The 115,343-nt window shown below is 51.0% G+C and carries 105 protein-coding genes and 2 tRNA genes (2 of these 107 running past the window's edge); 57 read left to right on the forward strand and 50 right to left on the reverse strand.

Going from position 1 to position 115,343, the window contains the following annotated elements:
• Nucleotides 1–1,185: the 3' portion of an Obg family GTPase CgtA gene (cgtA, locus tag EYZ66_RS02090; RefSeq protein WP_009574422.1), read on the forward strand. Its footprint begins 3 nt before the window's first position; only the last 1,185 of its 1,188 coding nucleotides appear in the window; its start codon lies off the left edge, out of view; the stop codon is at nucleotides 1,183–1,185.
• Nucleotides 1,185–2,318, forward strand: a complete 1,134-nt coding sequence (gene proB, locus EYZ66_RS02095) for a glutamate 5-kinase (protein ID WP_009574423.1) — start codon at nucleotides 1,185–1,187, stop codon at nucleotides 2,316–2,318. Before cgtA ends, proB begins: the two co-directional genes overlap by 1 nt.
• A gap of 69 nt (nucleotides 2,319–2,387) precedes the next feature.
• Here the strand turns inward: proB and rpsT are convergent, their stop codons facing one another.
• On the reverse strand, nucleotides 2,388–2,654 hold the full coding sequence (gene rpsT, locus EYZ66_RS02100) for a 30S ribosomal protein S20 (RefSeq protein ID WP_009574424.1): 267 nt from the start codon (nucleotides 2,652–2,654) through the stop codon (nucleotides 2,388–2,390).
• A gap of 183 nt (nucleotides 2,655–2,837) precedes the next feature.
• Between rpsT and EYZ66_RS02105 the strand changes: the two genes are divergently transcribed.
• Nucleotides 2,838–3,614: a tyrosine-protein phosphatase gene (locus EYZ66_RS02105; RefSeq protein WP_083814306.1), complete on the forward strand. Its 777-nt coding sequence runs from the start codon at nucleotides 2,838–2,840 to the stop codon at nucleotides 3,612–3,614.
• Nucleotides 3,615–3,635: 21 nt separating this feature from the next.
• Here EYZ66_RS02105 and EYZ66_RS02110 read toward each other — a convergent pair whose 3' ends face one another.
• Both EYZ66_RS02110 and EYZ66_RS02115 read right to left on the reverse strand, forming a co-directional pair.
• Nucleotides 3,636–3,896 carry a hypothetical protein gene (locus EYZ66_RS02110; RefSeq protein WP_009574426.1) on the reverse strand — a complete coding sequence of 87 codons (261 nt, stop codon included), beginning with the start codon at nucleotides 3,894–3,896 and terminating at the stop codon, nucleotides 3,636–3,638.
• Nucleotides 3,897–4,020: 124 nt separating this feature from the next.
• The gene (locus EYZ66_RS02115) at nucleotides 4,021–4,242 is read right to left on the reverse strand and encodes a hypothetical protein (protein WP_040815733.1); all 222 of its coding nucleotides are present in this window, start codon (nucleotides 4,240–4,242) and stop codon (nucleotides 4,021–4,023) included.
• Between the two features lie 187 nt (nucleotides 4,243–4,429).
• Here EYZ66_RS02115 and EYZ66_RS02120 point away from each other — a divergent pair, with 187 nt between their 5' ends.
• Genes EYZ66_RS02120 through EYZ66_RS02130 form a run of 3 tightly spaced genes read left to right on the forward strand, consistent with a single transcriptional unit; the run spans nucleotide 4,430 to nucleotide 7,984 of the window.
• A complete protein-coding gene (locus tag EYZ66_RS02120; RefSeq protein WP_009574429.1) occupies nucleotides 4,430–5,566 on the forward strand; it encodes a 1-acyl-sn-glycerol-3-phosphate acyltransferase in 1,137 nt (378 codons plus the stop codon).
• On the forward strand, nucleotides 5,567–7,651 hold the full coding sequence (gene dinG / locus EYZ66_RS02125) for an ATP-dependent DNA helicase DinG (protein WP_009574430.1): 2,085 nt from the start codon (nucleotides 5,567–5,569) through the stop codon (nucleotides 7,649–7,651).
• A 3-nt stretch (nucleotides 7,652–7,654) separates the two neighbouring features.
• Nucleotides 7,655–7,984 carry a YqcC family protein gene (locus EYZ66_RS02130; RefSeq protein ID WP_009574431.1) on the forward strand — a complete coding sequence of 110 codons (330 nt, stop codon included), beginning with the start codon at nucleotides 7,655–7,657 and terminating at the stop codon, nucleotides 7,982–7,984.
• A 13-nt stretch (nucleotides 7,985–7,997) separates the two neighbouring features.
• Here the strand turns inward: EYZ66_RS02130 and EYZ66_RS02135 are convergent, their stop codons facing one another.
• The 4 genes from EYZ66_RS02135 to EYZ66_RS02150 form a co-directional block, all read right to left on the reverse strand.
• On the reverse strand, nucleotides 7,998–9,296 hold the full coding sequence (locus EYZ66_RS02135) for a ribonucleotide-diphosphate reductase subunit beta (protein WP_009574432.1): 1,299 nt from the start codon (nucleotides 9,294–9,296) through the stop codon (nucleotides 7,998–8,000).
• Nucleotides 9,297–9,311: 15 nt separating this feature from the next.
• Nucleotides 9,312–12,179 (reverse strand): ribonucleoside-diphosphate reductase subunit alpha, encoded by a 2,868-nt coding sequence (locus tag EYZ66_RS02140; RefSeq protein ID WP_040815734.1) that lies wholly within the window; start codon nucleotides 12,177–12,179, stop codon nucleotides 9,312–9,314.
• A gap of 314 nt (nucleotides 12,180–12,493) precedes the next feature.
• A complete protein-coding gene (gene argF / locus EYZ66_RS02145; protein WP_009574435.1) occupies nucleotides 12,494–13,405 on the reverse strand; it encodes an ornithine carbamoyltransferase in 912 nt (303 codons plus the stop codon).
• A 4-nt stretch (nucleotides 13,406–13,409) separates the two neighbouring features.
• On the reverse strand, nucleotides 13,410–14,591 hold the full coding sequence (locus EYZ66_RS02150) for an aspartate aminotransferase family protein (protein WP_009574436.1): 1,182 nt from the start codon (nucleotides 14,589–14,591) through the stop codon (nucleotides 13,410–13,412).
• A gap of 181 nt (nucleotides 14,592–14,772) precedes the next feature.
• Between EYZ66_RS02150 and grxD the strand changes: the two genes are divergently transcribed.
• The 12 genes from grxD to lipB all read left to right on the forward strand — a co-directional run bounded on the left by grxD (nucleotide 14,773) and on the right by lipB (nucleotide 25,057).
• Nucleotides 14,773–15,102, forward strand: coding sequence for a Grx4 family monothiol glutaredoxin (gene grxD / locus EYZ66_RS02155; protein WP_009574437.1), 330 nt, complete (start codon nucleotides 14,773–14,775; stop codon nucleotides 15,100–15,102).
• 220 nt (nucleotides 15,103–15,322) lie between these two features.
• Nucleotides 15,323–16,579, forward strand: a complete 1,257-nt coding sequence (locus EYZ66_RS02160) for a glutamate-5-semialdehyde dehydrogenase (protein ID WP_009574438.1) — start codon at nucleotides 15,323–15,325, stop codon at nucleotides 16,577–16,579.
• A complete protein-coding gene (nadD, locus tag EYZ66_RS02165) occupies nucleotides 16,576–17,220 on the forward strand; it encodes a nicotinate-nucleotide adenylyltransferase (protein WP_139042512.1) in 645 nt (214 codons plus the stop codon). Before EYZ66_RS02160 ends, nadD begins: the two co-directional genes overlap by 4 nt.
• A 30-nt stretch (nucleotides 17,221–17,250) precedes the next feature.
• A complete protein-coding gene (gene rsfS, locus EYZ66_RS02170; RefSeq protein ID WP_009574440.1) occupies nucleotides 17,251–17,598 on the forward strand; it encodes a ribosome silencing factor in 348 nt (115 codons plus the stop codon).
• Nucleotides 17,588–18,058 carry a 23S rRNA (pseudouridine(1915)-N(3))-methyltransferase RlmH gene (rlmH, locus tag EYZ66_RS02175; protein WP_040815738.1) on the forward strand — a complete coding sequence of 157 codons (471 nt, stop codon included), beginning with the start codon at nucleotides 17,588–17,590 and terminating at the stop codon, nucleotides 18,056–18,058. Before rsfS ends, rlmH begins: the two co-directional genes overlap by 11 nt.
• Nucleotides 18,059–18,075: 17 nt before the next feature.
• Nucleotides 18,076–19,956: a penicillin-binding protein 2 gene (gene mrdA / locus EYZ66_RS02180; protein WP_009574442.1), complete on the forward strand. Its 1,881-nt coding sequence runs from the start codon at nucleotides 18,076–18,078 to the stop codon at nucleotides 19,954–19,956.
• The gene (rodA, locus tag EYZ66_RS02185; protein ID WP_009574443.1) at nucleotides 19,949–21,085 is read left to right on the forward strand and encodes a rod shape-determining protein RodA; all 1,137 of its coding nucleotides are present in this window, start codon (nucleotides 19,949–19,951) and stop codon (nucleotides 21,083–21,085) included. The genes mrdA and rodA overlap by 8 nt, the downstream gene beginning before the upstream one ends.
• An 11-nt stretch (nucleotides 21,086–21,096) precedes the next feature.
• Nucleotides 21,097–22,086 (forward strand): lytic murein transglycosylase B, encoded by a 990-nt coding sequence (gene mltB / locus EYZ66_RS02190; RefSeq protein WP_009574444.1) that lies wholly within the window; start codon nucleotides 21,097–21,099, stop codon nucleotides 22,084–22,086.
• Between the two features lie 65 nt (nucleotides 22,087–22,151).
• Complete coding sequence (locus EYZ66_RS02195; RefSeq protein ID WP_139042513.1) at nucleotides 22,152–22,874, forward strand: septal ring lytic transglycosylase RlpA family protein; 723 nt, start codon at nucleotides 22,152–22,154, stop codon at nucleotides 22,872–22,874.
• A 56-nt stretch (nucleotides 22,875–22,930) separates the two neighbouring features.
• Nucleotides 22,931–24,100 (forward strand): D-alanyl-D-alanine carboxypeptidase family protein, encoded by a 1,170-nt coding sequence (locus EYZ66_RS02200; RefSeq protein WP_009574446.1) that lies wholly within the window; start codon nucleotides 22,931–22,933, stop codon nucleotides 24,098–24,100.
• Between the two features lie 12 nt (nucleotides 24,101–24,112).
• The gene (locus tag EYZ66_RS02205) at nucleotides 24,113–24,382 is read left to right on the forward strand and encodes a YbeD family protein (protein WP_009574447.1); all 270 of its coding nucleotides are present in this window, start codon (nucleotides 24,113–24,115) and stop codon (nucleotides 24,380–24,382) included.
• Between the two features lie 63 nt (nucleotides 24,383–24,445).
• The gene (gene lipB / locus EYZ66_RS02210) at nucleotides 24,446–25,057 is read left to right on the forward strand and encodes a lipoyl(octanoyl) transferase LipB (protein WP_040815742.1); all 612 of its coding nucleotides are present in this window, start codon (nucleotides 24,446–24,448) and stop codon (nucleotides 25,055–25,057) included.
• Here lipB and EYZ66_RS02215 read toward each other — a convergent pair.
• Both EYZ66_RS02215 and EYZ66_RS02220 read right to left on the reverse strand, forming a co-directional pair.
• Entirely contained in the window at nucleotides 25,054–25,581 is a 528-nt protein-coding gene (locus tag EYZ66_RS02215) for a response regulator transcription factor (protein WP_009574449.1), read from the reverse strand. The two genes, lipB and EYZ66_RS02215, sit on opposite strands and share 4 nt — an antisense overlap.
• A 3-nt stretch (nucleotides 25,582–25,584) precedes the next feature.
• Nucleotides 25,585–26,844, reverse strand: a complete 1,260-nt coding sequence (locus EYZ66_RS02220; protein WP_160195577.1) for a sensor histidine kinase — start codon at nucleotides 26,842–26,844, stop codon at nucleotides 25,585–25,587.
• 206 nt (nucleotides 26,845–27,050) lie between these two features.
• On the opposite strand from EYZ66_RS02220, the gene EYZ66_RS02225 reads away from it, so the two are divergent.
• A complete protein-coding gene (locus EYZ66_RS02225) occupies nucleotides 27,051–28,634 on the forward strand; it encodes a peptide chain release factor 3 (RefSeq protein ID WP_009574451.1) in 1,584 nt (527 codons plus the stop codon).
• Between the two features lie 15 nt (nucleotides 28,635–28,649).
• Here EYZ66_RS02225 and EYZ66_RS02230 read toward each other — a convergent pair whose 3' ends face one another.
• The 6 genes from EYZ66_RS02230 to EYZ66_RS02255 all read right to left on the reverse strand — a co-directional run bounded on the left by EYZ66_RS02230 (nucleotide 28,650) and on the right by EYZ66_RS02255 (nucleotide 35,265).
• Nucleotides 28,650–29,132, reverse strand: coding sequence for a glutathione peroxidase (locus tag EYZ66_RS02230; protein ID WP_009574452.1), 483 nt, complete (start codon nucleotides 29,130–29,132; stop codon nucleotides 28,650–28,652).
• A 21-nt stretch (nucleotides 29,133–29,153) separates the two neighbouring features.
• Nucleotides 29,154–30,317 (reverse strand): fatty acid desaturase, encoded by a 1,164-nt coding sequence (locus EYZ66_RS02235; protein ID WP_009574453.1) that lies wholly within the window; start codon nucleotides 30,315–30,317, stop codon nucleotides 29,154–29,156.
• 44 nt (nucleotides 30,318–30,361) lie between these two features.
• Nucleotides 30,362–31,228, reverse strand: coding sequence for an endonuclease/exonuclease/phosphatase family protein (locus EYZ66_RS02240; RefSeq protein WP_009574454.1), 867 nt, complete (start codon nucleotides 31,226–31,228; stop codon nucleotides 30,362–30,364).
• Nucleotides 31,229–31,232: 4 nt separating this feature from the next.
• On the reverse strand, nucleotides 31,233–32,573 hold the full coding sequence (locus EYZ66_RS02245; RefSeq protein ID WP_009574455.1) for a glutamine synthetase family protein: 1,341 nt from the start codon (nucleotides 32,571–32,573) through the stop codon (nucleotides 31,233–31,235).
• Nucleotides 32,574–32,694: 121 nt separating this feature from the next.
• Entirely contained in the window at nucleotides 32,695–33,528 is an 834-nt protein-coding gene (locus tag EYZ66_RS02250; RefSeq protein WP_009574456.1) for a response regulator transcription factor, read from the reverse strand.
• 21 nt (nucleotides 33,529–33,549) lie between these two features.
• Nucleotides 33,550–35,265 carry a proline--tRNA ligase gene (locus EYZ66_RS02255; protein ID WP_009574457.1) on the reverse strand — a complete coding sequence of 572 codons (1,716 nt, stop codon included), beginning with the start codon at nucleotides 35,263–35,265 and terminating at the stop codon, nucleotides 33,550–33,552.
• A gap of 196 nt (nucleotides 35,266–35,461) precedes the next feature.
• Between EYZ66_RS02255 and EYZ66_RS02260 the strand changes: the two genes are divergently transcribed.
• From EYZ66_RS02260 to EYZ66_RS02340, 17 genes are all read left to right on the forward strand, one after another.
• Nucleotides 35,462–35,713, forward strand: coding sequence for an FmdB family zinc ribbon protein (locus EYZ66_RS02260; protein ID WP_009574458.1), 252 nt, complete (start codon nucleotides 35,462–35,464; stop codon nucleotides 35,711–35,713).
• Between the two features lie 61 nt (nucleotides 35,714–35,774).
• On the forward strand, nucleotides 35,775–37,553 hold the full coding sequence (gene aspS / locus EYZ66_RS02265) for an aspartate--tRNA ligase (protein ID WP_009574459.1): 1,779 nt from the start codon (nucleotides 35,775–35,777) through the stop codon (nucleotides 37,551–37,553).
• An 82-nt stretch (nucleotides 37,554–37,635) separates the two neighbouring features.
• Nucleotides 37,636–38,154 carry a crossover junction endodeoxyribonuclease RuvC gene (gene ruvC, locus EYZ66_RS02270; RefSeq protein ID WP_009574460.1) on the forward strand — a complete coding sequence of 173 codons (519 nt, stop codon included), beginning with the start codon at nucleotides 37,636–37,638 and terminating at the stop codon, nucleotides 38,152–38,154.
• A gap of 9 nt (nucleotides 38,155–38,163) precedes the next feature.
• Nucleotides 38,164–38,781, forward strand: a complete 618-nt coding sequence (gene ruvA / locus EYZ66_RS02275; protein WP_009574461.1) for a Holliday junction branch migration protein RuvA — start codon at nucleotides 38,164–38,166, stop codon at nucleotides 38,779–38,781.
• Nucleotides 38,782–38,796: 15 nt separating this feature from the next.
• Nucleotides 38,797–39,849: a Holliday junction branch migration DNA helicase RuvB gene (gene ruvB, locus EYZ66_RS02280; RefSeq protein ID WP_009574462.1), complete on the forward strand. Its 1,053-nt coding sequence runs from the start codon at nucleotides 38,797–38,799 to the stop codon at nucleotides 39,847–39,849.
• Between the two features lie 11 nt (nucleotides 39,850–39,860).
• The gene (gene ybgC, locus EYZ66_RS02285; RefSeq protein WP_412767113.1) at nucleotides 39,861–40,256 is read left to right on the forward strand and encodes a tol-pal system-associated acyl-CoA thioesterase; all 396 of its coding nucleotides are present in this window, start codon (nucleotides 39,861–39,863) and stop codon (nucleotides 40,254–40,256) included.
• A 3-nt stretch (nucleotides 40,257–40,259) separates the two neighbouring features.
• Nucleotides 40,260–40,970, forward strand: a complete 711-nt coding sequence (gene tolQ, locus EYZ66_RS02290) for a protein TolQ (RefSeq protein ID WP_009574464.1) — start codon at nucleotides 40,260–40,262, stop codon at nucleotides 40,968–40,970.
• Between the two features lies 1 nt (nucleotide 40,971).
• On the forward strand, nucleotides 40,972–41,391 hold the full coding sequence (tolR, locus tag EYZ66_RS02295) for a protein TolR (protein WP_009574465.1): 420 nt from the start codon (nucleotides 40,972–40,974) through the stop codon (nucleotides 41,389–41,391).
• On the forward strand, nucleotides 41,388–42,140 hold the full coding sequence (gene tolA / locus EYZ66_RS02300) for a cell envelope integrity protein TolA (protein ID WP_009574466.1): 753 nt from the start codon (nucleotides 41,388–41,390) through the stop codon (nucleotides 42,138–42,140). The genes tolR and tolA overlap by 4 nt, the downstream gene beginning before the upstream one ends.
• Nucleotides 42,140–43,441: a Tol-Pal system beta propeller repeat protein TolB gene (tolB, locus tag EYZ66_RS02305; RefSeq protein ID WP_009574467.1), complete on the forward strand. Its 1,302-nt coding sequence runs from the start codon at nucleotides 42,140–42,142 to the stop codon at nucleotides 43,439–43,441. The genes tolA and tolB overlap by 1 nt, the downstream gene beginning before the upstream one ends.
• 41 nt (nucleotides 43,442–43,482) lie before the next feature.
• Complete coding sequence (pal, locus tag EYZ66_RS02310; RefSeq protein WP_009574468.1) at nucleotides 43,483–44,031, forward strand: peptidoglycan-associated lipoprotein Pal; 549 nt, start codon at nucleotides 43,483–43,485, stop codon at nucleotides 44,029–44,031.
• Nucleotides 44,032–44,043: 12 nt separating this feature from the next.
• Nucleotides 44,044–44,931, forward strand: a complete 888-nt coding sequence (ybgF, locus tag EYZ66_RS02315) for a tol-pal system protein YbgF (protein ID WP_009574469.1) — start codon at nucleotides 44,044–44,046, stop codon at nucleotides 44,929–44,931.
• 1 nt (nucleotide 44,932) lies between these two features.
• Nucleotides 44,933–45,625, forward strand: coding sequence for a 7-carboxy-7-deazaguanine synthase QueE (gene queE / locus EYZ66_RS02320; RefSeq protein ID WP_009574470.1), 693 nt, complete (start codon nucleotides 44,933–44,935; stop codon nucleotides 45,623–45,625).
• Complete coding sequence (gene queC / locus EYZ66_RS02325) at nucleotides 45,609–46,304, forward strand: 7-cyano-7-deazaguanine synthase QueC (RefSeq protein ID WP_009574471.1); 696 nt, start codon at nucleotides 45,609–45,611, stop codon at nucleotides 46,302–46,304. The genes queE and queC overlap by 17 nt, the downstream gene beginning before the upstream one ends.
• Nucleotides 46,305–46,378: 74 nt before the next feature.
• Nucleotides 46,379–46,454, forward strand: a tRNA-Lys gene (locus tag EYZ66_RS02330).
• 988 nt (nucleotides 46,455–47,442) lie between these two features.
• Nucleotides 47,443–49,809, forward strand: coding sequence for a TonB-dependent receptor (locus tag EYZ66_RS02335; protein WP_009575582.1), 2,367 nt, complete (start codon nucleotides 47,443–47,445; stop codon nucleotides 49,807–49,809).
• A 144-nt stretch (nucleotides 49,810–49,953) separates the two neighbouring features.
• Nucleotides 49,954–51,060: a glutathione S-transferase family protein gene (locus tag EYZ66_RS02340; protein ID WP_009575581.1), complete on the forward strand. Its 1,107-nt coding sequence runs from the start codon at nucleotides 49,954–49,956 to the stop codon at nucleotides 51,058–51,060.
• 87 nt (nucleotides 51,061–51,147) lie between these two features.
• On the opposite strand, the gene EYZ66_RS02345 is transcribed toward EYZ66_RS02340, so the two are convergent.
• From EYZ66_RS02345 to EYZ66_RS02355, 3 genes are all read right to left on the reverse strand, one after another.
• Nucleotides 51,148–53,079, reverse strand: a complete 1,932-nt coding sequence (locus EYZ66_RS02345) for an acyl-CoA synthetase (protein ID WP_009575580.1) — start codon at nucleotides 53,077–53,079, stop codon at nucleotides 51,148–51,150.
• 178 nt (nucleotides 53,080–53,257) lie between these two features.
• Nucleotides 53,258–54,160, reverse strand: coding sequence for an ROK family protein (locus EYZ66_RS02350; protein WP_160195578.1), 903 nt, complete (start codon nucleotides 54,158–54,160; stop codon nucleotides 53,258–53,260).
• Complete coding sequence (locus tag EYZ66_RS02355) at nucleotides 54,157–55,356, reverse strand: MFS transporter (protein WP_009575578.1); 1,200 nt, start codon at nucleotides 55,354–55,356, stop codon at nucleotides 54,157–54,159. The genes EYZ66_RS02350 and EYZ66_RS02355 overlap by 4 nt, the downstream gene beginning before the upstream one ends.
• Nucleotides 55,357–55,522: 166 nt before the next feature.
• Here EYZ66_RS02355 and EYZ66_RS02360 point away from each other — a divergent pair, with 166 nt between their 5' ends.
• Entirely contained in the window at nucleotides 55,523–58,081 is a 2,559-nt protein-coding gene (locus EYZ66_RS02360; protein WP_009575576.1) for a TonB-dependent receptor domain-containing protein, read from the forward strand.
• 76 nt (nucleotides 58,082–58,157) lie between these two features.
• The gene (locus EYZ66_RS02365) at nucleotides 58,158–58,853 is read left to right on the forward strand and encodes a glycoside hydrolase family protein (protein WP_160195579.1); all 696 of its coding nucleotides are present in this window, start codon (nucleotides 58,158–58,160) and stop codon (nucleotides 58,851–58,853) included.
• Nucleotides 58,854–58,900: 47 nt separating this feature from the next.
• Here EYZ66_RS02365 and EYZ66_RS02370 read toward each other — a convergent pair.
• A protein-coding gene (locus EYZ66_RS02370) for an IS3 family transposase (protein WP_160195580.1) occupies nucleotides 58,901–59,976 on the reverse strand; the annotation gives its coding sequence in 2 pieces (ribosomal slippage) (nucleotides 58,901–59,727 and nucleotides 59,727–59,976; 1,077 coding nt in all).
• Nucleotides 59,977–60,063: 87 nt separating this feature from the next.
• Between EYZ66_RS02370 and EYZ66_RS02375 the strand changes: the two genes are divergently transcribed.
• Nucleotides 60,064–60,441 (forward strand): hypothetical protein, encoded by a 378-nt coding sequence (locus tag EYZ66_RS02375; protein WP_160195581.1) that lies wholly within the window; start codon nucleotides 60,064–60,066, stop codon nucleotides 60,439–60,441.
• Between the two features lie 15 nt (nucleotides 60,442–60,456).
• On the opposite strand, the gene EYZ66_RS02380 is transcribed toward EYZ66_RS02375, so the two are convergent.
• A complete protein-coding gene (locus EYZ66_RS02380) occupies nucleotides 60,457–61,473 on the reverse strand; it encodes a LacI family DNA-binding transcriptional regulator (protein WP_009575574.1) in 1,017 nt (338 codons plus the stop codon).
• Nucleotides 61,474–61,611: 138 nt separating this feature from the next.
• The gene (locus EYZ66_RS02385; RefSeq protein WP_009575573.1) at nucleotides 61,612–63,735 is read right to left on the reverse strand and encodes a molybdopterin oxidoreductase family protein; all 2,124 of its coding nucleotides are present in this window, start codon (nucleotides 63,733–63,735) and stop codon (nucleotides 61,612–61,614) included.
• Nucleotides 63,736–63,883: 148 nt separating this feature from the next.
• On the opposite strand from EYZ66_RS02385, the gene EYZ66_RS02390 reads away from it, so the two are divergent.
• The 6 genes from EYZ66_RS02390 to EYZ66_RS02415 all read left to right on the forward strand — a co-directional run bounded on the left by EYZ66_RS02390 (nucleotide 63,884) and on the right by EYZ66_RS02415 (nucleotide 68,620).
• Nucleotides 63,884–64,123, forward strand: a complete 240-nt coding sequence (locus EYZ66_RS02390) for a YdcH family protein (RefSeq protein ID WP_040816507.1) — start codon at nucleotides 63,884–63,886, stop codon at nucleotides 64,121–64,123.
• Between the two features lie 34 nt (nucleotides 64,124–64,157).
• Complete coding sequence (locus EYZ66_RS02395) at nucleotides 64,158–65,030, forward strand: MBL fold metallo-hydrolase (protein WP_009575571.1); 873 nt, start codon at nucleotides 64,158–64,160, stop codon at nucleotides 65,028–65,030.
• Nucleotides 65,031–65,047: 17 nt separating this feature from the next.
• Nucleotides 65,048–65,440: a ribosome-associated heat shock protein Hsp15 gene (hslR, locus tag EYZ66_RS02400; RefSeq protein WP_009575570.1), complete on the forward strand. Its 393-nt coding sequence runs from the start codon at nucleotides 65,048–65,050 to the stop codon at nucleotides 65,438–65,440.
• A 109-nt stretch (nucleotides 65,441–65,549) separates the two neighbouring features.
• Nucleotides 65,550–67,469 carry a 1-deoxy-D-xylulose-5-phosphate synthase gene (gene dxs, locus EYZ66_RS02405; protein ID WP_009575569.1) on the forward strand — a complete coding sequence of 640 codons (1,920 nt, stop codon included), beginning with the start codon at nucleotides 65,550–65,552 and terminating at the stop codon, nucleotides 67,467–67,469.
• 12 nt (nucleotides 67,470–67,481) lie between these two features.
• A complete protein-coding gene (locus EYZ66_RS02410; protein WP_009575568.1) occupies nucleotides 67,482–67,727 on the forward strand; it encodes an exodeoxyribonuclease VII small subunit in 246 nt (81 codons plus the stop codon).
• The gene (locus tag EYZ66_RS02415) at nucleotides 67,724–68,620 is read left to right on the forward strand and encodes a polyprenyl synthetase family protein (protein WP_009575567.1); all 897 of its coding nucleotides are present in this window, start codon (nucleotides 67,724–67,726) and stop codon (nucleotides 68,618–68,620) included. The genes EYZ66_RS02410 and EYZ66_RS02415 overlap by 4 nt, the downstream gene beginning before the upstream one ends.
• On the opposite strand, the gene EYZ66_RS02420 is transcribed toward EYZ66_RS02415, so the two are convergent.
• Nucleotides 68,621–69,118, reverse strand: coding sequence for a disulfide bond formation protein B (locus EYZ66_RS02420; protein ID WP_009575566.1), 498 nt, complete (start codon nucleotides 69,116–69,118; stop codon nucleotides 68,621–68,623).
• A 188-nt stretch (nucleotides 69,119–69,306) separates the two neighbouring features.
• Here EYZ66_RS02420 and EYZ66_RS02425 point away from each other — a divergent pair, with 188 nt between their 5' ends.
• From EYZ66_RS02425 to EYZ66_RS02445, 5 genes are all read left to right on the forward strand, one after another.
• Complete coding sequence (locus EYZ66_RS02425; RefSeq protein ID WP_160195582.1) at nucleotides 69,307–70,389, forward strand: DUF2855 family protein; 1,083 nt, start codon at nucleotides 69,307–69,309, stop codon at nucleotides 70,387–70,389.
• Nucleotides 70,390–70,475: 86 nt separating this feature from the next.
• Nucleotides 70,476–71,936, forward strand: coding sequence for an acyl-CoA carboxylase subunit beta (locus tag EYZ66_RS02430; protein WP_009577109.1), 1,461 nt, complete (start codon nucleotides 70,476–70,478; stop codon nucleotides 71,934–71,936).
• A gap of 120 nt (nucleotides 71,937–72,056) precedes the next feature.
• Nucleotides 72,057–73,550, forward strand: coding sequence for an FAD-dependent oxidoreductase (locus tag EYZ66_RS02435; protein ID WP_009577108.1), 1,494 nt, complete (start codon nucleotides 72,057–72,059; stop codon nucleotides 73,548–73,550).
• Between the two features lie 60 nt (nucleotides 73,551–73,610).
• Complete coding sequence (locus EYZ66_RS02440; protein WP_009577107.1) at nucleotides 73,611–74,666, forward strand: fumarylacetoacetate hydrolase family protein; 1,056 nt, start codon at nucleotides 73,611–73,613, stop codon at nucleotides 74,664–74,666.
• A 69-nt stretch (nucleotides 74,667–74,735) separates the two neighbouring features.
• Nucleotides 74,736–76,127, forward strand: a complete 1,392-nt coding sequence (locus EYZ66_RS02445; RefSeq protein WP_009577106.1) for a heme-binding protein — start codon at nucleotides 74,736–74,738, stop codon at nucleotides 76,125–76,127.
• A 63-nt stretch (nucleotides 76,128–76,190) separates the two neighbouring features.
• Here EYZ66_RS02445 and EYZ66_RS02450 read toward each other — a convergent pair whose 3' ends face one another.
• Entirely contained in the window at nucleotides 76,191–76,775 is a 585-nt protein-coding gene (locus EYZ66_RS02450; protein WP_160195583.1) for a thymidine kinase, read from the reverse strand.
• 231 nt (nucleotides 76,776–77,006) lie between these two features.
• Between EYZ66_RS02450 and EYZ66_RS02455 the strand changes: the two genes are divergently transcribed.
• On the forward strand, nucleotides 77,007–77,855 hold the full coding sequence (locus tag EYZ66_RS02455; RefSeq protein WP_040816731.1) for a TauD/TfdA dioxygenase family protein: 849 nt from the start codon (nucleotides 77,007–77,009) through the stop codon (nucleotides 77,853–77,855).
• A gap of 6 nt (nucleotides 77,856–77,861) precedes the next feature.
• On the opposite strand, the gene EYZ66_RS02460 is transcribed toward EYZ66_RS02455, so the two are convergent.
• From EYZ66_RS02460 to EYZ66_RS02485, 6 genes are all read right to left on the reverse strand, one after another.
• Nucleotides 77,862–78,527: a hypothetical protein gene (locus EYZ66_RS02460; protein ID WP_009575914.1), complete on the reverse strand. Its 666-nt coding sequence runs from the start codon at nucleotides 78,525–78,527 to the stop codon at nucleotides 77,862–77,864.
• Between the two features lie 66 nt (nucleotides 78,528–78,593).
• Nucleotides 78,594–81,194, reverse strand: coding sequence for a M14 family zinc carboxypeptidase (locus tag EYZ66_RS02465; RefSeq protein WP_009575913.1), 2,601 nt, complete (start codon nucleotides 81,192–81,194; stop codon nucleotides 78,594–78,596).
• Nucleotides 81,195–81,235: 41 nt separating this feature from the next.
• Nucleotides 81,236–82,195 carry a magnesium transporter CorA family protein gene (locus EYZ66_RS02470; protein ID WP_009575912.1) on the reverse strand — a complete coding sequence of 320 codons (960 nt, stop codon included), beginning with the start codon at nucleotides 82,193–82,195 and terminating at the stop codon, nucleotides 81,236–81,238.
• Nucleotides 82,196–82,322: 127 nt separating this feature from the next.
• The gene (gene dbpA / locus EYZ66_RS02475; RefSeq protein ID WP_009575911.1) at nucleotides 82,323–83,711 is read right to left on the reverse strand and encodes an ATP-dependent RNA helicase DbpA; all 1,389 of its coding nucleotides are present in this window, start codon (nucleotides 83,709–83,711) and stop codon (nucleotides 82,323–82,325) included.
• Between the two features lie 194 nt (nucleotides 83,712–83,905).
• A complete protein-coding gene (locus EYZ66_RS02480) occupies nucleotides 83,906–85,297 on the reverse strand; it encodes a cytochrome P450 (RefSeq protein WP_009575910.1) in 1,392 nt (463 codons plus the stop codon).
• Nucleotides 85,298–85,449: 152 nt separating this feature from the next.
• Entirely contained in the window at nucleotides 85,450–86,694 is a 1,245-nt protein-coding gene (locus EYZ66_RS02485) for a GGDEF domain-containing protein (RefSeq protein ID WP_009575909.1), read from the reverse strand.
• A 453-nt stretch (nucleotides 86,695–87,147) separates the two neighbouring features.
• Here EYZ66_RS02485 and EYZ66_RS02490 point away from each other — a divergent pair, with 453 nt between their 5' ends.
• On the forward strand, nucleotides 87,148–87,447 hold the full coding sequence (locus EYZ66_RS02490; RefSeq protein WP_009575908.1) for a putative quinol monooxygenase: 300 nt from the start codon (nucleotides 87,148–87,150) through the stop codon (nucleotides 87,445–87,447).
• 67 nt (nucleotides 87,448–87,514) lie between these two features.
• Complete coding sequence (locus EYZ66_RS02495; protein WP_009575907.1) at nucleotides 87,515–88,180, forward strand: glutathione S-transferase family protein; 666 nt, start codon at nucleotides 87,515–87,517, stop codon at nucleotides 88,178–88,180.
• Between the two features lie 30 nt (nucleotides 88,181–88,210).
• Here the strand turns inward: EYZ66_RS02495 and EYZ66_RS02500 are convergent, their stop codons facing one another.
• Entirely contained in the window at nucleotides 88,211–88,906 is a 696-nt protein-coding gene (locus tag EYZ66_RS02500) for a DNA-3-methyladenine glycosylase I (RefSeq protein WP_040816729.1), read from the reverse strand.
• Nucleotides 88,907–89,069: 163 nt separating this feature from the next.
• Here EYZ66_RS02500 and EYZ66_RS02505 point away from each other — a divergent pair, with 163 nt between their 5' ends.
• The 3 genes from EYZ66_RS02505 to EYZ66_RS02515 all read left to right on the forward strand — a co-directional run bounded on the left by EYZ66_RS02505 (nucleotide 89,070) and on the right by EYZ66_RS02515 (nucleotide 94,064).
• Complete coding sequence (locus EYZ66_RS02505) at nucleotides 89,070–90,236, forward strand: PQQ-dependent sugar dehydrogenase (RefSeq protein WP_009575904.1); 1,167 nt, start codon at nucleotides 89,070–89,072, stop codon at nucleotides 90,234–90,236.
• An 87-nt stretch (nucleotides 90,237–90,323) separates the two neighbouring features.
• Nucleotides 90,324–91,169 (forward strand): 2OG-Fe(II) oxygenase family protein, encoded by an 846-nt coding sequence (locus EYZ66_RS02510; protein ID WP_083814375.1) that lies wholly within the window; start codon nucleotides 90,324–90,326, stop codon nucleotides 91,167–91,169.
• 273 nt (nucleotides 91,170–91,442) lie between these two features.
• On the forward strand, nucleotides 91,443–94,064 hold the full coding sequence (locus EYZ66_RS02515) for a TonB-dependent receptor (RefSeq protein WP_009575902.1): 2,622 nt from the start codon (nucleotides 91,443–91,445) through the stop codon (nucleotides 94,062–94,064).
• Nucleotides 94,065–94,195: 131 nt separating this feature from the next.
• Here the strand turns inward: EYZ66_RS02515 and EYZ66_RS02520 are convergent, their stop codons facing one another.
• The 12 genes from EYZ66_RS02520 to EYZ66_RS02575 form a co-directional block, all read right to left on the reverse strand.
• A complete protein-coding gene (locus tag EYZ66_RS02520; protein ID WP_009575901.1) occupies nucleotides 94,196–96,373 on the reverse strand; it encodes a S9 family peptidase in 2,178 nt (725 codons plus the stop codon).
• 530 nt (nucleotides 96,374–96,903) lie between these two features.
• A tRNA-Val gene (locus EYZ66_RS02525) sits at nucleotides 96,904–96,980 on the reverse strand.
• Nucleotides 96,981–97,138: 158 nt separating this feature from the next.
• Nucleotides 97,139–97,687: a hypothetical protein gene (locus tag EYZ66_RS02530; protein ID WP_040817891.1), complete on the reverse strand. Its 549-nt coding sequence runs from the start codon at nucleotides 97,685–97,687 to the stop codon at nucleotides 97,139–97,141.
• A 512-nt stretch (nucleotides 97,688–98,199) separates the two neighbouring features.
• Nucleotides 98,200–101,310 (reverse strand): hypothetical protein, encoded by a 3,111-nt coding sequence (locus EYZ66_RS02535; protein ID WP_009577178.1) that lies wholly within the window; start codon nucleotides 101,308–101,310, stop codon nucleotides 98,200–98,202.
• A 291-nt stretch (nucleotides 101,311–101,601) separates the two neighbouring features.
• Entirely contained in the window at nucleotides 101,602–101,775 is a 174-nt protein-coding gene (locus EYZ66_RS02540) for a hypothetical protein (RefSeq protein ID WP_009577176.1), read from the reverse strand.
• 157 nt (nucleotides 101,776–101,932) lie between these two features.
• Nucleotides 101,933–102,571 (reverse strand): hypothetical protein, encoded by a 639-nt coding sequence (locus EYZ66_RS02545; RefSeq protein ID WP_139042644.1) that lies wholly within the window; start codon nucleotides 102,569–102,571, stop codon nucleotides 101,933–101,935.
• 179 nt (nucleotides 102,572–102,750) lie between these two features.
• Nucleotides 102,751–103,059 (reverse strand): hypothetical protein, encoded by a 309-nt coding sequence (locus EYZ66_RS02550; protein WP_009577174.1) that lies wholly within the window; start codon nucleotides 103,057–103,059, stop codon nucleotides 102,751–102,753.
• Between the two features lie 143 nt (nucleotides 103,060–103,202).
• Complete coding sequence (locus tag EYZ66_RS02555; RefSeq protein WP_009577173.1) at nucleotides 103,203–103,700, reverse strand: hypothetical protein; 498 nt, start codon at nucleotides 103,698–103,700, stop codon at nucleotides 103,203–103,205.
• A gap of 43 nt (nucleotides 103,701–103,743) precedes the next feature.
• Nucleotides 103,744–104,085 carry a hypothetical protein gene (locus EYZ66_RS02560; RefSeq protein WP_040817885.1) on the reverse strand — a complete coding sequence of 114 codons (342 nt, stop codon included), beginning with the start codon at nucleotides 104,083–104,085 and terminating at the stop codon, nucleotides 103,744–103,746.
• A gap of 358 nt (nucleotides 104,086–104,443) precedes the next feature.
• Nucleotides 104,444–104,866: a hypothetical protein gene (locus tag EYZ66_RS02565; protein ID WP_009577172.1), complete on the reverse strand. Its 423-nt coding sequence runs from the start codon at nucleotides 104,864–104,866 to the stop codon at nucleotides 104,444–104,446.
• Nucleotides 104,867–104,868: 2 nt separating this feature from the next.
• Nucleotides 104,869–105,444: a tyrosine-type recombinase/integrase gene (locus EYZ66_RS02570; RefSeq protein ID WP_040817882.1), complete on the reverse strand. Its 576-nt coding sequence runs from the start codon at nucleotides 105,442–105,444 to the stop codon at nucleotides 104,869–104,871.
• A gap of 719 nt (nucleotides 105,445–106,163) precedes the next feature.
• Nucleotides 106,164–106,499 (reverse strand): hypothetical protein, encoded by a 336-nt coding sequence (locus tag EYZ66_RS02575; protein WP_040817880.1) that lies wholly within the window; start codon nucleotides 106,497–106,499, stop codon nucleotides 106,164–106,166.
• Nucleotides 106,500–106,942: 443 nt separating this feature from the next.
• Between EYZ66_RS02575 and EYZ66_RS02580 the strand changes: the two genes are divergently transcribed.
• On the forward strand, nucleotides 106,943–108,169 hold the full coding sequence (locus tag EYZ66_RS02580) for a hypothetical protein (RefSeq protein ID WP_160195584.1): 1,227 nt from the start codon (nucleotides 106,943–106,945) through the stop codon (nucleotides 108,167–108,169).
• A gap of 114 nt (nucleotides 108,170–108,283) precedes the next feature.
• Here EYZ66_RS02580 and EYZ66_RS02585 read toward each other — a convergent pair whose 3' ends face one another.
• The 8 genes from EYZ66_RS02585 to EYZ66_RS02620 form a co-directional block, all read right to left on the reverse strand.
• A complete protein-coding gene (locus EYZ66_RS02585) occupies nucleotides 108,284–109,102 on the reverse strand; it encodes a hypothetical protein (protein ID WP_009577340.1) in 819 nt (272 codons plus the stop codon).
• 7 nt (nucleotides 109,103–109,109) lie between these two features.
• Nucleotides 109,110–110,465: a tyrosine-type recombinase/integrase gene (locus tag EYZ66_RS02590; protein WP_040818083.1), complete on the reverse strand. Its 1,356-nt coding sequence runs from the start codon at nucleotides 110,463–110,465 to the stop codon at nucleotides 109,110–109,112.
• A gap of 427 nt (nucleotides 110,466–110,892) precedes the next feature.
• Nucleotides 110,893–111,486 carry a 2-hydroxychromene-2-carboxylate isomerase gene (locus EYZ66_RS02595; protein ID WP_009576566.1) on the reverse strand — a complete coding sequence of 198 codons (594 nt, stop codon included), beginning with the start codon at nucleotides 111,484–111,486 and terminating at the stop codon, nucleotides 110,893–110,895.
• A gap of 57 nt (nucleotides 111,487–111,543) precedes the next feature.
• Nucleotides 111,544–112,851 (reverse strand): DUF1329 domain-containing protein, encoded by a 1,308-nt coding sequence (locus EYZ66_RS02600; protein ID WP_009576567.1) that lies wholly within the window; start codon nucleotides 112,849–112,851, stop codon nucleotides 111,544–111,546.
• 13 nt (nucleotides 112,852–112,864) lie between these two features.
• Nucleotides 112,865–113,425 carry an antibiotic biosynthesis monooxygenase gene (locus EYZ66_RS02605; protein WP_160195585.1) on the reverse strand — a complete coding sequence of 187 codons (561 nt, stop codon included), beginning with the start codon at nucleotides 113,423–113,425 and terminating at the stop codon, nucleotides 112,865–112,867.
• A 119-nt stretch (nucleotides 113,426–113,544) separates the two neighbouring features.
• Nucleotides 113,545–114,339 carry a 2-oxo-3-hexenedioate decarboxylase gene (dmpH, locus tag EYZ66_RS02610; RefSeq protein ID WP_009575206.1) on the reverse strand — a complete coding sequence of 265 codons (795 nt, stop codon included), beginning with the start codon at nucleotides 114,337–114,339 and terminating at the stop codon, nucleotides 113,545–113,547.
• 14 nt (nucleotides 114,340–114,353) lie between these two features.
• Nucleotides 114,354–115,136 carry a 2-oxopent-4-enoate hydratase gene (gene dmpE / locus EYZ66_RS02615; protein ID WP_009575207.1) on the reverse strand — a complete coding sequence of 261 codons (783 nt, stop codon included), beginning with the start codon at nucleotides 115,134–115,136 and terminating at the stop codon, nucleotides 114,354–114,356.
• A gap of 19 nt (nucleotides 115,137–115,155) precedes the next feature.
• A protein-coding gene (locus EYZ66_RS02620; RefSeq protein ID WP_009575208.1) for a 2-hydroxymuconic semialdehyde dehydrogenase crosses the window boundary here: on the reverse strand, nucleotides 115,156–115,343 show its final stretch. 1,273 nt of this gene lie beyond the right edge of the window; the window shows 188 of its 1,461 coding nt (coding positions 1,274–1,461); its start codon lies beyond the right edge, outside the window — the gene reads right to left on this strand; its stop codon occupies nucleotides 115,156–115,158.

Raw genomic sequence — 115,343 nt, forward strand, 5'->3', positions numbered from 1 at the left:
AAATTTGTTGATGAGGCCATTATTGAGGTTGCCGCAGGTAATGGCGGTAATGGCTGTCTGAGTTTTAGGCGAGAAAAATATATCCCTAAGGGTGGTCCCGACGGTGGTGATGGCGGTGACGGCGGCAGTGTTTTTTTAGAAGCCGATGAGAACCTTAACACTATGGTCGACTACCGTTTTCAGCGCAAGTTTCGCGCAGTCAACGGTGCCCCCGGCCAGGGTCGCAACTGTCGTGGTCGAAGTGGCGAAGATTTGATCCTTAAGGTACCCGTCGGCACCACCGTCATTGATATTGATACCGACGAAGTGCTCGGAGATTTGTCGGAGGCTGGGCAGCAGTTAAAAGTGGCTCAGGGTGGATTTCACGGTCTGGGTAATACGCGCTTCAAATCGAGTATTAACCGCGCACCTAGACAGACGAGTCCTGGCTCAGAAGGCGAGAAACGGCGCTTGAAGCTCGAATTAAAAGTGTTGGCAGACGTCGGGCTGTTGGGCATGCCAAATGCCGGCAAATCGACTTTGATCCGCGCTATATCGGCTGCCAAGCCCAAAGTTGCAGACTATCCGTTTACCACAATGGTACCGAATTTAGGTGTTGTCCGAGTTGACCCTCTGCGTAGCTTTGTCGTGGCCGATATCCCCGGTCTTATCGAAGGGGCGGCCGAAGGCGCGGGTCTTGGGATACGTTTTTTAAAGCACTTAACGCGGAATCGTTTACTGCTGCATCTGGTCGATTTGGCGCCGTGGGATGATGAGGCTCCGGCCGAGCATGCATGTGCTATTGTGCGCGAAATTGAGTCGTTTAGTCCGTTGTTAGCGGCGCGTCCGCGCTGGCTTGTGCTGAACAAGGCCGATGCCTTGGATGACGAAACTCGCGATCAGCGAGCACAAGAGGTTATCGATGCTCTAGATTGGCAGGGTCCGGTGTTTGTGATCTCGGCCTTGGCTGGAGAGGGCACGGAGGCCTTGTGCCAGGCGATCATGACGCAGCTGGAAGAGTGGCGAGAGGCCGAGCGTTTGGATCCAGAGCTCGCAGAGCAGGAGCAGGCGCTACAGAATGCTTTGCAGGCCGAGGCTCGCGCCAGAATCGAACAGGGCCGTATTAAGGTCGTTGATCTTGAAGATGACGACGAAGATGAAGATGACGACGACGATTATGACGTCGAGGTGGAATACGTACATTAATGGCAGAGGTGAGTGCAGATCGCAGCGATATTGCGAACGCGAATCGCTGGGTGGTTAAGTTGGGTTCGGCTCTGTTGACGGATGACGGAGAGGGCTTGAAGCCTGAGATTGTCGCCCGCATTGTGTCAATGTGTGAGCGCTTGCTGGATCAAGGAAAACAAGTCGTTATTGTGTCAAGCGGCGCAGTTGCCGCGGGACTTGCGTACTTGTCGTGGGCAGAACGACCTAAAAAATTGCACGATCTTCAGGCTGCTGCCGCCGTAGGCCAAACACACTTGGTTAAGGCCTATGAAATCGCGTTTGCTCGGTCTGGTCGCACGACGGCTCAGATTTTGTTAAGCCACGACGATGTGTTGAATCGCGATCGCTATTTGAATGCGCGTAATACTCTGAACCGGCTTCTAGAGCTCAAGGTTGTTCCGATTATTAACGAGAATGATACGGTGGCAACCGACGAATTTCGGTTTGGTGACAATGATACCTTGGCTGCCTTGGTGGCTAACTTAATCGACGCCGATGCCGTTCTATTGTTAACCGATCAGGAAGGGTTCTTCACCGCAGACCCACGCAAAGATGATACCGCCACGTTAATTTCAGTGTGTGATGTCGATGCGCAAGAGCTTGATTCGATGGCGGGCGGTAGCGGTCGCTTAGGTCAAGGCGGTATGCAAACGAAGTTGCGAGCTGCGCGGTTGGCGGCGAGATCCGCAACGCAAACGATTATTGCCAATGGGCGGCGTCCGGAAGTGATTACCGAGGTGGCAAGTGGCAAGTTAGTCGGAACTTGGCTGCGAGCAAATAAGCCCTCTGTCGCGGCTCGCAAGCAGTGGTTGGCCGGTGTTCAAAAAGATTCGGGTGTTGTGACCATTGATGCCGGTGCAGTTAGAGTGATCCAAGACCAGGGGAGGAGTCTTCTGCCCGTTGGTGTAGTTGCCGTTTCTGGTAGCTTTCGGCGAGGAGACACGGTGCTGTGCGTTGGGCCATCAGGAGAGCGTATTGCTCGCGGTTTGGTCAACTTAGATTCTCAGGAGCTGTCGCTTGTGAAAGGCGTAAGCTCTAGCCGGTTGCCAGAGCTGCTCGGGTACGCTGTCGATCCCGAGCTGATTCACCGAGATAACTTGGTCTTGCTCTAGATTTTTTGGCTGGCTTGCGAAGATAAAAAAACCGGCGATTAGCCGGTTTTTTTGTATACCAAAAATCTGTTACGCACCAAGCGCCTTAATTTTCGCGCTTAAACGGCTCTTGTGACGTGCCGCCTTATTTTTGTGGATAATGCCTTTGTCTGCCAATCGGTCAATGACCGGTACCGCTGCTCCAAAAGCTTCTTGAGCAGACGTTTGGTCGCCGCTGTCGATTGCCTTGATGACTTTCTTGATGACGGTACGACCTAACGAACGCAAACTTGCGTTGTGATTGCGACGTTTTTCAGCCTGACGGGCACGTTTTTTAGCTTGTGGGGAGTTCGCCACGATTTACCAACCTATACAAAATTTTAAGAGCGCGGATTATTGTCACTTTGTGCCTCAGTGTCAACTGTTGTCTGGGGATTTTGGTCTAAACTCCTAAAAAAAGTAAAGGATCGACCGGTGGCGCTCGCTTAGGGTCCGTTGTGCTATTATGCGCGGGCATTTTAAATCGGATACAAAGGTAATATGAGTAGGCACATTCCCCTGGAGGGCGCTCCAAATTTTCGGGACTTTGGAGGGTATCCCGTTGCTCAGACGGGTCGTCGCGTTAGATATGGGCGCTTGTTTCGCGCCGGCCATTTGGCGGACCTCAGCCTCGCTGATCTGACGGTCGTAGCCGATCTTGGGATTAGCCACTTGTACGATTTTAGACGGGGTTTCGAGCAAGAACACAAGCCCAACCATCCTTCGGTGTTAGCGACAGTTGATCATGTTATTCACTTGGATATTACGCCCGGGAATCACTCAGGTAGTTTGGAGGTCGTAACTCACACTGGGTCGCTACCTGCCGAGACTCATCAGTTTATGTGTGATATCAATCGAGAGCTTGCGCTGTCCCACCAATCGTCATTTAAGCGCGTATTTGAGGGCCTGCTGACTGATCCTGACGCGATTGTTTTGGTGCATTGCGCTGCAGGAAAAGATCGTACAGGCTTTGCCGCTGCCCTCATCTTGTTGGCTCTGGGTGTTGAGTTGGACGTTGTGATGCAGGACTACCTGCTGACGCAGCGTTATTTTCTGCCGCACGAGCAAATTCCGGCCTTGCGTGACAAATATGGTTTCGACGGTGTCAAAGACGAGGTGCTAGAGCCTATTGTGGCCACGCGACGAGAGTATTTGCAGGCCGGCGTCGACGCGATGCTGGAACACTCTGGCAGTGTTGAGGGTTACTTGCTCGATGCGTTTGGTGTGGGAGCGGTAGAGCGACAGTTGCTGAGCGAGCGGCTTACCGAGACTGTTTAGTGTCTCGGCAAGCGCAGAGCCTTATTTGCAGGCGTTTTTGGCGACTTTCATTTTGCGTTTGCTGCAATAGTTCTCGTCGCCCACTAAACTGCAGAATTCGTTGCTGGTAGTTTGCGTCATTTCAATGACGCGCTTGTCTGAGCATTGCACTTCGTAGCGTTTGCTCAGTTTTTCGTCGTTTTCAATTTCAGCGATAAAGCGAATTGACGTGGGTTTCGCTGCCATGGCACTTGTGGTGCTGGCAAGTAAAGCTGTGGCTAAAGCCAATTTGATCACTTTCATAATGCTTCCTCAATAAAGCGACAGATGTGGACTGTGTGACGATGATATCGCTTTTTGAGAAAATTAGTAACAAGTTAGGCGGATTAGTAACAGGTTTGTTACGTATTTCCGCCTTTTGTTGACCTTATGCAAGAAAAATAAGAACCCAACCCGCAATAGCGAGTAAAATAGACTGGCCTGCTTTGTCGAGTTGGAACAATGCAAAGAGGTAAGAAACTGGTGGCAGTAGTACTGTAAATAAGCCCCACGCGTAATCTTCTTTCCAGCTGGTAATCAATAGCATGACCCAGCTTGCTAAAAGAAGCGCTAAGCCAAAAACAAACAAAGTCGCTGATCCTGCAGCCATGGTGGTATCCCCCGAATTTGAACACTATCGGGTGCGGAGTTTAGCAGAAAACAGCCTGCAAGCGAGTACTAAGTTGCGCACTGTTGATCGCAATCACGCAAAGCTGATGCGCTTTGATTACTGTGAATGCTGATTGAGTGTGCCCGTCACGCTAAGGTGGTTATGCCGAAACACAATAGGAGAGTGTGTGAGCGATCGTTTTGCTGAAATCAGGCCCTATGATGATCACGAGGTCAGTGCCGTGATCAATCGCTTGAAGTCGGATACTGAGCTATTAGACAGCATCATTAACCTGCGTTTGGGCGGTAAGGCCCTCTGGCTGACACCTTTGCTTCGTCCCGCGGTGCGCTGGGGGTTGGGGCGTCAGTTGCGAGGTGTCCATGATGTCGCCTCATTTCAGTCTTTGGTGCGATCTTACATGGAGCAAATGATTAACACGACCACGGCCGGTTTTGAAGTTTCTGGGCTCGACGAATTACCAGAAGGGCCGTATTTATTTGTCAGTAACCATCGTGACATCGCGCTTGATCCAGCGTTTACTAACTATGCGCTACATACACGTGGTCGCGCCACGTGTCGTATTGCGATCGGTGATAATTTACTGTCAAAGCCCTGGATTGCCGATCTCATGCGCGTCAATAAGAGTTTTATCGTAAAGCGTGCACTACAGGGTCCAAGACAGCTATTGGCAGCGAGTAAGTTATTGTCTGAGTACATAGGTGCCTCAATTGGTGACGATAAAAGTCCCGTATGGATCGCTCAGCGAGAGGGGCGTGCTAAAAACGGCCGTGATTCAACTGAGCCTGCGGTCATCAAAATGTTATTGCTAGGTCGTGATAAAACGCTCGATTTTGGTGAGTCGCTTGCAAAGTTGCGCATTGTACCCGTGTCTATTTCCTACGAACTCGATCCCTGCGACGCAATGAAGGCACATGAGTTAGCTACGCTTGCTCGAGATGGCAGCTACAGTAAGGCGGAACACGAAGATGCAAAGTCGATTGCGGTCGGTATCTCGGGTAATAAGGGAATGGTTAGTATTCGCTTTGGTTCGATGATCGGTGCAGACTACGAGTCTGTAGAGCAGGTGGTGAATGAGATCGACCGTCAGGTAATACAGCACTACCAACTACACCCGAGTAATATTTGGGCTTGGCAGCGGCTCAATCCAGGTGAGGAACTGCCACAGGGATTACGGGTCTCTAAAGGTTCGATCTCTAAGGCGCAATTTAACGCCCGTGTCGACGCATTGAGCCCCGACGAGCAACCTTTCATGTTGGCGATGTACGCAAATTCTGTCGAGCAAGCGCTAAAGATGGGTGCGTGAATGCTAACCGATGCGGTAAAAGATAAAATTCGGTCGGCTTATAACCAGCTGGTACAAGAGAGAGACCTGCAGCCACGCTGGGGGCAAAGGCAAATGATTGCCGAGGTATCGAAAGCGTTGTCCCGAGATGGGTTCTCTTCGCGTCCGCCTATTGCGGTTATCGAGGCGGGCACCGGCACCGGAAAGACAATCGCTTATACCATTGCCGCTGTGCCTGTCGCTCAGGCAAGGGACAAACGGTTAGTCATTTCCACCGCTACTGTCGCGTTGCAAGAGCAATTGATTTACCAAGATTTACCCGACATTGCCAAGCTTTCCGGTTTAGAGTTCAGCGTCGCTTTGGCAAAGGGACGTCGTCGTTATGTTTGCTTATCGCGCTTAGATCAAGCCTTGAATAACCGCTCTGCTGGTCAAACGATTCCTTTATATCCCGACGAGTATGATTGGAATACCGATGGTGATATGGGCGTTTACGAAGCCTGCATGGCGTCCTTGGCGCGAGGGGACTGGGATGGGGACCGAGACAACTGGCCCGACACGATTGATGATCGAGTTTGGTTTCCCATTACCAGTGATCATGCTCAGTGCACGGGGCGTCGGTGTACTTATATATCCCAATGCAGCTTTTTCAAGGCGCGCGACCAGTTGGCTGACGCCGATGTGATTGTAACCAACCATGATTTGGTGTTGTCCGACTTGTCGATTGGGGGTGGCGTCGTGTTGCCGGCTCCAGAAGACACTTTGTATGTCTTTGATGAGGGGCACCACCTAGCCGAAAAAGCCAAAAACCATAGCACCGCTTTTTGTCACATACACAGTACCAAGCAGTGGATCATCGATACGGTCTCCTGGCTGGAAAAGGCGCAGTCGGTCTATGTGGAATACAAGCTGGATGATCTTATTGAGAAGATTGCAAAGTATTTTCACGATTTGATGTCGGCGGTCGAGACTTTGGAGGCCGAGTCCGTCAGTCTGCGGCCGGACTCTTTTGACGGCAACAGCCAAGAATTACGATTTGAGCATGGTAAGGTGCCTGAGGATTTACGGGCTGCATCGCTGTCTTGTGCCCAATTAGGTGCCAAGGTGCTGGGTGTGGCCGAGCGTTTGGTTATTGAATGTGAAGACCTGCTGGACGAGGAGGGCGGTGACACCGAGGCAGTCGACGCTTTGCTGAGCGCTTGTCAGAGTCTGACCGGGCGTTTAACGCTGACTCAAGCCTTGTGGTCCGATTTCGCACACAGTGCCGATGGCGAGCCGCCTCCTGCACGGTGGCTTCGTTATAACGATTCGGGCAATCAATTGGCGATTAGCTGTCATTCAAGTCCGACATTGGCAACGGCCTTTTTGCAAGACAACTTGTGGGATCGTGCTGCTGGTGTATTAATTACCTCTGCTTCAATTACAGCGTTGGGTAAATTTGATCGTTTTCGGCTACATGCCGGGACTCCCGAAGATGCCGTATACACTGCCGTGGCAAGTCCGTTCGATTATCAGCGTGGCCGCTTACATATTCCCGCGCATTTGCCAGAAGCCAACCAAGCTCAAGCCCACACCGACGCGATTGTTGAGTATTTGCCAACTCTGTTTGACTTAGCCAGAGGTACCTTGGTCTTATTTGCGTCTCGACGTCAGATGCGAGAGGTCTACGAGGCCTTCGAGGCGGATCTTCAAGGCCTGATATTGATGCAAGATTCCCAGTCCAAAAAGGCCTTGTTAGACGCCCATAAAGCAAAAATTGACGCCGGTGATCGCAGTATTCTGTTCGGGCTCGCAAGCTTTGCTGAGGGTGTAGATTTACCCGCCGAATATTGTGAGCACGTTATCATTGCGAAGATCCCTTTTGCGGTGCCAGATGATCCACGTGAGGCAGCCTTGAGCGAATGGATTGAGCGCGGGGGTGGTAACGCTTTCAGGGAAATTTCTGTTCCCGATGCTGGAGCTAAGCTCTTGCAGGCTTGTGGCCGCTTGTTGCGAACAGAATCGGATCAAGGCCAGATTAGTATTTTAGATACGCGGTTGTTGACCAAGCATTATGGTCGTGAGCTGCTCGCCTCTTTACCACCATTTGCGCGGGTAACAGATTAAGCTGTGGCGACAGAGCGCATAAAAATTGCCGAGTTGTTGCTCGACTTAGAATGTCTAATGCGCCAGCGTGGTTTTTGGTCGCACTCACCACCACCCTCCTCAGGTTACTTGAGTCAGGTACCGTTTGCGGCCGATTGTTGGAGTCTTGAGCAATGGTTACAGTTTACGTTTATCCCCAAAATTAGAGCGATACTAGAGGGCAATGAGGCTTTGCCAGAGCGTTGTTCTATTGCACCCATGGTAATGAGTCAGGGGTGTGGCGTGGGGATGGATTTGACATGTTTGGAGCCGTTGCTCAAGGCGCTTGACGAGGTGATCTCGCAAGCACCTTAAGGCTAAGGTAGCGTTAGTCCCAAGATAGGGCGCCACCTGTTTGATATTCGATAACGCGTGTTTCAAAGAAGTTCTTTTCTTTGCGCAGATCCATGATTTCAGACATCCATGGGAAGGGGTTTTGGACCCCGGGAAACTGCTCGGGCAAGCCCAGCTGCGCTAATCGACGGTTGCAAATAAACTGCAAGTACTCTTCCATCATGGCTGCATTCATACCTAATACACCGCGTGGCATAGTGTCACGTGCATATTCGATTTCGATTTGAGTACCTTCGAGCAGCATCTGAATGACTTCTTTTTGGAAATCTTCGGTCCACAGATGCGGGTTTTCCAGTTTGATCTGGTTGATGACATCAATACCAAAGTTTAAGTGCATCGATTCATCGCGCAGGATGTACTGAAACTGCTCGGCAACACCAGTCATCTTGTTGCGGCGGCCCATCGACAAGATTTGTGTAAAACCGCAGTAGAAGAAAATGCCCTCGGTTACAGCGTAAAATCCAATCAGGTTGCGCAGTAGGGTTTGGTCATTTTCGGTGGTGCCCGTTTTGAAGTTGGGGTCGCTCAGACTGTGGGTATGAGACAAGCTCCAAGTGGCTTTCTTGGCAACACTTGGGATTTCACGGTACATGTTGAATACTTCGCCTTCGTCCATGCCGAGCGATTCAATGCAATATTGATACGCATGAGTGTGGATGGCTTCTTCAAACGCTTGGCGTAATAAATACTGCCGGCATTCAGGGTTGGTAATGAGTCGATAAATGCCCAGTACTAAGTTGTTGGCTACCAGTGAGTCTGCCGTTGAGAAGTAACCTAGGCTGCGCATAACAATGCGGCGCTCGTCGTCGCTAAGCACGTCCGCGCTTTTCCAGGTCGCTACGTCAGCGGTCATGTTGATTTCTTGTGGCATCCAATGGTTGGCACAACCATCGATGTATTTTTGCCACGCCCAATCGTATTTAAAAGGCACGAGTTGGTTCAGGTCTGCACGACAGTTGATCATCGCTTTCTCATCAACCGATACGCGCGCTGCACCCAATTCGAGTTCCTCTAAGCCTGGCGCTAAATCCATTGATGCTACTGCTTCCGCTGCGCGCTCAAGTACTTCAGCGGTGTCTACGTTAACGGCATCGGGTAACTCGTCGGGCTGTGCAGGTGCCGCTGGCGCGGTGGCTTGCTGCTGTTGTGCTGCTGCTTCTTTCTGCCGCTCTGCGGCTAGGGCGGCCTCACGCGCGGCTGCTTCACCTGCCGCCTTGGCGGCAGCGGCTGTGTCGAGAGTATCTTCTTTGTGGTATTCGTCCCAGCTTAACATCGAGTATCTCCTTGTTTATTGGCAAGCTTCGCAATCGGGGTCGTCTAGCGAGCATGCTTTTGGTACGGGTGCTGGCTGTGGTGCAGCTGCGGCGGCAACCGCGTTTAATGTGCCCTTGTCGACCGTTGATTTTTCGGTCCCTGTCGCTGCCAGCGAACGCAAGTAATACGTAGTTTTTAATCCGCTCAGCCAGGCCATTCGATACGTGACGTCGAGCTTTTTACCGCTGGCGTTGTTGATGTACAGGTTCAATGATTGTGCCTGGTCGATCCACTTCTGACGGCGGCTAGCGGCCTCGACAATCCAGCGCGGCTCAACTTCAAAGGCGGTTGAGTAAATCGCTTTTAAGTCGGCCGGAATACGGTCGATAGCCTGCGCGCTGCCATCGTAGTATTTCAGGTCGTTAACCATGACCTTGTCCCATAAATTACGGGCCTTAAGATCGTTGACCAAGTAAGGGTTCACAACCGTGAACTCGCCCGACAAGTTCGATTTAACGTACAAATTTTGGTAGGTGGGCTCTATTGATTGCGACACGCCTGTAATGTTCGCGATGGTTGCTGTTGGTGCGATCGCCATGACGTTAGAGTTGCGCATTCCTTTCGCACGAACGCGCTCGCGCAGCGTATCCCAATCCAGAGTTTGAGTACGATCTATTTGCAGATACTGGTCACCACGAGACTCAGCCAAGCGCTCGAGTGAGTCGATGGGCAAAATGCCCTGGCTCCATAACGAACCCTCAAAGCTAGAGTACGTGCCGCGTTCTTCAGCTAAAGCGGATGAAGCTTGGATGGCGTAGTAGCTAATGGCTTCCATCGATCGGTCTGCAAATTCCACTGCTTCAGGTGAGCTGTAGGCGATGTGCTGCTTGTACAAAGCATCTTGGAAGCCCATGAGGCCCAGTCCCACCGGACGGTGACGGAAATTCGAGCGCTCTGCCTGTGGTACCGAGTAATAGTTAATGTCGATAACGTTATCGAGCATACGCACGGCGGTCGTCACAGTTTTTTGCAGTTTCTCGAGGTTCAAACCGTTTTCGTCGATGTGTTGAGGCAGGTTTACGGAACCTAAATTACAGACCGCGATTTCTTCATCGCTGGTATTCAGCGTGATTTCGGTACACAGGTTAGACGAGTGCACAACACCTACGTGTGACTGTGGTGATCGCAAGTTACAAGGATCCTTGAACGTGATCCAAGGGTGGCCTGTTTCGAACAGCATCCCCAACATTTTGCGCCACAGGTTCTCGGCTTTTACGCGCTTGAACAGTTTCAGCTCGCCGCTACGAGTTTGTGCCTCGTAAGCTTCGTATTTTGCTTCAAAATCGGCGCCGTACGAATCGTGCAAATCTGGGGTGTCGTTAGGCGAAAACAGTGTCCACTCGCCGCCTTCAAAAACGCGTTTCATGAATAGGTCTGGAATCCAGTTGGCGCTATTCATGTCATGTGTGCGACGACGGTCATCGCCGGTGTTTTTACGCAGTTCCAGAAATTCTTCGATGTCTAAGTGCCAAGTCTCTAAATAGGCACACACCGCGCCTTTGCGCTTACCGCCTTGGTTTACAGCGACTGCTGTGTCATTAACGACTTTTAAGAAGGGCACAACACCCTGCGACTTTCCGTTCGTACCTTTGATATAGGAGCCTAATGCGCGCACTGGCGTCCAGTCGTTGCCCAAACCGCCGGCCCATTTTGACAGTAGCGCGTTATCTCGAATTGCACCATAAATACCGCTTAAGTCATCAGGCACTGTGGTGAGATAGCAAGACGAGAGCTGTGGGCGCAGAGTGCCGGCGTTAAATAGCGTTGGTGTTGAGCTCATATAATCAAATGACGAGAGCAGCTGATAGAACTCGATAGCCCGCGCGTTTTTGTCGTCCTCACGAACCGCTAGACCCATGGCGATACGCATGAAAAACACTTGGGGTAACTCAAAACGCGTTTCGTTGCTGTGAATGAAGTAGCGGTCGTACAGCGTCTGCAAGCCCAAGTAGGTGAACTGCAAATCTCGTTCGGGCTGGATGGCCGCACCCAGTCGGGCGATATCAAAATCGGCTAGCTCTGGGCTTAATAATTCTAGCTGAATGCCTTTGGCAATGTAGGCTTGTAATGCTTGTGGATAATAAAGCGCCATCTCCTGTTGAGTGGCGCGTTGTGTTACGCCTAGGAATTCTAAAGCTTCGCTTCTCAAGTCATCGCACAATAAACGTGCCGCTGCATAGGTGTAATTGGGTTCTTGCTCGATCAGTGTGCGCGCGGTAATCACCAGAGAGGTCGTGACTTCATCGAGTGTTACGCCATCGTAAAGATTGCGCAGCGCTTCTTCTAAAATTTTTGACGCGCTGACATCGGCCAAATCGGCGCAAGCTTCAGAGACCACTGTTTGTAAGCGTTCGATATCGAGCGGCGCGCGGCTACCATCTGGCTGTAATACTGAGATCGCACCTGCTGCGCGCTCTGCCTCGGCTGAAAGAGCACGTTTTTGAGCGCGCTTGCGTGCCTGTTCTTCTCGGTAAATAACATAGTCACGTGCAATTTTGTGTTCACCTGCCCGCATGAGCGCGAGTTCGACCTGGTCCTGAATGTCCTCTATATGAATAGTGCCGCCCGATGGCATGCGGCGCTCAAAGGTGCCCATCACTTGTGTCGTCAATTTCGCGACGGTTTCGTGAATTCGGCTAGACGCTGCAGCTGTACCACCTTCAACGGCTAAGAATGCTTTCGTAATCGCGACCGAAATTTTGCTGTTGTCGAAAGGAACAACCTGGCCGTTGCGCTTAATCACTTTCAGCGTGCCGGGAGCGGTTGCTTCGATGGGTGTCGCAGTAGGACTGGCGGTCGTTTTGCTGGTCGATGGCGATATTGGTGTACTTGTTGTTTCCATGCTTGCTCCGGCGCTCTTGCTCGTAAGGTCGATTTTAAGTCTAGACACCATATGTGGTGCTTTGAGTTATTATGCCACACAAGATACTGGTGTCTATGCGGCAATGCAATAGGCATATCTCGGGTAAAGCTTGTGTATAGATTGTGGGTAAAATAGGTTGTTAGTAGGTACTAACCTTGATGGCTTGTGTGTTTGCGGGTCGAGTGTGGTGGAGGGTGTAGAGGGTCAGATCGGATTAATTTGATCTAACGAAAAGGGTTTTTAGCGCCAAGTGTTATTTAGCAAATGGCGCGCACCAAGATGGATCTTTTGTATTACTTTTGTCGCAGTAAGAACTCGATTAAGGCCTTTTGGGCGTGCAGACGGTTCTCGGCTTCATCCCAGATGACCGAGCTTGGGTCGTCCATTAAGTCGGCGCTAATTTCCTCGCCGCGATGCGCTGGTAAGCAGTGGAGGTAAATGGCGTCTGGGTTAGCCAGATTTAATAACTCGCGGTTGAGCTCGAAGCCTTCGAAAGCCGCCATGCGTGCTTTGGCCTCTTGCTCTTGTCCCATCGATGCCCATACGTCGGTCGCTAGGAGATCAGATCCCCGTGCTGCGTTTGCTGGGTCTCGCGTCAACGTTACGCAGTGAGCGTATTCGTCGAGTAAGGCTTGATCTGGGTCGTAGCCTTCTGGGCAGGCGATATTTAAATGGAAGCCAAATAGATGCGCGGCGCGAATGAATGAGTGGCACATGTTATTGCCATCGCCAATCCAGCTTGCTGTTTTACCCTGCATGTCACCTCGGTGTTCAAACCACGTCATCATATCGGCCAGCAATTGGCAGGGATGCGACTCGTCAGACAAGGCGTTAATCACGGGTACTCGAGAATTTTGGGCGAACACCTCCAGCCGTTCGTGCGCAGAGGTGCGAATCATCACGATATCGACCATTCGCGAAATGACTTTGGCAGTATCTTCGATGGGTTCGCCGCGGCCTAGCTGAGTGTCGTTGGGTGAGAGAAATAAGGCGTGTCCGCCAAACTGTGCCATGCCCGCTTCGAATGAGACTCGTGTGCGCGTCGATGCCTTCTCAAAAATCATGGCCATGGTAGCATTTGGAAATAGGGCGTGTTGTTCGCCTTTTCGCTGCATGGCTTTGAGCTCGATAGCGCGTTGTATCAGCGTTTTTAACTCGCTCGAGCTTAAGTCGGTGAGTCTCAAAAAATGTCGAGTTGTGGTCATGGTGTTAACCCTTTAGTTGCCGCGCATAGGTGTCGATGACTCCCGCCAGTCGTTCACCGATCAAGATCGCTTCGTCGTCGGTCAGAGTCAAGGCGGGAAGCAGGCGAACCACATTGCCCGCCGTCACGTTGATGAGAAGCTTTTGCTCCAACGCAAGTGATACCAATTCAGGGCAATCCTGCGACATAACAAAGCCAAGCATCAGTCCTTGGCCTGACTCGGTTTTGATTAGGTCCGTCGCTGCCTGGCTGTGCTGATACAGTGACTCGCTAATGAGTTTACGGATAAGGGGGACTCGCTGGGTGAGGTTGTCTTGTTCTATGGTGTTGATCACGGCCATAGCCGCGGCACTCGCGAGCGGGTTGCCGCCATAGGTGGAGCCGTGATTCCCAGCTCCGAGTACTTTAGCCGCCTTACCTTGCGCTAGGCAGGCGCCAATGGGTACGCCATTGCCTAAGCCCTTTGCGGTCGTTACCACATCGGGTTTGAAATTCAGGCCTAAATAGGCAAAGTAAGTGCCCACTCTGCCGTTGCCAGACTGTACTTCATCGAACATCAGCAGCCAGTTATTGCGGTCGCACTGTTCTCGGAGCCCGCGTAAATAGTCATCGCTCAATCGTCTCACACCGCCCTCGCCTTGTACCGGTTCGGCTAAGACTGCAACAATATTGGCGTTGTTTGCGAGCGCGGCAATCGCTTCGATATTGCCTGCGGGAACTCGTATAAAGCCGGGTACTAGAGGTTCAAAACCCTTCTGCACAGCGGCGTTACCGGTGGCGGTCAAGGTCGCCATGGTGCGGCCGTGGAAGGCGTGTTCCAGAACAATAACAGTCGGTGACTCGATGCCGTTTTGGTGCCCGTAAAGGCGGGCGAGCTTGATGGCTGCTTCGTTTGCTTCGGCGCCAGAATTGCCAAAAAATACGGCATCCATGCCCGCGATACGGCACAGTGTCTCGGCCAGTGCTTCCTGTGTCGGAATGTGATAGAGATTCGAACAGTGCATGAGGGTCTGAGCTTGCTTTGCCAATGCTGCACTGACAGCGGGATGACAGTGGCCAAGTCCAGTCACAGCAATGCCCGTCAGTGCATCCAAATACGCAGTATCGTTGGCATCATAGAGCCAGGCACCCTGTCCGCGGACGAATTGCACCGGCAAACGTTTGTAGGTCGGCATTATGGACGACACGACGGATCCTCTTTGCAAAGTAAAAAGGCAGCGAGTGCTGCCCAATGCATAATGTTAACCCTGGATCGAAACAGGGGCAATGAAGAGCGTCGGTAAATTTGGCAAAATTACGTTCCTAGCCCTTGAGTTTCTGGTGTTTGTGGCCATGTAAGCTACAATACGGTTTTTACAGGAGAGTGTTATGAGCGAAGTAATCGAGACCCTTAAAGAGCAAATCGAGAACAACCCGATTTTGTTGTACATGAAAGGCTCACCAAATCAGCCGCAGTGTGGCTTTTCAGCGAGAACAGTACAGGCGCTGATGGCCTGCGGTGAGCGCTTTGCCTACGTTGATGTGTTATCGAATCCTGATGTTCGCGCTCATTTGCCCGCGTATGCCAATTGGCCGACTTTCCCGCAGCTGTGGGTTCAAGGAGAGTTGATTGGGGGGTGCGATATCGTGACTGAAATGTATGAAACCGGCGAGCTTCAAACGCTTATAAAAGAAGCGGCTGCTGCCCAGAACGGTTGATTTCATCGGCGGGTACGCTATGGAGTGTGCTCGCCATCTTGATAACGGCCCCGTTGCATTGACAACACCTAGGTTTAGACGCCTTTACATTTTAGATAATCCTCAAAAGCCTGTCGTCATCCCAGTGGGTGAATAGCACGCCTCGCGACACTTAGTGTGTCATGGAGGTAAGGCGTGATTGATTAGCGTATACTGAGCACGAGAACAACGGAAACGAATTATGGATGTCTCTGACTACATGCTCGGCTTGGGACAACAAGCCAAGCGAGCAGCGCGCGTCTTGGCATTAAGTAGCTTAAGTCAGCGCAACCATGCACTGTTGTGTATTGCACAACGCATAGATCAACAACGAGAGCTCATCTTGGCTGCGAACGAGAAAGATTTGGCGGCGGCCAAATCTCAGGGGCTTGATGCTGCAATGTGTGATCGCTTAGCGCTGAATGCCGGTCGTATTGACGGCATGATCGCTAACTTAGAGCAAGTTGCCTCACTCCCTGACCCGATCGGTGCGACCGACCAAGTTCGCACCATGCCGTCAGGTATTCGCGTCGGTAAGATGCGTGTGCCATTGGGAGTGGTCGGTATTATTTACGAGTCTCGACCAAACGTTACGGTCGAAGCCAGCAGTTTGTGCATCAAATCGGGCAATTCGACGATCTTGCGCGGGGGATCGGAGTCTATTCATTCAAACGGCGCAATCGCTCGCTGTATTGAGGCGGGGCTGGCTGATGCCGGCATGCCTGAAACGGCGGTCCAAGTGGTGAACACGACCGATCGCGCTGCAGTGGGCGCGTTGATTACAATGGATAAGTTCGTCGATGTAATCGTCCCGCGCGGTGGTAAGGGACTTATTGAGCGCATCACTGCCGAAGCTCGTATTCCCGTCATCAAACACCTAGATGGCGTCTGTCACGTCTTCATCGATGCAGGAGCAGATTTATCCATGGCAAATGCCATCGCCGTCAACGCTAAAACGCATCGTTATGGCACCTGTAACACCATGGAAACGCTGTTACTTGACCGGTCGGTGGCGGCAGACGCGCTCGCTCTGATTGGCCCCGAGTTGCAGTCTAAGGGCGTTGAGGTTCGCGGTTGTTCTGAAACCTGTCGAATACTGAATTGGGCGGTAGTCGCCACAGAAGCTGATTGGTACGCCGAGTACTTGGCGCCTATTTTAGCGGTGCGAATTGTTGCGGGTTTGGCTGAGGCCATAGACCATATTAATGCCTATGGCTCACATCATACTGACGCTATTGTGACCAACAACCATGCGCATGCTGAGCAATTTATGCGCGAGGTGGATTCGAGCTCGGTCATGGTGAATGCCTCAACGCGTTTTGCCGATGGGTTTGAATATGGCTTGGGGGCTGAGATCGGAATTTCGACCGACAAGATCCACGCTCGGGGCCCGGTGGGCTTGGAGGGACTCACTTCACAAAAATACGTTGTGTTCGGAACAGGGCAGGTTCGTTCTTGAGTCTAGGTTCACGAGCAAAGGCGTTTATGGGCGGCACCTTTGATCCCATTCACAACGGGCATATCCGAATGGCGATTGAATCTTGCGAGGCTCTGGGGTTGTCGAGCATAACGCTGGTGCCCGCGGCCGATCCACCGCATCGTGATGCGCCGCGAGTCAATGCTGCAAGGCGTTTAGCGATGGTGGCAGAATCGGTGAAAGATATTGCACAGCTCGAGGTCGATGGGCGCGAATTGCAGCGCTCGGGCAAGTCATACAGTTTTGCTACCGCCTGCGAGTTTCGAGCCGAAGTGGGCATTGACGCCAGTTTGACCATGATTATGGGGGCCGATGCGTTCTTGGGTTTTACATCGTGGCACCGCTGGCAGGAGTTTTTAGAGGTACTTAATATCGTAGTGTTGGCAAGGCCTGGCTGGGCTTGGCCTGAGCAGGGCGAGTTGGCGAGCTGGGTAAGCAAATGCCGAGTTGACGTTAATGCCTTGCCCGGGCAATCGCGTGGGGGTGTTGCTTTTTTGTCGTCCCGATTGCTGGATATTTCAGCCTCAGATATTCGCGAAAGATTGCAAGCCGGTTTATCGATTGATGGGTTGGTTCCCGATGTTGTGCGACACTATATCGCGCAGCAAAAATTATACGTATAGGCCGAAAAGGCTTGAAAAGGTGATAATTGAATGATGGATTCTTTGGCTGTTAAAGAACTAGCACAAGCGGCATTAGACGACTTAAAAGCAGTCAATGTCGAGGTCTTGGATGTCAGCGCTTTAACAGATGTTATGGAGTATTTGGTCGTGGCTAGCGGCACCTCAAACCGTCACGTTAAGTCATTGGCTGATAACGTCATCGTCGCCGCCAAAAAGGCCGGAATGCCGCCTCTGGGCGTGGAAGGCCAAGATACCGGTGAATGGGTGCTAGTGGACTTGGGTGGTGTTGTGGTGCACGTTATGTTGCCTGCTACCCGAGCTTTCTATGATATCGAGCGCTTGTGGTCGGTAGACGCCCCAGCTCGCCGTGAAGATTAGAGTTTTAACTATCGCTGGCAAAATGCCCTCTTGGGTTGAGGCTGGGGTCGCCGATTACGACAAGCGTTTGCCGCGTGATGTGAAAATCGATTGGGTCAGTTTACCGCTAGCGACGCGCCGCAAAGACCGCAAAGCCGAGCATTATCTAGCAACTGAGGCGCAATCGATTCTGAAGCAGATTCGCGAAGACGACTTCGTCGTTGCTCTCGATGTTCGAGGCAAGTCATGCTCCAGCGAGGAATTGGCCGAGTACTGGCAGGCATGGCAAGCTCACAGGGGCGACCTCGTGATTCTGATCGGAGGCCCCGACGGTCTGGATCAAAGCTGTTTGGCGCGCGCGAATCAAAGATTATCACTCAGTGCCTTGACACTGCCCCACGCGCTCGTCAGAGTGGTATTGGCCGAGCAGCTCTATCGGGCGTGGTCACTATCGATAGGGCACCCATATCATCGCGCATAACTCTAAGAGATCGAACGGTGGCAGCTGAGCGCAATTTATTGAAAGACGCCAATCGCGAAGGCCGAATCTTCACGGACCGTTTGGTCGTTACTTTAGTAATTTTTGCCGTCATGCTCGGGTTGATCGTGATTCGCTACTATCATTTGCAGATCGTTGATCATGCGATTTACGCAACGCAATCTGATCAAAACCGGCTGCAGACCCAACCTTTGCCGCCTCGCCGCGGGTTAATTCGGGACCGAGCGGGTCGTTTAATTGCTGAAAATGAACCGTCGTTCGTTCTGTCCGTTGTGGTAGAGAGAACGGGGGGGCTCGATGAGATCATTGAGCGTTTGCAGCAAATCATCGAGTTATCGGATGACGACGTCGCGGCCTTTCAGCGTCGCCGCCCTAGCACACGACCCTATGCGCCAGTGCCTCTGAAGTTCCGTATCTCGGAACACGAAAGAGCGCGTATCGCGGTGAATAGTCACGAATTGCCGGGCGTTGAAATCGAGGCTCAGTTGATCAGATCTTATCCGTTGGCCGATCTATTTGCCCATGCGGTCGGCTATGTCGGCCGGATTAACGAACGCGAACTGCAAACGCTGCCGGAGGGGCCTTACGAGGGTACGTTCCACATTGGCAAAACAGGCATTGAAAAGTATTACGAGTCAGTACTTCTGGGTCAGGTGGGTGTGCAAACTGTCGAGACGGATGCGCGCGGCCGTATCATGCGACTGGTTGAAAAAACGCCCCCTGTACCGGGAAAAGATTTGACGCTGAATCTGGATGCTGATTTGCAGCTTGCTGCGGCGCAAGCCCTTCAGGGGCAGCGTGGTGCTGTCGTGGCGATTGATCCCCGAGACGGCGGCGTTCTGGCGCTCTACTCAAGTCCAAGTTTTGACCCCAACTCGTTTGTGAATGGCATCAGTTTTAACGAGTACGCAGAGTTGCGTGATTCGCCCGATGTCCCCTTGTTTAATAGAGCGTTGCAGGGGCAGTATCCGCCTGGTTCAACGGTCAAGCCCGCGATTGGGTTAGCGGGCTTGCACATGGGTTTAGTGACACCGCAGTCAAAAGTCGCCGATCCGGGTTGGTATACCCTCCCCGGAGACGACCGACGTTACCGCGATTGGGTGTTGCGTATTCGAGGTCGTGGACATGCTGATAAGGTTGATTTGCACATGGCGATTGCCGAATCGTGTGACGTGTACTTTTATGACCTGGCGCGCACTATGACGGTCGATCGCATGCACGATTTCTTGCAAGATTTTAATTTGGGTGCGCGCACAGGTGTGGATACAACCAATGAGCGTCCGGGGGTTTTGCCCTCGTCGGAATGGAAATTACAGAATCGGGGGCGCCCCTGGTACCCAGGTGAGACCTTGAGCGTGGGAATTGGTCAGGGTTATATGTTGGCCACACCCATGCAGCTGGCTTTAATGACGTCGGTTCTCGCAAATCGAGGGTATGCCTATAAACCTTCGCTGGTGGCTGAAGTCGATGGCGTAGTGCCTGAAACCGAGCGTCTGCAGCTGCCTGATATTGAACCATCACATTGGCAGGCGGTCATAGAAGGTATGGAGGCTGTTGTGCACGAGCGCAGTGGAACTGCGCATGCCATGGCCAAAGGCTTACAGTACCGAGTGGCGTCAAAAACCGGCACAGCGCAAGTGATCGGGATTGCTCAAGATGAGGAGTACGATGAAGATGAGATCGCCGAACGGCATCGAAATCACGGCCTGTTTATTGCGTTTGCACCGGTCGAAGCGCCAACGATTGCGCTTGCGGTGATTGTCGAAAACGGTGGCGGTAGTAGTGCGGCCGTTCCGGTTGCAAGGGCTGTGCTGGACGCATGGTTGGCGAATCCAGATAAAGGCGTTATGCGACATGTAGGGTTGGCGAGCAATGGCTGAGTACTTGCGTCGCATGCCCGATAGCGGTGACGCTTTTCGCCGCAGTTCAACGGTTTGGTCTGTTTTAAAGCTGGACCCCTGGTTGCTCAGCGGTTTATTGGCACTGGCTGGTTTTGGTTTAACAGTGCTAAATAGTGCGGTTGATGGCAGTAACGCAGCCATTCAGCGACAGTCTGTGTATTTGCTTATCGGTTTTTGTGGCATGTTAGTCGCCGCTCAGATTCCAGTGTATCGGTATGCGCGCTTGGCGCCTTGGATGTATCTTATTGGGATACTCGCATTAGTTTCCGTATTGTTCCTTGGTGTGGGAGCTAAAGGCGCGCAACGCTGGCTGTCGCTGGGGGGATTCCGGTTTCAGCCCTCGGAAATTATGAAGCTCGCGGTACCCCTAACAGTGGCCTGGTATTTGGCTAAACGCAGTTTGCCGCCGAACCCAAAGTATGTTGGTGCCACCCTTATTTTGATGGGGCTCCCTGCGGTGTTGATTTTTTTGCAACCCGATTTGGGTACCGCCATTTTAGTTGCAGTCTCAGGTTTTTTTGTGTTGTTCTTGGCCGGTCTGTCGTGGCGATACCTTCTGACCGCCGCTGGTATCGTGCTGGCATCGATTTGGCCGTTGTGGTCCTTTGTGATGAAAGATTATCAAAGGCAGCGGGTTCTGACCTTACTGGATCCCGAGAGCGATCGACTCGGCGCTGGCTGGAACATCATACAAAGCAAAACAGCGATAGGGTCGGGAGGCTGGTCGGGTAAAGGCTATATGCAAGGAACCCAGACGCTGTTGGATTTTCTACCCGAGAGCCACACCGATTTTATTATTGCGGTGCTCGCAGAAGAATATGGTCTCCAGGGCGTGCTTTGGCTAGTGATGCTCTATCTTTTTATTTGTTTGCGCGGTTTTTGGATTAGTTACACTGCGCAGTCGACCTATGGCCGATTGGTTGGAGCAAGCATTACCCTAACGTTTTTTGTGTATGTATTCGTTAATATGGGAATGGTTGCGGGCATTTTACCCGTCGTGGGCGTGCCCTTGCCCTTGGTCAGCGCCGGCGGGACATCTATTGTGACTCTGTTGGCGGGTTTCGGTATCCTGATGGCGATTAGTCAAGACAAGCGCCAAGTAAATTGATGAGGTTAGTGATGGTTAGAAGATTGCGGTGGTTGGGTTTAGTGGTAGCGATTTCAGGAACCGGCGCCTGGGCCGATTACAGCGATCACCCGGAATTGAAGCTTTCAGAGCTTACATCACAGTTAGAGGCCTTTGGGTATACTGAGTCTGAGTTGGTCGATATCTTTCGTGCAGCCGAGAAAAAACAGTCGATCATCGATGCAATCTCTCGGCCCGCTGAAAAGGTGTTGGCTTGGCACGAGTATCAAAATATCTTCTTAACGGAGCGCCGTATCAAAGAAGGCTTGGAATTCATGCGGGCTCATCAAGAGACCTTAGCACGTGCAGAGCGAGAGCTGGGTGTCCCTGCTGAAGTCATGGCCGCAATTATCGGAGTCGAAACCTACTACGGTCGTATCGCAGGTTCGTATCGAGTGATTGATGCTTTATCCACCTTGGCTTTTGACTACCCTAAGCGATCAACGTTTTTTCGCAAACAGCTGGTCGAATATTTGCAGTTAGCCAAAGAGCAAAAAATTAACCCATTAGAGCCAAAAGGCTCTTATGCAGGAGCAATGGGTTTTGGGCAGTTTATGCCCAGTAGCTATCGGGCGTACGCCATCGATTTTGATGGCGATGACTTCGTTGATATTTGGAATAATGAAGCCGACGCGATAGGTAGCGTAGGGCACTATCTAAAAAGGCACGGTTGGAAAACAGGGCAACCGATCACACTGCCGCTAAAAAAAGAACAATTTTTGGCCTCAGAGTGGCTCACTGACGATTTAAAGCTCAGCTACACCATCGCTGAACTCCCTGCCGCGGCTGCCGCGCTTGTTAGCTCAAGTTTGCCGTCCGATAGCTTGATTGAGCCTATTGAGATGGAAACCGAAGTTGGGCCACAGCAGTGGCTGGTGTTCAATAATTTTTATGCTATTACCCGTTACAACCACAGTCGCATGTACGCTATGGCGGTGACTGAATTGTCGGAGGCATTAGCTGCGGGGTTGCGAGAGCAGTGATTCGGTGGGCCTTAATTGGGCTGCTCTCGATCGCGATCTGCGGCTGTACCGACGGGCGCTATCGTATGCGTCAAGACAGGGCGCCTGCCGTGCCTGTTTTGGCTCATCAGGTCGCCGACGCAGTCCCTCGCGCCGAGGCAATCCGAGCCGCTGGCAACAAATCACCTTATACCGTTAACGGTGAAACCTATTGGGTGATGCCCTCGGCTGTAGGCTTTGAGGAAACTGGCACGGCCTCTTGGTATGGCGCAAAGTTTCACGGCGAGCTGACGTCTAATGGTGAAGTATTTGACATGTACAAAGCCTCGGCGGCTCATAAAAGTTTACCGATACCTACGTTTGTAAAAGTGACTAACTTAGATAACGGCCGCAGTATGGTCGTTCGCGTTAACGATCGCGGTCCGTTTCACAGTGATCGTATTATCGACTTATCTTACGGCGCTGCAGTGAAGTTGGGTTTCGATCAGGTCGGCACAGCGCAGGTGCATTTGGAGGTCTTATCCATTGAGGGTACTGAAGACTTGCGCGCCAGCACTGATGACGACTATCGCTATTTACAGGTGGGGGCGTTTTCGTCTCGTGATAGCGCCGAGCTCCGCCGTCAAGAACTGCAAAATAGAACGACTTTTCCTGTGTTCATTAGTCCGGCACGGTTTGCCAACAAAATAGTGTATCGAGTCCGAATTGGTCCCATCGATGATTCAAAAGAGCTAGGGGCCCTCGAGAACCGCCTGCTCGAGGCTGGATTTAAAGAGTACAGCCGTATTCGCGAAGGCGTAGCGCTTTGATCGTTAAGTCTGATCCGTTAACATCTACATGTCGATCTAGAAGGAACAAAATTCTCATGCAAAAACTACTGGCCACCGCGGCCGCTCTGGGGTTTAGCGTATCGGTTTCCGCTGCCATCATTCCCGCACCACCAGAGGTCGCTGCGAGAGCTCATTATTTAATCGACGCTACTACCGGCTATGTCATTGCTGAGAGCAACGCGAACGAACAGCTTCCTCCGGCCAGTCTGACCAAGTTGATGACAAGTTACGTGCTGAGTTACGAGATTGAGCGCGGTCGAGTGGCGTTCGATGACAAGGTCTTGATCAGTGAAAATGCCTGGGCACAAAACCCCATATTCAAGGGCTCGTCACTGATGTGGCTAGAGCCCGGCATGGAGGTCTCTATTAGCGATTTGGAAAAAGGCATTGTTATCTCGTCGGGTAATGATGCAACAGTCGCTATTGCCGAGCATCTAGCGGGCAATGAAACAGCTTTCGCGGACATGATGAACACTCATGCGCAGCGTTTGGGCATGAACGACAGCTACTTTGAAAACTCACACGGTTTACCGTCGCCTAATCATCTCACCACAGCGCATGATCTTGCGCTGTTGGCGAAGGCGATCATTCAGGATTTTCCAACGCATTATCAAATCTACGCTGAGCGCGATTACACATTTAACAACATCAAACAATACAATCGAAATACGCTGTTAGGTGAAGACCCGTCTGTTGATGGTTTAAAAACGGGGTATACCAGCGAGGCGGGATACGGCCTAGTGTCCTCGGCAAAACGCGGCGATATGCGTTTGATTTCGGTGGTGCTGGGTACCAGCAGCGCTAAAACTCGCGCGAGCGAAACGCGCAGTTTGTTGAACTACGGGTTCCGGTATTTCGAAACTGCGGAACTACTGCCCGCTGAGCGTGAGATGGAGAAACCCGAGGTATGGATGGGTCTGGCCGATTACCTGAGTGTGGGTGTTGTCGATGCCATCACGTTAACATTGCCGAGAGGTGAGCGCCGAAATGTTGCGCAAGTTGTGACCTTGAATGAACCCCTGTCAGCCCCCATCAAAAGAGGTGACGAAGTGGGGCGCGTCAGTTTACGCCTCGACGGAGAGCAAATCTATGAAGGGCCGGTCGTTGCGTTACACGATGTCGAGGAGGCTGGCTTTTTTGCGCGTTTGTGGGATCGCATTCTAATGTGGATCGATACACTGTTGTCGCCCGAACCTAAAGAATAGGAAGCCAGTCGCATGAGTCAGCCGGAACCGCCCAAAATCGAATTTCCTTGCGATTACCCCGTCAAAATTTTAGGTCGGCAATGCGACCATTTTGAAACAACCATTTTCGAGATTGTAGAAACCCACGCGCCGGGATTTGATCGAGCGCAGATTTCTCGCAAGGTCAGCCGCGAGGGTACGTTTTGCTCGCTCACGATTACCATCACCGCAACGGGAGAACCGCAATTAGCCGCAATGCATCAAGCATTAATGGATTCTGGCTTAGTGAATATGGTGATTTAGTGCCCACCCTGTTCGTGGTTTTGTTGTAGAGGGAATCGCGTGTCCTTTCCCGTTTTGCATAAAATGTTGGGCCGAGCTGACTATGCTCGGACCTATGCGGCCATGCGCCTATTTACAGATAGCAGGCTAGCCGACACCCCCGATGAATTATGGGCCTTGGAGCACCCGCCAGTATTTACTCAGGGTCAGGCGGGCAAAGCGGAACACTTGTTGGCACCGGGTAATATTCCTGTGGTACAGACTGATCGTGGTGGGCAGGTAACCTACCATGGCCCCGGGCAATTGGTAATTTATCTGCTGATCGATCTGAAGCGGCGTAAACTCGGCGTCAGACAGGTGGTGACGCTCATTGAAAACGCTATTATCGAAATTTTGGCGGATGAGTTTGGCTTGCCGGCGCAAGCGGATCCTAAGGCTCCGGGGGTTTATGTTGACGGGCGCAAGATTGCCGCCTTGGGCTTGCGTGTCCGCAAGGGGTGCACGTTTCATGGTCTAAGTTTGAATGTCGATTGTGACTTAGAGCCGTTCGCCAGGATTAACCCTTGTGGTTATCAAGGTTTGGCTGTGACGTCCGTGCAACAAGAATGCCCAGGCAGAACCTTGAGTATCTGGTCGATTGGTGAGCAGCTTCAGAGTCGGTTGTCGAAGCTGTTAAGGGACTGTGCCGGAGATTAGCGCGCCACCGGCTTTTTGGCGAGAATGCGCTGTAGTGTGCGTCGATGCATACTTAAGGCACGAGCTGTTGCCGATATATTGCCATCATGTTCCTGCAGTACTCGTTGAATATGCTCCCATTTCACGCGCTCTACCGAGGGTGGCTGATCAGGTATTTTCGTCTCGGATGGTTTTTTCCCGGTGAAGCAGGCAACAATGTCCCGCAGTTTGGTGGGTTTGCACAGATAGTCATGGGCGCCAAGGCGAGTCGCCTCAACGGCCGTGGCAATACTTGAATACCCCGTTAAGATCACGATTTTGGCGTTGGGCCCCAAGGTTTCGATGAGTTTTGGGAGCAGTGTCAGACCGCTGGTCTCGCCTAAGTTCAGATCGAGGAGCACGAACTCGGGGCGCCAAGTTAACGCTTTAGACAGGGCGGAATCTGCGGAGCACTCGAATGTCGCTTCAAACCCCTCGCGCTCGAATGCACGTTGTGCCGTCTCTGCAAAGGTCCGATCATCATCAATTATCAAGACACGTTGCATGCGCTAACACCTTTCTCGTGGCAATATCACTGTCGTCAGCGTGCCGCCGTCTGCGGGTTGATGATGCAACAAACTGCCGCCGTGATTATTGATGGTCGCGTGAGTTAGCATCAGGCCAATACCAAGCCCCTTTTCTGAGTCTTGAATGACGGTTTTGCCGATCTGTGTGAGTATTTCGCTGGGAATGCCCGAGCCGTAATCGCGAATCGCGATCTGAATTTCCTTGCCGTAGCAGCTTAGGGTGACTTCAATAAGTTCGCTACCCGCCTCCAGCGCGTTGTTAAGCAAATTTTCGATGGCGGGGGCGAGTGTCTGATCTATCTTTATCGAGGCATCTTGGGACTGTTCATCGGTTTGCAGCGCAATGTGTGCTTCGGGTCGTTTATTTTTCCACTGTGCGATAACACCCTCGAGCCAAGGTTTGGCGAGCTGGCTTGACTGCACTCTGAGTTTGTCGATTTCTGCTCGACTGGCAAGTTTTCGCGTGATCTGTCCGCATTGGTCTAGTCGTTCTTCCATTGCGTTGAGTAGGCTTTCGACTTCGGGCGTATTACCACACAGGTGTTTAAGTTCGTCTGCATACAGACTGAGCGTATTTAATGGGGTGCCCAGTTCATGCGCGGTGGTCGCGGCCATGGTGGCAATCGCATGGATTTGCTCGTTGCGTAAATTGTTTTCGCGTAACTCGGCGGCTCTTTTCTCACGTTGACGCATAGCATGGGCCATACGGCTGACTACGAGCACAACAAGGGCTGCGCTAAACGCAAAGTTGAACCACATGCCTAAAATGTGCGTGTTGCCCGCGGGGCCATGCACATTTGTGTGGCTCATGGCTGGCGACAGGGGGCTAAAGGGTAGGTGGTAATGGAGCAGCAGGGTATACGCCAGTAACGCTGCGAGCGCCATGACTGCTGTGAATTTTTGATGCAGCACAGCGGCGCTAATAATGACGGGTACAAGCAAATAAGAGATGAACGGGTTGTTGGCTCCCCCTGTAAGATACATCAAAAAGCTCCACCCTAAAATGTCGACGGCGATTTGTTGTGACAGCTGCAAATCGGTGACCGCCTGCTTTTCGCGGAAGTACCAGGCACTAATCGCAGTGATGGTAGCGAGTACAACGAGCGCTGTTGTGCTTTCGGTAATGACATCGGAGTCGGACGTGGTCGTGGCGAGATAGAGCAGCCCCACAGCAAAAGCCGCTAGTGCTAGTGCTCTGACAATAAAAAGCTGATTTAGGTGAACTTTGGACAGATGAGGCATATTGATCTCCGATGCGGTCAAGTATACCGATAGAACCTCGCAATGCGCTATGTGTCTGTTGGCTTAGAGCATAGGGAAAAGGAGCTCGCTGAAATGTCTAAAAGTAGCGTCTTGTCGAGGCCTGAGCTAACGGTTGTTGTGTAAGTGGCCGACATCGGCGAAAATTGCGCCCCTCAAATGCACAGTCACAAGACGATACCCTAACTATGTCTGATAACTACCTGCCGGCCTCGGCCTCTAATCGACGAACTTTCGCGATTATCTCGCACCCCGACGCGGGTAAGACGACTATTACCGAGAAGCTGCTGCTGTTGGGTAGCGCAATACAAGTGGCGGGCTCGGTCAAAGGTAAGCGTGGGCCACATGCGACCTCCGATTGGATGACCATGGAGCAAGAGCGCGGTATTTCAGTGACCTCGTCGGTGATGCAGTTCCCCTACCATGAGCGCACGGTGAATTTGCTGGATACGCCGGGACACGAAGATTTTTCGGAAGATACCTACCGCACGTTGACAGCGGTCGATTCAGCTCTCATGGTCATTGATGGCGCCAAGGGCGTAGAGGATCGCACCATTAAATTAATGAATGTGTGCCGCTTGCGCGATACGCCGATTTTTAGCTTTGTGAATAAGCTCGATCGCGATATTCGAGACCCTATCGAATTGCTCGACGAGATTGAGGATGTGCTTGATATTCAGGGTGCACCTATCAACTGGCCGATCGGTATGGGGCGTCATTTCAAGGGCGTATACAATTTATACACCGATACCATTCACTGCTTTAAACAGGGTCACGGTCACACCTTGCACCCCGATGAGCGCATTCAGGGTTTGGATTCAGATGCCGCGCGTACTTTGCTAGATGACGAGTACGACGATTTTGTGGACACGATAGATCTGGTCAGAGGCGCTAGCCACGAATTTTCTCTGGAAGAATTTTTGGCTGGCCGCTTAAGTCCCGTTTACTTTGGCACCGCACTTGCCAACTTTGGTGTGCGCGAAATGCTCGATGATTTTGTCGAGTGGGCACCGAAACCTCAAGCCCGTGAGACGACAGTGCGCACAGTCGCTGCGGAAGAGTCAGACTTCTCTGGGTTCGTATTTAAAATCCAGGCAAATATGGATCCAAAGCATCGAGACCGTATCGCCTTTTTGCGGGTTTGTTCTGGGCAGTACACCAAGGGTATGAAAATGCACCACGTGCGGTTGGGCAAGGAACTCCGTATTGCTGACGCAGTGAGCTTCAAGGCTGGTGATCGTGTTTTAGTTGAACAGGCCTGCGCGGGCGACATTATTGGTTTGCATAACCACGGCACCATTCAGTTGGGTGATACATTTACGGCGGGCGAATCGCTGCAGTTTACGGGTATTCCTCATTTCGCACCGGAGCTTTTCCGACGCATTCGATTGAAAGACCCGATGAAAGCCAAACAGCTGCAAAAGGGTTTACAGCAGTTGTCTGAGGAGGGCTCGACCCAGGTGTTTTCGCCTTTGCGATCCTCTGATTTGATTGTGGGCGCGGTGGGGCAATTGCAGTTTGACGTGGTTGCGTATCGTCTGAAAGACGAATACAAAGTTGAAGCGATCTACGAGCCGGTCAGCGTCTACACAGCGCGCTGGGTAGACGCGAAGGACCCAAGGAAACTGGAAGAGTTTCGTAAAAAGGCAGAAGAGCATTTGTCCGTTGATGGGGGCGGGCACTTGACCTACCTTGCCCCTACTCGTGTGAACTTAAATCTGATGCAAGAACGCTACCCGGATATCGTATTTCGCGCGACACGCGAGCATTAAAGCCCATTGGCTGCCCTAGCTCGCTAGGGCTTTTTCAATATCCTGCTCCAGCGCTTCGGGCTTGGTTAACGGCGCATAACGCCCAATGACTTCACCGTTACGGCCGATCAAAAACTTGGTAAAGTTCCATTTGATTCTGCTGGTGCCAAGAGCGCCCTTAGCTTCTTTTTTGAGATAATCGAATAGTGGGTGCGCACCAGAGCCATTGACGTCAATTTTTTGATGCATAGGAAAGCTAACGCCATAATTTTTGACGCAGAAATCTAAAATCTGATCGTTGCTGCCCGGGTCTTGGCCGCCAAATTGATTACACGGAAACCCTAAAATCACTAAGCCTCGCTCTTGATACTTCTGGTATAAAGACTCCAGACCCTCGAACTGTGGTGTAAAGCCACACTTGCTCGCGGTGTTAGTAATGAGCAGCGCCTTGCCACGGTATTGCTCAAGTGCGACCTCCTGACCCTGCATGTCCTGAACTGTATAGTCGTAAATCGTCATGTCAACTCCTGTTCGCTATGGTTAAGCAGCTGCTAAAGATTGAGATTGCTCGAGTAATAACTGCACGCGGCGTTGCTGGTTGCGAAGATTAAGTTCCAGTAGTTTAAGTTGGTCGCGCAGTTGAGTCTGTTCCCATCGCTGTTGGAGTTGAGCTCGACGTTGCGTCCACACCTCGCCGAGTGCCTCTTTGTGCTTTTCATAGCGTTGAGATTGCAATTCCCGCCATTGTCTGACGGATTCGGAGAATGCGGCGTACTCATGCTCGAGCATTTCTCTGAGCGGGCAGTTATCGTGTTGGTCTAGTTGGCGCCGCGCTCGCTCAAACGTGGTATCCATGATGGCCCGTTGAATTTTGAAGTTATCAACGCGCACCAAATTCCAACATAAGCCCACCTTGCTTAAACCAAAAATAAGCCACTTAGTTGGGTCCCATTGCCACCAACGAATGCCGTTTCGATAGTCAGTTTGGAAAATGTGGTGATAGTTGTGGTAGCCCTCGCCGTAGGTCAAAAACGCTAAAAAGCCATTGTCGCGAGCGCTGTTGGCTTCAGTGTAGGGCCGTGTACCCCAGTAATGGGCGAGCGAATTTATAAAAAAGGTGACGTTGTGATTAACCACTAGACGCACTAAGCCAACGCTTATTAGCGTTCCCATGATATCGCCCAGTAATACACCAATACCGATGGGCAACGCGATGTTCATGAACGCCGTAATGGCTACGTAGTGCTTGTGTTGCCACTGTAAGATAGGGTCTTGCAGGAGGTCTTTGATGTTCGAAAAGTCCTCCGTGTTGGTGGTGTAATCTCTCAGCATCCAGCCGATGTGGCTAAACCAAAGACCTCTTCCGGCAGAGTAGGGGTCATGGTCATTATCGTCGACATGACGATGGTGACGGCGATGATCCGATGCCCACACGAACACGCTATTTTGTAAGGCACCTGCCCCCCATACGGCAAACCAGAACCTCACAACGGGATGCGCTTGGTAGGCTTTATGGGCCCAGAGTCGATGGTAACCTGCCGTAATTCCTAGGCCGTTAAGATACAGAAACGCCAGAGCAATTAGCCACTGCGTGCCAGTAAAGCCCGCATACCAGGCCCACAACGGGGTGATCACTACAGCGAGGATGGGGAGGCCTATGAATAGCATGACCATTAGGGGGCGTATTTGGGGTTTATCACTCATAGATCGATTCGTACTCTTGTCTTGCATTGAGCGTAAAAGTGTACCTATCTTTTTGGTAAAGGTCTTTCGATTTCCGTTGGGCGGCGAAAAGCCAATTCGGGGCTCGCGGCTTGGGTTGTGCGGATCGTCATCATTAGGGGGGTATGATCAGAGTGTTCGCTGTGTTCAGATTGTGCTGCGAGTACCTCCAAATTTTTTGTGAGTATGTGGTCTAGAGGGTACGAAAATGGTCGCACGCGGTAGTCGGGGTCGAAGTTGGTTGCGATTAATTCGTGCCGTTGTATGAATCGCTGCAGGATTTCGGTTCGGGCCTTGGACCATGTGTTGAAATCGCCGGCCACCACAATAGGCCCAGTGTACTGATCTATCACGTCAGAGATCGCATCGAGTTGTTCCTGCAACTCTTGCGTGCCAAGGCTGAAGTTAATGGCATGAAGGTTCACTGCGAGCAAGATCTGGTCTGCGGTTCGCAGCGCACTGACCAAGGTGGCTTTTGGCGTGAGTAACCACGGTTCTTCGTGTTGCCAAGCGCAACTCATTAGTGTCTCGAGGGTGGTGACGATGCCTACGCCTGAGCTCTCGTTGTCAAAGGTACGATAGCCGGGTGAAAAGGTATCGGTGGCATTCAGGGTCTTGGCGAAATCCCGTTGGATAGAGGCGATCGACTCTTGAGTCATAATGATTTGCGCAGGCGTTTCTTCCAGCCACGCGAGTGCGGAGGGTTCCGCGAATTTTTGAACGTTCCATACGAGCAACATGAGTGGCTCGGGCGACTTCGTTTTGTCTAAATTCCCGTACCCGGTTAGCTGATGAACTTGCTGTCGGCAGCTTGCAGGCGTGGTCGCCTCGATAGCATAGCTTTTGGCTGTAATCGCCAGAAGCAAGCATAGAGTGATGTGCGATAGTTTCATAGCATCAGTATTGCAGGTAAGTTTGATACTCCATAGTACTAATATAGCGCCGAAATTCTAAAATTTCTTGTTCTTTTGTCAGAGCAATATGGCGCCTTAGCTCGGGGCTGAGGCCCTCAGCGATAAAGCTCGACGCAGAAAAGATGTCGACCGCCTCGTGAATGTGGACTGGCAATGGATCGATAGTCTGTGCATAACCATCACCCCTTATCGGGGGAGGCGCGGTGAGTTTGTTGTTCAAGCCATCCCAAGCGGCCGCAAGCACGGCGGCCATGACTAAGTAGGGATTTGCCTCGGCGCCTGCCACGCGATGTTCAATGCGCCTCGATTTCGTTGCGCCGGTTGGAACACGCAATGCGACCGTGCGGTTTTCGTAGCCCCAGGCCGGGTAGGTTGGGGCGTGAACGCCGGGCTCCAAGCGCCGATAACTGTTGATGTGAGGTGCAAAGATTAGGGTGCAATCGCGCATGTGCTTCAACATGCCCGCAATGGCGTGTTGCAAAAGTTCGGAGCCTTGTTCTTGGCCATTGTCAAATAGATTACGGTCATCGTTATCTAAAAGGCTCATGTGAATGTGCATGCCGTTACCGGATTCGCCGATGAAAGGCTTGGGCATGAAGGTTGCGACGAAGCCGTGCTTGCTCGCTACGCCCTTGACTAAGCGCCGCATTTGTAGGATCTGACGCGCTGCCAAAAGAGGGTCGGAATGATGCCGCATGTTGATTTCGTATTGCGATGGTGCCGATTCTTTTACGACGCCATCAAACGGCAGTGACTGAATCTGGCAGGCTTGGCGAATATCATCGAGGAGAGCTTCGTGTTCGAGAAGTGAATCGATTCCGTACAGATTGCCGCCGATGGGGAGTTCGCCCGGTAATGTTTTACTGGTGTGGACCGGGCGTTGGTGATTGAGCGTCACCAAGCTAAATTCTAGCTCGCCAGCGACTACGGGATGCCAGCCCTGCGCGTGGTATTTGTTGACAATGGCTTGCAGGACTTGCCGAGGGTCTCCCATGTAGGGTGAACCGTCTTGATTTAGCATGGTCAGTTGGCACTCGCCGTAGCGCTCGCCAGGTGACCAAGGCGTCGCTTGAAGGGAGCCCTCAACTGCAGCACACAAACCGTCTTCATCGCCTGATTCGAACACGAGCTCTTCGACGTCACGCCCCCAAACGTCCAAATTTAGGGCTGACTTGGGCAGCTTCGCATCGCCACTAAACAGTTTGTCGAGCTTCTGAACAGGCACCCATTTGCCCCGCATGATGCCGTTGCAGTCGGGCATGATTGCTTCAATGGTTGTGATGTTGGGGTAGGTTTTTAAAAACCACTCGGTCTCTATGGTCATGCCTAAAATTTCTGCAAAACGATAGTGTCTCAGCTGAGCTGGGTGAATCGTAGAGGGATAATTGACCTGCGTGGGTTAGTTCGATGTTACTGGGTAGGTATCGACTTTCTGTACTGGGCATCTAGGCCATATAAATAGAGAGAGGGTCTTCACCTTTTGCCTCACCCACGCACGATAAAGACGCAATAAACAGGCTAAATAAATCCGCTTGGGAGTTGATGTCGAGTTTTTTATACAAATTTTTGCGGTGCCTTCGATAGGTTTCCAGCGCGATGCTGAGTCGTTCAGCGCCCACCTCAGCGCTGTAGCCCTTCAGCATGAGTTCGAGTACCTCGTGCTCGCGCGCTGACAATAGCGAGCTGCCAAAGGTCTTAAAAGCTTGGTCGATCTGATAGTCAATGCCGGGCTGAATCAGGTAGTCGATTGCGAACTGTTGGTTTCTGGCATGGGCTCGAATTAAGGCCGAAACCGTGGGCGCGAGAGAATACAGAAGTTGGTACTCACTATCTAAAAACTCACCTTGTTTTGGTAATCGCATGATGCTTAAGTTGATTACGCTACCGTCATCGAGTTTGCTTAAAAACACCAGCTCGTCGACGGTGCCGGTATCACCGTAATAGGTCTGGTAGTAAACGCTGTCTTTTAGATTTCCGCTGATGCGACCCAGACGGTAAATCGAGCCTTTCGGGTTGTCCATCGAGACCTGATAAAAGGGGTCCTCTCGGTACGGGCCCTCTAAATATTCGTCGATTTGCGCAGGGATCGCATGCTTCGGGATATCGTGATAGACCACTTGGGGCGGCAGGTCTCTGTGGTACAACCAAACTTGTGGGTAAGACAAAGGAAGCATTTCGCGCAACGCTGCAATTAAGGCAGGGAAGAATTCGGCACTGCCCTGTGCGTCGACTGTCAGTGACAACGCTGTGTTCCAGCGCGTTATGGTTGATAGGTCCATGCGTGCTCCCCAAAGGGTCGTTTAAGCGAGGCCAAGCTTGCTCATTAACACGGTAAGCGTATCTGTCACCGCAATGTTCTCGGAGTCAGGGGCAGCGCGATGCTTATACTCCAATTGCCCTTCGGCAAGTGAGCGGTCTCCAATCACAATGCGATGTGGAATACCGATAAGCTCCATGTCAGCGAATTTGATGCCGGGTCGCTCGTTGCGATCATCTAGCAGCACTTCAATCCCCGCGTCTGTGAGTTGGGCGTATAAAGTTTCGGCAGCTTGAGCAACGGCCTCTGACTTTTGCATATTCAAAGGTACGATGGCGACTTGATATGGGGCCATTGCATCGGGCCAAATGATGCCTTTGTCGTCGTGGTTTTGTTCGATAGCGGCGGCAACAATTCGGCTAATACCAATGCCGTAGCAACCCATCGACAGGGTTTGCGCTTTGCCGTTGGCGTCCAAAACCTGAGCATTCATGGCTTCGGAGTATTTTTGTCCGAGTTGGAAAATGTGTCCGACTTCAATGCCGCGCTTAATTTCAAGGATCCCTTTCCCGTCGGGGCTGGGGTCGCCTTCGACGACTTCACGTAAATCAGCGATGTGGGCGGCGGTGACATCGCGCTCCCAATTCACCCCGGTCAGGTGATAATTGGGCTTGTTGGCGCCGCAGGCAAAATCGGCCAGCACCGCCGCGGCGCGGTCGACGACAACGGGTATAGACAGACCGACCGGACCAATAGAGCCAAAACCCGCACCACAGACTTTAATCGCGTCTTGTTCTTCAGCCATTCGTAATGGTGACGCGACTTGGGGAAGTTTTTCAGCTTTGATCTCGTTTAAACGATGGTCGCCGCGCACGACGAGTGCAATCCAGTCGCCTTCTTGTGCTCCGGCGACTATTAATGTTTTGACGCTTTGTGCTGGGTCGATCCCTTGTGTGGTCGCAAGGTCTTCAATCGTTTTGACTCCTGGGGTATGAAGCTCAGTCATGGGCTGGCTGGGTGCTGGCCGTTCAATGTTGGGTGCTACTGCCTCCGCAAGCTCGACATTCGCAGCAAAGTCGCTTTCGTTGCTAAACGCGATGTCGTCTTCACCCGAGTCAGCAAGCACATGAAACTCGTGCGAGTGGCTGCCGCCAATGCTCCCTGTGTCGGCCTCTACCGGGCGGTACATTAAACCTAAGCGATCGAATACATTGCTGTACGCGCGATGCATGACCCAGTAAGTCTCTTCCAGTGAGGCTTGGTCGATGTGGAACGAATAGGCGTCTTTCATGGTGAATTCGCGCGCTCGCATCACACCGAAGCGGGGGCGGATTTCGTCTCGAAATTTGGTTTGGATTTGGTAAAAATTTAGCGGCAATTGCTTGTAGCTCGAGAGTTCATTTCGAGCGATGTCGGTAATCACCTCTTCATGGGTGGGGCCCAAGCAAAACTCACGCGTATGGCGGTCGTGCATGCGAAGTAGTTCGGGGCCATATTGCGCCCAGCGACCAGACTCCTGCCATAATTCGGCCGGTTGAACGACAGGCATGAGCAGTTCGATTGCCCCAGCGGCATCCATTTCTTCGCGAACAATACGTTCTACTTTGCGCAAGACCTTAAGGCCTAGAGGCATCCAGGTGTATAAGCCCGAAGCCAATTTTTTGATCATGCCGGCGCGCAGCATTAAGCGGTGGCTAATCACTTCGGCGTCTGCGGGTGTTTCTTTAAGCGTGGAAATTAGGGTTTGGCTCGTGCGCATAGTGATCTCATGACCTAATAAAAAATAATCTGAAAGTGTAAGCCTTGCAATGCAGACCGTACAGCCCCATATCGGCAAGACACGGCAATTTACCCCAGTAAATCGGCTTCTTAGCTTGGACTTGGGGTGCTCGTGGGTTAGAATTTCGCGCCGAATTTTCGGTTTGGCTTAATCATGCGTGAGAAGAGGATTATTCATGCCGATTTACGAGTATGCGTGCAGCGCTTGTGAAGCGACGCACGAGGCTTTACAAAAAATCAGTGACGAGCCTTTAACTTTGTGCCCCAAGTGTGGCAAAGAAACGCTAAAGAAAAAGGTTTCTGCAGCAGGGTTTCGCCTGAAAGGCGGTGGGTGGTACGAAACCGATTTTAAGAAAAGCGGCCAAAAGAATTTAGCTGGAGATACCTCGAGTAGTGCCAGCTCAGGAAGCTCGTCGGGTGGCGATTGAGCTAACAGCGTATTTTATGAACGGCAAAAGCCGTTCAGTAACACAGCAATAGGTAATCAATATGCGCAGTCATTTATGTGGCGTTCTAAGAAGCGAGCACATCGACCAAACCGTGACATTGTGTGGGTGGGTGGATCGTCGCCGTGACCACGGTGGTGTCATTTTCTTAGACGTCCGCGACCGCGCAGGTATTGTGCAGGTAGTGTTTGATCCCGACACGGTTGAGGCCTTTGCTTTGGCAGACCGCGTACGCAGTGAGTACGTGTTGAAAATTACCGGGCGGGTGCGGGCTCGAACAGACGCCACGATCAATCCGAACATGGCCACCGGTCAGATTGAAGTGCTTGGCAAGGAGTTGGTGATACTAAACCAAGCCGAGACGCCGCCGTTTCAGCTTGATGAGCACACGTCGGTTTCGGAAGAGGTGCGCTTGCACTATCGGTACATGGATTTGCGCCGCACTGAGATGCAGCAAAAGCTTGTGCTTCGTTCAAAAATTACCAGCGCGGTGCGAGCTTCGTTGGAAGATCAGGGCTTTTTAGACATAGAAACGCCCATTTTAACGCGCGCTACTCCTGAGGGTGCACGTGATTATTTGGTACCCAGCCGCACCCACCCAGGTCAGTTTTTTGCACTGCCGCAATCGCCGCAGTTGTTCAAGCAGCTCTTGATGGTGTCGGGTTTTGATCGTTACTACCAAATTGCCAAGTGCTTCCGTGATGAAGACTTACGTGCCGATCGTCAGCCTGAGTTTACCCAGATAGATATCGAGGCCTCATTTATCGATGAGTCCGATATCATGGGTATCACCGAAACCATGATTCGTGAATTGTTTAGCTCGGTATTGAATGTGGATTTGGGTGACTTCCCACGCATGACCTACGCGGATGCGATGGAGCGCTTTGGTTCTGATAAGCCAGACCTGCGCATTCCTTACGAGCTGGTGTCGGTCGATGACTTGATGCAGCAAGTCGATTTTAAAGTCTTCAGAGCACCTGCGGACGATCCTGAAGGGCGCGTGGCAGCGCTTAAAATCGATGGCGGCGCACAGCTCAGCCGCAAAGCGATTGACGACTACACGGATTTTGTCGGCATCTACGGTGCTAAAGGTTTGGCCTGGGTTAAGGTGAATCAGTTGGCCGAGGGTGTTTCCGGCTTGCAATCGCCGATTTTGAAGTTTATGCCTGACGAGATCGTCATGAGCTTGATGGAGCGTATCGACGCTAAGGACGGCGACATTGTGTTCTTTGGGGCTGGCAAACGTCAGATGGTTGAAGAATCGATGGGCGCATTGCGTATCAAAGTCGGTCACGATATGGGCGCAGTTGCTGCCCGCTGGGCGCCGCTTTGGGTGGTGGATTTCCCAATGTTTGAAAAAGCAGGCGATGGTTCCTGGACGGCCTTGCACCATCCATTTACCTCGCCGTCGTGCACCCCTGAAGAGCTCGAGGCCAACCCCGGGCAGGCACTAAGCCGCGCTTACGATATGGTGTTGAATGGTACCGAGCTGGGTGGCGGTAGTATTCGTATCCACGATCAGGCAATGCAGCGCGCGGTCTTTCGAGTGCTGGGCATTGAGGCCGAAGAAGCCGAAGAGAAGTTTGGGTTCTTGCTGCAGGCCCTGAAATTCGGTGCGCCACCACACGGTGGCTTGGCTTTTGGCTTGGATCGTTTGGTGATGTTGATGACGGGCGCCCAGTCTATCCGCGACGTGATTGCCTTTCCGAAAACACAGAGCGCAGCCTGTGTGATGACCGATGCGCCGGGAACTGTAGACGCCAAGGCATTGCGCGAGTTGAATATTCGTCTGCGTGAGCAAAAAGCGCAATCTGCCGAGTAATCTATTGCGCCAAGAAATTGGCGCACACGCTGTGAATCTCAGTAAGATGTGATCTAATAAGCGCACACGTTCAGGTGCGCTTATGGCAATCATATTAGGCATAGATCCTGGCTCGAGGAAAACGGGCTTTGGCATCATCGAATTCAATCAGGGTAAGTCAAGATACGTCACTAGCGGTGTTATACGCTTGGTCGATAGAGCCATTCCCGCTAGGCTGAAGGTACTGTCTGAATCCCTGGAAGAGTTAATCCAATGCTACAGTCCGTCTGAGCTTTCTATTGAGCAAGTGTTTTTAGCACGAAGTGCTGATGCCGCTTTGAAGCTGGGGCATGCGCGCGGTGCCGCTATTGTGGCTTGCGTGACCCGCGGTATGAGCGTGAACGAATACTCGGCGCGACAAATCAAACAGTCGGTCGTGGGGTCAGGCGGGGCGGACAAAAGTCAAGTGCAGCACATGGTATCAAGGTTGTTGTCCTTGCCGGGGGTGCCCGCAGAAGACGCCGCCGATGCCCTTGCTGCCGCACTGTGTCATGCACACACACAATCCAGTATGATTCATATTGCGGGTGCGACGTCGGTTGCACGCAAACGCTTGCGTTAAGGAGTTACAGTGATAGGCAGTATTCGCGGCCGATTAATTGTTAAGCAACCCCCCGATATTGTCGTCGAGGCGGCTGGCGTAGGTTATGAAATTCAAGTGCCGATGACGACCTTGTTTCAGTTGCCGGCACTGGGCGATGATGTACTCATTTTGACCCATTTTGTGGTGCGTGAAGACGCGCAGCTTTTGTACGGTTTTGTTGACGATACCGACCGACAGTTGTTCCGCCAGCTTATTAAAGTGAATGGTGTGGGCCCCAAGCTCGCCCTGGCGATTTTATCGGGTATGGATGCCGTAGCTTTCGCTCGCTGCGTGGGTCGTAATGATGTGAGCGCACTGGTTGCTTTGCCTGGGGTGGGTAAAAAAACGGCCGAGCGTTTAATTGTGGAGATGCGCGACCGCTTGGGTGATTGGTTGAGTCAGTTGTCGCCTCAGGGTGAAAATGCCGGTGGGATTGTTGGTGCTACTATCGCCCATGACCCAATAGCCGATGCGGAAAGTGCGCTGGTGGCTTTGGGTTACAAACCTCAAGAAGCGAGTCGTTTAGTGCAATCGGTAGCCGGTGATCAGGATCTTGATAGCGAGACCCTCATTCGGCTCGCATTGCGCTCGACGGTGTCGAAATAAGTAAAGGGGAATTCGGTGATTGAAACAGACAGACTTATTGCTCCGCAGGCGGAAGGTCGCGCCGAAGAAGCGATTGATCGAGCGATACGTCCGAAATCACTCGCTGACTACATTGGTCAGTCGGCCGTTAAAGAACAAATGGATATTTTCTTGTCTGCGGCAAAAGGTCGTGGAGAACCTTTAGATCACACCTTGATCTTTGGTCCTCCTGGTTTGGGTAAGACGACCTTGGCATCAATTATTGCCAATGAAATGGGAGTGTCATTAAAAACCACATCGGGTCCTGTGTTGGATAAAGCGGGTGATATTGCAGCTTTGATGACGAATTTAGAGCCTGGCGATGTGTTGTTTATTGATGAGATTCACCGTTTGAGCCCCTTTGTAGAAGAAGTTCTTTATCCGGCGATGGAGGACTACCAGCTCGATATTATGATCGGTGAGGGGCCCGCGGCACGCTCCATTAAACTGGATTTACCGCCGTTTACACTGGTCGGAGCGACTACGCGCGCGGGTTTGTTGACTTCACCCTTGCGTGACCGATTTGGCATTGTACAACGTCTAGAATTTTACAACGTTGCAGATTTGGCCACCATTGTGGCGCGTTCAGCCAAGATTATGGGCGTTGATATGGAGGAGGGTGGCGCGGTTGAAGTCGCACGCCGTTCGCGCGGAACCCCGCGTATCGCTAACCGTTTGCTGCGCCGTGTTCGAGATTTTGCGGAAGTCAAAGGCGACGGCATCGTTACGCAGACTATTGCCGATCGTGCCTTGGATATGCTGAACGTTGATGTGCAAGGGTTTGATCACCTCGATCGTCGTTTATTGCTGGCTATGATCGAGAAGTTCGACGGTGGCCCCGTTGGGGTGGAGAGTTTGGCGGCGGCCATTTCAGAAGAACGGGGTACCATCGAGGATGTGATTGAGCCTTATTTGATTCAGCAGGGTTATATGATGCGGACACCCCGAGGGCGAATGGTGACTCGCAATGCCTATTTGCATTTCGGGTTGGATGTTAAAGGCGCTTTGAGCCCGCAGAGCGAACTGCCAATCGATGGTGTCAGTGAATGAATCGGTTCGCGTTGCCTGTTCGAGTCTACATCGAGGACACCGATGCTGGCGGTATCGTTTATTACGTGAATTACCTCAAGTTCATGGAGCGTGCACGCACTGAATTCATGCGCACATTGGGCTTTGGTAAAGAGGGCATTTTTAATGATGGCCTTATGTTTGTGGTGCGTGATGTCAAAATTCGGTACCTCAGCAGTGCAGTGTTGGATGACGACTTGCACGTTACGGCAGAGCCCACGCTAGCGAAAGGTGCCCGTTTTATCGTTCGTCAGGCGGTGTACCGAAACGATGAACTCTTGGCAGATGCACTTGTCGAATGTGCATGCGTCAATCGAACGACTCAAACCCCAGTGCGCTTGCCTACAGTTATGCATGATGCGCTATTAAAAGTCATGAATGGAGGCTAAGTCTTGGAAGAGCAGTTAAGTTTGTTGGATCTAGTGCTGGAAGCCAGTCTTACGGTACAAGCCGTGATGGCCATGCTGGTACTCGCATCGATAACCTCATGGTTCATGATTGTGAAACGTGGCTTATATTTTCAGCGCGCTAAATCTGCGATGCTGGATTTTGAAGACGCCTTTTGGTCGGGTTCAGACTTGTCGTCGCTCTACAAAGATGGCTCGGAGCGAGCAGCGAATGGCGAACTCATTCTTGGCATGGAGAGCTTGTTCCGTGCGGGCTTTAAAGAGTTTTCGCGCTTGGCACAGCAACCTGAAATGGATGCTGACGCCATTCTAGAAGGAGCGCGACGGGCCATGCGAGTTGCGATGTTGCGCGAGGAGGAGCGGTTAGAGCAAAACTTGTCCTTTCTGGCGTCGGTGGGCTCGACCAGTCCTTACATCGGTTTGTTTGGAACAGTGTGGGGTATTATGCATTCGTTTCGAGGTCTGGCCAGCAGCTCTCAGGCAACGCTTGCTACCGTAGCTCCTGGTATTTCTGAAGCTCTGGTCGCGACGGCTATGGGCTTGTTTGCCGCGATCCCCGCCGTGCTTGCGTACAACCGCTACACTGCCAGAGTGGATGTATTCGTGAACCGCTACGATACCTTTATGGACGAGTTTTCAGGTTTGCTGTATCGCCAAGCTTATGCCTTAAAGCAGCGTCAGCAGGAGCAAGCCTGATATGGCAGGGCGCAAGCGCTTACGACCAGTCGCTGAAATTAACGTTGTGCCGTATATCGACGTCATGCTGGTGTTGCTTATTATTTTTATGGTGACAGCACCACTGTTGATGCAAGGCGTCGAGGTCGAATTGCCCAAGGCCGAAGCCCAAGCTGTTGATAGCGATGACAGTGAGCCGTTGATCGCCTCGATAAAAGCCAACGGCGAGTTGTATCTTAACGTGGGCGGCGATGAGTCCGCAGCGATCACAATGGAAACCCTTCAGCGTCGAGTCGGCGCTGTGCTCCGCGCGAATCCCAATAAACCTGTTCTAGTATGGGGTGATCAAGCCGTGCCCTACGGTCAAGTTGTCAACTTGATGGTGGCTTTGCAGGCCTCCGGCGCAGCCAATGTTGGCTTGGTGACGGAGTCTCCAGAGTGATACGGCTCTGGTATGCCTTAGTCGACGGCCTAGTGCCGGTCACCGTTACGGTTGTGATTCATGGCTTGGGTCTGCTGATGTTGCTCATTAACTGGAATTCGGTCATTCCTGAGTACTACGAAACCACGAAGCCCACCCAAGTGATTAGCGCCAAGCTGGTGGACGTAGCCTCCATTCCTAAGTCTAAGCCCAAACGCTCGATTACCGATGTCATTCCTAATCGACCATCGACTCAGGAATTAAACCAGCAGTCGCAGCAAATCAATACCAAGCCTATTGATACCAAAGTCAGTGCAGCCACCCCCGTGATACCTAAAGAGACGGTTGCGCCGGGTGCACAGCCTAAAACCCCTAATCCCGCTCAGCGCTTTACCGCGGAAGAGCTCGCTAGGTTGACTAAAACCAACATTGATCAGAGTTTGGCGGCCGAGGGCGATTCGTCGGAACAAGACCTTACTGCCAGCTATACGGCCTTGATCCGTCAAACGGTCGTGAATTACTGGTCTCGCCCCCCGAGTGCTCGCAACGGCATGCAAACCGTTTTACAGTTGCAGTTGATACCCACTGGGGACATCGTGGGGGTGACGGTGGTGCAAAGTAGCGGCGATGCGGCATTTGATCGTTCGGCGGTGAATGCGGTAGAAAAGGCTGCTCGGTTCCCTGAGTTGCAGAAGCTCCCACCTCGGGAATTCGAGAAGACGTTCCGACGTTTTAAGTTATTGTTCAAACCAGAGGACTTGCGATACTAATGAAGGCGTTTTTTTTGTCAGTGGTTGTTTCAGTCGCCACGTTCTTGAGTCCGGTCGCGCGCGCTGAGTTGGTCATCGAAATCACCCAAGGTATCGACAACCCCACGGTGATCGCAATATCGCCATTTGCTTGGGAGGGGCCCGGTGTCGCCCCAGAGGACGTGGCTTTCGTGATTCAAAACGACCTGTACCGCAGCGGTCAATTCGCCCCCGTGGCACGGGAAAATATGCTGGGTACGCCCTCTCGTGATGAGGACATCTTTTTTCGCGATTGGCGCATGGTGAACGCACAGTATCTGTTAATTGGTCGGTTGAGCGGCGAACAAACCCTGACCGCGGACTTTGCGTTGTACGACGTCAATAAGCAAACCTTGGTGATTCAAGGCAGCGAACAAGCCGTTAGAGGCGAAGTGCGAACGCTGGCGCATCGTATTGCGGATCGAGTTTATACCGCTCTGACCGGTATACCCGGCGCCTTTGCAACGAAATTGTTGTACGTCGCGGTGACTCCTATTCCCGGCGAGAAAGACTATTACGAACTGACGTTAGCGGATTCTGATGGGGCGCGCCCGCGAGTCTTGCTCGCTTCGCGTGAGCCGATCTTGGCGCCGACGTGGTCTCCCGATGCCACCGAAATTGCTTACGTATCGTTTGAAACGTCGCGCCCAGCGATTTTTCGGCAGAATCTTCAAACCGGTGCTCGCGAGCAGCTCACTGCGTTTAGGGGACTCAATGGCTCACCCAGTTGGTCACCTGACGGTAAGCGCATGGCAATGGTGTTGTCGAAAGATGGTAACCCCGATATCTACGTGCTTGATCTAGAAACCTATGCTCTAGAGCGCATTACTCGGCATTACGATATCGATACCGAACCTACCTGGATGCCCGACGGTAAGTCATTGCTGTTCACCTCTGACCGCCCGGGTCGGCCTCAAATTTATCGCTACGATTTTGTCACCGGATTGACCGACCGCGTGACGTACGAGGGCAGTTACAACGCCCGTGCCCGCGTTGCTCAAGACGGTCGCAATGTGGTGTTAGTACACCAGCAGGACGGCGACTATAAAATCGCCGTATTAGATTTAGAAACACGTCGCTTAACGGCGCTAACTTCTACAGATTTAGATGAGAGTCCGAGTATCGCACCCAATGGGTCTATGGTACTCTATGCAACGAAACAAGCGGGGCGAGGCATCTTAGCCGCAGTCTCGGTAGACGGTGGCGCGCGATTTAATCTTCCAGCGCGTGATGGCGAGGTTCGAGAGCCCTCGTGGTCACCGTACCTGCCAAAGACACCCTGATTGATACGGATTAACAAACCCTTCGTGAAAAGGAAAATCGCATGAAACAGCTTCCTCAATTTCGCCAGTTAGTCACCGTCGCTTTTTTAAGCGTATTTCTAGCCGCTTGCGCTGGAAACGACACAAAAGAGCAAGAGGCAGCGGCAGCGCAAGCAGCAGCTGAAGCCGCAGCACAAGCGGAGGCCGATGCGGCAGCAGCGCAAGCGGCTAAAGAGCGCGCTGAAGCGCAGGTTGCGGCGGAACTTCGCCGTTTGCAAGATGATGCCCGTATGGCCGGCAGTGTTGTTTATTTTGAGTTCGATAGCTCGACCCTAACTGATACAGGACGAGCAGTTCTAGATAAGCACGTAGCGTTACTGAAAAACACCGGTGCATCAGTGCGCCTCGAAGGCCACACTGACGAGCGTGGCACTCGCGAGTACAACATGGCATTGGGTGAGCGCCGTGCGAACGCAGTGCGCGACTACATGATGGTCAAAGGCATCCCCGGCTACCGTTTAGAGAGCATCAGCTTCGGTGAAGAGAAGCCCGTGTCGTACGGCTCAAGTGAAGTGAGCTGGTCACAAAACCGTCGCGTCGAGATCAAGTAAGCGGCGTTAAAAATGCAAAAAGCACTCGGAGCGTTAAGCGCGTTATTCTTAAGTGTTAGCGTTTTGGCTCAGGATTTTATTGATCTTGAGTCGGAACGCGCTCGCCCCAGTACCTCACCACTGGTATCGGAAGCGCAGCCCGACGGGGAGGACGTCGTTCGTCCCATCGCTGTGCCCCAAGGGTCAGTCAGCTATGGCCTCAATGGCCAGATCGCAACCACTAAGCCAAGTGTATTGGTACAGGATAACGCGACCAACGCGGCCTCAGATCCAGGATCTTTGTTCGTTCAGGTTCAACGTTTGGCCGACGAAGTCCGTCGTTTAAACGGCGTGGTGGAAGAGCAGGCCTATCAGATAAAAACCCTGCAGCAACAAAGTCTTGAACGCTACATGGATATCGATCGGCGACTTGCTGGCGGCGCCGTCAGCACAACGGCCCCAGCGCAATCCAATGCAGTGATGCAAGAGGCTGTCTCAGCGCCCGTCACAGCATCCGATTCTGCTACCCCACCGGCTGATGCGAAAGAAGAACCCGCCTACCTAGCCGCGCGCCAGTTGGTGTACGACCGCAAGTTTGATGATGCTGTCGCCTCATTTAATGAGTTTTTGTTGGACTACCCAGATGGCGCGTATGCTCCCAACGCACACTACTGGCTCGGTGAATTGTATTTGGTGCTTGAACAGCCAAATTTGGAGCTGTCGCGCCAAGCCTTTCAGTTATTGCTAGATCTGTACCCGCAGCACAATAAGGTGCCTGATGCGAGCTTTAAACTGGCTACGGTATATTTCGCGAAAGGCAATGCCGAGCGCGCCAAGACGATGCTTGAAGCGGTTATAGCGACTTACCCGAAACAGCCCGTGGCCGAACTTGCCAAAAAGTTTTTGGCTGACAAATACTAAAATGAATCACGCATCAACGTCGGGCGTGAAACAGGCGAGCGCGCCCCGAAATCAGACCTTACGCATCAGCGAGATTTTTTATAGCCTTCAGGGCGAGACTCGTACTTTAGGGTTACCTACCGTCTTTATCCGTCTAACGGGTTGTCCGCTACGCTGTGTTTATTGCGATACCGAGTATGCCTTCCATGGCGGTACACAAATTGCGTTAGGCGATATTCTGGAACAAGCTGCGGCGTTTAATACGCGTTTCGTGACGGTCACGGGGGGTGAGCCTTTGGCTCAACCCAATTGCTGGCCTTTGCTGCAAATGCTCTGTGATGAAGGTTATGAAGTCTCTCTGGAGACTTCGGGCGCTTTGTCGGTCGCAGACGTTGATGCGCGCGTGGTTAAGGTTTTAGATCTAAAGACGCCGGGCTCTGGCGAGTCTCACAGGAATGACTACGAGAATATTGCGCTGTTAAACCTGCACGATCAGGTCAAGTTCGTGATTACCGATCGTGAAGACTACGACTGGGCTCGATTTAAAGTAGACGAATTGGGTTTGGTAGGGCGAGTATCAGACATACTGTTCTCTCCGGTGCACGGTAAGTTAACACCCACGCAGTTGGCCGACTGGATTTTGGCCGATCGACTCCCTGTGCGTTTTCAGTTACAACTACATAAGTTACTTTGGAATGATGAACCAGGACGCTAATGCCTTACCCAAAGCCGTGATACTGGTCTCGGGAGGCTTAGACTCGGCTACCGTGCTGGCCATGGCGCATGCTCAAGGTTTTGAGTGCTATACACTGAGTTTCGACTACGGGCAGCGGCACCGTGCAGAACTCATTGCGGCGGAACGTATTTCGGCAGGTTACCCTGATGTGACTCACAAAGTGGTGACTTTGAACTTGGATTCGATCGGCGGATCCGCATTAACGGATACTGCTATCGCGGTACCAGAGTCGCCAACCGAGGGTATTCCTATTACTTATGTGCCAGCGCGCAATACGATCTTCTTGTCGATTGCGTTAGGCTGGGCTGAAGTCCTTGGCGCGCTCGATATTTTTATTGGCGTAAACGCTGTGGATTATTCAGGTTATCCCGATTGTCGGCCTGAATTCATTTCGGCTTACGAATCACTGGCGAATGTTGCGACGAAGGCGGGTGTTGAGGGCAATCATTTGCGGATTCAGGCGCCTTTGTCGAATTTATCTAAGGCAGAGATTATTCAGCAGGGTAGCCAGCTAGGCGTTGACTACAGCGCCACGGTCTCGTGCTATCAAGCCGATAATCAAGGCCGCGCGTGTGGATTGTGCGACAGTTGTCGTTTGCGTAAAGAGGGCTTTGAGTCCGCCGGCGTTGCCGATCCAACACGTTACAAGTTGGCATAAATCCTTTTAGTCGTTTTTTCTTTACTTTGGGGCTTGAGTTTTTCGCGTAAACCAGTAAAATTCGCGCCTCCTCCGGGCCGTTAGCTCAGCTGGTAGAGCAGTTGGCTTTTAACCAATTGGTCGCTGGTTCGAATCCAGCACGGCCCACCAAACAAATAAAGGCTCGTCGTTAGACGGGCCTTTTTTGTTTGTGGTTAGCCGGTCTGAGATGAGAACCACTTCGACAAACCGCGCTTAAGCGGTTTGGACGCGGGAGCGCAGCGACGGCGCCCCATTGGGGTGAGAGGCTGACGCGAGTCAGGCTCGAATCCATCCAGCACGGCCCACCAAACAAATAAAGGCTCGTCGTTAGACGGGCCTTTTTTATTTGTGGTTAGCCGGTCTGAGATGAGAACCACTTCGACAAACCGCGCTTAAGCGGTTTGGACGCGGGAGCGCAGCGACGGCGCCCCATTGGGGTGAGAGGCTGACGCGAGTCAGGCTCGAATCCATCCAGCACGGCCCACCAAACAAATGAAGGCTCGTCGTCAGACGGGCCTTTTTTGTTTGTGGCTAGCCGGTCTGAGATGAGAACCACTTCGACAAACCGCGCTTAAGCGGTTTGGACGCGGGAGCGCAGCGACGGCGCCCCATTGGGGTGAGAGGCTGACGCGAGTCAGGCTCGAATCCATCCAGCACGGCCCACCAAACAAATAAAGGCTCGTCGTTAGACGGGCCTTTTTTGTTTGTGGTTAGCCGGTCTGAGATGAGAACCACTTCGACAAACCGCGCTTAAGCGGTTTGTATACCGGACACATGGGTAACACTTTTTTCTCAAAAGGATTAAGTGATTGCTCTAACCGCATCTGCTTCTTTTGAAAGAATTCTGCGTTATCGGCTGCGGCCGCGAGGGGCTCGTCACGCATCAAGGGCGTGATTAACCCGCAGCACAGTGTGCACGCTGAGTCGTGTAAATCGGTGAATATGTCACACGCTTTCTCGCTATGATCCGAATGGACGATGTACAAAAGTGCCGACCTCCGCTACGTTGAACGCTCTGTCACACAGACGGGTGCATCGCCGAAAGGTAGTCTAGTAAATAGAGCGCCGAAGAGACGGCGTTTATTTCATAAAAAAAATGAGAGGAGCCAGATTGACCATGAACATCAATCGCAACCTAGTTAAAGTTATGTGCTTAGCCGTGGGCGCTGCTACCGGCGGCATGGTAAGCGCGCAAGAGGGCCAGCGAGTCGCTTTGGAAGAAGTGATCGTAACGGCGCAGAAACGTGAAGAAAATCTTCAAGATATTCCTCTGTCGATTTCGGCAATTGGCGCCGAAGAGCTCGATAGTCGCTCCATTGAAAGCCTCGGAGACCTTAACGCTGTTGTCCCTAACGTCATGATTCGGCAGAATCCAGGGGCCCGTTTGATCTCCACGACTGCGATCCGAGGTAGCGGGCAAGGTCAGCCAGCAATCTGGATCGATGCGCCTGTAGGTATTTACCTTAATGGTATTTATCTAGGTAAAACCCAAGGCTCTGTCTTCGATGTTGTCGACATTGAGCGTGTTGAGGTGTTGCGCGGACCTCAAGGCACACTCTTTGGTCGTAATACCGAGGGTGGCGCCATCAACTTTGTAACTCGCAGACCCTCAGGTGAGATGAGTGGTTCAGCGCGTATTGAGCTGGGTAACTACGATCGTCAAGTTGCTCGTTTGCAAATGGATCTCCCTAAGATGGGTGATACCTCTATCAGCTTTGGTCTGCGCAGAGAGCAAGCGGATGGATGGGCTACTAACATGAGTGGGCCGGATTTGGGCTCTACAGATAATCAGGCTTTCCGAACCTCGGTCTTATGGGAGCCCTCAGACAAATTGACCCTACTGTATGACTTCGACTACACGCATACGGATCAGACGCCAATACCAACGAGCTTATTCGCTGCTGACGGATGGCGTGGTGGTTTTCCAGCAATCTTTGGACCTTATCTAGGTGGTTTAATCGAAGCGGGTATTACGCCTTACATTACAACATCTCGCCCTAAGACGGTCAGTACCAATGTAGCGAATGGTCAAGCCGAAGTTTACGAATACAATAGAGGCCGCTCTCATTCGTTAACGCTCGAGTACGATTTGACAGACCAAGATCAGTTAAAGTACATCGGCTCTAATAGAACGATGAATTTTGAAGACTCTCAGGATATTGATGGTACTAATCTAGTGACGATCAACGCTCCTTTCGTTAATGCCCAGAACGCATGGGGTATGTCCGCGAGCTACAATCGTAAAACTGATTACGAGCAAATGTCGCATGAGTTACAGTGGATCGCATCTCGTGATACTGTGAATTGGGTTGCTGGTGTCTATTATTTCGAAGATGAAGGCGAGACGAACGGAAGCCAAGAATTCACCTTGTTCGGTCTTCCTCCGCAGCAGTCAAATTATGCAGCGGATACGGAAGCCTGGGCGGTCTACGGTCAAATGGACTTCGCGATCAATGAGTCATTGACAGCGACCTTTGGTGCTCGATACACAGAAGAAGAACGTACTGGCTGGACACATCGATACATGACTGCAGGTTTTGGTGGGGCGTTCGTGATGGACACTCCTGGAATCCCTGGTTTAGCTTTGTTGCCATACACCACATATAGCGACACATTTGATGATATGAGTCCAATGTTTGCTTTGTCATATCAAATGTCAGAGAACGCAACGCTGTATGCGCGTATGGCTAAAGGGTTCAAGAGCGGTGGTTTCAGTTCTGAAGTTGCCGATGCGAGCGTTGTAAATCCTTTTCAGCCTCAAACTTCATTATCAAAAGAAGTTGGCTTTAAGTCAGAACTGATGGATGGCCGAGCGCGTTTGAACGTCGCACTGTTCCAAAACTCGATTGATGATCAGCACATTACGCAGTTGTTACCAGGTACAACACAGTCACTGGTGACCAACGCGGGTGAGTCAACCTACCAAGGTTTTGAGGTTGAATTTGCGATTCAGCTGACAGAGGACTGGAGGTTGTCAGGTAACTATGGTTACTTAGACGCGTCTTATGACAAGTACCCCGATTCACCAATTGTGTTCACCAACGGTGTGCCCGCAACTGATTCAACGGCCCCGCTGATTGATACAGCCTCTAACCGCTTGCCAGGCTATGCTCCTGAGTCTACCTATTCGCTACAGTTAAACGGAACCCTGGCGCGCTTGAGCATTGGTGAAGTTAACTTAATGATTGATTACAGCTACACAGATGATATGTATCTTTACTCGGTTAACAAGAGTTTAACTGCGCCTAACGCGGGTGGTTCATACAGTGTTGCGACAAACAGCATTCCTTCGATAGAAAACTTGAATGCTCGCTTGTCTCTCAATGACGTTGCCGCTGGAAACGGTACCATGGACTTTTCGTTCTTCGTTCGCAATGCCATGGACGAGGACAAGATGATTCAAGGCATCGACTTCGGTATGTTCCGCACGGCCAACTGGCAAGAGCCACGCACTTACGTGTTCTCAGCGACTTACAACTGGTAAGCGCTAGAACTGATAATCAAGGCGGGGTTGCTACCCCGCCTTTTTTTTACCTTCCGAAAGCCATCTGGCAAGCAATCGCTTCAAAGCTACAGGGCGTTCATGCCATGATGTGGCCTATAAAGATAACAGGCGAGACGGGTTGTTGTGACAGAGCCAGACGTATTAGATGTCTACGGACTTAAAGTATCCTACTTTAGTGGCAAGCTGGAATCGTTTTTACGCTACAAAGGCATTCCGTATCGATTTCATGCGATGACGGCGAAGCAATTTATGCACACTATTCCCGAGGCCACGGGTGCTATGCAAATGCCAGCGGTGCAGCTTAACGATGGTCGTTGGTTGACTGATACCACCCCGATGATTGAGTGGCTCGATGAGCGCTACCCCAAACATACGATTTATCCCAGTGATCCTGTTCAGAAATTCATAGGCTGCTTGATCGAAGATTACGCCGATGAATGGTTGTGGCGTCCCGCCATGCATTTTCGGTGGAGTTATCCCTTAAGCGCGAAGTTGCTGGTGCAGCAAATCACTGATGATATGGGGCGGGATATCCCAGCGCCAGGCTGGTTGAAGCGTTGGCGAACTCGTCGACGGCAATTTCAGAACTTTGTGAAAAATGACGGGGTTAACGCCACCAGCCGAGCACACATAGAAGGTTCGTACTTGCGGTTGCTGCAGGCCCTGCGAACGGCCTTGGCTAATAAGCCTTTTTTGTTGGGGCAGCGGCCGACGATTGCTGATATCGGTCTCATGGGTCCCTGTTTACGTCATTTTGCGATGGACCCAACCCCTGGTGCGATTATGCGCGAGGAGTATCCAGACGTGATGGCTTGGGTTTATCGTGTTTGGGCTGCACGTGCTGATCGCTGTGAAGGGCCGCTCGACTCGGGTGTTCCTGTTGATCTGGATCCTCTTTTAATTGAAATCGCTGAGACTCATATCCCGGCGCTCATCGCGAATGCACAGGCCTGGCAGCAAGACCAAGAGCTGCATAACTTTACCGTGCAGGCTACATTGTACAAGAACATCCGCACCTCTCCATATCGCGTATGGTGTCTGGAACGCTTACAAGAGCGATTAAAAGGGCTTGACGCTGTCGACCGCAAGCGATTGGATCAGCGTTTGAACAGTATCCCTATCATTTCTGGTTTAGAGTATTTGGGCTCTGTTCAAAGTGGTTACGACCCAGAGCACCGGGCACCTTTTATTCGAAAGTCTTGGCCCGTATTCAATAAGATTCGCGGCTAGTCGCTTGTGTAAAGTCATCTGTATAGGCGGCGAGAGCGCTCGACAGGATGGGCGCTGGCTGGGCTAATCATGCCAGCGCCCGCGCGATTAGTCGGATGACTGTAGCCTTGTTTTAAAGGTGTACAGAGCCAAGGTTTCCTCGAGCATCTGATGCTTGTCACTGGGCAGCGTGATGTGCGCGACAATTCCCAGTTTGTTGTCTTGTTCTACCACGACAGCGTTAAGGTCAATACCTAGCTGCGTAGCTTCATTGCGCACCACATACTCAATTTCTCGCATCACCAAGGCGGGCTTGAAGGTCTTACCAACCGCCGTTAGTGGCAGTGCATCGATAATAATAACGTCCTTAGGTATCGCTGCGCGCTCTGACAATCGCGCGGTGAGGTCGGTCAGCAGTTCTTCCGCGGATACGGTGGCGCCCTCGCTTACTTGGACATAGGCAACGGGAACTTCGCCTGCGTGTTTGTCTGGGCGGCCTACGGCAGCTGAAAGGGCAACGGCAGGGTGCGCGGCTAATGCTTCTTCAATCATTTTAGGATCGATGTTGTGACCGCCCCGAATGATCAGCTCTTTTTTACGTCCGGTTAGCCAGATGTAGCCGTCGGCATCAATGCGTCCAAGGTCACCGGTGTTGAGCCAGGTCTCGGGGTCGTCGGGAATAGTGACCCAAGCACCTGTGTTTTGCGCCTCGTCCAAGTAACCGGCAAATTTGTTCGGCCCTTTTAAAATAATGACGCCAATTTCATCGGTGTTTGCATCGCGCACATAGGCACCACGATCATCCAAGACGGCTGTTTTGAGTTGTTCCCACGGGATTCGAATGCCAATGGACCCCACCCGTTGCTCGCCATCGGCGGGGCAGATCGAGGCCACCGTTGTGCTTTCGGTCAAGCCATAGCCCTCTAACACCTTCATACCGGTGGCGGCTTCAAATTTATTCAGTAGCTCGACGGGCATGGGTGCCGCGCCACAAATCGCGTACATTAAAGACGATAAATCGTGGCTCTGCGTAGAGGCCTGCAGCAAGCCAGCAAATGCTGTGGGCACGCCCGAGAATGAAGCGACCTGATGATGCGCACAAATAGCCCAGAAATTTTCCATGAGTCCCGGTGTTCTATAACCTGCCGGCGGTGCCAGAAGCGAATGCGCGCCACAAGCGAATACGGCAAGCCCTGTTCCAAGTTGTGCATTGACATGAAACAAAGGCAGGCACGTAAACAGCGTCTTGCCAGGTTGCATCAATTTGGGCGCCATCGCGGCTAACTGCAGGACATTGGCGGTTTCGTTGCGGTGGGTGTGCCGGGCGATTTTAGGTAATCCCGTGGTGCCGCCTGTGCAGAAATAAGAGGCAATGTCTTGCGCTTGAGGAGGCTCAAAGTCTAGCGCTTGGCCCGATTCTTTGGCGAGTTCTTGGTGGAAATCCAAAACGGGCAAGCCTGCGATTGAGTCGGGAAGCCCAGCGCTGCGTTCTACTCTTGCGGTACCCTGCGGTGCACCGGGTAGGTGACGCAGTGGGTCGATGGCCAAAACACCTTTTGGTTTGGTGCTGGCGTTGCTCCAGAGTGACAAAGCTTCCTCGACCCGATCCCAAATTTCTGGATTAGGTGTTGGTGCTAAAGTCACAATCCACTGTGTTTTGGCGTTCTCTAACAGTTGACGCATTGAGTCGCCTTCTAACAGGCTATTGACTGCGAACACGATGCCCGCGGTTTCACCTCCCCAAATACACAGGTGCGTTTCGGGTAGGTTGGGCAGGACATAGGCAATGACGTCACCTCGACCTATGCCCAAACGGCGAAAGCAGTTAGCCGCGCGCGTGATGTCTTGCAACCATTCGCTGTAAGTCCATGTGGAGGGCGTAGCGTAAGTATCGGCGCTGATAAAAAACGACAAGGCGGTGTTGTTTGGATTAAGCGCGGCACCATCGGCAATCATTTGGTAGGTCGATGTTAAATGCTCGAAGGGGTTTGGGTTTTGTCGCTCAAGTGCCTCGATAGACGCTAGATCCGTAATACTCATTGTTGCCTCTGCAGTGCTTGCTTATGGAATGCGCAGCGTATCGGCTGCTTTGCAATCTGAATGTAGAGTGTAACGGAAATAGCCTCGGGCGTGGAAATGATAAGCCTGAACCGTAAGACTTGAGCTCAGTGGTATCCTTAAAGTCGGCTATGGTTTAGCCGACAGACGATGCAATACGCTAGACGGATGCCGCTTGTAAAGCCTGCTCAGCCAGGAGATAAGCACCCGAGATCCCCGATAAGATGTCTAGACTGGGTGACTGAATCACCGTGCTTAACTCGTCGACATGATGGAACCGGCCGAGATATCCACCCAATTGCTCGAAAGCGCTAAGGCGCACGCGGTTCAGCAAGCCATCGGTCAGCGAGACGCCACCCCCAAGGACAATGTAATTGGGCGCATAGGTCAGTAGTAAATTGGCGGCAAAGCTACCCAAGTAGTAGCCGATAATATCGTGCGAGTGATGAGCGCTGCCAAGCGCACTCAAGTCTTTACCCCAACGATCAATAATCGATGGGCCGCAGGCGAGTCCCTCAAGACACGCACCGTGTATCGGGCAGTGCCCCGCATAGTTATCGTCGGGGTGATGCGGGAGTCGAATATGGCCCATTTCTGGATGATGCACACCATTACTCACTTGTCCGTTATCGACTACGCCCGCACCAATACCCGTGCCCACAGTAATGTAGATTAAGCGCCCATTATCTTGAGGTAGCAGTGATTTGGCTTCGGCTAATGCTGCTGCGTTAACATCAGATTCGATCTTTAGGGGGACATTAAACTGGGAAAACGTACTTAACAGGTCGGCACCCGTCCAATGTGGCTTGGGTGTTTTTCCGATCACGCCGTAGTCGCTGTCATTTGGGTTGATCCCGATGGGGCCAAAGCTGCCAATACCGATGGCTTGGATAGCGCCTTGCTGCTTGATTTGCTCGGCAATGAAGTCGACCGCTGCACCCATTGTAACTTTCGGATGCTCGGTCGGGATTCGGGTTTGTGCGGCTGTCTCTGGGCTGGAGCCAACGCTGACCAGCCATTTGGTGCCGCCAGCTTCTATCGCTGCGAAAATAGCTTGGCTCATAAATTTGCCTGCCCTTCAGCCAGCCGACTTTGTGTCGGGTCCAGCCACCAATTGACGAAGCTTAGGGCAAACAAAGTCACTGCACAGACTGCCGTGAACACAAAGCCATAAAACACTTGCCCAAACATATCACCCAGAATGCCCATCACCATGGGGCCAAGTGCTGCCGCCACCGCGGTAAAAAATAAGATAACACCGGCAATTGCGCCATGTTGGGCAGGCCTGAAACAAGAAATCCCTTTCGAATTGATTGTTGGGTAAAGCACCGACATAAACAACCCTGAGATAGGTAATAAGACTGCGGCGGCGTTGACACCGAATATCATTGCTCCGACATAACACAGCGCTACGGCACCGCTGAACAACATAAGAACTGTTTGCCAAGCAAACCTGTGTAAGATGTAAGCACCAACAAAACGGCCTAAAGCACGGCATACGAAAAATATAGACAGTGCGTAGGTTGCGAGCATTGGGACACTGCCATCGTAGTCCAGCAAATAGGTCGGCATCCACACGTAAATAGCGGCTTCCGCTACGACGTACAGTGCAATCGCCAAACTAAATCCGAGTGCGTATGGGTCTTTCAGCATGGCAAGTGTGTCGCTTAACGAAGTCTTGTCCTGCTCTGTGGACGTCGTTGGAGGGTAGGGTGTTCTCGCGGCAATCACAGCCAAAGTCAACGCAAAACCGCCGGCAATGACGTATAAGTAAATCCAAGAGACCTCTTGGTTGAGTAAATAGCTGACGATGGCGGGGCCAATGATGGCACCTACCGCAAAAAAACCTTCTGCCATATTCATGGTTCGGGTGTGCTCGACGTTTGACCGTGATACATCCCCCATTAGACCGATGGCTGCCGTCTTAAAAATACCTATGGCTAAGCCCGATAGTGTGACTAACACCAGAAAGTGTGTGAAAGACGACCCGATCACGAAGGCAAAGCAGCATGCAGCGAACAAACCAAGCCCAAGTATAATGATCGCTTTTCGTCCAAATCGATCAGACAAAAAACCCAAACCGATACCGCTAACGGCAATAGCGATCATGGTGCCGTAGTGGAATGCGCTGGCCTGAGTGAGCGATAAATCGAAGGTTTTAATGATGACAGGGATGATTACGCCCACGGCGTCTGTCGTCATGGCGAAAATAAAAAACATCAGATACGTCAGTAGTCTGATAGAGCGGTTCGTATCCATGACTGCGTTCCTATTATTTTTCGAGTTTGTATCGTATCACGAAAAAAAAAGATTGCAATCGGTTGCAAAATAAGTTGCAATCGGTTGTAACGCTGCTTTGTTGTAGTAGTAGCTGTGGTTTAAATCGCGAATAAGCGAAAATAACAAGACGAAAAAGGAGGACGCCATGCGTCAATACACAACAGTGGTAACCCGTAAATCCCCACTCAGTGCAGCTGTTGCAGCTACGCTGATGTTACTGTCTAGCAACACCTACTCGCAGGAGCTTGAGGAAGTCATCGTCACTGGTGTGGCGAGAGAAGGCGTTTCTAAATTAGAAGCGAGTGTCTCCGTGAGCTCGTTAAATTCTTACGATATTGAAAAGCTATCGCCTCGATCAGTCGCTGAATTGTTCCGTGCCTTACCTGGTATACGCTCTGAAAGTTCAGGCGGTAATGGTAATGCCAATATCACGGTTCGCGGCATTCCACTCGCGACAGGTGGATCTAAGTACATGCAGTTACATGAAGACGGTTTGCCTGTTCTAGAATTTGGCGACATGAACTTTGCCAACACGGACAACTTCATTCGCTCGGACTGGAGCGTTGGTCGAGTTGAGTCGATTCGCGGTGGTTCGGCGTCGACTGTAGCGTCGAACTCTCCTGGCGGTATCATCAACATGATTAGCAAAAAAGGTGGCGATGACGCTGGCGCCGTCGGTATTACCATCGGTGCTGACTACGATGAGTTTCGTACCGATTTTGAGTACGGCGGTAGTTTGGCGAGCGACATCACTTATCATGTTGCAGGTTTTTTCCGCGATGGTGAGGGTGTTCGTGAAACGGGCTTTAATGGTGATAACGGTGGCCAGATTAAATTTAATATCACCAAAGAGCTAAAAGACGGCTATTTGCGTTTTTATGGGAAACAGTTAGACGATAAAGTCACAACGTATTTGCCATCGCCTGTGCTGGTCAAATCTAATGGCTCGTTCGGTGCAGTTCCTGGATACGATGCAAGTTCGCAAACGCTCCACTCGGTACAGACCAATAACATTGTCACTTACGACCCCTATGGCAACCCGAAATCTCGCGCCGTCTCTGATGGTATTGAGTCTAAGGTTTCAGCCTTCGGATTCGAGTTTGATAAAGACCTGGGCAACGGCTGGACTGTAAACAACAAGTTCCGGAATTCTAGTGTTGAAGGTGGTTTCATCTCTCCCTTCACCGACGGTTTTGCCGGCGGTACGTCAACCATTGCCGCTAAAGGTGCGGCTCTATGTGCTGACGCAAGCGTCGGAGGTGTGTCCATTGACTGTTCGGGTGGCGTTGCAGCCTTCGTCGACGGTCAGGTCGCTGACCCAAATCAGCTAGCATTCACGAACTTACTGTTCGACACCACATTTGATGACGTGGGCTTATTGGTTAACGATTTAAGCTTTAGCAAAGATTTTGATCGCTTTAGCGTGAATGCCGGTTATTACTATTCGAAGCAGAACATTGATATTACTTGGAATAGCTGGCACACCCGCATGCAGACTTTGGCCGGCAAGGGTAGCCAGAATATCACTTACGTAGCCCTGGGTGCGGGCATTGACGCGGATGGAAACTCGGTCGATGTCATGCTAGCCGACAATGGCGCCTTGACTCAAAGTTTCCTATCTTGGGACTGGGATCTCGAGTACGTGACAACGGCTCCATACATCAACGTGGCTTTCGAGGTGAATGATCGCTTAAACATCGAGGCAGGTGTTCGTCGTGATGAGACCAAAGCAAGTGGTCGTCGTTTAGACGGATGCTGTGGTGGTAATTCGAGTGTTGATCTTAACGGCAATGGCTCGGTAGGCTCTTATGAAGTGGTTGGCGGTGTGATAACTCGCTTGGATTCAGATGCGCTGTTAGAGAACGCTGGTGCAGTGTCTGCTGGGTTCATTACGGGCGGCGTCCGTCAGCTGAATGACAATGCAGCTGCGGTCACTCGCGTTAATTACACTGCTGACAATACCTCTTACACCTTTGGTGCAACCTACATGTTGAATGATGATGCATCGATCTTCGTGCGCTACTCCGACGGCGGTCGTGCCGTGGCTGATCGTTTGACTCAGGTCGCAGGTTCATTGCAGGCCAATGGCGCTTTAACGTCAACAACGGATGGTTACGACAACGTCGAACAGCTTGAAGTGGGCTATAAGCATCAAGCCGAGGATTGGGCGTTTTATGCAACCTTGTTCGACACCATGGTTGAAGAGACCAATGCGGAGATTACCAGTGGTTTGACCTTTGTTCGCGAGTACGAGGCAACCGGTTTGGAACTCGAGGGCGACTACGATTTTGGTAATGGTTTTCGCATCAACGGTAACCTGACATGGATCGACGCCGAAATCGCAAAAGATGCCACCAATGCGTCGGTAGTGGGTAATACACCGCGTCGTCAGGCTGACATGATCTACACCATTTCGCCTGAATACTCGTTTGGTAACGGCCTGATCGGTGCCTCGGTGGTCGGTTCATCAGACTTCTATCTTCAAGATAGCAATCAGCTGAAGCAAGACGCGTATCAGTTAGTCCACGTATACGCTAACTACCAGCTGTCTGATGCTTTAACCGTAAGCTTAAATGTAAACAACATAACCGATGAGTTTGTTATTACGGAATCGGAAGAGAGTGCTGCGGCAGCCGGTGATTTTGTTCGAGCACGTCCTTTAAGTGGTCGGTCAACATCTATCAGTGTTCGTTACGATTTCTGATCGAGGTCGGGGCAGCACCTAGCTGCCCCACTTTCTTTGAACGAAATTTTTTGAAACATTCGCACAAAGGTTCAGCATGACCTCTTCGCACATTAAATTAGCTGACTGTTACTTGTGGGACGCGTGGTCCTTCATCGAGCCGGGCACATGGCATTTGTACTGTTTGGGCCTGCACAAGTATGACTCGACAGGCTCCTTGATAAACCCCGATCATCGCAACGATCACCAGTTTCACATTCATCATTTTGAGTCGTCTGACAACGGTCAGCATTGGGCGGATTGCGGAGTCTTTCAGCAGGCGGGCATCTGCGCCAATGGTGCCGATTCGGGCAACGTATGGAGTGGTGATTCACACAGAACCGCTGGGGGCGATTATTGGTTTGCCGCCACGGGAATACGGGCGATTGATGCCGAGCGTCCGTTTGTTCAATCCTTGATGCTGGGGAAATCGAGCACGCCTCAGATATTTGATGGCGTGATGACGCCGGTATTGATGGCGGATGAACATCACGATCAGCTCACGGAGAAAGGCTACTTTCTGGCCGGCCAAGACGCCTTAGGTCATCGTGATGGCGAGCTCGGGGGTTCGATTCTGGCGCTACGAGATCCCTACATTGTTGATTTGCACGATTCAGGTGAGGGAAAAGTCGTTGATGTGGTGTTCGCAGCGAAGGCGACCAACGGCACTCCGGCAATGGGGCACATCCGTGTAAGCTTAGCCGGTGATGTCCCCGAGTTAATCGAGATATGCCACCCCATTGCCTTGCCCTGACCTTTCCCCAGAGTTAGCACCACAGCTCTGATGAGATTGTCCAAAAGTTACGCCGCCTGTTTTGCGAATGCAACAGGTGGCAAATAATCCAGAGAACTGTGTGGTCGAACGTGGTTGTAGTGGTGCCGCCACTGATCGATCTCCACTCTAGCTTCCTCCATTGACCGGAACCAGTGGCGGTTTAAACACTCGTTCCTAAACTTTCCATTCAAGCTTTCCACGAAAGCATTCTGCGTTGGTTTTCCCGGCTGTATGAAGCCAAGCTTTACTCCGGCCTCTTGGCTCCAGAAAAACATGGCCTTACTGGTAAATTCCGTGCCGTTGTCGCAAACAATCGTTTTTGGTTGTTCCCGGCTTTCAATTAACTGACCAAGGAAGCGAGCGACTTGCCGACCACTAATCGACACAGAAACCAGTTGCCCAACCATCTCTCGCGAATAATCATCGACGATATTCAGTACACGAAAGCGCCGCCCGTTACTCAGCTGATCCGACACAAAATCCATCGACCAGCGTTGATTAACACCCAGAGGCACTTCCATTGGCTGGCGAGGCCGCTGGAGCTTCTTCCTCTTCTTAGTGCGCACCTGCAGGCCTTCCTCTGTGTAAATCCGGTAAGTACGTTTCCTGTTAACAACCAACCCCTCTGCCTTGAGCAACCCGTGCAGCAATAAATATCCATAGGCGGATTGATCAACGGCCAATTCCTTTAACCTCGCTCTCAGGGCTCCGTCGTTACTTGGTCTGGCCTGATAACGGTAGGCCGTTCGGCTAATGCCCGCCAACCGGCAGGCCGCTCGTTCACTGATGCGGTGTTCTGCGATCATGTGTTTGGCTGCCTGCTTGCGACTAGCAGGCTTCACCACTTTTTTGATAGCACATCCTTCATTGCTTCAACTTCAAGGAGCTTGTCGGCTAATAGTCTCTTGAGCTTATTGTTCTCGCTCTCAAGCTCCCGTAACCGCTTGGCTTCGCTGACTTCCATACCGGCGAACTTGCTACGCCAGTTATAGAAGGTGCCATTTGATATACCCAGGTTGCGACAGATGTCTTCAACCTTGGCCCCCGCCTCATGCTCTTTGATGGCTTTGATGATTTGTTCGTCGCTGTATCGCTTCTTCATACTGAGATCTCCATCCCGTTAGGTTAACTGGAAATCTCATCGAGGTCATGGTTCTAAAATCGGGAGAAAGGTCAGCCCGATGCTGACTTGTTCACGCAATTTGAAGTGCCAAAAGTCATTTTTGACGCGGAGGCGCAGCGTTATTTGCTCCTGGGCTCAACGGCAGATCGCGTTGATGAATCGCAACCAGAGGAAGAGGTCAATCGTTATCTGCGGCTTTACTACGCCAATGATTTGCGAGGGCCTTGGAATCCTGCAACGCTGGAGGGTAGCGAACTGCTCGGAGCGGGTTGTCGCTTTGGTGCTACGATTCTTGAATACAATTCAGATGCGCAGCAGCTGGTCTGTCTGGCGCCGCTCACCACCATGGACGAGAGCGGTGGCTTGTTCTTTGATTATTCCTTTGCTATCGATGTAGGAAAACTGGGGCAACAAGAACGCTTAGCCATCCAAATTCTTACTTGAGTTTCGGGGGCCCTATCAGGCTGATTCGCGTATTATCAATTCAGGCTCGAGTTCAATACAGCTCGGGCCTTTTCCGTCTAATACCTTCAATAAATTGTCGACCAGCAATTCAGCGCCGGCTGAGCGATCTTGCCGTATCGTGGTCAGCGTCGGGTGATAAATCGCAGCGGCGGGAATATCGTCATACCCAATCACCGCGACATCACGGGGTATATCCACTCCGACGCTTTGCAGGGCCGACATGACTTTAAATGCTTGCATGTCGCTGGCGGCAATGACTGCATCGTATTCATCGCGGCGATTGACGAGTTGCTCTAAACTTTTCTCGCCCGTGTTGCGATCCATTAGCGAACCAAAGACCAACTCCGAGCTGATACTCAATTGATGCTCGGCAAGACCTTGTTGCACTCCGGCAAAGCGGCTCGCAATTTCTGGGTGATCTTGATAACCCACGAATGCGATGTTCTTTCGTCCGGTCTCGGCAATATGCTCACCGGCCAATCTTCCACCTTGTAGATTATTCGATCCGGCCAGTGCATAAGCCTGCCCGCCTTCCACAGGGGCACCCCAAACCGAAAGAACATCGAATTGTTCGGCGAGCTCATTCAACTGTGTGTGAATTGAACCCTGTCCAATAACAATAACGCCGTCTGCTTGACGGTTGCGGATAAAGGTTTCTATCCATTCGGCCTGCTGTGGACGAGTGCGTGTCAGCAGCAGCTGGTGCCCGCGTTGATCAAGTGCCTCGGCTATCGCTGCGGTAATCTCTAGAAAGAAAGGGTCAGAGATGCTCCATTCCACATCGTCCGCTGCGGCGATAATGACGGCAATGGTCAGGGTTTGTTTGGTTCGGAAGTTACGTGCGGCGGAGTTAAATCGGTAGTTCTTTTCCTTTGCGATTTTGCGAACCAGCGCCTTAGTTTTATTGTTGACCAAGGGCGAGTCTGCCAGGGCTCTAGAGACGGTCGACTTTGATACCCCAGCTAAGGCAGCGATGTCGGCCATTTGAAGGTCGCGATTTGATTTGCTCATGTTTTATTCGAAATGCCAGATCCGTGCAGTGTAACTCATGTGCAATCGGTTGTGTGCTTTCTTGAGCTTTGATTGACCAGAATTGGAAGTGGGCCGCGGGCAGGCGGCGCTGATCGCCGCTTGCTCGTGGGTTGGATCTCAGGCTGCTGCGACGGTCACCGGCACGCCATTGACGGCTGCATTACCGCTTAACTCGTCGATGTATTCATGATCGGTAATGTCGTTGCAGCTCACCCCTTTGTTGGCGACGGCGATGTCCATTTGAATGCCCTGTCTGTCGTGGCCGTAACCGTGCGGTAGGCTGACGACGCCGGGCATGACCTGGTCGGTAATCTCAAGCGGAGCGTGAATTACCCCTACGCGTGAGTGAATGCTGACTTCGGTTCCATCCTCCAACCCCTTTGCCTTGGCATCGTCAGGGTGCATCATCAATGTACAGCGATTCTTGCCTTTTACCAGACGATGGTAGTTGTGCATCCAAGAGTTGCAATCGCGGACATGGCGCCGGCCAATCAGGCGAAACTCATCCTTCGAGCTCGTATCGTCGGCAAACTCAGCTAGCAACCGCGGTAGATCCGCCAAGGGCTCGGGGGTAGCGCACTGTATGCGTTTGTCTTTGGTCTGGAGGCGCTCGGGTAGCAGCGGCTTTAACTCACCCAAATCGATACCAGAAGGATGGTCGATAAGTGACTGTAAGCTGAGGTTATGCTCGGTGTTTTCACCATAAGGTCCCCCTTTGATACCGGCATCGATAATCTTGTGGGGTGGAATACGTTTTGGTGGTTCGAGCCCTAAGCGCTGCGCCACGCGTTCACCCAGGCCGACAAAGATTTCCCAGTCGTGCAGTGCACCCTCTGGCTTTTCGAATACCGGTGGGTTGTAGCGCGTGGTGTTACGCAGGGCATTCACATGAAATCCCAAGTCGTAGTGGTCGTGTTCCAAGGGCGACGTCGGTGGCAAGATGATATCCGCATGCCGAGTTGTTTCGTTGAGGTAGGGGTCTAGTGACACCATGAAGTCGAGTTGTTCTAGCGCGTCGTCCAATTGGCGACCATTAGGTGTTGACAACACCGGGTTGCCAGCGCCCGTGAACAAGACTCTAATTTGCCCTTCGCCGGGGGTGGTGATTTCTTCGGCGAGCGCCGCTGATGGCAGTTCGCGGTCAAATTCGGGCAAGCCACGCTTGCGTGAATGGTGACGCGCAAAACCCCCAGGGCCTGTATTGCGCACCTGATCGACGGCCGGCAGAGTGAACATCGACCCGCCCACTCGATCAATATTGCCGGTGATGATGTTGATGATTTGTATAGCCCATTGATTCAAAGCGCCATAGCGTTGCACGGATACCCCCATGCGCCCGTAACAGATCGCCTTTTCGGCTTTGGCAAAATCGTGGGCGATGCGTGTAATCGTTGCTGCACTGATTCCTGTGTGTTGGGCGGCCAGTTCAGGCGTGAAAGCTCGCACAGCCTCCGCGACAAGTTCTACGCCATCGGTGAACGGTGCCAGTTGGTCAAGATCTGCCAAACCGTCCTGGAAGATGACGTTCATTACCGCGAGGATAAACAGGGCGTCGGTGCCAGGTTTGATAAAATGATGCTCGCTGGCCATTTCAGCCGTTTCGGTGCGTCGTGGGTCGAGTACTACCAGCTTGCCGCCCCGAGCTTTCAGATCTTTGATGCGCTGTTTGATATCGGGCACGGTCCAAATACTGCCGTTGGAGGCCACAGGGTTACCGCCTAGCATGAGGAAATAATCAGAGCGGTCAATGTCCGGAATAGGGAACATAAGTTTGTGGCCAAAGAGCCACATAGAGGTCAGGTGATGAGGCAGCTGGTCGACGGACGTTGCGGAGAAGCGATTTTTGGTGCGCAGCAATTTGAACAGTGCACCTTGGTGCGTCATCATGCCGTAATTATGGATCGACGGGTTGCCCAAATAGACGCCGATGCTGTCGACCCCGTAGCGTTCGACCGAATCGGCCAAGGCGTTGGCGGCGGTATCAAGTGCCTCATCCCAAGAGATAGGCTCGTGACGGAGAGAGCCATCTGCTTGTTTGACCTTTTTCATGGGCTGGCGCAAACGATCCGGGTCTTGATGAATATCTTGCAGGGCAACGGCTTTGGGGCAGATGTGCCCGCGGCTTAAGGGGTCGTTTTTGTCGCCTTTGATCGACAAAATCTCAGTGCCATCGGTTTCGATGATAAGGCCGCAAATGGCTTCGCACAGATGACAGGCGCGATGATGTACTTGTGTCGCCATGGTTTTCTCCTTGTTATTTGAGCTTAGTGTGCGGTGAACACATGCAAAGCTCAAGTGTTCTGTCGCAAATTAGGGTTTAGCACGTGCGGGGCTTGTCTGCTTCGAAAAGGGCGGGTAATGTAAGCCCAACAAAGCCAGCGAGATCGTCATGCCTTTCGGTCGCAAGCCTCCAGATATTAGTAACGCCGCAAATCAGGAATTAACGCCTGCCATGCGTTTGTTAGAGCTGCAGCACAAGCACCGCGTTATGGACGCCAAAATTACCGAGTTACAGCTAAACCCCTACCAGAATCAAATTTTGCTGCAGCGCCTAAAGAAAGAGAAGTTGCGTCTCAAAGACGCGATAGAGCGCCTTAAAGATGATCTTATACCCGACCTAGACGCGTAAGTATTGCACTAGGCCAATGGATACCGGAGAGACGATGAAGCGATTGATTGCAGTGCCCTTGCTTGTGTTAGGAGCCAGTATTGCCTTTGCCCAGCAAGTAACGACTACGCCGCTTACAGAAGGTTTGTACATGCTTCAAGGACGTGGCGGTAATGTGGTGCTGTCGCTGGGGAATGACGGTGCAGTCATGATTGACGATGACTATCCCAACATGATCAACGAATATCAGTTCGCGGTGGATGATCTAACTGGGGGGGATTACAGCGCACCCAACTACATTATCAACACGCACTGGCATCAAGATCATACGGGCGGCAATGACTACTGGGCTGGTGAGGGCGCGACAATTATTGCGCACAACAATGTTCGAACTCGCATGCAAACGGGTTTGGACAACAAGGCTTTAGGCGTGGTTTTTCCGCCTTCGCCAGAACGAGCCTTACCTGTATTAACGTATACCAATGCGCTTTCGTTGTACTTTAACGACGAAGCGATTGTGGTCGAGCACTACTCGGCGGGACACACCGACGGTGACAGCATTGTGCGTTTTACCAATGCTAATGTTGTGCACTTGGGTGACCACTTTTTTAATGGTCGCTTTCCCTTCGTCGATATTGAGTCGGGTGGTAATGTCTTAAGCTATACCGACAATATCGCCAAAATTTTGGCGAGCGTTGATGAGTCTGTTCAAATAGTCCCTGGCCATGGTCCTCTTGCTTCGAAGGATGACTTGCGCGCGTACTACCAAATGTTGCTGGAAACAACGCAAACGGTGCGGTCTGCGCTCGATGACGGTCAGTCAATAGACGATATCATCGCCGTTGGCCTGGGTGATAAGTGGGCATCTTGGGGGTCGGGTTTTATTAATGAGGCTCAGTGGATCCGCACGATTGCTGCGAGTTTGTGATTGATTCGACATCGTGTATGCAAAAACTCCGTCTCGATAAATGGCTTTGGGCCGCACGCTTTTACAAAACGCGCTCGCTGTGTAAGCAAGCCATCGAAGGCGGCAAAGTACACGTTAACGGCCAGCGCGTAAAAGTCAGTAAAGATGTGATTGTCGGAGACGAAATCCGCGTACGCCAGGGTTATGATGACAGAGACATTGTTGTTTTAGCGTTGTCAGATCAGCGCAAAGGTGCCCCTGAAGCACAGCTGCTTTATCAAGAGACATCGGAAAGCGTCGCCAAGCGCGAGGCGGCGGCTTTGGCACGCAAGGCCGCAGGGGGGCTGATTGGGCGCCCTGACCACAAACCAAACAAGCGCGAGCGCCGCCAAATCCACCGGTTCAAGAACATTAATGACGAAAATGCCTGAGCGACTCTGTGCTTGCCGCCCTCGCCAGCATTACTAAGCGTGAAGGCCAGTGTAAAAACTGCCACGATTGCGAGTGACGCACGCTGCGCACTTCCGCTAAACTACACGTATGCTTGCCAAAATACCGCACAATAGACCGCTAACGCCTTTGCTTGATGCATTGGATGGCGAGTTGTCGATTCACGATCTGAGTCTTACAGAGCTTGAGGCTTTGTGCAGCGAGCTGCGCGCGTTTCTTTTGTACTCAGTGGGACTGACGGGTGGTCACTTCGGCGCCGGTTTGGGAGTGGTCGAATTAACGGTTGCCCTCCACCATTTGTACAACACTCCGGATGATCGCATTGTTTGGGATGTGGGGCATCAAACCTACCCACACAAAATCCTTACTGGACGTCGAGAGCAGATGCACACCATGCGTCAGGCGGGTGGATTAGCAGGCTTCCCCAAACGATCAGAAAGCCCCTACGATACGTTTGGCGTCGGACATTCTTCGACCAGTATCTCGGCCGCTATGGGTATGGCGGTAGCGGCAGCGCAGCAAAACATTTCGCGCAAAGTGGTGGCGGTAATCGGCGACGGAGCCATTACCGGAGGCATGGCGTTAGAGGCACTGGCGCATGCAGGCCATGAACGACCAAACATGTTGGTTATTTTAAACGACAACCAAATGTCTATCGGTCACAACACCGGGGGGCTAGCCACCTACTTCGCAAAAATTTGGGCGAGCAAGACGTACATCAGTTTGCGCGAAGGCTCGAAAAAAATTCTTAAGCAGATTAAGCCTGCGTGGGATCTCGCCAAACGTACAGAAGAGCACATGAAGGGCATGGTTGCTCCCGGGACTTTGTTCGAAGAGCTCGGTTTTAATTATATCGGTCCACTCGATGGTCACGATTTGCCTTTGGTGGTGCAAACCATCACGAACATGATGAGCTTAGAGGGCCCTCAGTTTCTGCACCTTCGAACGATGAAGGGCAAAGGGTTTGAGCCCGCCGAACATGATCCGGTGGGTTATCACGCGATTAACAAGCTCGAAAGTAAAACCAAAGCGCCCGAAGGCGTCGAGCCGCCGGCTAATAAAGGCCCCAAGTATCAAGACGTATTTGGTCGCTGGCTGTGCGATGCTGCAGAGCAAGACCCCCGACTTATTGGCATTACGCCTGCTATGTGCGAAGGCTCCGGTATGGTTGAGTTTTCGCAGAAATTTCCGCATCGTTATTACGATGTCGCTATTGCTGAGCAGCATGCTGTGACACTCGCCGCTGGAATGGCTTGCGATGGTTTAAAACCGGTGGTGGCCATATATTCGACGTTCCTGCAGCGTGGATACGATCAGCTCATTCACGATGTGGCCTTGCAAAACCTCGATGTGACCTTTGGTATTGATCGCGCCGGTTTGGTTGGCCAAGACGGGCCAACACATCATGGTGCGTTTGACTTAAGTTACTTACGCTGCATTCCAAATCTGATAATCGCCGCGCCCTCCGATGAGAATGAGTGCCGCAAGTTATTGCATACCTGCTATGTCCACGAAGGTCCCAGCGCAGTGCGCTACCCGCGTGGCAACGGTCCTAACGCACTGATTGAGCAAACCCTGACCGCGGTTGAAATAGGTAAGGCTGTTCAGGTGCGACAGGGTCAAAAGGTAGCTATCGTAAACTTTGGTACGCTACTCACCGAGGCTCTAGCGGCGGCAGAAGCCTTGGATGCGACTGTAATCGATATGCGTTGGGTTAAGCCCTTAGATACTGATTTGCTGGACGATATTGCGCGCAGCCATGACCTCATCGTCACACTAGAGGAAAACGCGTTGGCCGGCGGAGCGGGTAGCGCTGTGTTGGAATACAAAGCGCTCAAAGCCTGGGGCATTGACGTGCTTTGCCTTGGTTTGCCGGATCGATTTGTTGACCACGGCGACCACAAAGCACTGTTGGCAGAGTGTGGGTTGTCCGCTTCAGGTATTCAGGCTTCGATTGAAGCTCGGGTTACTCCGTCCTCGATAATCACGCCCACTGTGGTCGTTGTATAAGGTTTTAACGGTATGTCTGATCACCCCTTAGATTTTGAAGCTGCAATGAGCCGTCTAGAAACTTTGGTTGCGCAGATGGAATCTGGTGAGCTCACCCTTGAGCAATCGGTCGCAGTGTTTGAAGAGGGCGTGACGCTCTCAAAACAAGCGCAAGCGGCTTTGCAAGCTGCGGAACAGAAAGTCAAAATTTTGATGGAAAGCAATGGTGAACTGCTCGCCGAGCCTTTCGTCGCCGACCGTCAAAACGACGCACAGTGATTGAGCAACACTTAAACGCCTGTAAAGCACGTGTCGAAGCTTGTCTTGTCGCGCAGCTAAACCAATTGCCCCGTTCTGAGGTGCAGCTTGCAGACGCTGTGGCTTACAGTTTAAAGGTGGGCGGTAAGCGTTTACGTCCAGCCTTGGTTTATTCGGCCGCCGCCAGCTTGCGCGCGGATTTAACGCTCTTTCCGCCGAATCTTACCCCCTTGGATTTAGCGGCAGCGGCCATTGAATCTATCCACACCTACTCGTTAGTGCATGACGATTTGCCGGCCATGGACAACGACGACCTTCGACGCGGTCAACCTACCGTCCACAGGCAATACGATGAGGCGACGGCCATTTTGGTCGGCGATGCCCTGCAGGCTTGGGCTTTTGAACTGCTGACACAAATCGATACATTGCCCGCCGATAAGGTGGTGGCGATGGTCAAAGAATTGGCTCAAGCTTCTGGACCTAAGGGTATGGTGCTTGGGCAAGCATTGGACATGCAAGCAACCGGTGCTTCTGAATCCGTTGATTATCTTAAGCAATTACATAGCTTAAAAACGGGCGCTTTAATTCGATCCGCTCTGCGTTTAGGTGCCTATTGTATGAATGCTGGATCAAAGGAGCGGCGGGTCCTAAGTGCGTATGGTGACGCTATTGGTCTGTGTTTTCAGGTAGTAGACGATATCTTAGATGTAACCACAGATAGCGCGACGCTTGGTAAAACGGCCGGTAAAGATCAAGAAGCCGACAAGTTAACTTACGTCAAGTTGTTGGGATTAGAGGGTGCGAAAGCCGAAGCGCAACATCTGTGTGCGCAAGCTAAAGCCTCAGTGGCCGATCTACCTAACCCCCAAGTTCTTGTTGAACTTGCTGATTACATTTGCAATCGAGCGAGTTAGCTAAGCGTCTTTGCGCACCATCTGCCAAATGCAGGCACTACCGAGCGCTATAAAGAACAGCAGAGTCTGCTCGGGGATAGTTAGCCCTAAGAAAGTCCAGCTTATGTCCGCACAGTTCCCGTCGCCCATCAATATCGTGTTGATGACCTCTAAAAAGGGCAGGGTATCGAGCATGTATTCCAGAGGCGGGCCGCAAGCCGGAACCAAATCTTCGGGAAGATTTTGCAGGTAGATGTGTCGTCCAGCGACAGCGCCGCCCACTCCCGCAAAAGCGAGCCCAAGTCCGCCGTAGAGCTTTTGACCGAATATGCCAGGGTTATGCAATGCAGCAATAAGGCCTGTGATACCCACCAAAACCAAGAACGCACGCTGAGTCATACACAGTGGGCATGGCGCTAAACCCAGGTAGTACTGCAGCCAAAACGCGAAGCCCATGCCAACAATGCTGGCGAGAAACAAAGCGATAAATGTTCGTCTAGGGGTCAGTAAATCAAGCACGGTTGAGCCTCGAGTAAACGGTAAGCAAAGGCTAGTCAGATCTGGATCCTAGGGCAAGAAAAAAAGGACAAAACGCCCCAAAAACAACCGCACTTCATCGAGCTCATACCGCAGCGACGATAAAAAAGTTGGCAATCAAGCAGTGGCTGTGGCACAAACAGGTTTTGCGACTTAAAAGGAAGCGGGGCATGGCTTGGCAGCAACAGGTACTCGAGGTCAATAAAACGGCTCTCTCAGAAACTCGAATTTATACTCAAGTACTTAGCGAGACACTTGAGCCCAACGAGGTCATCTTGGCAGTCGATCGCTTGGCCATGACCTCCAACAACATATCCTATGCCGTGGCCGGCGAACTGCTGGATTACTGGGGATTCTTCCCCGCCGAAGACGGATGGGGGCGCATTCCAGCCATGGGCTGGGCGGACGTTATAGCGTCAGCACATCCCGATATCGAGGTGGGCGAGCGCGTTTGGGGTTTTTTTCCGTACACCAACTACCACAGGATTGAAGCGGGACAAGTAACCTCGTCAAGCTTTAAAGATATTGGTTTACATCGTGCCAAGCACGCTCCAGTGTATTGTCAGTTCGACAAAGCCAGTGCTAACCCCCTTTACGACAATGCGCGAGAAGGGCAAGACAGCTTGCTGCGAGGTTTGTTTATGACGTCGTGGTTGGTGGAAGATTTTCTGAATGAAAACTCCGCCTTTGGCGCTGAACTTTGCTTAATCACCAGTGCATCGAGCAAAACCAGTATTGCCTTGGCCTTCGCGGTGAAACAGCGTGGGCAAATGAAGAGTATCGCTATTACGTCCGAAAAAAATCGCGCTTTTTGCGAGTCTTTGGAGTGTTATGACGAGGTTCATAGCTATCAGCAAATCGAGCAGCTGGATGCAAGCGCCCCTGCCGTTATCGTTGACATGGCAGGTAGCGCCGCGACTTTGGCGCAGTGTCATCAGCATTTCGGCGACAACATCAAATACTCGTGTTTGATCGGCGCTACACATTACCAGGAGGCCGGTGCGACAGACAATTTGCCTGGTGCAAAACCAGAGTTTTTCTTTGCCCCCGCTCACGTTCAGGAGCGCAGTAAAACATTAGGTGCTGCGGTGCTAATGACCTTGTTGGGTGGGAGCTACGCGCAGTTTCGAGAATTTTGCGATGGCTGGATGACGGTGAAGTGTGCCGAAGGCTCGGAAGCGGTGAGTGAAGCGTATCGCTCTATTTTAGCGGGCGGGGCTGAACCACAGGTTGGGCAGTTAGTGAAGATTTGATGCGGCGTAGCGCCGTCGCTTGACTGTGTGAATGGGATTTCAGGTTTTGGGGTATCGGTGCTGCGTGTCCGATAGAGAGGGTTGGTATGGCAAACAATCGTGAGCAGTGGAATGCTTTATGGGAAGAGCTTCAATCCCGTCACGAACAGGCTTCGCAAATGGGAGGCCCTGAAAAGGTCGCGGCGCATCAGGCTAAAGGTTATTTGACTGCCCGCGCCAGATTGGATTACCTGTTTGATGCGGGTTCGTTTAACGAAATTGGCGCCCTTGCTGGCATGAGTCATCCGGCGGGTCACCCGCCACTTGCCGGAGACGCGTTGGTAGGGGGTATCGGTCGAGTCAATGGCATGTCAGCCGTCGCCATGGCAGAGGATTTCACGACTAAAGGTGGCTCAATTGGCCACGCTAATGCCGCTAAGCGCTCACGTTTGGTTCGATTAGCGGCCGAGCAGAAGTTGCCCTTGATTCTTATGCTAGAGGGAGCGGGAGAGCGAGTAGGTAACAACACCGAGCGCTACCCTAATGTTCCAAATGATTTGCAGTTGGTGGCTGATCTGAAGGGTCATGTGCCCGTGATTACTTTAGTGCTCGGTCCGTCGGCGGGTCATGGCGCACTAACTGGTATGTTTGCGGATTTTATTATCATGCGCCAAGATGCTGCACTGTTTACGGCGGGCCCGCCCCTAGTCGCACTGTCGCTGGGGGTTGACGTCAGCGCTGAAGAGTTAGGTGGTGTTCGCGTGCATGCCTACGACAGCGGTGTTGTTCACAATGTTGCTGCAACTGATCAAGACGCGATCGATCAGGCTAAGCAGTATCTGAGTTTCCTAGGTCCTAGGTCAGCGCAAGCGTGGAAGAACTCGAACTCTGAGCCAACCAGTGATGCTTTGCTCGATATTATCCCTCCGCAAGCTAACACACCCTACGATATGCGCTCGGTGATTCAAACCTTGCTTGATCGTGGTGATTTTTTTGAGCTTCAACCTTTCTATGGTCGAGCTATGCTATTGGGTTTAGGGCGCGTGGCAGACCACGCGGTTATGGTGATGGCGAATCAACCTACGGTGTTAGCCGGCTCTATCGATACGGCCGCCGCGCAAAAGGCAGCGCATTTTATTGAGGTTGCTGACCAGCTTGGACTGCCTTTGATTAGCCTCATCGATAATCCCGGTGTTTTGCCCGGTCCGCAGTCTGAAAAAGCTGGCATCTTAAAAGCAGCTGGGCGAATGTTTTATGCACAGCGACGTTTTCGAGGTAAGAAGATCGTTGTCACGCTCAGAAAAGCGTACGGTTTCGGGTCATCGGTGATGGGTATGAACCCATGGGATCGCCAAGCCATCAGCTTAGCGTTACCTTCGGTGTCACTGGGTGGTGTGCCCGCGATTGGCAGCACTGCAGTTGCCAAGTTAGATGCACAAGAAAGCGAGCGAATTCAAAAGATCGAATCAGGTGCATGGGTGCCCGCCGACTCGATGGCGTTCGATAAGATCATTGATCCCCGAGATTTGCGTGTGGAACTAATCGCTGCGCTTGAGGTGGGCCATTAGCCTCAAAGTTTAAGGGAGAGTTTTGGATTTAGGGTAATCCTCGCATTGGACTAAACGCCATTCTTGCTAAACTGGGCAATCGCTAGGACACTGCCCAAAACAATAATTCGGAGTTTCGGTATGTCGCAAACGGATTTCTCTGTTATTTCTCTGGCCTCAATTGCTAGCTTTGATGCTGAGGCAGATGTGCTGGTCTGTGGCTTTGGTGGTGCGGGAGGCAGTGCTGCGTTAGAGGCTGCCAAAGCTGGTGCTCGCGTTATTTTGTATGAGCGTGCCAGCGGCGCTGGTGGGTCTACAGGACTGTCAAGTTGCGAGATGTATCTGGGTGGTTCGGGCGGTACCTCACTTCAAAAGGCCTTGGGGTTTGAAGATTCCACCGAGAATTTTATCGCTTATCTTGAAAAGGCCATGGGCGTGCGTGGCGATCCTGAAAAAATTCGCTTGTACGCGGAGGGAGCGGCTGACCATTTTGAATGGGTGCGATCTTTGGGTGTACCTTATAAAGAAGCCGTGATGCTCGAGCGCGAAGTGGTGCCACTGACAGACGAATCGCTATTATTCACTGGCAACGAGCGCACGCTCGAATTTAAAGACGTGGCCGCGCCGGTGCCTCGAGGGCATGTCCCCTCGCACGAGGGCGACTTTGGCGGGCGCATGTTCATCGATGCCTTAACATCCGCTGTGGTTGAGGCGGGCGTTGATGTGCAGTACGACAGTCGTGTGATGCATCTCATTGCCGACGAGGCGGGTAGGGTCGTGGGCCTTGTGGTCAAGCAAGACAACCAGCTACGTTATGTGAAAGCCAGCCGTGGGGTGGTACTGACCTCGGGCGGGTTTATCATGAACGATGAGATGCGCAAACGCTATTTACCTGATAACCATAAGTGGGCCACGCCGTACGGTAACCCTTTTGATATGGGCGATGGTATTAAGCTCGGGCAAGCTGCGGGTGGGTATACCATTAACATGGACGAAGCCTTTGTGTCCTTGCCTATTTATCCGCCATCAAAGCTTACCTTTGGTATTTTGGTGAACCAGCGAGGCGAGCGCTTTGTGAATGAAGACGCTTACTTAGCGCGGCTCGCCCATTACGCCAGTTTGCAACCCAATCAACAGCTGTATCTTCTGGTGGACGCCGATAATTTTGATCACCCAATGTACATCGAGCGTTTGGACGTCGTGGCTACGGGCGACACGATCGAGGAGCTTGCTGCTGAGGCGGGTATTTTCCCAGCAGGCGCACTGGAGCAAACGGTTGCCTATTTTAACCAGCATGCGAAACAGGGCGTGGACCCAAAGTTTCGCAAGGCGCCAGAATGGTTAAGCCCACTTGAGAAAGGGCCCTATGGCTTACTGGACTTATCGTTTGACAAACAGACGGCGGTGATTATGCCCGGCACTAAAGGCCCTTTAACGTTTACTCTGGGTGGCTTAGATACCCTGCCGACAGGTGAAGTCAAACGCTGGAACGGCGGCATAGTCGAGGGTTTGTACGCGGCCGGTCGTGTCACTGCGGGTTTGCCTCGATCTTCCGAGGGCTACTCGTCGGGTATGTCAGTCGGTGATGCCACATTTTTTGGGCGTATCGCGGGGCGTCAGGCGGCGAGCCAATAAGGTTGCTATTGTCTGTCGATGAGTTAAAAGTCTAATGCGTGACATAGAAGGCAATAGCATATGAAACTGATAAAAGTCGTTTTGGTTTTGATAGGCCTTGGCGTGCTCGCCGTCGTCGGTAAAAGTGTTCAGGTATCGCAGGGGCTTTACGACGAGCGAATCGAGACCATACCCAAACATGCACTGAGGCTTGCACCGGTAGCAGACGCATTAACCTTTGCCAGAACTCGAGGGAATGATGTGTTGCTGGTCGCCGCTCTGGATCAAAAGGGTGTGGTCGCTGTAAACCTTTCCGAGTTCTTTGATGCGAAAGGTATAGATACGTTGGCGCTGTATCGAAAGTTAGGCCCCGCGGTCATCAGAACAGCGCTCGACAGCGAAGTGACTTTCATTGAGTGGGAAGCTTTAGGGCTGCCTTTTGAGCCACGAGCTCAGGCTATCGCGGCTGGGACCAACTTTGCAGCACACGCTGAGGAAGTTGGTTTGGATGAAGGCCCATTTTTATTCCCCAAGATCAGCACACCCTCGGCTTGGAATGACACCCTGCCACCAAGCGCTCGCCTAGATTACGAGGTGGAGTTATGCGCGGTGCCAATAGACGACTACACCATCGAAAAGCCCTCTGCTCTTGGGGTGACGCTCTGCAACGATTTTACCGACCGCTGGGACCTTGTTCGAACCATCGATCTTGACGGCCCCTTGGGCAGAACGGGGTTTGCGGATGGTAAGAGCGGCGAGCGACGCTTGCCCTTAGGCGCTCTGCTGGTTGTACCCCAAGATGTAGATACTTTTTTGGATGGCGTCGCGCTCGGCTTGGCCGTCAACGGGGACTTGCGCCAACAAGGTCGGGGGGCACAAATGATTTGGAACGCATCGAAAGTCATGCAAGAGACACTGCACCAGTGTGATCAGCCCTATCAGTATCAGGGCGGTAATATACCGCTCACGGCATGCGGTGCTGTGAAAGCGGGTACCGTGATCATGCTGGGTACACCCGATGGTGTCGCGTTCCAAATGCCCAATATTTGGATGCCTTGGCCTTACTTGCGCCCGGGCGATGAAGTTTTGACTTTTGCGTCGCACTTAGGCGTCTTGCGCACGCGTATTACGCAGTGAGCCTTTGTTGATCAATGATCCAATGACCACTTTGTTCGTACCAATACTTTGGACAAGGAGTGTGCTGCAGTGAAACGATTAGTTCAGGCCTTACTATTCCTGTTGGTTGCGGTGGACGTTGTGGCTATTGAAGAACCCAAGTATGAGCTTGTCGCGGCGTATGGCGATGCGATAGAAATTCGTCATTATGAACCACAAGTCGTGGCGGCAACGGTGATGACCTCAGGTCAGAACTCTGGCTTTAGAGTCTTGGCCGGTTACATCTTCGGTGGTAATGAGCGCGAAGAAAAAATCGCCATGACAGCGCCGGTTACCACATCTATGGGCGGCAGTGCTGCTGAAATGCAATTTATGATGCCCAGCGAATACGAGCGGGATCAGTTGCCGAAACCCGCCGATGAGCGGGTCGTTTTTAAGGAGGTGCCCGCGTACACCGCCGCGGTTATTCGGTTCTCTGGAAGAGCCAATGGCGTTATGGCTGAGAAGTACTGGGCCCAACTTCAATCCTTTCTGGCCGACAGTGACTGGCAAATGAGTGGCAGCCCCACGCTTAATCAATACAACCCACCTTGGATCCCGGGTTATTTCCGCCGCAATGAGATTATTGTGCCAGTGATTTCTAAACAGGAGACAGACGCAGTGAATGAACAAAAGCTGGCGACCGCCAAAGACATGCTGGATGCCTGGAACACCTTGGACTGGGAGCGTGTGTATGAGCTGTTCGGCGAAACCGGTGTGCTGCACAATATGATGCTGGAGCCCACCCGGGGAAATGCAGAAATTCGCACGCGCTTTAAGGCCTTTGAAGACGGGCTTACCCGTATGGAATTTATCGTTTTGAACATGGGTCTGTTGGGAGACGACGTGGTCATCGAGCGTCTCGACAGTTTTGAGTTTAACGGCCGTACAGGAATGGTACCCGTCACTGGAGTCCTTTCTATTGAGGAGGGGCAAGTAAAAGAGTGGCGCGAGTACTACGATCGCAACTGGTTGTTAAGCGAGATGGGCGTTATTGATGCTGAGCCACCCCATCCTTTGGCACCTCAGGATGTCAGTATTGACAGAAATAGCATGTCCGATGAGGAGCGTCTTGCGGTTGCTCAGGCGATGTTGGATGCGTACCGACAGCTCGATTGGGAGGCCGCAGCAAATTTAATCGCCGACGACGGTGTCATTCACTACGCCGAAAAAGACCCAATGGTCGGTCCAGAGGCCATGCGTAGGCACACAGCGCGTATTGGTGCATTGCTAACCCATGTGGATTTTGATGTGCGCAACATGGGGGTGGTGAACGGCGTTGTTATGATCGAACGATTTGACGAGATTGAGTTTAACGGACATCGCGGCCGCGTGCCTGTGTTTGGCGCCATGGAAATTGAAGACGGTAAAATCAAAGTCTGGCGAGAGTACTTTGACCAAAACCAGATGATGCAGGCGATGGGTGTCGTTCCAAGATCCTGACGCTTTTTAATCGATGGCGGCACAGGTATTGTCTGGCCGTCTCAGCCATTAAAGATAAACGGTTCACTCACTTAAAAAGCACTTAGCGCAAAGCGCCTCGTAGCGTGCGCTTTCGCCATCGATCATCACTTGTGCGCCTTCTCTGATTCGTCCCGAATCGCCGACCCGAGCGTTAAAGATGGCTTTGCGGCCACACCGGCAAATGGTCTTCATCTCTTCAAGCGTATGCGCAATTTCCATTAAGCGCTGGCTTCCAGCGAACGAGCGCGTCTGAAAGTCGGTTCTGATGCCGTAAGCGAGGACCGGGATTTCTTCAAAAACCGCAACTTCGAGTGCTTCGTCGACTTGGTGCGGTGTTAAAAATTGCGCTTCATCAATGAGAACAGCCGATACAGGCGGTAAACTTTGGTCGCGCTCTGATAGCGCCTCTTTGACAGCCTGTTTTAGGCTGTCGCTTTTATTGAGAAGAACGTCCACTTCACGACGAACACCCAAGCGAGAGACCACCTGGCGATGTCCTTTGGTGTCGATCGAGGGTTTGATCAATAGAACGGCTTGGTCGCGTTCTTCATAGTTATGGGCTACTTGCAATAGAGCGGTGCTTTTGCCGCTGTTCATTGCGCCGTAACGGAAATAGAGTTTGCTCATGGAATGCTCTTCTTGTGTTGGCTCACGCTTAACTCATGCTCAGTATCGCATGCGGTCCCGGCCTTTGGTCAAATATTCTGTCGGTTAAGTTGGGTTGCGCCCCTTGAATTACGAGCCTGAACAGCGGCGGTCTCATTGTCTAAATTCATCACTTTGTGATGAGCTTATGTTGGGTCAAAAGGGGGTGTTGAGGTAAGGTATGGCTCAATAACGATGAAAAAGGAGCTTGGCATGACATACAGTGTAAAACCTACGGGTGGCAGTTGTGGAGCCGTCGTTGAAGGCGTGGACTTATCGTTGCCTTTGTCGGCTGATTGGCTGTCTGAGCTTCGTGAGCATTGGGTGAATAATAAGTTGCTGATTTTCCCTAACCAGAACTTAACGCCAGAACAATTGGTGGCCTTCAGTACGCAGTTCGGTGCGATCGGGGAAGATCCGTTCTTCGGTCACATCGACGAGCACGAACAAGTCGCTGCTATTCAACGAAATGCCGACGAAACAACCCCCATCTTTGCCGAGATTTTTCATACGGATTGGAGTTTTTTAGCGGTACCTCCGGCGGGTACCGCTCTGTACGGCATCACCATTCCACCCCATGGTGGCAACACCTTGTTTGCCGATCAAGTGGCGGCTTACGAGGCCTTACCCGATAGCCTGCGCGATCGAGTCGAGAATCTCATGGCGATCCACTCGGCGGAACTAGGGTATGCGCCTGACGGTGCTTACGGCGAGAATGATCAGGGAAGCGGCCGCAGCATGAAGATTATTGCCAGCGAGCGTGCACGCGAGAAGTATGAGCATCCCTTGGTGCGTACGCATCACGAAACGGGCAAAAAAGCCTTGTTCTCTTCGGCCGCCTATATACAAGGCTTTGTCGGTATGGATAAAGCAGACAGCGATAACCTGCTACTTGAACTTTATGCCCACCAAACCAAGGAAGAATTTGTTTACTCTCACGCTTGGGAAAAAGGCATGTTGGTGATGTGGGATAATCGCTCGTTGCTGCACGCCGCAACCGGTGGCTATGATGGTTACGATCGGTTGTTGTATCGCACCACGATTGCAGATACCCGCTTTTAGGACAATTTAGCGCTTTTTCGGGATCAGTAGATACAGCGCGATACCCAGTACAGCGGTAAAGAGGGTAAGTACTGAGAAAATCTTTAACAGCACCGTGCCGATTTTATCGCGGGTGCTGTAGTCCATAATGTGCAAACTCCAAAGAAAGTCCCAGATGCGCCACGCGTCGTTGCGTATGGCGCTGACCGAACCGCTGTAGGCATCCAGGTACACTTTGACGGACGGCTGTTCCGTATCGATTAGTTGCCACAAGGGCAAGGCTCTACCGCGAAACTCGCTGGTTGGCTCGGCGCTTTCTATTAGGCTTGCGACAGTTAAATTGAGATTGGTTTGCGCCTTGCCTAAGGCTAAGGCCTCTTCTTGGTTGAGTATTTGTAGCGGATCGCCCTGTGCAGTTTGCCAGCGGCCATCAGAGCCTATGATGATCTCACCCGGCAGGCGTTGTTGCACCGTCAACTTGCCGTTGAAGGTTGTGCTCAAATTGACAGCGGCAAAATCAATCGAGCTCTGTGGACTCGCCACGCGATAATCATTGCCACGCACTTGGTTTATATCGGTAAAAGCAAAATAGATACCACTGACGGTCCACGCGAATAGCTGTAAAAAACCGATGACCGCGATCCGATTGTGCCATTTTCGAACCCGTCGTTGCCAGCTTAAGCGTTTATGCATAATGCGGTCATTCTCCGACAAAAGTGCGAATCGAGCGTTAGCTCGTCCGCACTTATTGATAAATCCCTAAAGCAACTCACCAAAGAAAATACTATTAATCAGTACCCGCTGACTGCCCCACCAAAATGCCCTGAACGCGGGGTCATCTAAGGATAAAATCACAGCGCCCTTACCCTTGCTATCGACGATGATGCTTGCTGAACTGCCCGCTAATTCTTGGTTTTCTCTCGACATGTATCCGGACATCAGCGCTTGCTCATTGTAAGCAATGGGTGTGGCAAAAGGGTCGTCAGATCGCAGCATAAAGCGATTGTTGGTTCTAAACATCGGTAGTGCGCGATCGGTGTAACCGAATCCTAGAGGGTGCGTGATATCGATATCGCCGTTTAAAATAACTCCCCGAACGAGTCGATATGCGGCTTCGTTGTCGGCATCGGCGTAAGCCTGTCGGGCTGGCAACAATCGTTCAAGTTCGTCAGTGCTGGCGTTATCTTTTTTGACGGTGCGTTGGAACGCGGAGCTCATCGTTTGACGCGCAGTTTCTTTCCAAATGACCTGAGTTATGCCCTCTTGCTTCAGCCAGTCAATGGTGCGGTCGCCCTGTGCCCAAAGCACGCCACCTGCCTGCACAAAGGCGCCGAGCTTCTTGCTGATGCCGGGCACCGCTTTTAAGGGATCGGTGAGCAAAATATGGGTATAACGCTCCAGGTCAGTGCTTGGTAGTCGAAAAGTATCGATCATCGTCAGCGGCATATCGACTACGCGATCGAGCAAGTGCCAAAGCTCCGCGGTGTCGTAGCCTGAAGTGCCTGGCCCAGTTACCAAGAGCACTTTGGGCAAGGTTAATACGTCGAATTCGCGACTTCCTAAATCGATGCCCGTGCTCGTAAAGCTGCTGCTGGCTGCGTGAACCGGCAATCCTCTGGCGGCTGCGTCTTGCAGGAGAGCCATTACACGCTCAGGCAGAGTTGTATTTAATTCGGGACTGATAAACAGTGTGCCGTAACCGAAGTCGCGCGCGCCCCCCTCTGTCTTTGCTCGGAAGGGACTTTTTGCCGCTCGGACGTTCGCGCCAGCGTCGAGAAGATCATATAGCAAAGCGGCCGTGGCGCTGTCGCGCCAGTCAATGAGATATCCGATAGTAGAGGTGGGCAACTCATGTGCTGTCGTTAAGAAATCATCGGATAACGGTGCTGTCTTCGCTTTTAGGACAGCTTTTTCGGTGTGCTGTAGGTCAAACGCTAGGGGTAGAGTCCAAGTCGAGACATCGTAAAAGACGTTTTCTTCAAACTCCACTGGTCGATTCCACAAGGCCTCTAAATAGGCTGCATTGGGCTGATCGCGGGGTATCGCTATCGAGTCTTGCGTACTGAATACGTGGCCTTCGGCAGTGATATCTTCCGTTAATGATTGAATCTGTATGTTGTGACCCTTTAACACTCGGATAAACTCTTTCAGGCGCGTTGGGTCGTCCTCAGCGCGCGCCAAATAATAGCCCTTTAACGTATTCGCGCTTAAGAAATGGTCTCGCTGGTAGGTCAAGAGTTCGTCTTTTAGGTCGGCGGCTGCTCGAATTGACGATAGCGAGGTCAGAATCTGATTGCCGATGGTGGTCGGAAAATCGAGTAGACCGTTGATGGTTTGTTGGTGGGTCCCGCGAGATGAGGGTTGCTCAAACAGAATGCCAACGGTGCCGAACAAGTCGGGGTAAGTCGACCCCTTCCCCATAAAGAAGTCGTCGTAGTTCTCTTGGGTGAAATACAGCACACCCTTTTGATCTAATGCGTGTGCGTGGTACTCGCCTATCTTGGCCGTGAGCACCTGATTCATGTCGGGTGTTAAGGGGTTTGTGCGCTCAGGCTTACCCGGCATAAAAAAGTAATGGCTATTGCTGCCCTGCTCGTGAAAATCAAGCTGAACGTTAGGTTTCCATTCGTGCATTAGCGCTAAACGGCCCCGGCTTTCAGGGAACTGATGAGCAAGCCAATCGCGGTTTAGGTCAAAGCCATAGTAATTACCGCGGCCGTTGGGCGTGTGTTCCCGGTGCTCACGATCGTTGGGGTCTGAGCTGGGGTTTCGGCCGCGATGGTTGTTGCTCCAATGTGCAAAACGGTCCAGTCCATCGGGGTTTTGCATGGGGTTAAAAATGATGACTACATGCTTGAGTTGTTGCTCCAGCTCGGCATCTTGAGCGGCATTTAAATAGTAGGCGACTAGGGGGGTCGCGTTACTACCACTGGGCTCGTTGCCGTGTATGCTGTACATCATGTGCACGACGGCGGGTTGTGCACTTAAGTCGATGTTGCTGGCAGGATCGATGATATGTGAGCGTGACGCTTTAATTTGTTCTAGATTCGCTAGATTCTCGGGCGATGAGATGGCGTAACTCACCAACGGCCGACCGCCGTAGCTGCGTGCGTGCTCGCCCAAGGCGACCATGCGGGGCGAGTCCTCCGCTAGAGCATCTAAGTAGCGTTGAATCTCGTGCGAATACCAATGGCGCTCACCGACTTTTATGCCAGTAATATCCTCGGGCTTTGGTAGGTTAGGGTCAAAAGTAATATCAGCAGCAACAAGCTCTTGAAGCTTCACTTCAGCACTAAAACTTTCAGCCGTTTGAAGTGACCCAAAGGCGAACAGCAAGATGAAGGTAAAAAGATGTTTCATGTTCGTAATTCCCAAGTGTGGTGAGGCATGAGTTGAGCAGTTTAAAACCATCGTTTCGCTTTGAAAATGGCAATCATAGCGGCGGCCAATGTTGCCATTGCGCCCAGCAAAATGAAGTAGCCGTTGCGTATGTGCAGTTCTGGGATGTAGTCGAAATTCATGCCGTATAATCCCGCTAGAAAACCCAATGGCACAAAAATAGATGTGACCACTGTCAGAATGCGCATGGTGTTGTTGAGCTCATGTGAACTTAAAGAGAAATAGCCGTCGATTAAGTCGCCACAAATCTCGTACTGTTGCGCTGACAGACTGGCTAAGCGTTCACAGCGGTCGTATAAATCTCGCAAACGGTGGGTCAGTTCTACCGTTTCCTCTGGATCGTCCCACAGTGTAATTAATTCGTTTGCCAGCGTTTCGTGATAGTTGAAGTTACGCTGCATTTTTCTAAGTTGAGACCGGCAACGAATCAGATCTTTGAGCAGTTGATCGTTACCGTGTTCGAGCATTTCGTCTTCGATGCGAATGAGGTCAGAATCAAAACTCAGAAGCGCTTCTAGGAATAGCCCCGCGGAATAATGCAGAACACTGAGTGCGAATCGTTGAGGGTTAGTAATCAAGCTTGTTAAATCTTGACGTTCTCGATGCTGCTGAATACTGAGAGATGGGCGCGAATGGACAGTGATTAAATAACCTTCACCCACGAATAAAGACAACTGCAGCGGTTTGAAATTTAGGTTATCGCCCAGTTCGGTTAAGCCACGAAAAATGATGAAGGTGTGTTCTTGAAACCACTCCACTTTCGGTGGGTGTCGATCGCGTTGTACATCCTTTAGCGCGAGTTCGTGGCAGCCAAAGGTTTGCAATAACGACTTGGCATTGCCATTGAGCTCTCCTTGAATATCGAGCCAGAGCCAGCCGCCGAAATCGCGCCATTGAGTGATGAGAGACTCGTCTCCTGAGACGTGCGTTAGCGTGGGATTTACCCAGTGAGCCTGAATCATTGTTATGCTCCGTTTTGGTGAAGCATAAGTTAGGATTTCCTTTGATTAAAGGTTTTTATGCGGCGCAGTCAATGCCCGTATGGGGTGTCAGTCCAAAGTGGGTGCTGATACACCGTAGAGCAAATTTTCAACGAAGGCGTCTGGCCCGCACGTTACGACCTTTGATCTTACCCTGCGACACGTAGTTCATCGCCTGGCGCAAAACATCGCGACTAACGGCCACATAGCTGCTGTAGTCGGCGATCGTAATTTTACCGATGGCAGACCCGGGTAGGCCGGCGTCGCCTGTTAAGGCGCCTAGGATGTCCCCAGGACGCATCTTCTGCTTACGGCCAGAATCAAACTGTATGGTGACCCACTCCCCTTTCAGTTCATAGTTTGGGTCGCGGTCTAGAGATGCGAGTACATCGCAGGCGCAGGGCTGGTCTTGGTATTGTTCGATTTGTCTAAGCCGAGGTGTTTCGGACTCGGTCACCAAACTAAACGCCAGTCCGGTTTCGCCCGCGCGGCCGGTTCGACCGATGCGGTGCACGTAAATTTCGGGGTCTCTGGGTAGCTCGTAGTTCACGACCATAGCGAGCGATTTAATGTCTAAACCACGAGCAGCGACATCGGTGGCAACCAACACTGGACAACTACCGTTGGCGAATTGCAGGAGCACTTGGTCGCGTTCACGTTGGTCCATGTCACCGTGCAATGCCTTGGCCTCGATGTCGTGCTCGTTTAAAAAGTCGGCGACTTCGGCGCACTGCTTTTTGGTGTTGCAAAATACTGCGGCGTTTTTTGGGCGGTAGTGCTCGAACAGCGCGAGTAAGGTGGGGTAGCGCTCGTGCTTTTTAATTTCGAAGAAGAGTTGCTCAATAACCCCTTCTTCGTGGGCGACATCGTCGTCGACCTGCACCATGGCCGGGTTTGCTTGAATCGAGCGACTAATTTTCTGAATGTTGTCAGGGTAGGTTGCCGAAAACAGCAGGGTCTGCCTATTTTTGGGAACCTCGGCAATAATCGCCTGCATGGTATCGGCAAAGCCCATATCGAGCATGCGGTCGGCTTCGTCTAAGACCAATGTACTTACTTGATCGATTTGTAAGGTACCTTTAGTCAGGTGGTCGTGAATGCGGCCGGGGGTGCCAACGACAACGTGAGCACCGTGCTGTAGCGAATCTCGCTGGGCACCAAAAGGTTTGCCGCCGCACAGCATTACGACTTTGATGTTGGGCATTTGGCTGGCGAGACGGCGTATCTCGGCTCCCACTTGGTCGGCAAGCTCTCGGGTGGGGCACAAAACAAGTGCCTGAGCCCCAAAAAACCGTGGGTTTATTTTATTCAGTAAACCGATGCCAAAGGTTGCCGTTTTGCCGCTGCCGGTTTTGGCGCGCACAACTAAATCGCGGCCCTTGAGAATCAAGGGAATGCTTTGTTCTTGAACGGGCGTCATGGCTTTGTAGCCCAGCGCTTCCAACGACTTCAGCTGTGCGGGTGAGATGTTGAGTTTGGAAAAGGCAGAGGGAGACATGGGCGGGCCACTTATAAAATTCAGGCGGCATGATACCAGAGGCTTGCTCAGCAACTGTGATTAATTGTTGTAATTTATTGCGGTAATGGTTGTGCTACAAGACGTCGAGAAGTGCTTGGTTTGCAGATAATGGTCATGTTCTGAGGCACAGTGAGGGTGGATTGCCACCCTCCATGCTGCACTTATGTAGACGTCTAAGACATGGCGACTTTGGTAGGTCGCTTACCGCCATGGCCATAGAGGTTCGCTGTTAAGCTTGAAATCGCGTGTACCAAGATAATGGGCTCGATTTTTTGCTTGCCGGTCCAGACGATATTCGGGAAACGGTCAAGGATGCGCTCGTAAGCCATGCTGAGCTGCATGTGTGCAATCCGATTACCCAGACAGCGGTGTACCCCGAGCCCGAATGCCATATGCTTTTCGACGTTGTCGCGGCTTAAATCGAAAGTGTCCGGGTTTGGAAATACGCTTGGGTCCCGGTTAGCCGAGCCGTACCACATAATCACCTTTTCATCTTTGGCAATGCGTTGCCCTGCGATCTCAGTGTCTTCAATAGCTGTGCGGCGCATGTGCATCACGGGTGATGTCATGCGTAACGATTCGTTAGACATGCGATCAATGAGTGAGCGGTCGCTTAGCACAAGCTGGCGTTGATCCTCGAACTGGGTGAGCAAGCGAATTGTGCCCGATAACGAATTTCGGGTAGTGTCGTTGCCTGCGAAAATAATCAGTAGCCACGAGCCGTCAAGGTAGCTTTGCGACATGGATTTGCCGTCGAGTGAGGCATTGGCGATGGTCGTTAGCAAGTCTTGGCGGGGGTTGGCTATGCGGTCGGCCATGACCCGCTCGCCGTAGTCGAACATGTCTGCTAGCATTTTCTCGAAACGGAAAACAAACATCGGCTCTGCTAAAAACATACGAAATGGATGCGTCAGAAACTGTGGCGCCAGCTCCAAATAGTGCATCCATTTGGCAATTTGCGGCCGGTCTTCTTCGTCAACGCCGAGCATCTCGCACAAGGTAAACAGGGGTAGCTGGGTTGAAAACATTTTGGCAAAGTCGACTACGGGACCTTTTTTCTCGATGTCGTCGAGCAGCTGGTCAATCTTTTGACCGACTCGCTCTTTAAGTTGCTCTACATATTGCGGGAGAAAAAAGGGCATCTGTTGCGCGCGTAACTCGCGGTGTACATCGCCATCTAAATTGATCAACGAGTTAAAGGCCGCATTCATAAGGCGCTCGGCCTTACCGCGGTTTGGCATGACCGCCATATTCATACTGCCGCGTTGCGACGAGAATATTTGTGGGTTTTGTTCTACGTATTTGACATCGTCATAGCGTGATACCGACCAGAACCCTGAGGTCTTATTGAGACCCGGTGACCACATAACGGGCGCTTCTTCACGCATCCGTTTGTAAAAATCGTAGGGGTGGCCTTGAGTCCAGGAATTGGTCGAACCCAACCTAAACTCTGTTAAACGAGGGTATATTTCGGGATGGATAGGATCTAAAGCGCCATTGTCATATAAAATATCATCGCTGACGGGAGGATAGTGTTTTGTGGGTGCTACCGTTGAGTTGCTCATTGTTATCGCCTGCTGAAAACTGCCCTAATTATAGTGAATCGGTGTTGATGTGCTAGGTCCGCTCAGGCCGCATTGAGTGCTCGGTGCGTCCAGAGACTCCGCGGTGGTTAACTCTCTGTGTGACAGCAACAGCGAGTTAGCGTGTATCAGTCTTAATCTTGTCCGTACACTTGAACTTGATTGCGGCCCAACCGTTTGGCGGCGTACAGGGCTTTGTCGGCTTCTTGAATGAACGAGTTAGCTACAGCTGATGTTGCTGGAACAGTCGTATGGACCCCTAAGCTGACAGAGAGTCTTGATTTTGTTGTGGGTGAGGCCGGGAAGGCGCAGTTCAAGTCTTCGATTGTTTGCAAAATTTCTCTGGCGGCGACCTGAGCCAGTTGGGCATCTGTGCTGGGCATTAGAAGAGCGAATTCTTCGCCGCCATATCGAGCGGCTAAGCTGCTAAAGCGCTTGGCAATGTCAGACAGAGTTTCTCCAATTTTTGTGAGACACGAATCGCCAGCAGAATGTCCGTAGGTGTCGTTGTACAGTTTGAAATGATCAACATCGATGGCGATCACTGAGAGGGTTGCTTTGTATTGATAGTGTCGCTCCCATTCGCGCGCAAACTGCTCGTCAAAATGTCTCCGGTTAGCCAAGCCCGTCAACGCATCGGAGCGGGAATCGTTGAACAACTCGGCGTTGAGCTCTTCGAGTTTGTTCGCGAGGCTTTGAGTTTTTGCTTGTGACTGGACTAATTCCAGTTCTAAACGTTGCTGGGTAAGCATAATGAATGCCAGAACCCAAAGTAATCTGACAGAAATTAAAACCAGAATGACGTAGGCATTTTGCGGCGCGTTTTCTAGTGGCAGTCCAGCGTCAAATAGTAGCGGCCAAATGCTGACAAGTCTTGCGGTCAGTAGCGCCGAAGAGAGTATCAAACCTAACTGTATAAGTTCGGTTCCACCCTGGACAAATTTGGACATATGTCTGCGAATATCCATTAGACCGGCTAAGCAAAAGCCTAGGGTAAGTATACTGATGATTGCGCGCCGAGGGTATGGGGTCTCTGATTGGAGCGATACCAGCACAATTATCGTGAAGCTCGCAGCAAAAACAGCCATTAGCCAGAAAATGTTGGGTTTTAAATCTAGAAATTGTCTGAGCCCATACCAACCGAGTATGGGCATACCAATCACAAAGGTCGCAAAGATATTAGTGGCTATGGATTGAGTGTTTGATTCGTAAGCGATTAAACCCAATTGCCCTATGATGTTAGTGACAACTGCTAAAGTCCACGCGGTAAATCCGGGATAGGTCCGACGGTATACTCGTGTGTGGAGTAAAACGCCAATCATGACCAGGTTGATAGTGGCGCTGGTGTACAGCAACGAAGGTAAATTCAGTTCAATCATGCAGTGTGGGTCGCTTTACTCAAAGTGGAGCGCCACGCTGGCATCCAACATTCCCCACTAAGTTGATTTGCATTTTCTAGTTCTTGGCATGCCTTAATTATGTTTGATAACCCGCATGTTCGTCTGCACGAAAACCGCCATATTGTCTATTGATAGACATTTAAAGACAGGTTTTTTTAATGACAAATCGCCCGCAGTTGTTGCACGGGAGAGGCATGTCGACTTCATGTAGAGATCGATCGCTAATGTGTAGACTCATGCTTTTTATTTTTGAACTAGGCTAAACGTTTGGCAACCTATGCTGCGTTCGCGCTTTTGTGTGTTATGTTTGCACTCGCAAGCCTGTGGCATTAGGCTGTGACAGAGTAGCCTGAACGCCACCGGGCCTGCTTAGACTATGTATTGTGGGCAAACGCTCGCTTTGGATAACAATAACAACACAAGGACCTACGTATGCCGATCGGTGTCATTGCCAGTATCCCTGTTCAAGAGGGGAAAAACGACGAATTTGAAGCGGTATTTAACGAGCTGGCTGCTCAAGTGCTCGCAAATGAACCTGGTTGCCGTTTTTACGCACTGAATCGCAGTAAAACTAACCCACAACTCTACAAAGTGCTTGAATCCTACGACGATCAGGCCGCTTTAACCGCTCACGGCCAAACCGAGTACTTTCGCGCTGCGAATGGTAAGCTTGCCGCGATGGTCTCGGGCGCGCCCGAAATCGAATATCTCGATGGTGTAGAACTCAGCTAAAAGCCCTGCATGTCTGCTGCTACTACAGAAGATAAGTATTTATCAAAACACAAAAGGATTCTGACCAATGCTGACTTTGCATGGATTTGCGTACTCTAATTACTACAACATTGTGAAGCATGCTTTGTTGGAAAAAGGTGTCGCGTTTGAAGAACACACGGTTTACACCACGGACCCAGAGTTGCTCCAAGTCAGCCCAACGGGCAAGGTTCCGGCGATAACAACGGACAACGGCGCGCATTTGTCGGAAACAACCGCTATTTTAGAGTATCTTGAAGAGGCCTATCCACAGCATCCTTTATTACCCCAGGACACGGTCGCCAGAGCGAAGGTACGACAAATTATAAAGTGTTTGGAATTGTACATTGAGCTCAGCACCCGGCGTCTGTTGCCCGCAGCGCTTATGGGGGTAACACCTGATCCGCAAGTCATCGAGGAGGTCTCTGCAACGGTTGCGCGTGGAGTTGCAGCGCTGAATGAGTTGAGTGAGTTTCGGCCCTTCTTATGTGGCGATACCTTAACGCTCGCCGATATTTATTGCCGTTATGCGATGGCAATACCACAACTTGTGGGGCCCAAGGTGCTGGGTATGGATATCGTGGCTCAGATTCAAGGGTTACCTGCCTTGATGGAGCGCCTGGCGGCCTCTGAGGTGAGCAAGCGCGTGGATAGTGATATGCGCGCGAATCAGGATGAGTTTATGCAAAAGATTCGCGAACGCCAAAATCCCTGACCATCCTCACTTTGATAGAGCGTCGGTGCTCTATTGGGGTAGGTTGTTTCTGCCAATTCCCAATGATACCAAGCGGCTGAGTTCTGAGAGTGTGCGCCCGCTCTCTTGCCGCAGATCGTTAAAGTAAGTCTGCGTGGCTTTCAGGGCTCTTATGCTGTGTGTGCCCGAATCGATAATCGCGTGATTGCGCAGAAAGGCCTCGACGTCCGCAGTCATTAGAAACGAGTCGACGCCTAGTGTGCGCAAGGCGTAGGGACCGGTATTCCCGCCTAACCGGCTGCCGTGCTTCTTCAAATACAGCCACAAGCCGATAATGTCGTCGGCGGGCCATGCCGCGATAAATTCGCCGAAGCTACGGTTTTCGCGGCGCTCGGTGTCGGCAATCATCGTTGCATTTTCAAGAATGGTTCTGACTTTGCGATAGTTGCGGATGATGCCTGGGTCACTGGCCTTACGCTCAAGCATCTCGTCGGGCATCATGAGCAACCGCTCGATATCAAACTCCCAAAATATCTTTTCAAAATTGGGCCACTTGGCGTTGACTACGCGCCACACAAAACCTGACTGGAAGATCTTGCGCGTGAATTCGGCGAGATAGCGGTCTGAACCGAGTTCGGCCAGCTGCTGTCGACTTGAAGATCTAGGCACGAGACTTTCCACTGCCGTGGCACTACCTTTGCGTTTGCAGGCGAGAGCGTAAATGTCTTGGTAGGTGGGTTTTGGCATTGGGTTATTGTACCCGTTTAGTCGAGGGGCCGAGAATTTTTTGTCTTTATTGCGTGGGTTTTTGGGGCACGATTCTGCCGTTCTGTCGTTGCATTACTTTAATGAGTAATTTTCAGTAAAATTGTGCGTGGAAGTAGGTTTCGGTCTTAGTGAGGTTCAAACGATGAAAACCAAGTTTGAAATTAAGTGTGTGGGTGTCTTTTTGCATTCGGTTCTCGCGTATCTCTTGTTTATGCCTGTTGCCTATGGACAGGTGGCCCAGAATCTACCTTTCGAAGTTAAAGCTGTTACAGCATTTGACGACCCCTGGGCTATGGCCTTTTTATCTGATGGCCGCATGCTTGTTACCGAAAAAAAGGGTAGCTTGCTGCTGGTTGATCAAAATGGCCGAAAGCAGAGCATCCGCGGCGTGCCAGATGTCGCTTATGGTGGCCAGGGCGGTTTAGGTGATGTAGTGCTGCATCCTGATTTCGAAACCAACGGGCTTGTTTATCTGAGTTTTGCGGAAGCGGGGAATGATGGCACGCGCGGGGCTGCAGTGGGGCGAGGTAGGCTTGATCTCGAAGGACGCAGGCCTTCTCTGCACGGCTTTGAAATCATTTGGCGTCAGTACCCTAAGCTTGTAGGTTTCGGGCATTATGGGCACAGGTTGATGTTCGACGAACAAGGATTTTTGTGGATCACTTCGGGTGATCGCCAGAAGTTCACCCCTGCTCAGGATATGCAGGCTAATATCGGGAAAGTGCTTCGACTCAACGACGACGGCAGTGTGCCTGCCGACAATCCCTATGTTGATTACACCGAACAAACGCCGTTGGCAGAGCGAGGGGGCGTGTACGATCAGGTCTGGTCACTGGGGCACCGCAACCCCCTGGGTATCGCGCAAGATTTTGCCGATAACATTTGGGTGATCGAGATGGGACCCTTACATGGCGATGAGTTGAATCTGATCGTTAAAGGCCAAAACTATGGCTACCCTGAGGTATCCAACGGTGATCATTACGACCGGCGTCCAATTCCTAACCACGATACCCGCCCTGAATTTGAAGCGCCTGCGATCAGCTGGGTACCTGCCATATCACCAGGACATTTGTCTTTTGTTCAGGGTAGGTTGTTCACGCATTGGCGCGGTAATGCATTGGCATCTGGCTTAGGTAGCAAGGCGCTCGTGCGTATCGAGATTACTGGTACCGAGGCCCGCGAAGTCGAGCGTTTTGATATGGGTACTCGCATACGCAGTGCTCTAGAGGGTCCCGATGGCGCGATTTGGGTGCTTGAGGATGAGCGCGGTGATAGCCAAGGTAGATTGCTCAAACTTATGCCGCGTTGAGCTGTATCTGATTTTGATGCAGGTGGACGATGAGCCTGTCCCTGCATTACCCTACCGCCTTTCGTCTCTCCAGGGCTTATCTTCCTCATGACTAGTCAACCCACTCGTGACCGAGCTGCTGAGCTACCAAACGCTTGCATTTCAAGCAGAGGGCAGCTCCAGTTTGCCAGTCCGGAGGACTTAGATCGCGCCTGGGACCTTGGCATTTTTTACCTTAAAGTGCCCGATGAGCTGGATGTCGAAGCGGCTCGCGAATTTGGCCGTGAGTTGACGAAGCCGGACAGTGGCTATCGCAATATTCCCAATTATGGCGATTTTGAGGGTTTTATTGCGCTGGAAAATAACCAACAAACCAAATTGGCGTTGCGTCGCCATCATTGGGGTCAGCATTACCCCCCAACTATCGCGAAGTTTGGGCGTCAGCTCGATGACATCGGCGTCATCGTGATGTCCGAGGTTCTGCGCCAATCGGGAATACCCGAGTCATGCTGGGCTCAGGCGTCAGGTGGCTACTCGTCGGGTGGTGGTACGGCCTTTTTAAATTTTGTGCATTACGACACGACGCACCCAAACCAGGGCTTACGCCCGCATACCGATTATGGCTTTGTCACCATTCTAGATGTTATGGCGCCCGGTCTTCAAATACAGGTGGGTGGCGAATTTATCGACGTGGCGGTCAAGCCCGGCTTTCTGGCTATTCATTTTGGTGAGGCCTTGAACTTTATAACCCGATACTCCGGGCGACAAGTCGGTGCGGTTGTTCATCGGGTACTGAGTCAAAAGTCCGAAGACCCCGTGCGCCATGGCATCGTATATTTCGCCAACCCTGATTTGGATGGTGAGTTGTGGCAGTTTGACCCAACTGGCGAAGTGCAAGGGAGCTCTTCAGTCGCTAACTTATTTGCAGAGTTGGAACAGCAGTTGACCGCATAGCTACAGAATGGTCGCAACGTGAGTGCGCCTAATCTATTCGGTTCATTTCACCTGCATCATTTTTTCTAGTGGCTGGTCCGTGCCTGAGAAAATCAGCTAGCAAAGCCACTTATCCTAGGTTGACTTCTGTTAAATCTAATTGGCTGGTTTGGCGTTTAGATGCAGATTCCATTTGGTTGTCGCATCAGAAATCGTTAGACTTCGGACGGTCCGAATCACCGCGCCTTTCGCGTCGGACGGACAATAACACTAATCACTGTAGGAGTAAGCTGTATGACGTACTATAAACCATCGGGTGCTAATTCTCGCCCCGTATTTTACCAAAAACCTATCGCGCTCGGCATCGTTGCGGCCGCACTTTCAACAACGTTCTCGCCAATGTCCAGCGCCCAACAGAGTGGATCGGCTCTGCTGGAAGAGGTCGTTGTGTTTGCTCAGAAACGTGAGCAGTCGATTTTGGAAGTGCCTATTTCTGTTGCTTCATATGGTTCTGAGGCGCTGGACCGCGCGCAAATCCGTGATCTATCCGAGCTGCAGCAAGTTGCTCCAAGCCTTGTTTTTAATAGTTCAACGGGTGCGACTCAATCCATTCTGACCATTCGAGGTATTGGTACCGCGGGTCAGAATTCAGGGCTTGAGCAGTCTGTTGGTGTATTTATCGATAACGTTTACCGCGGTCGGCCGGGTGCTGCATTGGGCGACTTCGTGGATCTTGAGTCGATCGAAGTTCTGCGTGGGCCTCAGGGTACCCTCTTTGGTCGCAACACTTCCTCTGGTGTGATCAGCGTTCGCTCTAAGAAACCAGAATACGAGTATAACGGTCATGTTCAAGCGAGCTTGGGTGATTATGGTTACACACAATTACGTGCGGGCGTCACGGGTCCTATTACTGACACTATTGCTTGGCGTTTGTCAGGTACTTGGCAGCAGCGCGATGGCTACATGGAAGATACTTTCAGTAACGAAGATTGGAACGACCGTGATCGTTACACGGTCCGAGGTCAATTACTCTTTGATCTAAGCGATGATACGAGTCTGCGTCTCATAGCTGATCTTACGGAGACCGACGAGCGATGCTGTGTGCCCGAGCAACTCTTTGACGCGAGCAGTGCAAGCTTACTGGTTGGAAGCCCAACGGGTTTGGGTGCGTTGAACCCAGCGTTCGCCAATTTCTTTGTTGGTGAACCATTGCAAGCCGGTACGCCCGGAAGCACGAAGCCTCAGGAAGTCACCTTTACTGGGACTTATCCTGATGCGCAGGATTTTACAGGCACGCGAACTTCTGCCGCTGGCGCTGACGATAGTTTTAAGGATGGGGGTATTTCTGCCGAGTTAGAAACAACCTTGACTGATGATATCGACATGACGGTGATTGGCGCCTACCGGTTTTTTGAGACAAATCCCTATGGCGATATTGATATGCGTACTGCCGATATTTGGCGCGGAGGTCGAGGGCAGGATATCGATGAAATTTCTCTAGAAGTCCGCTTTGACGGCACCTTTGGAGACAACGATTGGACTGTTGGCGCGTACTATTTTGACCAAGATATTCTCGCGACGGGAGGCTTCGAGTGGGGGCCAGACGCATCTGCTTACTTGTCGCAAGTTGGTATTGCGCGCTTGGTGGGCGACGCGGAAATTATTGCTGAAGGCGGTCAGTTGGCCGATATTTTGGCCAGTGGTCTAGTCGAAGTACGTGATGTGGCGCCCGGTGGTGCTGCTAACCCTGCGAATTGGTTCCCCTCATCAACGCTTGTGGGCACTGGCTCGCAAGAGCGTGTGGATTATAACGCGACGAGTATCGCTATTTTCGGTCAGATCACCTTTAACTTAAGTGATCGTATGAGTTGGACGGTTGGAGGCCGCTACTCAGAAGAAGAAAAGGATGCGACTTACCAGACTACGGCGAATGATCCATTTTCGGCAAGAGATTTGCGGCAGGTTGCGCTTTCGGGCACCGATGGTCTTTTCTGGGCGTTACGTCCTTTGCAGTTGCACTTGGCCTCAGAGCCTGGAGCCGACGGCTTTGATGACGATGACATTTCATTTGCCACTAGCGTCAACTATGAGTTGAACGATGCAATTTCTGTTTATGCTCGATGGGCGCAAGGCTACAAGGCTGGCGGTTTGAATTTGAACGGTACTATCGGTCAACAACCCGGCAATCCTTTACCAAGCTATGCCAATAATGAGTTCGATTCTGAGACCAGCGAAAGCTGGGAAGCAGGCATGAAGTCGTTCTTACTGGATAACACGCTGCAGCTCAACGCTACTGTGTTCTATCAGACGACTGAAGATTTTCAGACCAACTCTTTTGATGGTGCCGGTTTTACGCTGCGCAACGCGGGGGAAATTGAAGGTGCCGGTTTAGAAGTGGATTACGTCTGGATGCCCAATGATCATTGGACCATCAGCGGTGGTTTGGTGCTGCAAGATATCGAGTACGGCGATTTCCGTAACGCATCAAGCACTATCGCTCAGCAGGAATTTGCTGGCTTGCGAGCTCGAGCCCTAGGTGAAGTGCCAGATCAGGATCTCACCGGCGCGACGCCCAACTTCGTATCAGATGTGACCTGGTCTGGTGCTGTTTCTTACACCACGCCGATTAGCAACGAGATGGTGTTGAATGCAGCGGCAAGCTGGCGTTATCGTTCAGAGTTTACGACGGGACAGGACAACGATCCTATGACGCTTCAGGACTCGTTCACAACGGTCAATGCCACGATCGGTGTTGGTGATACCGATGGCGTATGGGAGCTGGAAGTTTGGGGAAAAAATCTGACCGATGAGACTGTTCTTAACATTGGTTTCGATACGCCGCTTCAGACCGGCTCGTTTAGCGCGTTCGTAGAACCTCCGCGTATGTATGGCGCTACGATGCGTTACAACTTCTGATCAGCTTAGGAAGACCGAGGCCGGTAGTTTTGCTACCGGCCTTTTTAATGCTTGTAAATGCGCCCCCAGCCATAGATTGTGTCAGTACAGTTCTAGGGAGGCCTTGCGACAGAGGCAACTGATTGATCAACTCAGCGCGGCGCGTTTTGATCGACCATTCCCATTTGCCACAAGATGAAGGCGTACTCCTCGGCTGTTTCTTTGAGTGAGTTCCACCTTCCAGATTGTCCCCCATGGCCTGCACCCATGTTTGTTTTTAGTAGCAATAGATTGTCGTCGGTCTTGAATTCTCGCAGCTTAGCAACCCATTTTGCGGGTTCCCAGTAGGTCACACGCGGATCGTTGAGCCCCGCGGTCACAAGCATGGGTGGATAAGCGCGCGCGACGATCTGATCATAGGGGGAGTATGACAAAATGTAGGCGAACGCTGCCTTGTCGGTAATGGGATTACCCCACTCGGGCCATTCGCTGGGAGTGAGCGGCAGCTTCTCGTTGAGCATAGTACTTAGCACGTCTACAAAGGGAACATGTGCGACGATGGCGCCATATTGAGTTGGGTCTTGATTTATGACCGCACCCATTAAGGTCCCGCCCGCTGAACCTCCGCTTGCAGTAATTCGGCCCTCTGCGGTATAGCCCTGATTGATTAATCCACGTCCAACATCTACGAAATCATTAAAGGTATTTGTGCGCTCAAATAATTTTCCTTGTAGATACCAACTCCGCCCGAGATCATCGCCACCGCGAATATGGGCGATCGCATAGGCAAAGCCGCGATCAACAAGAGACAGTCTCGTAGTAGAGAAGTAAGGAGGGGTGGCGTAGCCATAGGCGCCATAAGCGTATAGATGCAGTGGGCCTGGTCCATCGATTGCCGCCCGTTGAAGAATCTCTGTTCGATCCTTGCGCATGACAATGCTTACCGGCACCTTGGTACCGTCTCGAGCCTCTATCATGAGCCGCTCAGTGACATATTGATCCCGATCGTAACCACTCGGGATTTCTTGCTGCTTAAGTTGCTCTAGGGTGTTGTTAGCAATGTGGTAATCAAAAACGGTTCGCGGTGTGACCATGCTCTGATAGCTTAGTCGCAGTTTCGTCACGGCATACTCTGGATTGTTTGACAGACCAGCTGTGTAGCTGGCTTCAGGGAACTCGATTGCACTGGCTTTTCCAGGTGCATCATAGTTACGCAGTTGGATTTGATCGAGACCATTAAGACGTCCCTCTGTCACGAAGAAATCTTCGAATAGCTGGAAGTCGGTCAGATAAAATTCGTTGGAACCGACAATCACAGTTTGCCAAGTATTTGGCTTATCTAGAGTTGTTCTGGCCAAACGGAAGTTCACGTGCGTGTCATTGGTCAATATAAAGAGCTCACTGTCACGAATATCCACCCGATACTCGACGCCCTTCTGTCTGGCTTTTACTAAAATCGGTTCAGCTGTGGGGTCGGCAGCTGGAACTATCCACACTTCGGTGGTTTCGTAATCGCCAGTTACAATGAGCAGCCAGTCGTCTTGTGCACTGAGAGAGGTGCCCACGCTGAAGCTTTGATCGTGTTCTTGGTACAGTGTGACATCTTCACTATTTGGAGTGCCAAGCACATGCAGTTTGGCTTCCAATGTGCGCCACTCCTCGGTCGCAGGTCCATAAACCAAGGCGGTATCGTTTGCGACCCAAACTAAATTGCCTCGCAGGTTTTCGAGTGCGTCGGGTAAGAGCTGTCCTGTTTTAAGATCTTTAATTCGCGCTGTATATCGCTCTGATCCAGTGTCATCGATCGAATACGCCAAATAACGGCCATTCTGGCTGATCGTTGTTGCACCCAGGCGAAAATATTCTAAACCCTCGGCCAGCACATTCTCGTCTAGCAGCAGCTCCGCTTCGCCACCACTCGCAGGTTTGCGCCAGTGTTTACGATACTGGTCTCCCTTTTCGAACTCACTCCAGTAAACGTAGTCACCGTTGCGCTGTGGGACGGTGCTGTCATCTTCTTGGATACGCGCCCTCATTTCGTTAAATAAGGTCTCTGTTAGAGGCGCCCGTCCTGCCATATGTGCCTGGAAATAGTCATTTTCGGCGATCACATAGTCCAGTACATCTTCATCGTCTATTACTGGGTAGGACTTGTCATAGAGCCAGTCGTAAGGATCTTGGATAGTGATACCGTGGTGTGTGTAACTGTGCGCTCGTTTTTCTGCGACGGGTGGAGTGATTTCAGTTGATGTGGCGTGCGCACTTACCGGAGTGAGTGCGGTGACGCCCAATACGCCGGCGATACTAATGAGCCTAAGATATTGGTTCATGATTTTGCGATCTCTTTAATTGCACAAAATTTGAAAAGTGATACTTGTAGCTTTTGTGGATAATCACATGGCGTCATGAGTTTACGCAACGGGGCTTTGTTAAAGCAACTGTCAATGCGTTGGCGCATTACGGAATACGTAGGTGCTAGGGTTTCATGTTTGGTAGGACCAGGCGGATGGTTTCGAGCACGATTGCCTCTCGCGCTCTCACCCCTTCGGGGCGCCGTTGCTTCGCGCCGGCGACCACATTCCTCCTAGGTCGGAATGTGTCGAACCGGGCGATTCAAATCAGCGGCTAACGCCGCGCCAAACAAAAAACCCCCGCCGAGGCGAGGGTTTCATGTTTGGTAGGACCAGGCGGATGGTTTCGAGCGCGATTGCCTCTCGCGCTCTCACCCCTTCGGGGCGCCGTTGCTTCGCGCCGGCGACCACATTCCTCCTAGGTCGGAATGTGTCGAACCGGGCGGTTCTAATCAGCGGCTAACGCCGCGCCAAACAAAAAACCCCCGCCGAGGCGAGGGTTTCATGTTTGGTAGGACCAGGCGGATTCGAACCGCCGACCTCTACCATGTCAAGGTAGCGCTCTAACCAACTGAGCTATGGTCCTGTAGGTTTACTCTATTTTCTATGCGGTCAATTGGGTTAGTAGTCGCTAACCATTTTTGCCTATTTCTATAGATACCAAAAAGATACCCAATAGCTAGGGACCGCCTCGCTTCTGGAATGAAAACGAGGTCGCGATCATAAAGGATTAGCGTCGGAGTTTCAAGATTTGCCAACTGTTGCCGAGACCTGAGTCCTAATTGACCTAAAAGCTTTTTTCACGGCCCCATGATCATGCTTACCGTGTTGCTCCTGGAACTTGGCAAGGGTGTTTACAAGAGTATCAAAGTCCTTGAGAACCTTTGTCGCACCAATGACTCTGGTTTTACCGATCTTACCTCTCGAGGAACCGGGTCGTGGCCTATTTGGCTTTCCTCTTCGAATAAGGTTACCGTCCCGCTTCCAATTTAAAGGCAAGCGACCTCGAAAACCAGTCGCGAATTTTGCGATTGCTTCTTGCCGGGTAGATGGGTAAGCGCGAGGAGGGGGGAAGCGAAGGACCATTAGCTTGATCGCCTCTTTCCTTGTCATTAGTAAATGATTGATGCCCTCCAGTTTCGCAAGGTCCTTCAAGTCCTTTGTCGACGTGTATTCAGGGTCAAGACCCGTAGAAGCAGCCTTCATAATAGATTTAGCTTCGGTAAAGGTTCTTCCCGACCGAACGAGTTTTATCATTTGATATTTCTGTTCATTCCTTGGTGCTGGATTCATTTCAGTTCTCCAGACATTAACGATTTATGCCACGGCATATCTTCTTCAACTGATGTGCCAGAGCATCCTCGAGCCATGTGACTCGCCAAGACGAAGCGTTCTTATCCTGAGCCGGCTCGGGTGCGTTATGGTGACAGTCATTTCTTTGTGATTGGGAAGTTGTCGGATTAATCATTCAATTCTCCTTCTGACACGACGCTCACAAATTGAGCGAAGGTCTCTTTCGCGAGACTCTCAAGAAAGAAAGAGCGCGCGTGCAGATATGTTTCGTAATGTTCTGGGGTTGGAAAAACGCTTCTCACACACGCGCAAGCATCTTCCCCGCTTGAGGAGCGAGAGAAACACTCGTTCTCGCAGCGTCCAAGGCCATGTGTAGCTAGTCCTACGAGGTCATCCATCGACATCCGCTCTTCGGATCGACCCCGTTGCCATTCTTCTTTTTCTGTAAGTTCCTGTAAAAAATCCATGTCTATAAGTTCTCTCGACTTTTTGATTCAGAGCGCATAAGAGATCTAAGAGAAATTAAAAAATCGAAAAGATTCTGATGCCGCGCGGTCCAGTTGATTCACCAGAGCGGTGTGAGGGTACTTATACTTGTAAAAGCAAATCAGATGGCCCTGGTGGCATAGGAAGGCCTCTTCTTTTGGGGACAGAGGTTCATTCTTCCGTAGCTTAACCCTCAGCAGCTCTTCGATGACTTTCGTTTTCTCATTTATGTTCGGAATCTTTTTCGCTTTGCTTGGCTTAATAAGCCCAGGTTCAGTTTTCATAAAATGGTGAATCACAGCGTGTTTCGCATCTTTTTTATTGCCTTGAGGCTCCAGATACTCAAATCCAAGGTCAAAAGCCTCAGCCATTGCTTGAAAGAACTTTACGTACGATGTGTTATGTTGCTTTTCAAGCCACGGAATGTGATGTTCATAGCGGATGAAGCATCGATCCATTAGCTCTCTCACCGCCCGAAAGTCCTCTCGGGTGAAGAGAACTCTGAGTTCTTGAGAGTCATCATCTTTGAGCCAATGTATAAAGCTATGATGACTACCTCTCATGAACTTTCGGACAATGGCATCAACTTCATCGAGCAATCGTCCTGTCAGTTCGGCGAAGAATCTCTGGTCTTTCTCGTCTAGCTCCTCACGCATCGATGGCTCAAGAAACCAGATTGAAGACACCGCACAAATATCCATGTTTCGTTTCTTTAGATCTCGATGATAAAACGCATGGAATTCCTCAAAGCTCAGATTGCTTTGCTCTACCTCAAATGGGCTGCTCCAGTCATTTGGAACACGCTCAAACCGAGATAGAAGTTCAGCTTTTTTGAAAGGGCAGTTCCACTGATCATGAATGGCTTTCTCTTGCTCTTCGTCAGCGACAAGCGTTAATAAATGACGAATCCCTTCGTCAGTTCTTGGTGTAGAGCAGCCAGGCTTATAAGCCCCGCCTCGCTCGATGATGATGAGCTTTAAGTGGTAGGGGATATTCCGTTTTTGACGTTCCCGCTGCCGCTTTGCACGCTCTGCCAGATTTAATGAAAAGGGTAGGTCAGCCTTTAATTGACCCGGTTTGATTGGGAATGTCTTGTCGAGGTCCGCTAATCTCTGAGTTGCGTCGTTTGGTCTTCTTCCTAACCAAACATAGTGTTTTTTGGTTTGTCGAGGTCTTCGCATCTGCTGGCAAATGTCGGGGGCGGTGATGAAAGTGTGTGGGTAATGCCCAACGGTAGCACCAAAGTGATGATTGCCATTGTAATCCCATCCAATCTTGGACCACGGAGACACGATTAAGAGATCAAGGCCTTCATTGTCTATGAGCTCATCAATAAAAACACTCGGCTCTTTCTTTAATCGCTTGGGTGCGGTTTCGGCATCGTAAGCGAGAATATTTTTATCAGGGTATCTCTGTTGAAAATGTCTAGCCAATGCGGAAAGTTGCTTATATCGATCAGAGCGTGATGTGTGGAAATAGACTCGCTCACCCTGCCCAAGAAGCATCTCAGTAATACCGATAAGGTCTTTTTCCGCTTCAAGCGCATACACGCAGTGTCCTTCGCCCATCCAATCCTTATCGTTGATGAGTGCGAGCAGTTCTTTCTCACTACTGGTCGCTATCTCTCCAGCAAACCATCCAGTCAGGTCACAAGAGGCATCAGCATCCAACAAAACGACTAGTTTTGCCGCTCTGCAGAGGGTAAAAAGCTCCTGGGTTCTGCTCGCGGGATCGACTGAATTCAGTGCTACGCGTTCGCTCTCATCAATAAAGACCACATCAAACGGTAAGAAGACATTGTTGCTATCAAAGAAGACTTTTAGGCTTTTATCAGTAATCGCCACTCGGTCATTCGAAACGCACCAATCCGCTTTGGCTTCTTCTCCATGTTGAAGATAGTAAGCAAAGTCGATAGCCCTCGCTGCCGGTTCGATGGTCGCCTTTAAAGCCGAGACATATAAGGCACGTCGATAACACGTTATGTCCATCAAGCGCTTGATGATCCCTTTAGTCTTGCCGCTACCACAACCACTTTTAAGACAGATTACAGCACCTTCTTTTGGTACCGATGAAAGGTCGAAATCTGCAAGATCGAGATGCTTAATACGTTTGACGTTGTGCCATTCGCTGCCAAATTCGCCTCCGGTGAGCTCGTTTTCGATGAGACCCCGTAGATGACGGTCTAGACTATCAATGTCATGATTATTCAGTAATTTTGGATCCGACTTAATGGCCTCTCGAAACGCTCGTGTATCGCCATTGTTGAAGAAATTCGCCGTCCACAAAGCTGTTGTAAAAGCGCTTCGTCTCATTCCATCAAGCTCTCCTCGATCAGAGCGCGATACTAGGTCGCGAAGGATTTCTTGTTCTTTTAAGGTAAGCTCGGAGGAAAGTTGTAAATTATTGAGCCTCGATTCGCGGGGCCCATTTTCGGCCTCATTAAAAGGTATCTTGAGGTCGTCGAGTGACAGGCGACCTCCAGGAGTAAGGATGACGCGCGGACCCTTTGGATCGAATCTCTCTGTGTTCTTAAAAATTGGATTGGCAACGATATGCGGCTGCGTCCTTACGGACATTGCGGGGTCTAGGAGTGATTCTCCGTCAGAACTTCTCGAGTAGCTTTGAAGGAACTTACGAACCTGTTCTCGCGGATATGGTTTATCAAACCATACAACAATATGGAGGTTCATTCTGTGAGGCTTGGCGGTGTTCTTATAGAATCCGGATGACGAGAAGAAGCTTACGAGCTCTAAGTTCTCAAGCATTGGCAGCATTGACTTTGCGATTCTTACTCGCTCTTCCAGAGTCGAATCAGGCGTTATCTCTGGATGGTCTCCGTCAAAGTCGAGAACAACAAAATCCATCTTTGACTCGACAAGATTATCCTTTAGACGGCGCCATGAATTAGCCCATTGATCTCTCGGTGGAGCAAATTGAGAGAAGCACACGTTCCAATCTTTAGCCCATGTTTGTTCGAGAGCTAAAACGAAGTTTTCGGGTGTAGGCGTCTTCTCTTCAGCAAAGATCTGAAGAAATGTCGGAAACCCATGTTGCACCTTCTCGCCGTTAACATAATGTTTTCGGAAACCGTCCTGGCGCGCTTCGTCATCTGCAGGCTGCCACAGATATAAACTCATTTTTGGAACCTCTCCTCGTATTCTTTCGCTTCCTTTTCAATAGACGCGATCATGCCCTCCAAGTGGCGTTGAAGTTTATCGTCAATCAGAGCTTGAGCATCTTTATCCGAAAGGTGAGGAGGCGCTGCGAGCAAGAGCTGTCGCTTGAACTCTTGTTGCGCTTTCAACGGGTGAATTATTCCGTGTCTCGCCAATCTTCGATAAATGGTTCGCGCTGCCGGAGAGTAGCGAGGGAATATTTCTGTAATTTTCTGGACGGAAACAAGGAGCACGAGCTCTGACAATTGTTTGTCAGAGAGTCGATAACTCATCTTTTTTGTAGGTGATGTTCTCTTCCAGCATCTCCCATTCAGATCTTTCTTTTGGGCGAAGCGGGCGCTCTAGGTAGTGTTTGTATTTCTCATACACAAAGCCAATAAACTCTTTGTGCTCGATGGAGAAGGCTTCTTTGAGCTGCTGGCTCATCTTTCTTGCCTTTTTCCCTTCTTTGAAGGCTTGGCGAGTATTTTTAAGAAGTCGCCTATATCAAAAATTTATAAAATTATCTCAAATTTTGACCAAAATGTCAAGATATATTTTTCGTAACGTGTTGATTTTTATATATTTTTCAATTTTTTTCCCGCTAAAGAGGAGGGAAGTGCTCAATAACACGATAACGGATACTGCGATTCGTTGCGTCGAGCACTTCGATGCGTGCTCCCTTAAACCCAATGATGGTGCCTTCCTCTAAGTCATACTGAACATCTTGTGTAAAGGCATCCCTCGCATACCCTGTTGCCGTGAATTCTCGGTAGGTAAACTTCACGTTGGATCCCACACGACCGTTGTAAATAAGCTGCTGATCAATGTTGCGAGTTGAGGTATCTATCCAATCCGCTCGTACAGCCGAAATTTCCCTGCTGCCAACGCTGCATGTCAGTGCATTGCAATCTCCAAATGCGGTCTGCCCTACGCACCAAGCTCCTGTTACTTTATGTCTGCAAAGCCCGCCTTCTGCAAAACTTTCATATGTTTCGTCGCTCCCAAAAGGAGTCAAAACAGCACCTGCGGGAGTAATCACACCATTGATCGATTGATATGGTTGTAGCAATTTCCACGAAGGCCGGATCGCGGCAATCACATATTGAACCATCGTATCGCCCAACTCTGCGGAGGTTTCCAAACCCGTTTCTGGGAGTCTGATTTCTTCAAGCTGTGGTAACGGAGTCGGAGTCGCGCATCCCGTTAGGATTAAAAGGACGGCTGCAAATATCTTTTTCATGTACCTGAAACTCCCGGATGATGAATAACTCCGAATCACATTAAAACCTTACGATCCTTAATATTCAATAGTTGATTTCATATCCAACTGAGACCTAAAGAGCGACGCACTCACTCAATCGAAAGGCAAGGGTTGACCTATACGGACGAAGCGGCAAAAGAATGCCGCTCAAGTCATATCTAAAATAAACTAGCGATCTCATCTTCTGAGTCAAAGGAACATAGTTGAATGTCGCCCTCTTCACCACCGCACCACCAGAATTCATCTAAAATTGGGATAACGTAAAAGCGACCCAACTCATCTGGACTGCATGCGCCACGCTCAATTGCTTCACCTACTGCTTTTAGAAAATCCGATTTGGTATCGCCGCTAAACACCACTGTGTTATCTGGATGAATGAGGTCACCGAACCAAAGACGATTACCCTTTCCAAAAAAGTCAGCGATGTCTCCATAACCCACAATTCTGCTTTCAATAGCTGTATTCATTTCATAATCTCCGTCAAAAATAAGTAAGGTATTGTTGATTTGACTTATCTGTCGCGGTTTCCTCGCGAGCGGAGTTTTGTTTTTTAGTGTCGCGGTGTCTTCACGACATTTGAAGGGTTAAACTGGGGCGCTAGGCCCCGCTCTTAGATGGCGATATAAGAATCGCTTTTCGAGTCATACTTCCATCCAGTCTTATCCTCTGCTTTTGGCAAAGTCTTCGGCTTGGCTTGCTCAATGGCAATTCGATGGAACTCCTGGGCAGCTTCTGATTGAGGGTCGGCTTTCATTCCTTCAAGCATATCCAACCAGTCTTGAAGAATACCCACCACAGCTGTTGCTGGCTGACGATCTTCGGTTTGACCATCTTCGGTAATCGCTACTTTCTTAATGCCAATTTTCATCCACATTTCAACGATCTCTTCGGACACGCTGTCAGCTTGTTTGACCACCTTCCAGTTTTGAGATGGCTTTGGGTCTTTATAAGCATGGCCTTGCTCATACCGTCCCTTTGCATCTGACAATGACTTTGCGACTTTCTCGCTTGTCATGCGGATGTATTTGTCGAAGATCTTCTCGACTTCAACTGGGCCACGGACTTCCTTTTGGATTGAGGTTTCTTGTGCTTTTTTAGATACGAACATTTTTCTATTCCTTTTGATTTCTAAAATTAAGTTTGATTAGTGATTAAGCGTTTAAGATGGACCAAGAAGTGTTGAAGCGGGTTCCCGCGTCAGTTCTTGTTGGTATTGCTCCGAGTGGGTTCTCAATACGAAACTTGCGTAGAGCTTTTTCGGCTTTGCGGCGAGCATTGCGAGGAGAGAAATCTCCTGAACAACAGGCATCGAGTATTGGCTTGATTACTCGCTGACGAATGTCAGTCTTGTAGGAGCCTTGTAAAGCGTAAGTCGCGATATATTTGTCACCAGGACACACAAGAGCGGGTGTCATTCTGTTTTCAACAACATCAAACTCGATGCCGAAAGCAGTCTGGATTAGGTTTAGGTAGGTTGTAGTTTCAGTTTTCATTTTGGACATTCTCCATTTAAGTCAACATTAAGTTTGTTAGGTTTGACTTGTTAGACGCAGTTTTATCTTCTGCGACCGGAGTTTGTCTTTTTTACCCTGGTGGTTTCTTCGCCAGCTTTCTTATCGTTTTGTCTTCTTTCCTCAACTTGATTAGCCTATTTTCTATTAAACATTCCTTCTTGTCAACACTTTTTTCTAACTTTCTTAATCTTTTTTCAAATTATCTTAACGAGACACTCATTACTTCTCGTTAAGTCTTATTTTACCCAATTCCTGTTTTCTCTCGAACACTTATTTCGGGGGCGCAGATACGAAAAAGCCGGCGACAGCCGGCTCGTCTTCGTACCACTACTTTGGTTCAGATGAGATTATCTGATGTATCGACATCTTCGAGTACGCAGTTCACTGTGTCTTTTGCCCACTCGGCTTGGTACTGGAGAGTCTTTCGGCTTATGCGATGGTCTGCTGGGTATTGGCTATCGGAGTTGAAGCCTAGATATTCGGGACTAACGGTGTATTGCATTTCTTTCGTGCTACCCGCACTCCATCCGTACCACACTTCGTAGGTGCCGGTTCTTATGTCTTTGTCGAAGTCATCTGTATCAAAACGATAAATGTCTTTTCTCCACGCATCGCCAGCTTTGCCAGTGAAGCCATACTGTGCAATTGATTGGACTTTTTCCTCGCTTGCCAGATGGCTACATACGATTTGCTTAGGAGCAGCACTTGCCTGACCACAAACAAAAATTCCAACGCCAAGTGCTAACGCCAGTTTCTTCATAATTAGATTCCTCTCACAGCCGTTTTTAGATGCTCTTCATTCGTGGCGACATACTCACTCGTCTGCTGAATATTGGCATGATTCATGAGAGTTTTCAAACTCACAATATCTACGCCAGCCCGAATACAGTTTGTCGCAAATGATCTCCGGCCTGAGTGCGAAGAAGCACCGTCAAAGCCAGCGTCACGGTAGAGTTTGAGCATCTTATGAGTGAGTGCATTGGCGCTGAAGCCTGTGTTTTTCTGACTCACAAAAAGATTCTGTACGTCTGTTTCAGGGCGCTCGGCGAGATAAGAAATCAGAGCTTTGCGAAGCTCAGGGTGTGCAAGGTAGGCTGCGTAGTTGCGTCGTCCTTTGACTATATCACGTCGTAGTTCTACTACTTCTTTCAGATTTCCACTTGAGTCCAAAACATCATTTAAACGTAATCCAGCGATGGAGCCGATTCGCAGACCTGCGCGGTATCCAAGAAGGTAAATTGCTATGTTTTGTGTGGCTTGGCGCGTAGTCGCCAGGTAATGGAGGAATTGGGAGTGCTGTTCTGCGTTGAGGACGCTTGCTTTGCCTTGGTTCGCCATAATAAATAACCTTTTCAATAGCTTATGTGGGCTCTTGAGATAACAACATATTTCTTGAGTTTTATGTTGTTATTTTAGCAGTCTTATTTGGCGCAATATAGTCTTAATTATCAATAATTTAGTCTTATTTTAAGCCTATGCCGGGGCGGTTAATAGACTTTTATTCTTCATTTTATTAAAAGCGCTTTCTTGCGTAAATCTAAAGTCTTTTTTGAAAGCCTTTTCGGCGCGGAAATGAAGGGCGATGCTTAATATTTCTTTTTGGCTGTAGATGCTTCGCGAAGCCATCTCGCTTTGTCGCAGAAGTAGATTCAGAAATGGGATTCACTCGAGGATCGCAGTATATTTATGTTAATCTTACTCTGGGAGGTCATAAAATTCTCTCTAAGGCTGAGAATTGGGCGGAAGTAAATGTGACTGCGAACGCTGGAGATATAATATTTCTTCAGCAAGTTGCGGAAATGGGCATTGTAATGGCGAAAAAGTCAGTATTCCAGCTGCCTGACTACGAGGGAAATATCAAGTCAAGCACCTCAATCTTGGAACTATAATCAAGACTAATAAATAAATAGTCGGAACTCGATATTTCGGTTTTGATGTTCACTTTCGACACATTCTCTTGCTTTCGTGTACCCGATTGACACCCCTATTTTCCGGTTCATCTGTGTGTGCCATTGAACTGTATGACTAGCGAATTAGCTCAAGAGTGAGGGTTAATCTTAGTATCTACAGTTGATTGATACAGCACCTTGTAGTGCCATTACTTCACCTTTTGCCTGCGCTAGTTCGCCTTCAACATCTGAACCAAAAAGCGATCCAACTGGAAGCAGTACAAGGGCTACACCTACTGCATCACCAGTGGCGGCGTTATTCTGTTTTTTTACAAGAGAAATCATAATCGCTTGTTTTTGAGCCAGCATCGTTCTTGTATCAGCACAACTAAGGCCGGCATAATTAGAGGAGGGAACCGCGACGGGAGCGATTGATGAAGCTCTGTTAGCACACCCCGCGACGACGAATGCGCACGCTATACTGATGAGAATATTTTTTTGCATGTTCTTCTCCAAAGCTTAAATAAAGCAAAGACCTTATCTCAAAACATATTGCCAAGCAATTACTAATCATTACACCGAGTGAACAATAGCTTGGTTCGCTTCGTTGACCTCAAGGCCTGCGTATTTGCTTCTCCAGTTATAGAGCGTGCCGGACGAGATGCTGACTGGAAATCTCATCGTCGTCATGGCTCTAATATCGGGGGAAAGGTCAACCTCGCGACTACTTTGCCATTTTATCGCAAGGTGTCTTCAATCTCAGCAGACGCATTGTGAACCTCTCTCGTCATGGCTGCGCGGTGTTCGGCTGGCGTTTGGTGTTGCGCCTCAACGAGGGCTTGCTGCCTTTGCTTTTTAACAAATCGTTAATAGGTGTAGCCGCCATAACCTTGTCGTATTTTGTTTATAAGATGCTATAGTGAAGTAATATTACAAAGGAGCCTGCCATGACTCGATACCGAAATTGTTTTCTTGCTTTCACATTATTTTTGGTCGCGAGCTGTGGCGTTGGCGTTGGCGACAAGTTGATCGACACTGCTTCGAGTCCTTCGAGTCCTTCGGTCACTGTCTCTGGTGTTAAAGCGAATTATTGGCAGGACGAGACAATAGCGATATCTTTTTCTGTGGCGAATATGGATCGTACAACGGTTAATTACAGTATATCCGATTTAGACGAAGGGTATGATTTCACTCTTGATTCGAAAGCCGGCACATTTCGTACTGTTTCCGATCAATATACCGATGCAGGCGAGTATTCTTATACGGTTACGGCCACCGACGGAAGCGGTAAGACCGCTTCGAGATCGTTTCAATTTCTTGTCGATGCGGTGGTAACGGGTTCGAGATTTTTTTATAAAGATGAAAGGTCGTTACAAATTACTCGTTCTCGCGACGGGTTAACTGCTGTCGTTGATGGCTACGCAGTATTTGACGCCGCGACTCGTGGATATCGACAAGATAATATGATTTGCTTCGGCGAGACAAGTGTTAATGGTGCAGATATTTCAGGCACTCTCAACTGCGGAGGACGACTTTTTACACCGTCGGGCTTCGAAACGGTTTCTCGCGCGCAAATCGAAACCGATGTAAACGATCAAGGTACGGGGTCGATTGTTTTCTTCGGGAGCGATGGCGCACAAGTTGCGGTCTGGTCAGAATCAGAGGGTTACTCTGAGGAGATAGAGGACTTTCGTGGTTGGCCAACGAATACTGAGATTCCGGGACGATATTTGCCCTTTGTGATTGCCCATCAATACCACTATGTGTATTCATTTGAGGAGCAGCCCTGGTTCTTTCAACCTATTAACAGTTTCGATATGCCAGAAATAGTTATTGGATCTGACTACAAAATTGTTACGGAAGTCCCCGCGAGTAACACTAGCGCTTGTGTTTTGAACGGTGAAATCGGTCAGCTCGCACTAGACGAATATGACCTTGTGCATGGTGATAAAGGAGAGAACTGGAGGAATTCACTGCGTGTAATCTCAGGTGAATTGCAAGCGACGAACTGCTCAGACGTTGGGGTTAGATCCTCGGGTATCTCCATTGATCAGCCCATTGGTCCTTTTATGGCACGCCTCGACAGACTTGATGAAGGAGAGCTTGTGCTCCGCTTTTATGGCTCTGGAGTTGACAGACCCTTTATCTTTGCAGCCCTCAAAGTAAGCGACTGAGACCGCGCTTCAACACCGTTTACCTATTTGGTGTGAGTCTTTTGAGTTCAATATTAATGGTATCGCACATGCCCGGCAAATGCTGGGCAAACTGGAGAATTTGGTCAAACACAATCAGGTAATAACCGCAACTTGCTCAAGAAAACGACCATACTCACAATCATCAGCATGAAAAGGGTAGCAAGGCTTCAATAAAGCCTCTTTTGCTTTAAACAAAGAGTCTTCTACCCAACTATCATCGCCGACATAAGGAATCACAGCAGTTTGGAATTTCATCCAAGCCGTAGCGGGGTCGTTCTGGTCGAGCATTCCATCAATACCAACATGCTGCCCGTCAACGTAAACGAAGTAACCAATGTTTGAGACGGTGAAACCTTTTCGCCTCGCGATCCACTGATACATTTCCATTTGTCGACGATAACCAGCTTTGTAGTCGGGTTCTTTTGGGTCTTCGGGTGGTGCGATGAAAGTCTCGTCGAGCGGCTTTGGCTCCTTTCGCATTTGAGCCGTGCTTTTGTAGTCAACAATATGAAGCTCGCCGGTTTCAATATTTTCCCAAACGTCATCTAACCCGCCTCCAAACAGAATGTTAGTTTCTTCATGGAGTGTGTTGAAGTGGTGGGGGCTTGCTCCAAATTGAAGGGAGCTCTCCCATTTCTCAATGTCTTCGTGAGCAAAGGGGCGAAGATGCTCCAACCCCGCTGCGACCATTATTGGATGAGGGCCTTTTCCTCGGTAAGCGTCAAAATCTTTCTTCAGCAGTGTGTCCGTATTCGTATTGAGCAGAAATCCCGGCATGCCTGGAAACTTCACACCTCTTGCTCGCTCAAGCCAGAAGCAAGCCTCGCACTTCAGGAGATTTTCTATCTTGCCTCTCGAAAGCTCATAAGGCTCGTCTGATTTTGGATCGTATGTTCCGCGATGTCTTGGCATAGCTTCATCAACTCAAAATTGGGAAACCGGCATCATCATACGAAACCTTTTTGATATCGGCTACCCCAGAGCCTTTGAGCAGCTCATGAAGTTCTCGTTCTGTTTGAAAGTCGTCGTAAGTTTGGTCGATGACACGAACTGATGTCCCAAGACTTTTAGCTAGTTTGCGGACATCAACGCCTCTATTGAGCGACATTGTGATGAAAAAGCCTCGGAGAGAGTAGGGGACTAGTTTGTCCTTTCTCGCTGTTCCCCAGTCTTCCCAAAGCCCTATGTCTTTGAGCATTGTTTCCCATTGTTTGCGGAAAGATTTTATCGGGTCTCCTTTTCGATGAACCCCAGCTTTATCTCTTGTGTGGGCAAAAATGTAAGGGGAGTCGATTTCTCTGGCTTTCTGAAAGTTCTTCAAGAATTCAAGGTAGTCATGAGCTTCTTTGAATATAGGGGCTTCATATTGTGTTTTGTCTCTTCTCTGAAGAATGAGGTTGCCATCTTTGGTTCTTTTTATATCTTCCCATCGAGGCAGATTCTTCAAAACTTTTCCGGAAGGTGGACGGTAGCCGGTCCAGCTGACAAAGTTCAACCATATCCAAAACTGGAGAGCGGCGTCCTTATTATACTGAGATGCCTTGTTCTCAGTTCTTATGCCCTCGTATTTGTCACGCGCATAGCGAACCATCTTGAGCCACTCCTCGGCTTGAAGTGGTCGTCCCGCTCGCTCAGAGGTTTGTGCGGGGGGGCGAAAAGGTGATGGGATAAAGTCAGTCAAACCTTCGTCAAAAGCATAGCGCCAAATCATTCTGATCTGAGTGATGTTTTGGTGAGTCCAAGAGGGAGACCAGTCTCTATTAATAGCCGCCCATTCTGAAAAACGAGATAAGTCTCTTTGCGTGACTTTGCGGAAGTCTTGAGTTGGCAACGTGTCCCAAAAATCTTCAAGGTGGCGCAGAATATTATCTGCCTTGTCGGCTTTTACCGAAGACCAGTATGGAGAGTGACCTTTGACGACTCTTGTTCCTTTGACGATGTATATGTCTTTGCCGAGTCGCTCATTTTCATTGGCCCACCATCGGTACTGTTTTTTGTAGTCGTCCGCGACGCTCTTTACCGACTTCGCGTTTCTGGGGTTATCTCCGACTGAAACAGCTGACAAAAATTCTTGCCAAATAGCGTTTGCCCTTCGCTTCGCTTTGAGTCGGCTTGCTCGGCTCTCTTCGTAGGGTATTTTGGTGGAGCGATACTCGCTTTCGCCTTTGGCCTTCCAATACATTCGGACATACCAATAAGCGTTCTTGCCCGTTGCTTTTTTGCCGAGCATACAGCCTTCGTCAAGCGGTTCAATGGGGAAAAACTTCTTCGACACTCTTCCCTCGCAATATACCCAAAAAATACCCAATGCTAGTGCTTTTAGGAAAGGTCGGTCCGCATAAAATCAGGCGTTGCGAGAAGACATACCCAAAAGATACCCAACACAAACACTACAATAAATTTTTTGAGATTTCCAGAAAGATCAGTATTTATAGGGCTTTCAGAGGAGGTTGGTAGGATGTCATAGCTGAGCACGACCTCATGTCAAGGTAGCGCTCTAACCAACTGAGCTATGGTCCTAAAATTTGGACGCGAAGCATAAGGTTTGTTGAGCAATTTGTAAAGAATAGAAATGCATTTAAGGTTCGTATCTCAGCCGATTTGGCTCCCCTCTTCGAATGAGGTTGCCCTCCCGCTTCCAATTTTAAAGGCAGGCGATCTCGAGCCATGTGATCTGCCAAGATGAAGCGTTCTGGGCTTCGTTACGCCTTAGATGCGCCCAAGTCTTGAAGATGCTCGATAACAAATTCCACGCGATCCTGCCCCCAAAAAATTTGGTCGCCAATGATAAAGGTTGGGACCCCAACGGCACCGTCCGCATCGGCTAGCTTTGCATTGTTTTCGAGTATAGCTAAATTCCGAGCGTCTCCTGATGCTGCAATCAGAGTGTCCGCATCCAACCCACAGCGGTTGGCGATATTGCGCAGACTTTTGTCGAGCGCGATATTGTTGCCAAACTCCCATTCCTCGCGCATGGTCTCGATAATGTACTCACGAAGCTTACCTTGCGCTTCTGCGTAAAACGACGCGGCTCCTGCGGGGGTGGGTTCTGTTTCCATCGGTGGAGGGTTAACAGGAATTCCCAGGCGCTTGGCAAAGCGTTTCAGGTCTTGGCGCGCAATTGGAAGCTTTTTCTTGGCTCGCTCAGGACTAGAGCGCAAATTCCAGCCGCCCACTGGGCGCCAGACTAAGTTTACGTCAAAGTCATCAAACACCGGCCACATCGTTTTGGACAACAGATAGCAGTACGGGCTTCGGAAGTTGAAATAAAGCGTGACATCGATAGGTTTGTTCATGATTTTGTTCCCGTTTTTTTAATAATCATTGTTAAGTTCCGAGTATCCGACCAGATCCTATCGTCCAGCCGCACGCATCTGTTGCGTTGTAAACATATTAGGACGCAAATCCTCAGCGGGCATGTGCGTTCTAAACTGCAGAGTGGTGCAATGCCTGGCCTGTAGATCAACCATCGAAACGCCGTCGGTGACTAAACCCTGCCAGTCCTCATTTTTCGCTTCGTGCTGCGATGAATCACTCGCTGCAACCATGCCGAGTTTCCACAGATTTCCAGGGCGGTCGTAAATGCGTGTGAGTAAGGGCACGTAGGTCTCGGCATCAATTGAAAAGATACGCTCTTTGAGCGGATGCGAAGGATTCACGGGGGTCGCTTTAAGCATGTGTACGGTGCGGACTTGCCAAGTAACCGATGGAAAACATCCGCCTTTGCCTTCAAATTTGATGACCGTGAGTTCATCGTCTTTCTTTTCTTTGTAGGAGGCGGGTAGGGCATTAAACGCATACATCGGTGCAAGTAACTCTTTGCTGCCTAGGTATTCCCACCTCATGTCCCGAATTCGGCCGTTGTAGCCCATAAAGTCCTCGATCATGATGTCGCTACCCAAAAAGGCATCGGTCTTCTGACCCGTTGGAAGGCGTTTTACGCGACGTTGTGCTGTTAGATAGATCCAGGCCTGTTCGGCATCGCCGTCGTTTTTCTTGGTGTAAGTCAGTAGCTGCGTGTTGCGAATGTCTTGCGGTCGCTGGACCTGTAAATACAACGCGGAGTAAAGATTAGCGGGGTTCTGCTCTAGTTCGGGCATGGGCGCCCGGGAGTGACGATGGCTAAACCGCATGAGCGCTCCGTACATCTCGATTGTGCGCTCAGTCGTATCGTTTTTCATGCTTTTGTAGTGCCAGCTCAGTGATTGGGTCTCTGATTCATCAGGCCCATAGGTGTAGCGCATATTCCATGCGACTTTTTCGCCAGCGCGCGGGTCGTTAATGTCCGGCCATTCAGGGAAAGGGCGACCGTTTTGGTAGTTCATCAGATCACCCGTTTCAGGTCCTAGCTGCGTTTGTCCTTTATATTGCTCCGTTGCGCCGACGTAATTGGGGTGCTGTGGAAAAGCAATGTAAGGGCCCGTGGTGATACTGACTTCACCCGCAGCAATGACACTGTATACGGCCGGATCGACTAACTCTACGAAGGTGTCTACATTACTTTGGTTAATCACGGTGCCAGGTTCGATGTTAGTTTTGGGTGGGTAACTAAAATCGCTTTGAGCGTGGGCGGTGAGTGCAGTTAATGCAGATAGTGCAGTTAATGCAGATACAAACCCAGCGACGAGGCCGTGGGTGACTAATTTGAAATGGGCATGCATGGTGTATTCCTTATTATTTGAAAAGCCATTTGGCCAGCAGACTGTTGACGCGAGGCATGATCAGGTAGGTCATTAGAATTACCTGGATACCGACCACCAAAGCCGTTTGCGCGAGCCGAGGCCAGTCGGAAAGAAGCGGATTCAAAACCGTGAGCAGTGTGTTGAGCAAGACAAAAACAACGCTGAACAGCACCACAGACATCTTCCAGCGGCTGGGATGAGGTGTGGGCGAGGTCGCATTTGTTTGATCAAACCAGACTTCAAGCCCAGACATGATGTTTCGGCTTTCGTGTCCCTCAATAATGTGCGCTACTTCGGCGACAGTTTGCGCGTGTTCAGAAGAAGCTTGCCAAGCCGCGGCATGAGCGTGGGTATCGAAACGGTAGATGGTGGTGTATCCTCTCGAGCCTGCTGATGGCCGAAAAATATTGGCTCCCATGTAGCCTTGAAACTGCGCTGCTAAGCCCGCAATTTTTGACACCCAAGCTTCATACTCAGCTTCATGACCCGCCTTGACGGTGCGTGAGACCGCGACGACCACCTGCTCGTTACTTTGATTTGTGGACTCAGACATTACCGTTCCTCCGAGGTCTTATCGCACGACCTAGACGCGTATCTTGCAGATCAAGAGAACGTGTGAAAAAAAGGAGCGATCAAGCCGCCCCAAAACACGCATTCACACCCCCCCGGGTATCAGACGAATGAAAAACCGACGTTGCCGAGACCTTGGTAGCGAACGTTGATGCAGTCGCCTTTTTCAACCAAGACGGCTGCGGTGATTCCGCCGGTCATCACAAAAGTGCCTGCCGGGATGTATTCATCCACGTCGGCGAGCATGTCAGCAAGCATTGCGACGCTGGCGGCTGGGTGATCAAGTACAGCAGCACCCGCGCCTAGCTCCACGATTTTGCCGTTTTTCTCCATCACTACGCCCAGTGTTGACCAGTCAAAATCGCCGGGTCCAGCTGCGTGGCTACCTACTACAAAGCCGCGTGAGGACGAGTTGTCGGCCATGACACTGGTCAGATCAAATTTGAAATCCTTGTAGCGAGAGTCGATAATCTCCACTGCGGGTACGACTAATTCAGTCGCATCGAGCACCTCTTCAACCGTGATACTGCGTCCACGCAAATCCTTGTTGGTTACGAAAGCAATTTCGGCTTCGACTTTGGGGTGGATGTACTGATCCCAGTCAATAGCGGCACCGTCGGCTTCGCTAAAGTAGTCCATCAAAAAACCGTAACAGGGCTTCTCGACACCCATTTGGCTCATTTTCGCCCAAGAGGTTAATCCCATTTTAAGACCCACCAGCTTGTTACCGCGCTCAAGCTTGCGGCGGCGAATTTCCCACTGAATAGCCGTTGCGTCTGCAAAGGTCATGTTTGGGTAGTCGTCGGTGATTTTTAGTATCTCGCGACATTCGAGCTCGGCGTTCTCCACGTGCTCGGCGAGTGAGGCGATCGTAGCTTGATCTAGTGTAATACTCATTGTGCGCTCCTCGCTTAGGTGAATTGGATTGTGCAGTTACCGACACCGCCCACTTTAACGGTCATGACGTCGCCCGCCTGAACCGGCTCGAGCGGTACTAGGCTGCCAGAAAGGATGATATCGCCCGCGTTCAATGTGATGCCGAACTGCCCAAGCGTATTTGCAAGCCAAGCGACACAGTTTACTGGGCTACCCAAAGCTGCTGCGCCGGCCCCGGTAGAGATGACTTTACCGTTCTTCTCAACCACCATACCGACCGTCGCCAAGTCGAGCTTGCGCGGGTCGATGGCGGCCGCTTCGTTTACGGTAAAAAGGCCGCAAGAGGCGTTGTCAGATACCGTGTCTTGAATCTTGATCTGCCAGTTTTCAATGCGTGAGTCCACCACCTCAAAGCAGGGCAGAACCGCCTCTGTTGCTGCCAGTACATCCGCGTTGGTGATACCCGGGCCACACAAGTCTTTCTTTAGAACAAAAGCGAGCTCGCCTTCTGCGCGAGGCTGAATGAGCGTACTAGAGATAGGCATTTCACCGTCGTAACGCATCGCGTTGGTCATGAAACCGAAATCCGGTTGGTGAACATTCAACATGTTCATTACCGCTTTACTGGTGACGCCAATTTTTTTACCAATGACCTTCTCACCCGCCGCCAACCGATTTTCGAGCATGCGGAGCGAGATTTTATATGCGTCCTCAATGGTGATGTCTGGGTGCGAGGTGGTCAGCGGCGCGAGTGTCTTCCGCGCCACCATGGCTTTGTAGAGTTCATCACCTAACTGATGAATCAGTTTTGTTTCCATAATTTGTCTCTTTTGTCTGTTACAGCTTGATACAGATATTTTTTAATTCGGTGTAGAACTCCAAGGAGTGCACGCCACCCTCACGCCCTATACCGGATTGTTTTGCGCCGCCAAAGGCGGTGCGTAGATCCCGCAAGAACCACGAATTCACCCATGCGATGCCGACCTCAATTTGCTCTGCTACGCGCACGGCGCGAGAGGTGTTCT

The organism is Aequoribacter fuscus (assembly GCF_009910365.1).
Classification (GTDB): domain Bacteria; phylum Pseudomonadota; class Gammaproteobacteria; order Pseudomonadales; family Halieaceae; genus Aequoribacter; species Aequoribacter fuscus.

Bases quoted from the DNA above. Each gene is read 5' to 3' on its own strand.
- dmpH (WP_009575206.1), bottom strand. From the start codon at position 114,339: ATGAGTATTACACTAGATCAAGCTACGATCGCCTCACTCGCCGAGCAC.
- EYZ66_RS02530 (WP_040817891.1), bottom strand. From the start codon at position 97,687: ATGAATCCAGCACCAAGGAATGAACAGAAATATCAAATGATAAAACTC.
- EYZ66_RS02225 (WP_009574451.1), top strand. From the start codon at position 27,051: ATGTCTGATAACTACCTGCCGGCCTCGGCCTCTAATCGACGAACTTTC.
- EYZ66_RS02550 (WP_009577174.1), bottom strand. From the start codon at position 103,059: ATGAATACAGCTATTGAAAGCAGAATTGTGGGTTATGGAGACATCGCT.
- EYZ66_RS02575 (WP_040817880.1), bottom strand. From the start codon at position 106,499: ATGCAAAAAAATATTCTCATCAGTATAGCGTGCGCATTCGTCGTCGCG.
- EYZ66_RS02110 (WP_009574426.1), bottom strand. From the start codon at position 3,896: ATGAAAGTGATCAAATTGGCTTTAGCCACAGCTTTACTTGCCAGCACC.
- queE (WP_009574470.1), top strand. From the start codon at position 44,933: ATGAATCACGCATCAACGTCGGGCGTGAAACAGGCGAGCGCGCCCCGA.
- EYZ66_RS02355 (WP_009575578.1), bottom strand. From the start codon at position 55,356: ATGGATACGAACCGCTCTATCAGACTACTGACGTATCTGATGTTTTTT.
- queC (WP_009574471.1), top strand. From the start codon at position 45,609: ATGAACCAGGACGCTAATGCCTTACCCAAAGCCGTGATACTGGTCTCG.
- EYZ66_RS02460 (WP_009575914.1), bottom strand. From the start codon at position 78,527: ATGCATAAACGCTTAAGCTGGCAACGACGGGTTCGAAAATGGCACAAT.
- EYZ66_RS02425 (WP_160195582.1), top strand. From the start codon at position 69,307: ATGGCTTGGCAGCAACAGGTACTCGAGGTCAATAAAACGGCTCTCTCA.
- EYZ66_RS02580 (WP_160195584.1), top strand. From the start codon at position 106,943: ATGACTCGATACCGAAATTGTTTTCTTGCTTTCACATTATTTTTGGTC.
- EYZ66_RS02495 (WP_009575907.1), top strand. From the start codon at position 87,515: ATGCTGACTTTGCATGGATTTGCGTACTCTAATTACTACAACATTGTG.
- lipB (WP_040815742.1), top strand. From the start codon at position 24,446: ATGTTGGGCCGAGCTGACTATGCTCGGACCTATGCGGCCATGCGCCTA.
- EYZ66_RS02490 (WP_009575908.1), top strand. From the start codon at position 87,148: ATGCCGATCGGTGTCATTGCCAGTATCCCTGTTCAAGAGGGGAAAAAC.
- EYZ66_RS02600 (WP_009576567.1), bottom strand. From the start codon at position 112,851: ATGCATGCCCATTTCAAATTAGTCACCCACGGCCTCGTCGCTGGGTTT.
- EYZ66_RS02605 (WP_160195585.1), bottom strand. From the start codon at position 113,425: ATGTCTGAGTCCACAAATCAAAGTAACGAGCAGGTGGTCGTCGCGGTC.
- aspS (WP_009574459.1), top strand. From the start codon at position 35,775: ATGCGCAGTCATTTATGTGGCGTTCTAAGAAGCGAGCACATCGACCAA.
- EYZ66_RS02570 (WP_040817882.1), bottom strand. From the start codon at position 105,444: ATGGCGAACCAAGGCAAAGCAAGCGTCCTCAACGCAGAACAGCACTCC.
- EYZ66_RS02350 (WP_160195578.1), bottom strand. From the start codon at position 54,160: ATGAGCCAAGCTATTTTCGCAGCGATAGAAGCTGGCGGCACCAAATGG.
- EYZ66_RS02390 (WP_040816507.1), top strand. From the start codon at position 63,884: ATGCCTTTCGGTCGCAAGCCTCCAGATATTAGTAACGCCGCAAATCAG.
- ruvC (WP_009574460.1), top strand. From the start codon at position 37,636: ATGGCAATCATATTAGGCATAGATCCTGGCTCGAGGAAAACGGGCTTT.
- EYZ66_RS02545 (WP_139042644.1), bottom strand. From the start codon at position 102,571: ATGAAAAAGATATTTGCAGCCGTCCTTTTAATCCTAACGGGATGCGCG.
- EYZ66_RS02535 (WP_009577178.1), bottom strand. From the start codon at position 101,310: ATGAGTTTATATCTGTGGCAGCCTGCAGATGACGAAGCGCGCCAGGAC.
- dmpE (WP_009575207.1), bottom strand. From the start codon at position 115,136: ATGGAAACAAAACTGATTCATCAGTTAGGTGATGAACTCTACAAAGCC.
- EYZ66_RS02465 (WP_009575913.1), bottom strand. From the start codon at position 81,194: ATGAAACATCTTTTTACCTTCATCTTGCTGTTCGCCTTTGGGTCACTT.
- EYZ66_RS02160 (WP_009574438.1), top strand. From the start codon at position 15,323: ATGGATGTCTCTGACTACATGCTCGGCTTGGGACAACAAGCCAAGCGA.
- EYZ66_RS02335 (WP_009575582.1), top strand. From the start codon at position 47,443: ATGAACATCAATCGCAACCTAGTTAAAGTTATGTGCTTAGCCGTGGGC.
- EYZ66_RS02450 (WP_160195583.1), bottom strand. From the start codon at position 76,775: ATGAGCAAACTCTATTTCCGTTACGGCGCAATGAACAGCGGCAAAAGC.
- EYZ66_RS02505 (WP_009575904.1), top strand. From the start codon at position 89,070: ATGAAAACCAAGTTTGAAATTAAGTGTGTGGGTGTCTTTTTGCATTCG.
- EYZ66_RS02215 (WP_009574449.1), bottom strand. From the start codon at position 25,581: ATGCAACGTGTCTTGATAATTGATGATGATCGGACCTTTGCAGAGACG.
- rodA (WP_009574443.1), top strand. From the start codon at position 19,949: ATGGCTGAGTACTTGCGTCGCATGCCCGATAGCGGTGACGCTTTTCGC.
- rsfS (WP_009574440.1), top strand. From the start codon at position 17,251: ATGATGGATTCTTTGGCTGTTAAAGAACTAGCACAAGCGGCATTAGAC.
- EYZ66_RS02115 (WP_040815733.1), bottom strand. From the start codon at position 4,242: ATGGCTGCAGGATCAGCGACTTTGTTTGTTTTTGGCTTAGCGCTTCTT.
- EYZ66_RS02260 (WP_009574458.1), top strand. From the start codon at position 35,462: ATGCCGATTTACGAGTATGCGTGCAGCGCTTGTGAAGCGACGCACGAG.
- EYZ66_RS02585 (WP_009577340.1), bottom strand. From the start codon at position 109,102: ATGCCAAGACATCGCGGAACATACGATCCAAAATCAGACGAGCCTTAT.
- EYZ66_RS02470 (WP_009575912.1), bottom strand. From the start codon at position 82,195: ATGATTCAGGCTCACTGGGTAAATCCCACGCTAACGCACGTCTCAGGA.
- EYZ66_RS02365 (WP_160195579.1), top strand. From the start codon at position 58,158: ATGACCTCTTCGCACATTAAATTAGCTGACTGTTACTTGTGGGACGCG.
- EYZ66_RS02485 (WP_009575909.1), bottom strand. From the start codon at position 86,694: ATGATTGAACTGAATTTACCTTCGTTGCTGTACACCAGCGCCACTATC.
- EYZ66_RS02440 (WP_009577107.1), top strand. From the start codon at position 73,611: ATGAAACTGATAAAAGTCGTTTTGGTTTTGATAGGCCTTGGCGTGCTC.
- EYZ66_RS02380 (WP_009575574.1), bottom strand. From the start codon at position 61,473: ATGAGCAAATCAAATCGCGACCTTCAAATGGCCGACATCGCTGCCTTA.
- EYZ66_RS02520 (WP_009575901.1), bottom strand. From the start codon at position 96,373: ATGAACCAATATCTTAGGCTCATTAGTATCGCCGGCGTATTGGGCGTC.
- EYZ66_RS02510 (WP_083814375.1), top strand. From the start codon at position 90,324: ATGACTAGTCAACCCACTCGTGACCGAGCTGCTGAGCTACCAAACGCT.
- argF (WP_009574435.1), bottom strand. From the start codon at position 13,405: ATGACCACAACTCGACATTTTTTGAGACTCACCGACTTAAGCTCGAGC.
- EYZ66_RS02345 (WP_009575580.1), bottom strand. From the start codon at position 53,079: ATGAGTATTACGGATCTAGCGTCTATCGAGGCACTTGAGCGACAAAAC.
- ybgF (WP_009574469.1), top strand. From the start codon at position 44,044: ATGCAAAAAGCACTCGGAGCGTTAAGCGCGTTATTCTTAAGTGTTAGC.
- EYZ66_RS02430 (WP_009577109.1), top strand. From the start codon at position 70,476: ATGGCAAACAATCGTGAGCAGTGGAATGCTTTATGGGAAGAGCTTCAA.
- EYZ66_RS02140 (WP_040815734.1), bottom strand. From the start codon at position 12,179: ATGGAAACAACAAGTACACCAATATCGCCATCGACCAGCAAAACGACC.
- EYZ66_RS02555 (WP_009577173.1), bottom strand. From the start codon at position 103,700: ATGTTCGTATCTAAAAAAGCACAAGAAACCTCAATCCAAAAGGAAGTC.
- EYZ66_RS02205 (WP_009574447.1), top strand. From the start codon at position 24,113: ATGAGTCAGCCGGAACCGCCCAAAATCGAATTTCCTTGCGATTACCCC.
- EYZ66_RS02135 (WP_009574432.1), bottom strand. From the start codon at position 9,296: ATGTTAAGCTGGGACGAATACCACAAAGAAGATACTCTCGACACAGCC.
- EYZ66_RS02455 (WP_040816731.1), top strand. From the start codon at position 77,007: ATGACATACAGTGTAAAACCTACGGGTGGCAGTTGTGGAGCCGTCGTT.
- EYZ66_RS02395 (WP_009575571.1), top strand. From the start codon at position 64,158: ATGAAGCGATTGATTGCAGTGCCCTTGCTTGTGTTAGGAGCCAGTATT.
- EYZ66_RS02195 (WP_139042513.1), top strand. From the start codon at position 22,152: ATGCGTCAAGACAGGGCGCCTGCCGTGCCTGTTTTGGCTCATCAGGTC.
- tolR (WP_009574465.1), top strand. From the start codon at position 40,972: ATGGCAGGGCGCAAGCGCTTACGACCAGTCGCTGAAATTAACGTTGTG.
- EYZ66_RS02480 (WP_009575910.1), bottom strand. From the start codon at position 85,297: ATGAGCAACTCAACGGTAGCACCCACAAAACACTATCCTCCCGTCAGC.
- mltB (WP_009574444.1), top strand. From the start codon at position 21,097: ATGGTTAGAAGATTGCGGTGGTTGGGTTTAGTGGTAGCGATTTCAGGA.
- EYZ66_RS02595 (WP_009576566.1), bottom strand. From the start codon at position 111,486: ATGAACAAACCTATCGATGTCACGCTTTATTTCAACTTCCGAAGCCCG.
- EYZ66_RS02560 (WP_040817885.1), bottom strand. From the start codon at position 104,085: ATGAAAACTGAAACTACAACCTACCTAAACCTAATCCAGACTGCTTTC.
- EYZ66_RS02245 (WP_009574455.1), bottom strand. From the start codon at position 32,573: ATGACCATAGAGACCGAGTGGTTTTTAAAAACCTACCCCAACATCACA.
- EYZ66_RS02565 (WP_009577172.1), bottom strand. From the start codon at position 104,866: ATGAAGAAACTGGCGTTAGCACTTGGCGTTGGAATTTTTGTTTGTGGT.
- EYZ66_RS02540 (WP_009577176.1), bottom strand. From the start codon at position 101,775: ATGAGCCAGCAGCTCAAAGAAGCCTTCTCCATCGAGCACAAAGAGTTT.
- hslR (WP_009575570.1), top strand. From the start codon at position 65,048: ATGCAAAAACTCCGTCTCGATAAATGGCTTTGGGCCGCACGCTTTTAC.
- dinG (WP_009574430.1), top strand. From the start codon at position 5,567: ATGCTAACCGATGCGGTAAAAGATAAAATTCGGTCGGCTTATAACCAG.
- EYZ66_RS02435 (WP_009577108.1), top strand. From the start codon at position 72,057: ATGTCGCAAACGGATTTCTCTGTTATTTCTCTGGCCTCAATTGCTAGC.
- EYZ66_RS02200 (WP_009574446.1), top strand. From the start codon at position 22,931: ATGCAAAAACTACTGGCCACCGCGGCCGCTCTGGGGTTTAGCGTATCG.
- EYZ66_RS02220 (WP_160195577.1), bottom strand. From the start codon at position 26,844: ATGCCTCATCTGTCCAAAGTTCACCTAAATCAGCTTTTTATTGTCAGA.
- EYZ66_RS02385 (WP_009575573.1), bottom strand. From the start codon at position 63,735: ATGGCGACACAAGTACATCATCGCGCCTGTCATCTGTGCGAAGCCATT.
- EYZ66_RS02105 (WP_083814306.1), top strand. From the start codon at position 2,838: ATGAGTAGGCACATTCCCCTGGAGGGCGCTCCAAATTTTCGGGACTTT.
- dxs (WP_009575569.1), top strand. From the start codon at position 65,550: ATGCTTGCCAAAATACCGCACAATAGACCGCTAACGCCTTTGCTTGAT.
- proB (WP_009574423.1), top strand. From the start codon at position 1,185: ATGGCAGAGGTGAGTGCAGATCGCAGCGATATTGCGAACGCGAATCGC.
- EYZ66_RS02360 (WP_009575576.1), top strand. From the start codon at position 55,523: ATGCGTCAATACACAACAGTGGTAACCCGTAAATCCCCACTCAGTGCA.
- EYZ66_RS02235 (WP_009574453.1), bottom strand. From the start codon at position 30,317: ATGAGTGATAAACCCCAAATACGCCCCCTAATGGTCATGCTATTCATA.
- EYZ66_RS02255 (WP_009574457.1), bottom strand. From the start codon at position 35,265: ATGCGCACGAGCCAAACCCTAATTTCCACGCTTAAAGAAACACCCGCA.
- EYZ66_RS02230 (WP_009574452.1), bottom strand. From the start codon at position 29,132: ATGACGATTTACGACTATACAGTTCAGGACATGCAGGGTCAGGAGGTC.
- dbpA (WP_009575911.1), bottom strand. From the start codon at position 83,711: ATGTCTCCCTCTGCCTTTTCCAAACTCAACATCTCACCCGCACAGCTG.
- grxD (WP_009574437.1), top strand. From the start codon at position 14,773: ATGAGCGAAGTAATCGAGACCCTTAAAGAGCAAATCGAGAACAACCCG.
- EYZ66_RS02240 (WP_009574454.1), bottom strand. From the start codon at position 31,228: ATGAAACTATCGCACATCACTCTATGCTTGCTTCTGGCGATTACAGCC.
- EYZ66_RS02250 (WP_009574456.1), bottom strand. From the start codon at position 33,528: ATGGACCTATCAACCATAACGCGCTGGAACACAGCGTTGTCACTGACA.
- EYZ66_RS02410 (WP_009575568.1), top strand. From the start codon at position 67,482: ATGTCTGATCACCCCTTAGATTTTGAAGCTGCAATGAGCCGTCTAGAA.
- EYZ66_RS02500 (WP_040816729.1), bottom strand. From the start codon at position 88,906: ATGCCAAAACCCACCTACCAAGACATTTACGCTCTCGCCTGCAAACGC.
- pal (WP_009574468.1), top strand. From the start codon at position 43,483: ATGAAACAGCTTCCTCAATTTCGCCAGTTAGTCACCGTCGCTTTTTTA.
- EYZ66_RS02515 (WP_009575902.1), top strand. From the start codon at position 91,443: ATGACGTACTATAAACCATCGGGTGCTAATTCTCGCCCCGTATTTTAC.
- tolB (WP_009574467.1), top strand. From the start codon at position 42,140: ATGAAGGCGTTTTTTTTGTCAGTGGTTGTTTCAGTCGCCACGTTCTTG.